Origin of the sequence: Streptomyces sp. NPDC051576, from assembly GCF_040681835.1 — a bacterium.
GTDB lineage: Bacteria > Actinomycetota > Actinomycetes > Streptomycetales > Streptomycetaceae > Streptomyces.
On sequence record NZ_JBFAZO010000004.1, the window covers coordinates 169,393 to 283,775 of the forward strand.

At 70.6% G+C, this 114,383-nt stretch carries 104 protein-coding genes, 2 tRNA genes and 2 pseudogenes (2 of these 108 only partly in view); 47 read left to right on the plus strand and 61 right to left on the minus strand.

What is annotated here, in order from left to right:
* Together AB0M63_RS14385 and AB0M63_RS14390 are read left to right on the plus strand one after the other, a co-directional pair.
* Window positions 1–606, plus strand: partial view of a PHP domain-containing protein gene (locus tag AB0M63_RS14385; RefSeq protein WP_366019578.1) — the 3' end only. It extends 1,101 nt beyond the left edge of the window; the window shows 606 of its 1,707 coding nt (coding positions 1,102–1,707); its start codon lies beyond the left edge, outside the window; it ends in the stop codon at window positions 604–606.
* Window positions 603–1,190 carry a hypothetical protein gene (locus tag AB0M63_RS14390; protein WP_366019579.1) on the plus strand — a complete coding sequence of 196 codons (588 nt, stop codon included), beginning with the start codon at window positions 603–605 and terminating at the stop codon, window positions 1,188–1,190. Before AB0M63_RS14385 ends, AB0M63_RS14390 begins: the two co-directional genes overlap by 4 nt.
* A 17-nt stretch (window positions 1,191–1,207) precedes the next feature.
* Here AB0M63_RS14390 and AB0M63_RS14395 read toward each other — a convergent pair whose 3' ends face one another.
* The 3 genes from AB0M63_RS14395 to AB0M63_RS14405 form a co-directional block, all read right to left on the minus strand.
* Window positions 1,208–2,095: a cellulose-binding protein gene (locus AB0M63_RS14395; protein ID WP_366019580.1), complete on the minus strand. Its 888-nt coding sequence runs from the start codon at window positions 2,093–2,095 to the stop codon at window positions 1,208–1,210.
* Window positions 2,096–2,290: 195 nt separating this feature from the next.
* Window positions 2,291–5,299 (minus strand): SUKH-4 family immunity protein, encoded by a 3,009-nt coding sequence (locus AB0M63_RS14400; RefSeq protein ID WP_366019581.1) that lies wholly within the window; start codon window positions 5,297–5,299, stop codon window positions 2,291–2,293.
* An 8-nt stretch (window positions 5,300–5,307) separates the two neighbouring features.
* Window positions 5,308–6,315, minus strand: a complete 1,008-nt coding sequence (locus AB0M63_RS14405) for an SMI1/KNR4 family protein (protein ID WP_366019582.1) — start codon at window positions 6,313–6,315, stop codon at window positions 5,308–5,310.
* A gap of 296 nt (window positions 6,316–6,611) precedes the next feature.
* Between AB0M63_RS14405 and AB0M63_RS14410 the strand changes: the two genes are divergently transcribed.
* Together AB0M63_RS14410 and AB0M63_RS14415 are read left to right on the plus strand one after the other, a co-directional pair.
* On the plus strand, window positions 6,612–7,148 hold the full coding sequence (locus AB0M63_RS14410; RefSeq protein ID WP_366019583.1) for a YwqJ-related putative deaminase: 537 nt from the start codon (window positions 6,612–6,614) through the stop codon (window positions 7,146–7,148).
* A gap of 54 nt (window positions 7,149–7,202) precedes the next feature.
* Window positions 7,203–7,697, plus strand: coding sequence for an SUKH-3 domain-containing protein (locus AB0M63_RS14415; RefSeq protein WP_366019931.1), 495 nt, complete (start codon window positions 7,203–7,205; stop codon window positions 7,695–7,697).
* Window positions 7,698–7,952: 255 nt separating this feature from the next.
* On the opposite strand, the gene AB0M63_RS14420 is transcribed toward AB0M63_RS14415, so the two are convergent.
* Entirely contained in the window at window positions 7,953–9,269 is a 1,317-nt protein-coding gene (locus AB0M63_RS14420; protein ID WP_355908304.1) for a histidine kinase, read from the minus strand.
* 151 nt (window positions 9,270–9,420) lie between these two features.
* Here AB0M63_RS14420 and AB0M63_RS14425 point away from each other — a divergent pair.
* From AB0M63_RS14425 to AB0M63_RS14450, 6 genes are all read left to right on the plus strand, one after another.
* Window positions 9,421–9,492 (plus strand) — tRNA-Gln (locus AB0M63_RS14425).
* A gap of 178 nt (window positions 9,493–9,670) precedes the next feature.
* Window positions 9,671–11,116: a bifunctional UDP-N-acetylglucosamine diphosphorylase/glucosamine-1-phosphate N-acetyltransferase GlmU gene (gene glmU / locus AB0M63_RS14430; protein WP_366019584.1), complete on the plus strand. Its 1,446-nt coding sequence runs from the start codon at window positions 9,671–9,673 to the stop codon at window positions 11,114–11,116.
* Between the two features lie 77 nt (window positions 11,117–11,193).
* Entirely contained in the window at window positions 11,194–12,174 is a 981-nt protein-coding gene (locus AB0M63_RS14435; RefSeq protein ID WP_355908299.1) for a ribose-phosphate diphosphokinase, read from the plus strand.
* 181 nt (window positions 12,175–12,355) lie between these two features.
* The gene (locus AB0M63_RS14440; protein WP_355908296.1) at window positions 12,356–12,940 is read left to right on the plus strand and encodes a 50S ribosomal protein L25/general stress protein Ctc; all 585 of its coding nucleotides are present in this window, start codon (window positions 12,356–12,358) and stop codon (window positions 12,938–12,940) included.
* Window positions 12,941–13,010: 70 nt separating this feature from the next.
* Entirely contained in the window at window positions 13,011–13,613 is a 603-nt protein-coding gene (gene pth / locus AB0M63_RS14445) for an aminoacyl-tRNA hydrolase (protein ID WP_355908293.1), read from the plus strand.
* A gap of 61 nt (window positions 13,614–13,674) precedes the next feature.
* Entirely contained in the window at window positions 13,675–14,175 is a 501-nt protein-coding gene (locus AB0M63_RS14450; protein WP_366019587.1) for a hypothetical protein, read from the plus strand.
* 74 nt (window positions 14,176–14,249) lie between these two features.
* On the opposite strand, the gene ppc is transcribed toward AB0M63_RS14450, so the two are convergent.
* Window positions 14,250–16,982, minus strand: coding sequence for a phosphoenolpyruvate carboxylase (ppc, locus tag AB0M63_RS14455; RefSeq protein WP_355908287.1), 2,733 nt, complete (start codon window positions 16,980–16,982; stop codon window positions 14,250–14,252).
* Between the two features lie 303 nt (window positions 16,983–17,285).
* Between ppc and AB0M63_RS14460 the strand changes: the two genes are divergently transcribed.
* The gene (locus AB0M63_RS14460) at window positions 17,286–18,302 is read left to right on the plus strand and encodes a fatty acid desaturase (RefSeq protein WP_355908284.1); all 1,017 of its coding nucleotides are present in this window, start codon (window positions 17,286–17,288) and stop codon (window positions 18,300–18,302) included.
* Window positions 18,299–18,976 (plus strand): TetR/AcrR family transcriptional regulator, encoded by a 678-nt coding sequence (locus AB0M63_RS14465; protein ID WP_266771507.1) that lies wholly within the window; start codon window positions 18,299–18,301, stop codon window positions 18,974–18,976. The genes AB0M63_RS14460 and AB0M63_RS14465 overlap by 4 nt, the downstream gene beginning before the upstream one ends.
* A gap of 78 nt (window positions 18,977–19,054) precedes the next feature.
* On the opposite strand, the gene AB0M63_RS14470 is transcribed toward AB0M63_RS14465, so the two are convergent.
* From AB0M63_RS14470 to AB0M63_RS14480, 3 genes are all read right to left on the minus strand, one after another.
* A complete protein-coding gene (locus AB0M63_RS14470; RefSeq protein WP_355908280.1) occupies window positions 19,055–19,228 on the minus strand; it encodes a CsbD family protein in 174 nt (57 codons plus the stop codon).
* An 84-nt stretch (window positions 19,229–19,312) separates the two neighbouring features.
* Window positions 19,313–19,675, minus strand: coding sequence for a VOC family protein (locus AB0M63_RS14475; protein WP_366019588.1), 363 nt, complete (start codon window positions 19,673–19,675; stop codon window positions 19,313–19,315).
* Window positions 19,676–19,680: 5 nt separating this feature from the next.
* Window positions 19,681–20,496 carry a trans-aconitate 2-methyltransferase gene (locus AB0M63_RS14480; protein WP_366019589.1) on the minus strand — a complete coding sequence of 272 codons (816 nt, stop codon included), beginning with the start codon at window positions 20,494–20,496 and terminating at the stop codon, window positions 19,681–19,683.
* Between the two features lie 104 nt (window positions 20,497–20,600).
* Here AB0M63_RS14480 and tamR point away from each other — a divergent pair, with 104 nt between their 5' ends.
* Window positions 20,601–21,098, plus strand: coding sequence for a MarR family transcriptional regulator TamR (tamR, locus tag AB0M63_RS14485; protein ID WP_019066624.1), 498 nt, complete (start codon window positions 20,601–20,603; stop codon window positions 21,096–21,098).
* Here tamR and AB0M63_RS14490 read toward each other — a convergent pair.
* On the minus strand, window positions 21,057–21,824 hold the full coding sequence (locus tag AB0M63_RS14490) for a response regulator transcription factor (protein WP_043684893.1): 768 nt from the start codon (window positions 21,822–21,824) through the stop codon (window positions 21,057–21,059). The genes tamR and AB0M63_RS14490 overlap by 42 nt on opposite strands.
* Window positions 21,825–22,085: 261 nt before the next feature.
* Here AB0M63_RS14490 and AB0M63_RS14495 point away from each other — a divergent pair, with 261 nt between their 5' ends.
* From AB0M63_RS14495 to AB0M63_RS14505, 3 genes are all read left to right on the plus strand, one after another.
* Window positions 22,086–22,541, plus strand: coding sequence for a GNAT family N-acetyltransferase (locus AB0M63_RS14495; RefSeq protein ID WP_366019590.1), 456 nt, complete (start codon window positions 22,086–22,088; stop codon window positions 22,539–22,541).
* Window positions 22,542–22,613: 72 nt separating this feature from the next.
* Complete coding sequence (locus AB0M63_RS14500) at window positions 22,614–23,522, plus strand: sulfotransferase (protein WP_366019591.1); 909 nt, start codon at window positions 22,614–22,616, stop codon at window positions 23,520–23,522.
* A gap of 73 nt (window positions 23,523–23,595) precedes the next feature.
* Window positions 23,596–24,849: an MFS transporter gene (locus AB0M63_RS14505; RefSeq protein ID WP_366019592.1), complete on the plus strand. Its 1,254-nt coding sequence runs from the start codon at window positions 23,596–23,598 to the stop codon at window positions 24,847–24,849.
* An 83-nt stretch (window positions 24,850–24,932) separates the two neighbouring features.
* Here AB0M63_RS14505 and galK read toward each other — a convergent pair whose 3' ends face one another.
* From galK to galT, 3 genes are read right to left on the minus strand one after another with little or no spacing between them, the layout of a single operon-like run.
* Window positions 24,933–26,075, minus strand: coding sequence for a galactokinase (gene galK, locus AB0M63_RS14510; RefSeq protein WP_366019593.1), 1,143 nt, complete (start codon window positions 26,073–26,075; stop codon window positions 24,933–24,935).
* Window positions 26,076–26,084: 9 nt separating this feature from the next.
* Window positions 26,085–27,050 carry a UDP-glucose 4-epimerase GalE gene (gene galE, locus AB0M63_RS14515; RefSeq protein WP_355908257.1) on the minus strand — a complete coding sequence of 322 codons (966 nt, stop codon included), beginning with the start codon at window positions 27,048–27,050 and terminating at the stop codon, window positions 26,085–26,087.
* Window positions 27,050–28,108 carry a galactose-1-phosphate uridylyltransferase gene (galT, locus tag AB0M63_RS14520; protein WP_355908253.1) on the minus strand — a complete coding sequence of 353 codons (1,059 nt, stop codon included), beginning with the start codon at window positions 28,106–28,108 and terminating at the stop codon, window positions 27,050–27,052. Before galT ends, galE begins: the two co-directional genes overlap by 1 nt.
* A gap of 140 nt (window positions 28,109–28,248) precedes the next feature.
* Here galT and AB0M63_RS14525 point away from each other — a divergent pair, with 140 nt between their 5' ends.
* A complete protein-coding gene (locus AB0M63_RS14525) occupies window positions 28,249–29,937 on the plus strand; it encodes a sodium:solute symporter family protein (RefSeq protein WP_355908250.1) in 1,689 nt (562 codons plus the stop codon).
* 21 nt (window positions 29,938–29,958) lie between these two features.
* Window positions 29,959–30,306: a hypothetical protein gene (locus tag AB0M63_RS14530; protein WP_355908247.1), complete on the plus strand. Its 348-nt coding sequence runs from the start codon at window positions 29,959–29,961 to the stop codon at window positions 30,304–30,306.
* Between the two features lie 26 nt (window positions 30,307–30,332).
* On the opposite strand, the gene AB0M63_RS14535 is transcribed toward AB0M63_RS14530, so the two are convergent.
* Entirely contained in the window at window positions 30,333–30,737 is a 405-nt protein-coding gene (locus AB0M63_RS14535; protein WP_366019594.1) for a DUF4437 domain-containing protein, read from the minus strand.
* Between the two features lie 118 nt (window positions 30,738–30,855).
* Between AB0M63_RS14535 and AB0M63_RS14540 the strand changes: the two genes are divergently transcribed.
* Together AB0M63_RS14540 and AB0M63_RS14545 are read left to right on the plus strand one after the other, a co-directional pair.
* Window positions 30,856–31,821, plus strand: coding sequence for a LysR family transcriptional regulator (locus tag AB0M63_RS14540; RefSeq protein ID WP_366019595.1), 966 nt, complete (start codon window positions 30,856–30,858; stop codon window positions 31,819–31,821).
* Window positions 31,822–31,993: 172 nt separating this feature from the next.
* On the plus strand, window positions 31,994–32,725 hold the full coding sequence (locus AB0M63_RS14545) for a DUF6082 family protein (RefSeq protein WP_366019597.1): 732 nt from the start codon (window positions 31,994–31,996) through the stop codon (window positions 32,723–32,725).
* 27 nt (window positions 32,726–32,752) lie between these two features.
* Here the strand turns inward: AB0M63_RS14545 and AB0M63_RS14550 are convergent.
* Both AB0M63_RS14550 and AB0M63_RS14555 read right to left on the minus strand, forming a co-directional pair.
* Window positions 32,753–32,977: pseudogene (locus AB0M63_RS14550) on the minus strand (hypothetical protein); the annotation flags it as partial.
* A gap of 59 nt (window positions 32,978–33,036) precedes the next feature.
* The gene (locus AB0M63_RS14555; protein WP_366019598.1) at window positions 33,037–33,897 is read right to left on the minus strand and encodes an SDR family oxidoreductase; all 861 of its coding nucleotides are present in this window, start codon (window positions 33,895–33,897) and stop codon (window positions 33,037–33,039) included.
* 89 nt (window positions 33,898–33,986) lie between these two features.
* Here AB0M63_RS14555 and AB0M63_RS14560 point away from each other — a divergent pair, with 89 nt between their 5' ends.
* Window positions 33,987–34,718 carry a TetR/AcrR family transcriptional regulator gene (locus AB0M63_RS14560; RefSeq protein WP_366019599.1) on the plus strand — a complete coding sequence of 244 codons (732 nt, stop codon included), beginning with the start codon at window positions 33,987–33,989 and terminating at the stop codon, window positions 34,716–34,718.
* On the opposite strand, the gene AB0M63_RS14565 is transcribed toward AB0M63_RS14560, so the two are convergent.
* Window positions 34,715–35,131 (minus strand): ATP-binding protein, encoded by a 417-nt coding sequence (locus AB0M63_RS14565; protein ID WP_366019600.1) that lies wholly within the window; start codon window positions 35,129–35,131, stop codon window positions 34,715–34,717. The two genes, AB0M63_RS14560 and AB0M63_RS14565, sit on opposite strands and share 4 nt — an antisense overlap.
* 221 nt (window positions 35,132–35,352) lie before the next feature.
* On the opposite strand from AB0M63_RS14565, the gene AB0M63_RS14570 reads away from it, so the two are divergent.
* Window positions 35,353–36,204, plus strand: coding sequence for a helix-turn-helix transcriptional regulator (locus AB0M63_RS14570; protein ID WP_366019601.1), 852 nt, complete (start codon window positions 35,353–35,355; stop codon window positions 36,202–36,204).
* A 9-nt stretch (window positions 36,205–36,213) separates the two neighbouring features.
* Window positions 36,214–36,489, plus strand: coding sequence for a DUF397 domain-containing protein (locus AB0M63_RS14575; protein WP_366019602.1), 276 nt, complete (start codon window positions 36,214–36,216; stop codon window positions 36,487–36,489).
* Window positions 36,490–36,507: 18 nt separating this feature from the next.
* Here the strand turns inward: AB0M63_RS14575 and AB0M63_RS14580 are convergent, their stop codons facing one another.
* Window positions 36,508–37,875, minus strand: a complete 1,368-nt coding sequence (locus tag AB0M63_RS14580) for a hypothetical protein (protein ID WP_366019932.1) — start codon at window positions 37,873–37,875, stop codon at window positions 36,508–36,510.
* An 897-nt stretch (window positions 37,876–38,772) separates the two neighbouring features.
* Here AB0M63_RS14580 and AB0M63_RS14585 point away from each other — a divergent pair.
* Together AB0M63_RS14585 and AB0M63_RS14590 are read left to right on the plus strand one after the other, a co-directional pair.
* A complete protein-coding gene (locus AB0M63_RS14585) occupies window positions 38,773–39,285 on the plus strand; it encodes a hypothetical protein (RefSeq protein ID WP_366019603.1) in 513 nt (170 codons plus the stop codon).
* A gap of 84 nt (window positions 39,286–39,369) precedes the next feature.
* On the plus strand, window positions 39,370–40,044 hold the full coding sequence (locus AB0M63_RS14590) for a methyltransferase domain-containing protein (RefSeq protein ID WP_366019604.1): 675 nt from the start codon (window positions 39,370–39,372) through the stop codon (window positions 40,042–40,044).
* A gap of 12 nt (window positions 40,045–40,056) precedes the next feature.
* On the opposite strand, the gene AB0M63_RS14595 is transcribed toward AB0M63_RS14590, so the two are convergent.
* The 13 genes from AB0M63_RS14595 to rsmI all read right to left on the minus strand — a co-directional run bounded on the left by AB0M63_RS14595 (window position 40,057) and on the right by rsmI (window position 56,986).
* Window positions 40,057–40,749, minus strand: a complete 693-nt coding sequence (locus tag AB0M63_RS14595; RefSeq protein ID WP_355908220.1) for a response regulator transcription factor — start codon at window positions 40,747–40,749, stop codon at window positions 40,057–40,059.
* 202 nt (window positions 40,750–40,951) lie between these two features.
* On the minus strand, window positions 40,952–42,694 hold the full coding sequence (locus tag AB0M63_RS14600) for a PQQ-binding-like beta-propeller repeat protein (protein ID WP_366019605.1): 1,743 nt from the start codon (window positions 42,692–42,694) through the stop codon (window positions 40,952–40,954).
* 45 nt (window positions 42,695–42,739) lie between these two features.
* Window positions 42,740–44,419 carry a PQQ-binding-like beta-propeller repeat protein gene (locus tag AB0M63_RS14605; RefSeq protein WP_366019606.1) on the minus strand — a complete coding sequence of 560 codons (1,680 nt, stop codon included), beginning with the start codon at window positions 44,417–44,419 and terminating at the stop codon, window positions 42,740–42,742.
* A 190-nt stretch (window positions 44,420–44,609) separates the two neighbouring features.
* The gene (locus AB0M63_RS14610) at window positions 44,610–46,412 is read right to left on the minus strand and encodes an ABC-F family ATP-binding cassette domain-containing protein (protein WP_366019607.1); all 1,803 of its coding nucleotides are present in this window, start codon (window positions 46,410–46,412) and stop codon (window positions 44,610–44,612) included.
* Window positions 46,413–46,483: 71 nt separating this feature from the next.
* Entirely contained in the window at window positions 46,484–47,479 is a 996-nt protein-coding gene (locus AB0M63_RS14615; protein ID WP_366019933.1) for a peptidoglycan recognition family protein, read from the minus strand.
* 261 nt (window positions 47,480–47,740) lie between these two features.
* Window positions 47,741–49,738 (minus strand): nitrate- and nitrite sensing domain-containing protein, encoded by a 1,998-nt coding sequence (locus tag AB0M63_RS14620; RefSeq protein WP_355908208.1) that lies wholly within the window; start codon window positions 49,736–49,738, stop codon window positions 47,741–47,743.
* A 366-nt stretch (window positions 49,739–50,104) separates the two neighbouring features.
* On the minus strand, window positions 50,105–50,884 hold the full coding sequence (locus tag AB0M63_RS14625) for an MHYT domain-containing protein (protein WP_355908205.1): 780 nt from the start codon (window positions 50,882–50,884) through the stop codon (window positions 50,105–50,107).
* A gap of 192 nt (window positions 50,885–51,076) precedes the next feature.
* The gene (locus tag AB0M63_RS14630) at window positions 51,077–52,006 is read right to left on the minus strand and encodes a 4-(cytidine 5'-diphospho)-2-C-methyl-D-erythritol kinase (RefSeq protein WP_366019609.1); all 930 of its coding nucleotides are present in this window, start codon (window positions 52,004–52,006) and stop codon (window positions 51,077–51,079) included.
* The gene (rsmA, locus tag AB0M63_RS14635) at window positions 52,007–52,903 is read right to left on the minus strand and encodes a 16S rRNA (adenine(1518)-N(6)/adenine(1519)-N(6))-dimethyltransferase RsmA (protein ID WP_366019610.1); all 897 of its coding nucleotides are present in this window, start codon (window positions 52,901–52,903) and stop codon (window positions 52,007–52,009) included.
* Window positions 52,904–53,012: 109 nt separating this feature from the next.
* Complete coding sequence (locus AB0M63_RS14640) at window positions 53,013–54,317, minus strand: ubiquitin-like domain-containing protein (RefSeq protein ID WP_366019611.1); 1,305 nt, start codon at window positions 54,315–54,317, stop codon at window positions 53,013–53,015.
* A 118-nt stretch (window positions 54,318–54,435) separates the two neighbouring features.
* Window positions 54,436–55,326 carry a TatD family hydrolase gene (locus AB0M63_RS14645; RefSeq protein WP_355908193.1) on the minus strand — a complete coding sequence of 297 codons (891 nt, stop codon included), beginning with the start codon at window positions 55,324–55,326 and terminating at the stop codon, window positions 54,436–54,438.
* Between the two features lie 54 nt (window positions 55,327–55,380).
* Entirely contained in the window at window positions 55,381–55,809 is a 429-nt protein-coding gene (locus tag AB0M63_RS14650) for a hypothetical protein (protein ID WP_366019612.1), read from the minus strand.
* A gap of 316 nt (window positions 55,810–56,125) precedes the next feature.
* Window positions 56,126–56,986 (minus strand): 16S rRNA (cytidine(1402)-2'-O)-methyltransferase, encoded by an 861-nt coding sequence (gene rsmI, locus AB0M63_RS14655; protein WP_355908188.1) that lies wholly within the window; start codon window positions 56,984–56,986, stop codon window positions 56,126–56,128.
* A 62-nt stretch (window positions 56,987–57,048) separates the two neighbouring features.
* On the opposite strand from rsmI, the gene AB0M63_RS14660 reads away from it, so the two are divergent.
* A complete protein-coding gene (locus AB0M63_RS14660; RefSeq protein WP_355908185.1) occupies window positions 57,049–58,791 on the plus strand; it encodes a phospholipid carrier-dependent glycosyltransferase in 1,743 nt (580 codons plus the stop codon).
* Between the two features lie 8 nt (window positions 58,792–58,799).
* Here the strand turns inward: AB0M63_RS14660 and AB0M63_RS14665 are convergent, their stop codons facing one another.
* Window positions 58,800–59,684, minus strand: coding sequence for a calcium-binding protein (locus AB0M63_RS14665; protein WP_366019613.1), 885 nt, complete (start codon window positions 59,682–59,684; stop codon window positions 58,800–58,802).
* A 231-nt stretch (window positions 59,685–59,915) separates the two neighbouring features.
* Here AB0M63_RS14665 and AB0M63_RS14670 point away from each other — a divergent pair, with 231 nt between their 5' ends.
* Window positions 59,916–61,556: a penicillin-binding transpeptidase domain-containing protein gene (locus AB0M63_RS14670; protein ID WP_366019614.1), complete on the plus strand. Its 1,641-nt coding sequence runs from the start codon at window positions 59,916–59,918 to the stop codon at window positions 61,554–61,556.
* Window positions 61,557–61,686: 130 nt separating this feature from the next.
* Window positions 61,687–63,366: a penicillin-binding transpeptidase domain-containing protein gene (locus tag AB0M63_RS14675; protein WP_355908176.1), complete on the plus strand. Its 1,680-nt coding sequence runs from the start codon at window positions 61,687–61,689 to the stop codon at window positions 63,364–63,366.
* 12 nt (window positions 63,367–63,378) lie between these two features.
* Here the strand turns inward: AB0M63_RS14675 and AB0M63_RS14680 are convergent, their stop codons facing one another.
* Entirely contained in the window at window positions 63,379–63,732 is a 354-nt protein-coding gene (locus AB0M63_RS14680; protein WP_366019615.1) for an SsgA family sporulation/cell division regulator, read from the minus strand.
* Between the two features lie 171 nt (window positions 63,733–63,903).
* Here AB0M63_RS14680 and AB0M63_RS14685 point away from each other — a divergent pair, with 171 nt between their 5' ends.
* The 7 genes from AB0M63_RS14685 (at window position 63,904) to AB0M63_RS14715 (ending at window position 70,271) form a co-directional block, all read left to right on the plus strand.
* The gene (locus AB0M63_RS14685; RefSeq protein ID WP_366019616.1) at window positions 63,904–64,980 is read left to right on the plus strand and encodes an energy-coupling factor ABC transporter permease; all 1,077 of its coding nucleotides are present in this window, start codon (window positions 63,904–63,906) and stop codon (window positions 64,978–64,980) included.
* A 1-nt stretch (window position 64,981) separates the two neighbouring features.
* Entirely contained in the window at window positions 64,982–65,743 is a 762-nt protein-coding gene (gene cbiQ / locus AB0M63_RS14690) for a cobalt ECF transporter T component CbiQ (RefSeq protein WP_366019617.1), read from the plus strand.
* On the plus strand, window positions 65,719–66,510 hold the full coding sequence (locus AB0M63_RS14695; protein WP_366019618.1) for an ABC transporter ATP-binding protein: 792 nt from the start codon (window positions 65,719–65,721) through the stop codon (window positions 66,508–66,510). The genes cbiQ and AB0M63_RS14695 overlap by 25 nt, the downstream gene beginning before the upstream one ends.
* On the plus strand, window positions 66,507–66,977 hold the full coding sequence (locus AB0M63_RS14700; RefSeq protein ID WP_355908161.1) for a MarR family transcriptional regulator: 471 nt from the start codon (window positions 66,507–66,509) through the stop codon (window positions 66,975–66,977). Before AB0M63_RS14695 ends, AB0M63_RS14700 begins: the two co-directional genes overlap by 4 nt.
* A 127-nt stretch (window positions 66,978–67,104) precedes the next feature.
* Window positions 67,105–67,551 (plus strand): organic hydroperoxide resistance protein, encoded by a 447-nt coding sequence (locus AB0M63_RS14705; RefSeq protein WP_355908158.1) that lies wholly within the window; start codon window positions 67,105–67,107, stop codon window positions 67,549–67,551.
* Between the two features lie 34 nt (window positions 67,552–67,585).
* Entirely contained in the window at window positions 67,586–68,749 is a 1,164-nt protein-coding gene (locus tag AB0M63_RS14710) for a serine hydrolase domain-containing protein (protein WP_366019619.1), read from the plus strand.
* A 67-nt stretch (window positions 68,750–68,816) separates the two neighbouring features.
* Entirely contained in the window at window positions 68,817–70,271 is a 1,455-nt protein-coding gene (locus tag AB0M63_RS14715) for a metallophosphoesterase family protein (protein WP_366019620.1), read from the plus strand.
* Window positions 70,272–70,284: 13 nt separating this feature from the next.
* Here AB0M63_RS14715 and AB0M63_RS14720 read toward each other — a convergent pair whose 3' ends face one another.
* The 6 genes and pseudogenes from AB0M63_RS14720 to AB0M63_RS14745 form a co-directional block, all read right to left on the minus strand.
* Window positions 70,285–71,130, minus strand: coding sequence for a DMT family transporter (locus AB0M63_RS14720; protein ID WP_355908150.1), 846 nt, complete (start codon window positions 71,128–71,130; stop codon window positions 70,285–70,287).
* Window positions 71,127–71,635 (minus strand): annotated as a pseudogene (locus AB0M63_RS14725) (YbaK/EbsC family protein). Before AB0M63_RS14725 ends, AB0M63_RS14720 begins: the two are co-directional and overlap by 4 nt.
* A 76-nt stretch (window positions 71,636–71,711) precedes the next feature.
* A complete protein-coding gene (locus tag AB0M63_RS14730) occupies window positions 71,712–72,266 on the minus strand; it encodes an isochorismatase family protein (protein WP_366019621.1) in 555 nt (184 codons plus the stop codon).
* A gap of 38 nt (window positions 72,267–72,304) precedes the next feature.
* Window positions 72,305–72,886, minus strand: a complete 582-nt coding sequence (locus AB0M63_RS14735) for a hypothetical protein (protein WP_355908141.1) — start codon at window positions 72,884–72,886, stop codon at window positions 72,305–72,307.
* A 98-nt stretch (window positions 72,887–72,984) separates the two neighbouring features.
* A complete protein-coding gene (locus AB0M63_RS14740; protein WP_366019622.1) occupies window positions 72,985–75,207 on the minus strand; it encodes an MMPL family transporter in 2,223 nt (740 codons plus the stop codon).
* Between the two features lie 122 nt (window positions 75,208–75,329).
* Entirely contained in the window at window positions 75,330–75,932 is a 603-nt protein-coding gene (locus tag AB0M63_RS14745; RefSeq protein ID WP_355908136.1) for a TetR/AcrR family transcriptional regulator, read from the minus strand.
* Between the two features lie 167 nt (window positions 75,933–76,099).
* Here AB0M63_RS14745 and AB0M63_RS14750 point away from each other — a divergent pair, with 167 nt between their 5' ends.
* Window positions 76,100–79,324, plus strand: coding sequence for a S41 family peptidase (locus tag AB0M63_RS14750; RefSeq protein WP_355908133.1), 3,225 nt, complete (start codon window positions 76,100–76,102; stop codon window positions 79,322–79,324).
* 76 nt (window positions 79,325–79,400) lie between these two features.
* Here AB0M63_RS14750 and AB0M63_RS14755 read toward each other — a convergent pair whose 3' ends face one another.
* The 4 genes from AB0M63_RS14755 to AB0M63_RS14770 form a co-directional block, all read right to left on the minus strand.
* Window positions 79,401–79,616, minus strand: coding sequence for a hypothetical protein (locus tag AB0M63_RS14755; RefSeq protein WP_355908130.1), 216 nt, complete (start codon window positions 79,614–79,616; stop codon window positions 79,401–79,403).
* Window positions 79,617–79,702: 86 nt separating this feature from the next.
* Entirely contained in the window at window positions 79,703–80,590 is an 888-nt protein-coding gene (locus tag AB0M63_RS14760; protein WP_355908127.1) for an SDR family oxidoreductase, read from the minus strand.
* Window positions 80,587–81,522, minus strand: coding sequence for an alpha/beta hydrolase (locus AB0M63_RS14765; protein WP_366019623.1), 936 nt, complete (start codon window positions 81,520–81,522; stop codon window positions 80,587–80,589). Before AB0M63_RS14765 ends, AB0M63_RS14760 begins: the two co-directional genes overlap by 4 nt.
* On the minus strand, window positions 81,519–83,039 hold the full coding sequence (locus tag AB0M63_RS14770) for an NAD(P)/FAD-dependent oxidoreductase (protein WP_366019625.1): 1,521 nt from the start codon (window positions 83,037–83,039) through the stop codon (window positions 81,519–81,521). Before AB0M63_RS14770 ends, AB0M63_RS14765 begins: the two co-directional genes overlap by 4 nt.
* Window positions 83,040–83,171: 132 nt before the next feature.
* Here AB0M63_RS14770 and AB0M63_RS14775 point away from each other — a divergent pair, with 132 nt between their 5' ends.
* Window positions 83,172–83,846, plus strand: a complete 675-nt coding sequence (locus tag AB0M63_RS14775) for a MerR family transcriptional regulator (protein ID WP_355908118.1) — start codon at window positions 83,172–83,174, stop codon at window positions 83,844–83,846.
* Here AB0M63_RS14775 and AB0M63_RS14780 read toward each other — a convergent pair.
* Window positions 83,834–84,637: an exodeoxyribonuclease III gene (locus AB0M63_RS14780; protein ID WP_366019626.1), complete on the minus strand. Its 804-nt coding sequence runs from the start codon at window positions 84,635–84,637 to the stop codon at window positions 83,834–83,836. The two genes, AB0M63_RS14775 and AB0M63_RS14780, sit on opposite strands and share 13 nt — an antisense overlap.
* 70 nt (window positions 84,638–84,707) lie before the next feature.
* On the opposite strand from AB0M63_RS14780, the gene AB0M63_RS14785 reads away from it, so the two are divergent.
* Entirely contained in the window at window positions 84,708–85,184 is a 477-nt protein-coding gene (locus AB0M63_RS14785) for a GNAT family N-acetyltransferase (protein WP_355908112.1), read from the plus strand.
* A gap of 13 nt (window positions 85,185–85,197) precedes the next feature.
* Here the strand turns inward: AB0M63_RS14785 and AB0M63_RS14790 are convergent, their stop codons facing one another.
* The 10 genes from AB0M63_RS14790 to AB0M63_RS14835 form a co-directional block, all read right to left on the minus strand.
* Entirely contained in the window at window positions 85,198–85,845 is a 648-nt protein-coding gene (locus AB0M63_RS14790) for a response regulator transcription factor (protein WP_366019627.1), read from the minus strand.
* Entirely contained in the window at window positions 85,845–87,119 is a 1,275-nt protein-coding gene (locus AB0M63_RS14795) for a sensor domain-containing protein (RefSeq protein ID WP_366019629.1), read from the minus strand. Before AB0M63_RS14795 ends, AB0M63_RS14790 begins: the two co-directional genes overlap by 1 nt.
* Before the next feature lie 103 nt (window positions 87,120–87,222).
* Window positions 87,223–87,549 (minus strand): helix-turn-helix domain-containing protein, encoded by a 327-nt coding sequence (locus tag AB0M63_RS14800; RefSeq protein WP_355908103.1) that lies wholly within the window; start codon window positions 87,547–87,549, stop codon window positions 87,223–87,225.
* 111 nt (window positions 87,550–87,660) lie between these two features.
* Window positions 87,661–88,599 carry an alpha/beta hydrolase gene (locus tag AB0M63_RS14805; protein ID WP_366019630.1) on the minus strand — a complete coding sequence of 313 codons (939 nt, stop codon included), beginning with the start codon at window positions 88,597–88,599 and terminating at the stop codon, window positions 87,661–87,663.
* Window positions 88,600–88,627: 28 nt separating this feature from the next.
* Window positions 88,628–89,557 carry an NADP-dependent oxidoreductase gene (locus AB0M63_RS14810; protein ID WP_366019631.1) on the minus strand — a complete coding sequence of 310 codons (930 nt, stop codon included), beginning with the start codon at window positions 89,555–89,557 and terminating at the stop codon, window positions 88,628–88,630.
* Window positions 89,554–90,780: an MFS transporter gene (locus AB0M63_RS14815; RefSeq protein ID WP_366019632.1), complete on the minus strand. Its 1,227-nt coding sequence runs from the start codon at window positions 90,778–90,780 to the stop codon at window positions 89,554–89,556. Before AB0M63_RS14815 ends, AB0M63_RS14810 begins: the two co-directional genes overlap by 4 nt.
* Window positions 90,777–93,008 carry a prenyltransferase/squalene oxidase repeat-containing protein gene (locus AB0M63_RS14820; RefSeq protein WP_366019633.1) on the minus strand — a complete coding sequence of 744 codons (2,232 nt, stop codon included), beginning with the start codon at window positions 93,006–93,008 and terminating at the stop codon, window positions 90,777–90,779. Before AB0M63_RS14820 ends, AB0M63_RS14815 begins: the two co-directional genes overlap by 4 nt.
* 98 nt (window positions 93,009–93,106) lie before the next feature.
* Entirely contained in the window at window positions 93,107–93,655 is a 549-nt protein-coding gene (locus AB0M63_RS14825; RefSeq protein WP_355908088.1) for a hypothetical protein, read from the minus strand.
* The gene (locus AB0M63_RS14830) at window positions 93,652–95,043 is read right to left on the minus strand and encodes a hypothetical protein (RefSeq protein ID WP_366019634.1); all 1,392 of its coding nucleotides are present in this window, start codon (window positions 95,041–95,043) and stop codon (window positions 93,652–93,654) included. Before AB0M63_RS14830 ends, AB0M63_RS14825 begins: the two co-directional genes overlap by 4 nt.
* A complete protein-coding gene (locus tag AB0M63_RS14835; protein ID WP_355908082.1) occupies window positions 95,040–95,975 on the minus strand; it encodes a DapH/DapD/GlmU-related protein in 936 nt (311 codons plus the stop codon). The genes AB0M63_RS14830 and AB0M63_RS14835 overlap by 4 nt, the downstream gene beginning before the upstream one ends.
* Before the next feature lie 333 nt (window positions 95,976–96,308).
* On the opposite strand from AB0M63_RS14835, the gene rfbB reads away from it, so the two are divergent.
* The 5 genes from rfbB to AB0M63_RS14860 all read left to right on the plus strand — a co-directional run bounded on the left by rfbB (window position 96,309) and on the right by AB0M63_RS14860 (window position 101,630).
* Window positions 96,309–97,283 (plus strand): dTDP-glucose 4,6-dehydratase, encoded by a 975-nt coding sequence (gene rfbB, locus AB0M63_RS14840; RefSeq protein ID WP_366019635.1) that lies wholly within the window; start codon window positions 96,309–96,311, stop codon window positions 97,281–97,283.
* A gap of 230 nt (window positions 97,284–97,513) precedes the next feature.
* A complete protein-coding gene (gene rfbA, locus AB0M63_RS14845) occupies window positions 97,514–98,383 on the plus strand; it encodes a glucose-1-phosphate thymidylyltransferase RfbA (protein WP_355908076.1) in 870 nt (289 codons plus the stop codon).
* 165 nt (window positions 98,384–98,548) lie between these two features.
* Window positions 98,549–99,934 (plus strand): class II 3-deoxy-7-phosphoheptulonate synthase, encoded by a 1,386-nt coding sequence (locus AB0M63_RS14850; RefSeq protein WP_366019636.1) that lies wholly within the window; start codon window positions 98,549–98,551, stop codon window positions 99,932–99,934.
* The gene (gene aroC, locus AB0M63_RS14855; protein WP_366019637.1) at window positions 99,931–101,115 is read left to right on the plus strand and encodes a chorismate synthase; all 1,185 of its coding nucleotides are present in this window, start codon (window positions 99,931–99,933) and stop codon (window positions 101,113–101,115) included. The genes AB0M63_RS14850 and aroC overlap by 4 nt, the downstream gene beginning before the upstream one ends.
* A complete protein-coding gene (locus tag AB0M63_RS14860; RefSeq protein ID WP_366019638.1) occupies window positions 101,112–101,630 on the plus strand; it encodes a shikimate kinase in 519 nt (172 codons plus the stop codon). The genes aroC and AB0M63_RS14860 overlap by 4 nt, the downstream gene beginning before the upstream one ends.
* A gap of 147 nt (window positions 101,631–101,777) precedes the next feature.
* Here the strand turns inward: AB0M63_RS14860 and AB0M63_RS14865 are convergent.
* The 7 genes from AB0M63_RS14865 to galU form a co-directional block, all read right to left on the minus strand.
* A tRNA-Ala gene (locus AB0M63_RS14865) sits at window positions 101,778–101,851 on the minus strand.
* 61 nt (window positions 101,852–101,912) lie between these two features.
* Entirely contained in the window at window positions 101,913–103,130 is a 1,218-nt protein-coding gene (gene glpR, locus AB0M63_RS14870; protein ID WP_366019639.1) for a gephyrin-like molybdotransferase receptor GlpR, read from the minus strand.
* Window positions 103,131–103,314: 184 nt separating this feature from the next.
* Complete coding sequence (locus tag AB0M63_RS14875; protein ID WP_366019640.1) at window positions 103,315–103,929, minus strand: GNAT family protein; 615 nt, start codon at window positions 103,927–103,929, stop codon at window positions 103,315–103,317.
* A gap of 20 nt (window positions 103,930–103,949) precedes the next feature.
* The gene (locus AB0M63_RS14880) at window positions 103,950–104,456 is read right to left on the minus strand and encodes a MogA/MoaB family molybdenum cofactor biosynthesis protein (RefSeq protein WP_355905323.1); all 507 of its coding nucleotides are present in this window, start codon (window positions 104,454–104,456) and stop codon (window positions 103,950–103,952) included.
* Window positions 104,453–104,965, minus strand: a complete 513-nt coding sequence (gene moaC / locus AB0M63_RS14885; RefSeq protein ID WP_355905325.1) for a cyclic pyranopterin monophosphate synthase MoaC — start codon at window positions 104,963–104,965, stop codon at window positions 104,453–104,455. Before moaC ends, AB0M63_RS14880 begins: the two co-directional genes overlap by 4 nt.
* 62 nt (window positions 104,966–105,027) lie before the next feature.
* Window positions 105,028–106,350: a gephyrin-like molybdotransferase Glp gene (gene glp / locus AB0M63_RS14890; protein WP_366019641.1), complete on the minus strand. Its 1,323-nt coding sequence runs from the start codon at window positions 106,348–106,350 to the stop codon at window positions 105,028–105,030.
* A gap of 5 nt (window positions 106,351–106,355) precedes the next feature.
* Complete coding sequence (galU, locus tag AB0M63_RS14895; protein ID WP_355905330.1) at window positions 106,356–107,258, minus strand: UTP--glucose-1-phosphate uridylyltransferase GalU; 903 nt, start codon at window positions 107,256–107,258, stop codon at window positions 106,356–106,358.
* A 132-nt stretch (window positions 107,259–107,390) separates the two neighbouring features.
* Between galU and AB0M63_RS14900 the strand changes: the two genes are divergently transcribed.
* Entirely contained in the window at window positions 107,391–107,972 is a 582-nt protein-coding gene (locus AB0M63_RS14900; protein ID WP_366019642.1) for a 5-formyltetrahydrofolate cyclo-ligase, read from the plus strand.
* A 62-nt stretch (window positions 107,973–108,034) separates the two neighbouring features.
* Here the strand turns inward: AB0M63_RS14900 and AB0M63_RS14905 are convergent, their stop codons facing one another.
* Window positions 108,035–110,785 carry a penicillin acylase family protein gene (locus AB0M63_RS14905; RefSeq protein WP_366019643.1) on the minus strand — a complete coding sequence of 917 codons (2,751 nt, stop codon included), beginning with the start codon at window positions 110,783–110,785 and terminating at the stop codon, window positions 108,035–108,037.
* A 194-nt stretch (window positions 110,786–110,979) separates the two neighbouring features.
* Between AB0M63_RS14905 and AB0M63_RS14910 the strand changes: the two genes are divergently transcribed.
* The 3 genes from AB0M63_RS14910 to AB0M63_RS14920 all read left to right on the plus strand — a co-directional run.
* Window positions 110,980–112,560: a potassium/proton antiporter gene (locus AB0M63_RS14910; protein ID WP_355905339.1), complete on the plus strand. Its 1,581-nt coding sequence runs from the start codon at window positions 110,980–110,982 to the stop codon at window positions 112,558–112,560.
* A gap of 280 nt (window positions 112,561–112,840) precedes the next feature.
* Window positions 112,841–114,103, plus strand: a complete 1,263-nt coding sequence (locus AB0M63_RS14915) for an MFS transporter (RefSeq protein ID WP_355905341.1) — start codon at window positions 112,841–112,843, stop codon at window positions 114,101–114,103.
* A 69-nt stretch (window positions 114,104–114,172) separates the two neighbouring features.
* On the plus strand, window positions 114,173–114,383 hold the 5' portion of the coding sequence (locus AB0M63_RS14920; RefSeq protein WP_355905344.1) for an FmdB family zinc ribbon protein. Its footprint extends 116 nt past the window's final position; only the first 211 of its 327 coding nucleotides appear in the window; it begins with the start codon at window positions 114,173–114,175; the stop codon falls past the right edge of the window.

Genomic DNA, 114,383 nt, shown 5'->3' on the forward strand with positions numbered 1-114,383 from the left:
ACCGGCATCAGCCTCACCGACACCGACTTCTGGCCCGGCCAGTACTCCCGCACGCACGTCGGCGCGACCTCCTTCGCGTACAAGGCGGTCATGGACGGCATCCGCGCGGGCCGCGTCTGGGTCGACCACGGCGGCCTGATCAGCGGCCTCGACGCCCGCCTGGTCTCCGGCGGCCGTGAGGTCACCCTCGGCGACTCGCTGCACGTCCGGCGCGGCGCCCAGGTCGACCTGGTCATCCGGATCAGCCTCGCCAACGGCCCCAACTGGGCGCAGTTCCAGCCCTCGTTGGCCCGTGTCGACGTCATCCAGGGCGACGTGACCGGCCCGGTGGCGGACAAGGACACCTTCGCCACCCCGCACACGAAGGTCGTCAAGTCCTTCGAGGTCGACAAGGCCAGCGGCACCGTCCGTCTCACGTACTCCCTCGGCCGCCTCGACAAGCCGGTCTACGTCCGCCTGCGCGGCACCGACGGCAACCGCTCCGCCGTGGGCGCGGGCGGCGCCGCCATCGACCCCGCGGGCCCCGCGATGGACGTCCTCGGCGACGCCGACCCGTGGAAGGACCTCTGGTTCTACTCCAACCCGATGTGGGTCCTGCCCGCATGAGCACGTCCTACGACCCGTCCGGCGTCCACCCCGTCATCGGGGTGGACGCCGGCACGACGACCCTCCGCGAGGCCGACCACCTGATCCGCGACCTCACCACCGCCCTCGCGCTCCCCGCGGCCACGGTCGCCTGCACCCACCTGATCCGCACGGACGCGCGCCGGGGGACGGTCGTATCGCTGGAGTTGCCGGACCCCGAATCGGCGGAGGAAGCCTGGCAACGGCTGCTCGCCGACCCGGAGTTGAGCGCGCTCCCGGGCGACCCCGAAGCCGCCGCCCAGGCCTCCGCCGAGCACACCGCCCGCCGCTCGGGCCGCGCGGTCCTGTTCCCCGGCGCCGAGCACCTCACCGGGACGGTCCCCCTGTCGGACCTGCTCCAACTGACGGCGATCGACCGGGTGTTCGTGGTGGGCGCCACCGCGGGCGAGGCCCCCGACCCCGCGACTCCCGTACGGACCCAGGACCACGTACGACCCGAGTGGCGCGCGGGCGAGTTGGTACTGGCGCTGGTCCCGGCGGTGGGCAACACCCTGGCCCCGTTCGAGGTCCCCAACCCGACACCCTGCTGCGCGGATCACGGCTGAGCCACCGGCCACCGCGCTCACTCGGCGGCGGCCCGCCCCGTGAGCGCCGCCAGACTGCTCTGCACATGATCCATGTGCGTCCGCACGTCGTCCCATGTCTCCCCGTGCTCGCGCAGCACCCGCTCCGTGTCCCGGGCGATCCGCTCCTCCCGCACCCGGGCCTCCGCGAGCACCTCGGCGGCCCGCTCCGCCGCCTCCTCCTGAAACCGCCGATCCGACAACTCGGCCTCGGCGAGAGCCTGTTCGGCCTCGACCAGCGCGGCCTCCGCACGAGCCACCCGCTCCGCGTAGTGCGCGTCCACCGCGGCCGCCCGCTCCTCCGCCTCCCGCTCGACCCCGGCCCACCGCTCCGCGTGCTCCTTGGCCTGCTCGCCGAGCATCGCGGCGGTGCGCTGCCGCACCTCGCGCAGCGCGGAGAGCACCTCGGTGCGCTCCTCCTTCACCTCGCGCCGGGCGCCGATGCGGATGTCGTCGGCCTCGGCGCGGGCCACGAGGAGCCGCTGCCGGGCCCGTTCCTCGGCCTCCGCGCGGACCGCGTCCGCGTGTTCGCGCGCCGCCTGGAGCACCCCCTCGGCGTGCGCCTCGGCCTGCGCGACCTGGTCCCGTGCCGCACGCCGCGCGGACTCCCGTACCGCCGCGGCCTCCTCCTCGCCGAGTTGGAAGAGCCGCCGGGCGCGCTCGCCGAGCGTCTCGTACGTCTGCGGGGCGAGCCCGGCGACGGCCTCCCGCAGCCGCTGGGCGTCCGCCTCCATGTCCTTGGCCAGTACGGTCAGCCGCGCGGCCCGCTCCCAGGCGGCGTCCCGGTGCCGGGAGAGGGCCTCGCCGTACGCGTCCACCTGGTCGGGGCGGTAGCCGCGCCCCCGTACTGCCACGAAGCCACGTGGCTGCGCCGTTGCGCTGCTCATCCTGGAACCCCTCTCCACCCGACGGACACGAAATGATGATTTCGCGCATATCTTGATGGATCGGACGTAAGTGTTCATAACGCGACACTCCGCAGCCAGGTCACGGGCATCGCCCGAACGTGGACGCACACAGAAGGGCCGGGCCCGGTCACACGACCGGGCCCGGCCCTTTCCGCTCGGCTCAGAATCCGATGGCTACAACAGCCCGTCCCACATCTGCTCCAGCAGCACCGACCACCAGCTCTCCGGCGAGCCGAGCGCCGCCGGGTCCAGCGAGGCGAGCTGCGCCTGGAAGTCGACGGTCCAGCGGCCGGCCTGTTCCTGGTTGAGCCCGTACCGCAGCCGCCACATCCGGCCCAGCAGCGCCAGACAGCGCGCGAACTCGGGCAGCCCAGTGTTCACGAACTGCGGCGGTACGGAAGCACCGCCGGGCCCCGCCTCCACGGGCACCGCGACGATGTTCGCCGTGCCGTACTGGACGCAGATCGCCCGGCCGAAGTCGCTGCCCATGACGAGGTAGGAGCCCGCGTCGGCGGACGGCCGCACCCCGCGCTCCTGCGCGAGTTCGGCCAACGTCGGTACCGGGCGGCCCGGTTGGGCCTGTGCCCAGAAGAACGGGCCCATGTCCATCGGCAGCCCCGCCGCGACCAGTGTGTGCGCCACGACCGGCGGCACGCCCTGCCGGGACACCGCCGCCTGCTCGAACCGGAACACTCCCGGACCGAACGCACCCGCCAGCTCCTGCGCGATCGCCTCCGGCGGGATCGGCGGTGTCGACTGCACCGGTGGCAACGGCGCCCGCACCGGGGCGAGTCGGGCCGGTCCGTCGGCCACCTGGTGCAACTCGCCCTGGTGGGCGAGGAGTTCACGCATGCCCTGCTGCCGGCTCGCGTGATCCGTGCCGTACGGCGCGATGCTCGCGATCCGTGCCTGGGGCCACTGTTCGCGGATCATCCGCGCGCAGTACGCGCCCGGCAGCTCGCAGGACTCCAACTCCGTGTGCAGTTCCAGCACTTGGTCCGGCGGGATGTTCATGCCCCGCAGCTCGTGGAAGATCTGCCACTCCGGGTGCGGTGTCCCCGGCGCGGAACGCCGGATCAACTGCTGCTCGGAACCGTCCGGCGCGCGGTAGCGCAACACGGCCTGATAACCCGGTCCGACGGTCGGCTGCCCCTGCTGCGGATAGCCGTAGGCGGGCTGCTGCTGACCGGGGAAGGGCTGCTGCTGTCCCGGGGGCGGCGGCATGGCACCGGGCGGTACGGCCCCGGGCGCCATCGGCTGCGGCGGAGCGCCCGGAGGCATACCGGGGGCGCCCAACGCACCGGGTGCGCCCGGGAATTGCGGCGGCGGAGGCGCACCGGGGCCGCCCGGCGGGGGGCCGGCGAGCATGGTCTGGGCGTGGTGCACGGCACCGGGGGTGCCGGGGGTGTTCGGCGGAGGGGGCGTACCGGGTCCGCCAGGGCTGCCAGGAGTACCGGGCGCGTGCGGTGCGCCAGGGACACCGGGGGCACCCGGCTGCTGCGGAGCCCCCGGCCCGGCGGGGCCGCCCTGGCCCGGGTCGGCGAGCATCGTCGCGGCATGGTGCACCCCGCCCCCGCTCGGAGGCGGACCACCGGGAGTGTTCGGCGCGCCGGGCGCACCTGGTCCCTCCGGGCCGAGCGACGAGACCATCTGCGTCGGCACATACCCGCCGGGCGGAGGCGGCGGGGGCGAGGCGGACGCACCGCCCGGCCGCGCACCCGGTGTCCCCGGCGCACCCGGCGGCGGAGGCGTGGTCGCACCGCCACCCCGAGCCCGGCGCGGCGGAGGCGCCGCCTTGCTGGTGGCGGCGTCGGCGATGTCCCCGGCATTGGGCGCGAGCCCCGGCGCACCGGGACCGGCGGGAGGAGGCGGCACGTTTCCGGCACCGCCCGGCCCCTGCGGGTACCCGTAGGCGGACGGACCGGGCGAGGACACACCCTGCGGGGCGCCCGGGGGTGGCGGGGTACCGGGTGCCCCCGGCCCTTGCGGATAGGCGGGCGCCGCCTGACCGGACGACGACGCACTCTGCGGACCGCCCGGGGGTGGCGGGGTACCCGGCCCCTGCGGATACCCGTACGGCGCCGGACCGGACGGAGATGCACCCTGCGGAGCACCCGGGGGCGGCGGCGGAGTACCGGGCGCCCCCGCCCCTTGCGGATAGGCGGGCGCCGAAGGACCGGACGACGCCCCACCCTGCGGCCCACCCGGAGGCGGCGGAGTACCCGGAGCACCCGGCCCCTGCGGATATCCGTATGACGAGGGAGCCGATGCAGGACCACCCGGCCCACCCGGCGCGCCCTGCGCACCCGGCCCCTGCGGATACCCGTACGACGGCGGCGCGGGCGGCGGCGGTGTGCTGGCGGCCGGCGCGCCCGCCGCCGGTCCCTGGCCCTGCGGATAGCCGTACGGAGGTGGCGTGTTGCCCTGCGGCGCGCCGGGCGTACCGCCTGGTCCGCTCGCTCCCTGCTGTGAACTCCCCGCCCCACGACCCGAGTTGGGCTCGTCCATCGACGGGGTCACGGCTGTGCGCGGGAGTTGGCTGCCGCCGGACATCAGGGCGGTCTTGGCGTCGGGCGGGGTGTCGTCGCGACGGTCGTTCAGGGGCGGGGCGAACACGGTCGCGGGCAGCGGTACCGAACGGTCCTCGCCGGCATCCGCGTTGGTGTCGGTCCCGGCCCAGGGAGTGGCCCCGGCTGGCGCCCCGGAGCCCCCGGCGTCCGGCCACGCCGAGGCAGTCGGCGCCCCGGCCTGTGTCTCCGGCAGCGCGGCCGAGGGCGCGGGTGTCGCGGGCTCCGACCGACGGTCCGGAATGCCCAGCTTGTCCGCCGCCTCCTGCAACCACTCCGGCGGACTCAGCAGGAACGAGGTCTGGTTGAGGTCCACCCGGGCGGGGGCCGCCGGTACCGCGTCGGCGACCTCGTCGGGGCGGCCGTACTCCTCCTCGTAGCGGCGGATGACCTCACCCACCGGCAGCGCGGGCCACAGCGTGGCCTCGCCGCTGTCCCGGGCGAGCACCAGCCGCTGCGCGCCGCCGTCCGAACGCGGTCCGTCGGCGCGGTCCTCGGCCCAGACCACGAAGCCGAGGTCGAACTCCCGCACCCGCACCTCGCGATGCTGGTACGACGGCACATCGCCGTTGATCCACTCCTCGGCGCGCTCCTGCGCCTGCGCGAAGGTCACCATGGTCCTGCTCACTCCCCCACCGAGGCTGCCGAGGCCGCCGCGGGCACCGGCACCGATCGCGCGAACCCGCCGTCCACCATCAGATTCGCCACCGTCTCCAACTCCGGCGGATTTCCCGCGAGTCGGCTCAGAAACTGGTCGAAGTCGTCCCCGGCGGGCAGCAGCAGCCGCTCCACGCGGGCGGGCGGCGCCCAGGACGGGTCGACGTCGCGGGCGTCGTCGTAGGCGCAGAACCAGACCGAGCCGATCGCCTGGCCCTTCACCTTCACGGCGAGCAGGCCGCCCTGGACGAAGCCGACGCCGAGGTAGTCCTTGGTGAGATGGTCACGCAGGCATTTGTTGACGTAGACGAGGTCGTTGACCGCCGCCTCGTCACGCACCGTGAAGAACGGCTGGTCGATCAGGAGCCCCAGCTCGGCGTCCAGCGCGGTGCCGATGGGCGCGCAGCCGCCGGCCGCCTTGAGGAACGACCGGTAGGCGCCCGGGAGTCGGTAGCCGAGGTCCTCCTCGACGCCCTGCACCTGTGCCTCGGTGACCGCGACCGACGACTTCTGGAGTCCGAAGTGCGCGGGGCGGGTCTCCTGGAGCGGGCGGGTGCCGCGCTTGTCGTGGTCGACGGCCGCCGTGGCGATCCCGCCGTGGTGGCGCAGCAGCGCCTTCACCTCGACGGGGACGAGTTCGAGGCGCCGGGTGCCGACCACGTGGTGCCAGGTCCAGCCGTGCGGGGTGGCCACCGCGGGCACCGTGTCCCACAGTTCGTGGCCGGTCGCGGCGAGGGCCGCGTTCGCCGACACGTAGTCCGTCAGGCGCAGTTCGTCGACACCGAAGCCCTCCGGCGGCTCGGCGATCTCCGCGACCGCGCGGGCGTACGGCGAGAACTCGGGGTAGCCGTGCTCGTCCATCCGTACCCCTCTGGGGTGACGGGCCGCCCGGACCGGATCCGGGAAGTGCACGACCTGCCCGGCGTAGGCCGCGTTCGGTGGCGCGGCTTGTTGCCCGAGCCGACCTGTCGTCATGGCGGTTGCCCCCTGCGGCATTCAGTACGACCCACAACGGCCAAATATCCAGCTTGACCTGCTGTGCCCCGTATCGACTGTCTCCACGCTTGGACCGCGTGGATCGCGGTGCGGACAGCCTATGCGGTACGGCGACAGGGGTCACCGGCAGCGGTCCGCCGGGCGCCCGCTTCCGTGACCTGCCGTCACCCTGCCGTGACAGCCCGCCGAAGCCCGGGCGTGTCGCAGCGCCCCAGCTTCCCCACCAGGCACGGCATTTGGCACTCTGTGTCCTTCCGGGGGATGCTCGGGAGGGGATGACGATCATGAACGCGACACAGACGGGACCGCACGCCGGGGCGCACACCGGGCCGTCCGGTGACCCCAGGGTCGGCTGGAGCGCCAGCGAGGCGCCGCACGCGCCGGCCCTCAACCACCGCCGTGACGGCATACTTCCGACCGTCGCCGCCGCCCTCTCCGTGCGCGGCGCCACCCTCACCGGCACCGCCGCCCGCGGCGACCAGGCGCCCGCGCTGCACCCGCTCGTGCAGGACTTCCTCGACACCCTCACCAGCACCCAGCGCGACCGGTTCACCGGCCGCTGCGCCGAGGCGATCCTCATCTCCCGCCACATCTCCGCCGCGGACGCCGACCGCAGCAAGCGCGCCGCGCGCAAGCCGATGACCAACGGCGAGGCCCGCAAGACCCTCAAGCAGGCCAAGCTCACCGCCCGCCGCATCCGCGAGGACGGCGACCCGCTGCACGGCAGCTTCGCCGCGCCCTGCCGGGCCTGCACAGCCCTGAGCGCCCATTTCGGCGTCCGAGTCGTGGACCCCGCGACGGAATCGGGCTGACCCCACCCCTGTCTCCACCTCGTTTCTCCCATGCCACCGACGATCGAAGGGCAGATGCACGCCGACCGCCACTCCTCCACGCGCTTCTCCGTACCCGTCGACGCCGCTCTGCGCGCCGCGGGCTGGCAGCCCGGCCGCTGGGACATAAAGCAGGCCGAGATCTGGGCGGACACCCTGCGCGAACACACCTCGCCCGCCGGCCACCAGCACGCCGTCTCCCCGGCGGCGGTGGAGGTCTGGGCCGAGTTCGGCGGCCTGCACATCACCCCTTCCGGCCCCGGCCGCCAGATCTCCCCGGTGGCACTCCACCTGGACCCCCTCCACGGCCTCCACATGGCCCGCACCCTCGGCGACCTCGGCCGCGCCCTCGACACCGACGTCAGCCCCCTCGGCGAGGAGCCCGACACCCAGTCCCTCCTGGCCATCGACACCGAGGGCCGCGTCTACGCCCTGGACCACACCGGCGACTGGTACCTCGGCCCCGACATCGACCAGGCCCTCACCACCCTGATCTCGGGCACGGAGCCGGTACGCCTGGCAGCGGGCTGACCCGACAGGCTTCATTACTACTGAGACGGCGGAGACGACCAAGGTGTAAGTGGCACCCCCACGGTCCGCAGGCCGCGTACGGCACGAAGGTGTCGTGTCGGGGGGGGGTGTCCGCCCGCAGCGGTTGGCGCGTCAACACGGCCCCCTTCTCGAGATACCGATTCCGCGCCGTTCCGAGGACGGACACCCCCCGGCGCGGCACCGACCCACAACGAAACGACGGGCGAACCACCCACACACCCACAGCCCGCAGCCTCAAGCCGCCGGAATAACCGCCGACACCCGAAAACCCCCCGCATCCGTGGGCCCGGACACAAACACCCCGCCCAGCGCGAGCACCCGCTCCCGCATCCCCACCAACCCGTTGCCCCCGGACGGCAGTCGAGCCGCCGAGGCGGACGCCGGCTCGGGGGGCGGTTCGTTCTCCACCTGCATCGCGATCTCCGACACCCGGTGCGCGAGACGTACGTGCGTCTTCGCGCCCGCCGCGTGCTTGTGGACGTTGGTCAACGCCTCCTGGACGACCCGGTACGCGGTCTGTTCGATCTCCGCCGTGTACAGGCGGATCTCGCCCTCCACCGACAGGTCGACGGCCATCCCGGCCGCCGCCGACTGGCCGAGCAGTTCGTCGACGTCCGACAGACAGGGGCCGTCGGCCGTGCTCTCGTCGTCGACCGCGCGGGAAGCGGCCGCCGCCGCTGCCACGCCCACCGCGACGAGAGGTACGGCCGCGCGTTCACGCGCGTCCCGGCCGTCTCCGCTACGCAGTACGCCGAGCATCTCGCGCAGTTCGGTGAGGGCTTGGCGGCCCATGTCGCCCACGAGCGCGGCGTTCTTGACCGCCTTCTCCGGGTCCTTGCGGGCCACGGCCTGCAAGGCCGCCGCGTGGACGACCATCAGGCTCACCCGGTGCGCGACGACATCGTGCATCTCCCGCGCGATCCGGGTCCGCTCCTCGCCCCGCGCCCACTCGGCCCGCTCCTCGGCCCGCTCCGCGAGGAGCTGCAACTCCCGCTCCAGGCTGTCCGCGCGCTCCCTGAGGCTCTCCATCAGCCGGCGCCGCGCGCCCACGTACAGCCCGAGCAGTACGGGCGGCGCGGTCATCCCGACCGCGGTGGTGATCGAGGCGAACGGGACGAACCAGTCCCCCAGTTCCCACGTCCCCCGCTGCATGTCCTGCCGTACCCGCACGAACATGACGATGAGCATCCCGACGAACGACATCCCGGCCAGCGACCCGATGATCCGGCGCGGCAGCTCGGACGCGGCGAGGGTGTAGAGGCCGACGATGCCCATCAGGTAGCCCATCTGGGCCGGGGTGATGGCGATGGACACGAGGACGACGGCGATCGGCCACTTCCGCCGGACGATCAGGGCCGAGCCGGCCAGCACCCCGAAGACCACGCCCACCGCGGCCGGAACCCCCGCGTCCCGCGCGAACCGGATCCCCTCCGCCCCGCACTCCGCCGCGGAGACCGCCGCCAGCACCGCGTCCAGCACCGCACTGCGCCACCTGGTCCACCACCACGGCCCTCCCCGGGCCGCGGCATGGTCTTCCCCCGTCGTGGTCATGCCTCCAGCCTACGGGCGCCGGGGCGCGCTTTTCCGGTGAGTTTCCACCCGCCTCCGGCAAGTACCGTCTCGCACGGAGGGCGTCGGGTACGGCATAGTGTTGCGTGCCCACTCGGCGACCAGACTAAATGTCCGGTTAAAACGAGTTTGATCCCCCGTGGTGTAATTGGCAGCACCGTGGCTTTTGGTGCCATTTGTCCGGGTTCGAGTCCTGGCGGGGGAGCACCTTCCTTCCGCGGCACCTCCGCGATACGTCTGCGGCACCCCCTCAAGTGCCCCTCCGAACACCCTTGCCCAGGCCCTGACAGCACTGTCAGGGCCCACTCTCATGTCCCCCATGAAACGCCCCGGTATCCTGCGAATGTCCACCCCCCAGCATTCCGAAGCCGAAGGGCAAACCCGTGAGCGCCATTCGCCCGGCAGCCGTCGTCGTACTCGCAGCGGGTGAGGGCACCCGTATGAAGTCGGCCACACCCAAGGTCCTGCACGAGATCTGCGGCCGGACCCTGGTCGGTCATGTGCTGGCCGCCGCCCGCGAGTTGGAGCCGGAGAACCTGGTCGTCGTCGTGGGCCACGCCCGCGAGAAGGTGACCGCCCACCTCGGCGAGACCGACCCCGGCGTGCGCACCGCGATCCAGGCCGAGCAGAACGGCACCGGGCACGCCGTCCGCATGGCGCTGGAGGAGCTCGGCAGCGTGGACGGGACCGTCGTGGTCGTCTGCGGCGACACCCCGCTGCTGCGCGGTGAGACGCTGCGCGCCCTCGCCGCCGACCACACCGCCGACGGCAACGCGGTGACCGTGCTCACCTCCGAGGTCCCGGACGCCACCGGCTACGGCCGGATCGTCCGCGACGGCGCCTCCGATGCCGTCACCGCGATCGTCGAGCACAAGGACGCCTCCGACTCGCAGCGCGCGATCCGCGAGATCAACTCCGGGGTCTTCGCCTTCGACGGCCAGCTGCTCGCGGACGCCCTCGGCAAGGTGCGCACCGACAACAGCCAGGGCGAGGAGTACCTCACCGACGTCCTCGGCATCCTGCGCGAGGCCGGGCACCGGGTCGGCGCCTCCGTCGCGGACGACCACCGCGAGATCGCCGGCATCAACAACCGCGTGCAGCTCTCCGAGGCCCGCCGCATCCTCAACGACCGGCTGCTGACCGGGGCCATGCTCGGCGGCGTCACCGTCATCGACCCGGCGACGACCTGGATCGACGTCACCGTCACCTTCGGCCAGGACGCGACCGTCCAGCCGGGCACGCAGCTGCACGGCACCACGCACATCGGCGAGGGCGCCGACGTCGGCCCCAACTGCCGTCTGACGGACACCGTCGTCGAGGCAGGCGCCCGCGTCGACAACACCGTCGCCTTCGACTCGCACATCGGCCCCGGGGCGAGCGTCGGGCCGTTCGCCTATCTCCGCCCCGGCACCCGACTGGGCGCGAAGGGCAAGATCGGGACGTACGTCGAGACGAAGAACGCGACGATCGGGGAGGGGACGAAGGTCCCGCACCTCTCCTACGTCGGTGACGCGACGATCGGCGAGTACACGAACATCGGTGCCGCCAGCGTCTTCGTCAACTACGACGGACAGGCCAAACATCACACCACCGTCGGATCGCATTGCCGTACGGGTTCGGACAATATGTTTGTGGCACCCGTCACGGTCGGGGACGGCGCGTACACCGCCGCCGGGTCCGTGATCACGAAGGACGTACCGCCCGGTTCGCTGGCCGTGGCCCGTGGCCAGCAGCGGAATATCGAGGGTTGGGTGGCCCGCAAGCGTCCGGGGAGCGCGGCGGCGAAGGCCGCGGAAACGGCTTCCCGCCAGGGCGAAAGCGAAGACTGACCGGAAACGGGTGCGTTGAGGACGGCGTACCGTGATAAACGCACACCCAGTTGAATGACCTCTGAGGAGACAGTGCTGTGACCGGGATCAAGACGACCGGCGAGAAGAAGATGATGTTCTTCTCCGGCCGCGCCCACCCCGAGCTTGCCAAGGAGGTCGCCCACCAGCTGGGTGTCGGGGTCGTCCCGACCAAGGCCTTCGACTTCGCGAACGGCGAGATCTACGTCCGCTTCGAGGAGTCGGTGCGCGGCGCGGACTGTTTCGTGATCCAGAGCCACACGGCTCCGATCAACCAGTGGATCATGGAGCAGCTCATCATGATCGACGCGCTCAAGCGCGCGTCGGCCCGCTCCATCACGGTGATCGTGCCGTTCTACGGCTACGCGCGACAGGACAAGAAGCACCGCGGCCGTGAGCCGATCTCGGCGCGGCTGGTGGCGGACCTGATGAAGACGGCGGGTGCGCACCGCATCCTCACCGTCGACCTGCACACCGACCAGATCCAGGGCTTCTTCGACGGCCCCGTGGACCACCTCTTCGCCCTCCCGCTCCTCGCGGACTACGTGGGTGGCAAGGTCGACCGCGACAAGCTGACCGTCGTCTCCCCCGACGCCGGCCGCGTCCGGGTCGCCGACCGCTGGTGCGACCGCCTCGGCGCGCCCCTCGCGATCGTGCACAAGCGGCGCGACAAGGACGTGGCGAACCAGGTGACCGTCCACGAGGTCGTGGGTGAGGTCAAGGGCCGTGTCTGTGTCCTGGTCGACGACATGATCGACACCGGCGGCACCATCTGCGCCGCCGCCGACGCCCTGTTCGCGCACGGCGCGGAGGACGTCATCGTGACGGCCACCCACGGCGTGCTCTCCGGCCCCGCCGCCGACCGCCTGAAGAACTCCCGCGTCAGCGAGTTCGTCCTCACCGACACCCTGCCGACGCCGGGCGAGGTGGGCGCCGACCTCGACAAGATCACGGTCCTGTCGATCGCCCCGACCATCGCCAGCGCGGTCCGCGAGGTCTTCGAGGACGGCTCGGTGACGAGCCTCTTCGACGAGCACTGACCCCCGCGGTCGTAGATCGATTTCTGGTACGGCCTTCCCGCCGAGTAAGCTGCTCAAGTTGCTCGGCGAGGGAGGCCGTACCTGTTCTCAGGTGTGGCTGTCCGTTATCGACGCGCTCTTCGTAGCAGGCCGATGTCCGGCCGGGTGACCACCTTCCCCGACTGTTCTACGAGGAGTGACCATGGCCGACGTCAAGCTCACCGCCGAGACCCGCACCGAGTTCGGCAAGGGTGCCGCCCGCCGTATCCGCCGTGACAAGAAGGTTCCCGCCGTGGTCTACGGCCACGGTGTGGACCCGCTGCACGTCACGCTGCCGGGCCACGAGCTGCAGCTCGCCCTGCGTACCCCGAACGTCCTGCTCACCCTGGACATCGAAGGCAAGACCCAGCTCGCGATCCCGAAGGCCGTCCAGCGTGACGCCATCAAGGGCTTCCTGGAGCACGTCGACCTGCTCACCGTGAAGAGCGGCGAGAAGGTCACCGTCGAGGTCTACGTGCACACCGAGGGCGAGCTGGCCCCGGGCTCCTTCCTGCTGGAGCACGTGCTGAGCACGATCACCGTCGAGGCCGAGGCCACGCACATCCCCGAGTCGGTCACCGTGTCCATCGCGGGCCTGGAGGCCGGTGCCTCCATCGCCGCCAAGGACATCCCGCTGCCCAAGGGCACCACGCTGGCCATCGACGAGGACGCGGTCGTCCTCCAGGTGCTGGCCGCCCAGGCAGAAGAGGCGCCCGCCGAGGAAGAGGCCGAGACCACCGAGGCCTGATCCTCACCCTTCACCGCTGCGTCAGCCGCTGTTCCCTCCGGGAGCGGCGGCTGGCGCGTATCGAGGAGACATGGACGTGACGACCGACGCCAACGCCCCCTGGCTGATCGTGGGGCTCGGGAATCCCGGCCCCGAGTACGCGAACAACCGGCACAACGTGGGCTTCATGGTGGCCGATCTGCTGGCCGAGCGGATCGGCGGGAAGTTCAAGCGGGCCGGGAAGGCGCAGGCGCAGGTCCTTGAGGGCCGGATCGGTGCGCCGGGTCCGGCGAGCCGCCGGGTCGTGCTGGTGAAGCCGATGTCGTACATGAACCTGTCGGGCGGTCCGGTCAACGCGCTGCGCGACTTCTACAAGGTGCCAGTGGCGAACATCGTCGCCGTGCACGACGAGCTGGACATCGACTACGGCACCCTGCGGATCAAGCTGGGCGGCGGGGACAACGGCCACAACGGGCTGAAGTCGATGACGAAGGCGATGGGCGCGGACTACCACCGGGTGCGGTTCGGGATCGGGCGTCCGCCGGGCCGGATGCAGGTGGCGGACTTCGTGCTGAAGGACTTCTCCTCGACGGAGCGCAAGGAACTCGACTTCATGGTGGACCGGGCGACGGACGCGGTGGAGTGTCTGGTGAGCGAGGGCCTGGAGCGGGCGCAGAGCGCGTACAACTCCTGACTTGACCGCACTGGTCCGGCTTGTCACCCGCGGGAGTTGACCGGGTGTGCGGGTATGGCCAATGATCCCGGCCATGTCTCCCGCCGCTTCCGCCTCCCCCGGCGCCTTCGCCGCACTGAACTTCGGACGGCTCGCGGCGATGGGCACGGTCACCGTGCTGATCCTGATCGCCGGGGTGTGGGGTTCCTGGCCGACCGCGCACAACGTGATGCTGACCAAGGGGCGCGAGAGCGGCACGATCGAGGTGACCGCGTGCGGTGACGACACCTGCACCGGGCCGTACACACCGATCTCCGAGGGGTCGAAGGCCCGCGCCGAGGTCGTCATCGACAACACGGTCGCGGTGAAGAAGGGCCGGACGTACACCGTGGTCGTGAAGCCGGGCACCGATGAGGTCATGCGCTCCGGCCCCGCCGGCATCCTCTACGCCTGGGTCCCCCTCGGCGGCGCCCTCCTGCTGGCCTCGGTGGTGGTCGCGGGCGGCCTGCGGCTGACCCGGGCCGCGTGGGTGCTCGCCGGGTCGGGGATCGCCTTGCTGACGGCGGCGTTCGTGGCGCTCTGAGCGGTCGTAGGAGAGTCGTAGGAAATGGGGATGCCCCCGTGCCCGCACCGGGCACGGGGGCATCCCCATTTCGGTCAGCCGGTGTTGCGCAGGCCCGCCGCCACACCGTTGACGGTGAGGAGCAGGGCCCGGCTCAGCAGCGGGTCGGGCTCCGCGCCGGCCGCCGCCTCGTCGCGCTGGCGCTTGAGGAGGGCGACCTGGAGATAGGAGATCGGGTCGAGGTAGGCGTCGCGGATGGTGAACGTCTGCTTCAACACCGGGGTGGCGTCGAGGAGTTCGGCCTCGCCGGTGACGCGGAGGACCTCGGCGACGGTCAGTTCGTGCTCGGCCCGGATGGTGGCGAAGACGTGCTTCAACTCGTCCGGGACGAGGGTGTCGACGTAGTGCTGGGCGATCCGCAGGTCCGTCTTCGCGAGGGTCATCTCCACGTTGGAGATGAAGTTGCGGAAGAAGTGCCACTGTTCGTGCATCTCGTCGAGCACGGTGTCGAGGCCCGCCTCGCGCAGCGCCTTCAGGCCTGAGCCGACGCCGAACCAGCCGGGCACGATCTGCCGGGACTGGGTCCAGCCGAAGACCCACGGGATGGCGCGCAGTCCGTCGAGGGAGACGCCCGAGCCGGGGCGGCGGGAGGGCCGTGAGCCGAGGTGCAGGTCGGCGAGCTGGTCCACCGGCGTCGAGGCGAGGAAGTACGTCGGCAGGTCCGGGTCCTCGACGAGCCTGCGGTACGCGGCGTGCGCGGCGTCCGACACGACGTCCATCGCCGCGTCCCAGCGGGCGAGGGCCTCGTCGGACTGGCGGGGTGCGGTGTGCAGGGCGGAGGCCTGGAGAGTGGCGGCGACCGTCAGCTCCAGGTTCTCCCGCGCCAGCGACGGCACCAGGTACTTGTCGGAGATGACCTCGCCCTGCTCGGTCACCTTGATCTCGCCCTCCAGGGTGCCCCAGGGCTGGGCGAGGATCGCGTCGTGGGACGGGCCGCCACCGCGGCCGACGGTTCCGCCCCGGCCGTGGAAGAGCCGCAGGCGTACGCCGTACCGGTGGGCGACATCGCGCAACCGCCGCTGCGCCCGGTGGATCTCCCACTGACTCGTCGTAATACCACCGAACTTGGAGGAGTCCGAGTACCCGAGCATGACCTCCTGGACATCGCCCCGCAGCGCGACCAGGCGCCGGTAGGACGGGTCGGAGAGCATGTCCTCCAGGATGGTGTCGGCGGCCTTCAGCTCGTCCGTGGTCTCCAGGAGCGGCACGATGCCGATCTTGGCCCAGCCGGCGTGCAGGTCGATGAGACCGGCCTCGCGGGCGAGGACGGCGGCGGCGAACACGTCGTCGGCGCCCTGGCACATCGAGATGATGTACGACTCGATGACCTCGGGCCCGAACACGGCGAGAGCCTTCTTGACGGTCTCGAACACGCCGAGGGTCTTCTCACCGGCCGCGTCGACGGGCGCCGGGGTGGGCGCGAGCGGACGGCGGGACCGCAGCTCCTTGGCGAGCAGCTTGCCGCGGTACTCGCGGGGCATGTCGGCGTACCGCCAGGACTCCTCGCCGAGCCGGTCGAAGAGCTGGCCGAGCGCGTGGTGGTGGGCGTCCGCGTGCTCGCGTACGTCCATGGTGGCGAGCTGGAGGCCGAACGCGCCGAGCGTGCGGATCGTACGGTCCATGCGGCCGTCGGCGAAGAGGCCGCCGCGGTGGGCGCGCAGCGAGGTCTGGATCAGGGTGAGGTCGTGCAGCAGCTCGGCGGTGCCGAGGTAGTCGCGGCCGGGCTGGTGCGGGGTGCCCTTGGCCAGGCGGCTCTTGGTGTTCTCCAGCTTCTGCCGGATGCAGGTGGCCTTGAGCCGGTAGGGCTCCTCGGCGTTGAGCCGCTTGTAGCGGGGGCTGATCTCGGGCAGCCGCTCCAGGTCGGCCTGGAGGGACTCCAGCAACTCCTCGGTCGCGCCCGTGTAGCGGATGGAGTTGGAGAGGAAGCCGCGCAGCTCGTCGATCGTCTCCAGCGCGTCGTTGATGCCGTGCTCGTGCTGGAGGATCAGGACGTCCCAGGTGACCTGCGGGGTCACGTTCGGGTTGCCGTCGCGGTCGCCGCCGATCCAGGTGCCGAAGGTGAGCGGGCGGGTGTCGTCGGGGAGCTTGACGCCGACGCGCTCCAGCTCGGCGGTGAGGTCCTCCAGGACGTCTCCGACGGCGCCCGCGTGCAGCTCGTCGAGGTAGTAGATGGCGTTACGGGCCTCGTCGGCGGGCTCCGGCCGTACGACCCTCAGCTCGTCCGTCTGCCAGACCAGGTCGATGTTCTCGGCCAGCCGGGTGTCGTAGCGGCGGCGGTCGGACTCGATGACCGGGGTCTCCAGGAGCGTGGCGATGCGCCGGAGCTTGTTGAGGACCGACCGGCGCGCGGCCTCGGTGGGGTGGGCGGTGAAGACCGGGCGGACGTTGAGGTTCTTCACCGTCTCGCGCAGGTGCTCGGGGTCGGCGTCCTTGAGGCGGTCGGCCGTACGGGCGAGGAGGCCGCCCTCGGCGGCGCGCTTGGCGCGCAGCTCGCGGCCGCGGTGCACCTGCTCGGTGACGTTGGCCAGGTGGAAGTAGGTGGAGAAGGCGCGGACCAGCTTGGCGGCGGTCTCCAGCTCGGTGCCGCGCAGCAGCTCGGCGGCGGCCTCGCCGTCCTCCCGGGTGAGGCGGCGGACCTTCTCGACCAGGTCGAGCAGCTCGGGGCCCTCCTGCCGGACGAGGGTCTCGCCGAGGAGGTCGCCCAGTCGCCGGATGTCGGCGCGCAGCTCACTGCTGGTGGTGGTGGTCTGGTCGTCGGCACTGCTCACAGGTGCGGCTCCTTGCAGTGTTTGAAGCTCGTCTGGAGGGAACCCGGACGCCGGTCGCACGGCGGCTGCCGATTGGCGGACGGACATCCGGGAAGAAATCAGAGCGGACCGCGCTGTCCGACCAGCACAAGGATAGGTGTCCACTCTGACGCGCGGTCTCACGGGCTTCGTCCACCGGTCGACGCGCTGCCATACTTACGTCGCCGTAGGTTACGGAACCGTAGGGAAGTCCATGGTGAACTCATTCTCGGCTCCCGCAGTCCGACGCTCCGCCTCCACCTCCGAACCCCACAGGGGACGCCCATGACCACGAGCTCCGAAGTGATCGACGACGCCCCGCGGGCGAACGGCGACGGCACTCCGCTCCCCGCCGCCACCCTCGGCGGCGAGAAGAAGGGGTCGCTGGAACAGCTCACTCTCCTCCTCTTCATCACCGTCCCGTTCCTGGCGCTGGTCGCGGCGGTGCCGCTGGCCTGGAGCTGGGGCGGGGTGAGCTGGCTGGATCTCGGCCTGCTGGTGTTCTTCTACTACCTCGGCTGCCACGGCGTGACGATCGGCTACCACCGGTACTTCACTCACGGCTCCTTCAAGGCGAAGCGGCCGCTGCGGATCGCCGTCGCCATCGCCGGGTCGATGGCGGTCGAGGGGCCGCTGGTGCGCTGGGTGGCCGACCACCGCAAGCACCACAAGTTCTCCGACGCCGAAGGCGACCCGCATTCGCCGTGGCGCTACGGCGAGACGGTGCCGGCGCTGATCAAGGGGCTGTGGTGGGCGCACATCGCCTGGATGTTCGACGAGGAGCGCACCCCGCAGGAGAAGTACGCGCCGGATCTGATCAAGGACCGTACGATCCGGGCGATCTCCCGCCAGTTCATCTTCTGGACGATGCTGTCGCTGGCGCTGCCGGCGCTGATCGGCGGGCTGGCGACGATGTCGTGGTGGGGCGCGTTCACCGGCTTCTTCTGGGGTTCGCTCGTCCGGGTGGCGTTGCTGCACCACGTCACGTGGTCGATCAACTCGATCTGCCACGCGGTCGGCAAGCGTCCCTTCAAGTCGCGGGACCGCTCGGGCAACGTGTGGTGGCTGGCGATCCTGTCCTGCGGCGAGTCCTGGCACAACCTGCACCATGCCGACCCGACCTCCGCGCGGCACGGTGTGATGCGCGGCCAGCTCGACTCCTCGGCGCGGATCATCCGCTGGTGCGAGCAGCTCGGCTGGGCCTATGACGTGCGCTGGCCGTCACGCTCGCGTATCGATTCGCGCCGTATCTCCGGTACGGACGGCTCCGAGCCCCGGAAGGAGTCGGCGGAGGCGGCATGATTGACGCCGTGGCGACCGATCCCAGCAGTACCCCGAGCAACGAGAAGCCCCGGCGCGCGCGCCGCACCCGGATGACGGGGGCCGAACGCCGGGCCCAACTGCTCGAGGTCGGTCGCACGCTCTTCGCGACGAAGGGCTTCGAGGCCACGTCGGTGGAGGAGATCGCGGCGAAGGCCGGGGTGTCCAAGCCGGTGGTGTACGAGCACTTCGGCGGCAAGGAGGGCCTGTACGCGGTGGTCGTGGACCGCGAGATGCGCCGCCTCCTGGACATGGTGACCAGCTCGCTGACGGCCGGACATCCTCGCGAACTCTGCGAACAGGCGGCCTTCGCCCTCCTCGACTACATCGAGGAGTACACGGACGGCTTCCGCATCCTGGTCCGCGATTCCCCCATCCCCCAGTCGACCGGCTCCTTCGCGTCCCTGATCTCGGACATCGCGACACAGGTCGAGGACATCCTGGGCCGCGAGTTCAAGAGCCGCGGCTTCGACGCGAAGCTCGCCCCGCTGTACGCCCAGGCCCTGGTCGGCATGGTCGCGCTGACCGGCCAGTGGTGGCTGGACGTCCGCCGCCCGAAGAAGGCGGAGGTGGCGGCGCATCTGGTGAACCTGGCCTGGCACGGCCTGGACGGGCTGGAGGCGAAGCCTCGCCTGATAGGTCACCGGAAAAGCTGAACTCCCGGTCACAGAACGGACGGTGGCGGGCCCCTGCTCTCCAGCAGGGGCCCGCCACCGTTTCCTCCCCGGCGTCGGTCAGCGCTTGAAGGCGTCCTTCGCCTTCTCCTTGGCCTGGCGGGCGTCACCCTTGGTCTTCTCCGCCCTGCCCTTGGCCGCCATGCTCTCGTTGCCCACGGCACGGCCCAACGTCTCCTTGGCCTTGCCCTTGGCCTGTTCCTTCTTGGCCTTGGCCTTCTGGTCTTTCGCCACCGCGCATCACTCCCGGTCGAACGGTCGGAATCGGACCTCGGCTTCACCCTGCGGGTAGCCGTGATCGCGGCGGACAAACACCGGTCAGGCTTCCGGTTCGAGGAACTCCAGGCGGTTGCCGACCGGGTCCTCGGAGTAGAAGCGCTTGTGCCCTGGCAGGTCGTCGTCCCAGGTGACTTCGGCTCCCCGGGCCTCCAGCCGGGCCGCGTACGCCTCGATGCCGGTGACCCGCAGCCCCGGGTGCGCCTTCTTGGCCGGCCGGAAATCGGCCTCGACACCCAGGTGGAGCTGGACCGCCCCCGCCCCGAACCAGCACCCGCCCCGCGCCGCGAGCACCGGCGGCTTGGGGATCTCGGTCATGCCGAGGGTGTCGACGTAGTACCTCCGCAGCGCGTCCTCCGAGCCCGGAGGGGCGGCGAGTTGGACATGGTCCACGGCGGTCAGCATCGGCTTCACGCCCCCTTGCGGGCCACCGCGAACAGCCGCCGGAAGGGGAGCACCGTGCCGTACTCCGCCGTCGGATACGCCTCGCGGAGCAGGTCGCGGTACTCGGCGACGAAGGCGCCCCGCGCCTCCGGATCGTCCGCGAGGGCGGTGAGGGCCGGGCGCAGGCCGGTGCCCTTGACCCAGTCGAGGACGGGGTCGGCGCCGGGCAGGATGTGCTGGTACGTCGTCTGCCAGACGTCGGTGTGGCAGCCCAGTCGGGCCAGCCGGTCGAGGTAGACGCCGGGCGCGTGCACCGAGTCCTCGCGGCGCAGTACCTCACCGAGCCGGCCCTTCCAGCGGGCGGTGGCGGCGAGTTCGCGCATCAGGGAGTGCAGGGGCGCGTCGATGTTGTCCGGCACCTGGAAGGCGAAGGTGCCACCGGGGGCCAGCGCGCCCAGCCAGTCGCCGAACCGCTCCAGGTGTCCCGGCACCCACTGCAGCGCCGCGTTCGACACGATCAGGTCGTACGTCTCGGTCGGCGTCCAGGTCGTGGCGTCCGCGGCGGCGAAGTCGAGCCGGCCGCCACCGGCCGTGGGGCCCGCGTAGGGCTCGGTCTTCGCGAGCATCTCGGGTGAGTTGTCGTAGCCGGTGATGTGCGCGGTGGGCCAGCGGTCGGCGAGGACGGCGGTCATGTTGCCGGGGCCGCAGCCGAGGTCGGCGACGCGGGGGCGCTCCGCGGGCAGCGCGGGGACCCGGGCCAGCAGGTCGGCGAACGGGCGGGCGCGGTGGTCGGCGTGGCGGAGGTACTGGGCGGGGTCCCACACGGGCGAGGCGGAAGTCATGGCATACACCTTCCCGCCCCAACTCTCTTGATGTCAAGAGACTTGGAATCGAGCTAGTTGATATCAAGAGACTTCATGTCGACACAACCACTACACTGATCGTCATGGAGGACGAGGTCGATCGGCTTGTCGCAGCGTGGCGCCGGGAGCGCCCGGACCTCGACGTGGAGCCACTTGAGGTGCTCAGCCGGGTGAGCAGGCTGGCCCGGCATCTGGACCGGGCCCGCCGGCTGGCGTTCGCCGAGCACAGCCTGGAGCCCTGGGAGTTCGACGTGCTGACGGCGCTCAGGCGCGCGGGCAGCCCTTATCAGCTCTCCCCCGGCCAGTTGCTGACGCAGACCCTGGTCACCTCCGGCACGATGACGAACCGTATCGACCGGCTGGCGAAGAAGGGTCTGGTCGAGCGGCTCCCCGACCCCAGCGACCGCCGGGGCGTGCTGGTCCGGCTCACCGAGGAGGGCCAGGACCGCGCGGACCAGGCCCTGGCCGGCCTGCTGGCCCAGGAGCGCGCGATCCTCGCGGAGCTCTCCCGCGCCCAGCGGGGCGAACTGGCGGGACTGCTACGCCAGTTGACCGCCCCGTTCGACAACATCCCCGGCTAGGTCGACGGGGCCGACCCCCGCGCGGCGGGCCAGCGCGACCGCCGCGAGGGTGGAGTGGACGCCCAGCTTGCCGAGGACGTTCTGCATATGCGTCCGGACGGTGTGCGGGGAGAGGAACAGCCGCTCGGCGACCGCCTTCCGCCCCAGACCGGCCACCATGCAGCGCAGTACTTCGCGCTCCCTCGGCGTGAGGGACTCCACCAGGCGCTCGCTCTCGGTGCGGTGCTTGCGGGCGGCCGTCAGCTCACGCAGGACTCCGGTCAACAGGGCGGGTGGCAGGTGCGTCTCGTCGCGCAGCACCCCTCGGATGACGGTTAAAAGCCTGGACAGCGAGCAGTCCTTGGCGACCCAGCCGGACGCACCGGCCTGGAGGGCCAGCGCGGCCCGGCGCGGATCGTCCTTCTCGGCGAGTACGACCATCCGTACGCTCGGCTGGGCGGAACGGACCCCGGCGACCAGGGAGATCCCGTCCACCAGCCCGTCCTCATTGCCCGCCTGCACCGGCACGGCGGGCCGGACGCCCGGCACATTGCCGCCCAGGTCGGCGTCCACGAGCAGGACGTCGAATCTGCGGCCCTCGGCGGACGCGCGCTCCATGCAGCGCAGCGCGGCGGGACCACTGCCGGCCGCGGACACGTCGACATCGGGCTCGGCCGCCAGTGCCGCGGCGAGCGACTCGGCGAAGATGCGATGGTCGTCGACGACCAGGACTCGGATGCGAACCACGAAACCCCCTTCCCCAGGCTCCTGGTGGAGCAGGGGATACCTCATCGTCGGGAGACGAAGCGATGATTGCGGGTACGACGCCCGGGAGCGGCCTGCGCCGCACGGCCGCCGCCGTGCTGACACTGCTACCCCCACATCGGGCGTCGTACCCGACTTGTCTCGCCCCCTGATCAGCACCGGCCCCCACCGGTGCTGTTCACAGCGTACGGCCGGGGCGCGGCAGCGGAAGCTAATTTGCAGAACTGACTGTCCGGCCCGTTTATGGTGAGCCGCATGTTTCGTATTGAGACGGAAGTCGACAAAGAGCGACGCGATCTGCTCCGCTCCCGGCTGCTCGAAACCAACACGGCCGCGTCGCCGGTCCTTCGCGCGCTGCGCGGAACCCCTCGCGAACGTGAAGTTCCGCTTCACGTCTGGGCGTTGGACACCGCCGGCGACCTCGCGGGCGGAGCCGTCTGCCACACCTGGGCGGACTGGCTCCACGTGACATATCTCTGGGTGGACGGCCGCCATCGGGGGGCGGGCCTCGGGAGCCGACTGCTGGCCACCGCCGAGCGCGTCGCACGCGAGGAACGCGCCTGTGCGGCGGTCCGGCTGGAGACCTGGGACTTCCAGGCGCCGGAGTTCTACCAGAAGCAGGGCTACGACGTGGTGTGCGTGATCGCGGACTATCCGCCGGGGCTCACCGAATACACCCTGACCAAGAACCTGGGGTGAACGAACAGCGACATCGGAGGGGTGAAAAATACGCTCAGCCCAGTCTCATACTCCCCCCTTACCGTGCCCGCCATGAGCATGCTGCGGAAGCTGAACTCCAAGCTCGCCGAGACGACCGGCTACCAGATACGCCGGGTGCCGACGCCGCCCTCGGCCACGACGGTGGGCTCCCTCGGGGCCGTGCCCTCCCCGCGCGGTTCGCGCCCCGCGCGCCCCGACGCCGTACCCGAGCCGACGACGGTGGACCCGGCCGTCGACCGGCTGCTGGACCGACCGGTGTTCATCCTGACCTCGGTGCGTTCCGGGTCGACGCTGCTGCGCATGATGCTGGGGGCGCACTCCCGGCTGCACGCCGCGCATGAACTCCATCTGACCGGTATCGAGGTCTACTTCAAGTCGGGCACCCCCACGGAACGCTCGCTGCGCACCCTGGGCCTGGGCCACGAGGAACTGGAGGGCCTGCTCTGGGACCGCGCCCTGCACCGTGAACTGGTCAAGTCCGGCAAGCAGTTCATCGTGGAGAAGACCCCCGGCAACGCCTTCCAGTGGCAGCGCATCGCCGAGACCTGGCCCGACGCCCGGTTCGTGTTCCTGCGCAGACACCCGGGCGCGGTGGCCCGCTCCTGGCACGAGGCCGTACCGGACCGCACCCGCGAGGAGGCGGCGGAGCGGGTCCTCAAGTACATGGAGTCCATGGAGGAGGCCCATGCCGAGGTCGGCGGCCACATCCTGCGCTACGAGGACCTCACCGCCGATCCGGCCACCGAACTCGGCGGCATCTGCGACTACTTGGGCCTGCCCTACGAACCCGGAATGCTGGACTACGGCAGCAGCCTGGAGGGCGCCGTCCTGGGCGGCGGCTTCGGCGACTGGAACGAAAAGATCCGCTCGGGCCGCGTCCAGCCGGACCGGCCGGCACCGGAGCTGGAGGAGATCTCGGAGGTGCTGCGACCGATGTGCCGAGCGTGGGGTTACCTCTGAGCCCTCATCGCTGAGTCAATGAAGTGGCCGGTTGCCGACGGGCGTTGACGTGCGCCCTCTACAGTCCATGGCCGTGACCATCACTTCAGCGCAGGGCGCCGGAAAGTCATCGCTGTGGCGTGAGCGGCCGTTCGTGCTGCTCGCCTCCGCCCGTACCGTGTCCGTACTCGGCAACGGCTTCGCCCGAGTGGCCCTCGCCTTCGCGGTGTTGGCGCTGCCCGGCGCCGGTCCGGGCCGGCTGTCGCTCGTGCTGGCCTGCCAGGCGTTGCCGCAGTTGGCGCTGGTCCTGGTGGGCGGGGTCATCGCGGACCGGATGTCACGCGCCCGGCTGATGGCGCTGGCGGATCTGCTGGGGGCCGGGGCGTACACGGGTCTGGCCGTGATGGTGCTGAGCGGACACGCGCCGCTGCCCCTGATGTGCCTGCTGGCAGCGTTGGCCGGTACCGCGACGGCCCTGTTCGGACCGGCGATGGACGGCATGGTGCCACTGGTCGTCCCCGCGAACCGCATCCAACGGGCCAACGGCCTGCTGCGGGTGAGCACGAACAGCGCGAGTCTGCTGGGTCTGGCGCTCTCCGGTGTGACGGTGGCACTGCTCGGCGCCGGCTGGGCGCTGGCCGTGAACGCCGCGTCCTTCGTCGTCAGCGCGGCCCTGACCGCCCGCCTCCCGGTCGCGGCACGTCCGCCGAAGAAGTCCTCCGGCTGGGCCGATCTCCGGGAAGGCTGGCGGGAGTTCGCGTCCCGCCAGTGGCTGTGGGTCGTCGTGGCGCAGTGGTCGGTCGTGGTGGCGGCGCTCAACGCGAACGCCGGAGTCCTGGGCCCCCTGACCGCCGACCGCTACCTCGGCGGCGCCCGCGCCTGGTCACTCATCGTCGGCGCACAGGCCCTGGGCACGATCGCCGGCGCGGGCCTGGCCTCCCGGGTCCGGGTCCGCCGCCCGATCCTGGTGGCGGTCCTCGCCACGTTCCCAACGGCGGCACCGATCGCCCTCCTCGCCGTACGGGCCCCCGTCTGGCTGATCGCCACCGCGATGTTCACGGCCGGAGTCTCCAGCGACGTCTTCGGCGTCCTGTGGTCCACCACGGTCCACCGGGAGATCCCGGAGGAGTCCCTCTCCCGAGTCAGCTCCTACGACTGGTTCGGCTCCCTGACCTTCGCCCCACTGGGCCTGCTGATCGCGGGCCCGCTGGCTTCGACCGTGGGCCTGGGGCGGACCCTCGCGGGGTGCGCGGGGCTGGTGGTGGTGGCTACGGGGGCGGCGTTGCTGGCACCGGGGGTACGGAACCTGCGCGGCGGAGGGGAGGGCGAGGCGGTCTTGGCTTCCTGAGGTCCTGGCCGCATGACGATCTGCCGGCCGGCACGCGGGACGCCCCGGTCACCCCGAGGCGTCGTAGCACCATGACCGACCGTTCAGACCACCCGCCGCGCCCCCGCCGAAGGCACCCCCGGAAACACCCGGGGCGCGGTGTAACCCGCTGCCGCGAAGGCCTCCTCGATCGCCTTCGTGACCGTGTCCGTGTCCGCCGCCTCCACCAACACGACCGCCGAGCCGCCGAAGCCGCCGCCCGTCATACGCGCGCCGAGCGCGCCCGCGCCGACCGCGGTGTCGACCACGAGGTCCAACTCCGGGCAGGAGATGCGCAGATCGTCGCGGAGGGAGATGTGACCCTCGGTCAGGATCGGGCCGATCGCGCGGACCTCGCCCGCGTCCAGCAGGGCGATGACCTGGTCGACGCGGTGGTCGTCGGAGACGACGTGGCGGACGTAGCGCTGGAGGCGTTCGTCCGAGAGGCGGGACAGGGAGGAGGCAAGTTCCTCGTAGGCCACGTCCCGCAGGAACGGGACGCCCAGTTGGCGCGCGCCCTCCTCGCAGCCTTCCCGGCGTTCCGCGTACTCGCCGTCGCCGAGGGCGTGCTTCACGCGACTGTCGACGACAAGGAGCGACAGGCCCTCCGACGCCAGGTCGAACGGGATCTGACGGATCGACAGGTCTCGGCAGTCCAGGTGGAGGGCGTGGCCCTCCTCGGCGCAGGCCGAGGCCGTCTGGTCCATGATGCCGCAGGGGACGCCGACGAAGTCGTTCTCCGCGCGCTGCGAGAGCCTCGCCAACTCCGGTGCCGTGAGGCCCAGTTCGAAGAGGTCGTTCAGGGCGAAGGCCGTGACCACCTCAAGCGCCGCCGAGGACGACAGGCCCGCGCCCGTCGGGACGGTGGAGGAGAGGTGGATGTCCGCGCCTGTCACCTCGTGGCCCGCCTCGCGCAGTACCCACACCACGCCCGCCGGGTACGCGGCCCAGCTCGTGTTGGTGCGCGGGGCGAGGTCCGCCACGTGCAGTTCCACGACCGGGCCCTCGATGTCCGCCGAGTGGATCCGGAGGATTCCGTCGTCCCGGCGGGACACCGCCGCCACCGCCGTGTGCGGCAGCGCGAGCGGCATCACGAAGCCCTCGTTGAAGTCGGTGTACTCGCCGATCAGGTTGACCCGGCCCGGCGCGGCCCAGACACCCTCGGGAGCCGTCCCGTACAGCTCCTCGAAGCCCTCGCGTACACCCACGTGCGATCCCTAGCCCTTCGATACGTTCTGCGCGAACGCCCACGCGTCCGCGACGATGCCCGCGAGATCCGCGCGGGACGGGTTCCAGCCGAGGCGCTCCTTGGCCAGGTCCGCGGAGGCGACCAGGCTCGCCGGGTCGCCGCCGCGGCGCGGGGCGACGACCTCGGGGATCGGGTGCCCGGTGACCTGGCGGACCGTCTCGATCACCTGGCGGACGGAGAAGCCCTCTCCGTTGCCGAGGTTGCAGATCAGGTGCTCGCCCGGGGTGGCCGCCTTCAGCGCCAGCAGGTGCGCGTCGGCCAGGTCCGCGACGTGGATGTAGTCACGGACGCAGGTGCCGTCCGGCGTCGGGTAGTCGTCGCCGTAGACGGAGATCGCGTCCCGCCTGCCCTGCGCGACCTGGAGGACGAGCGGGATGAGGTGCGACTCGGGGTCGTGCCGCTCGCCGCAACTGCCGTACGCGCCCGCGACGTTGAAGTAACGGAGCGAGACCGCGCCGAGGCCGTGGGCCTGCGCCTCACTCGTGATCATGAAGTCGACGGACAGCTTGGAGGCGCCGTAGGGGTTGGTCGGGGAGGTGCGCGCGGTCTCGACGATCGGGACCTCCTCCGGCTCGCCGTACGTGGCCGCCGTGGAGGAGAAGACGAGCTTGCGGACGCCGGCCTCGCGCATCGCGGCGAGCAGGGCCATCGAGCCGCCGACGTTGTTCTCCCAGTACTTCTCGGGCTTCACGACCGACTCGCCGACCTGCGAGAACGCGGCGAAGTGGAGCACGGCGTCGTACGAGGAGTCGAGCCACTTGGCAGCGTCGCGGATGTCGCCCTCGATGAAGGTGGCGCCCGCCGGGACGCCCTCGCGGAAACCGGTGGAGAGGTTGTCGAGTACGACGACCTCGTGGCCCGCCTCCAGCAGATGCTGGGCGACCACGCTGCCGACGTAACCCGCCCCGCCCGTCACCAGGTACTTACCGCTCATCAACTCGCTACCTCTCGCAGTCGCTCGGCCGCGCGCTCCGGCGGCACGTCGTTGATGAACACACTCATGCCGGACTCGGAACCCGCGAGGAACTTCAGCTTGCCGGAAGTGCGGCGGATGGTGAAAAGCTCAAGGTGGAGCGCGAAGTCGTCGCGGCTCACACCCTCGAACTCCTCCAGCGTGCCGAACGGCGCCTGGTGCCAGGCGGAGATGTACGGAGTCGGAGGCTCACCCTCACCGAAGATCCGGTCGAAGCGCCTCAAGAGTTCCAGATAGACCTTGGGGAACTCTGTGCGGGCCGCCTCGTCCAGACCGAGCAGATCGGGCACGCGGCGCTTCGGGTACAGGTGGACCTCGTAGGGCCAGTGCGCCGAGTACGGCACGAAGGCGACCCAGTGTTCACCCTCAAGGACGACCCGCTCGCCGGCGAGTTCACGCTCAAGGACCGAGTCGAAGAGGTTCTCACCGCCGGTCGCCTCCTTATGAGTTGCGAGAGAACGCAACATCAGGGCGGTGCGCGGGGTGGTGAACGGGTAGGCGTAGATCTGGCCGTGGGGATGACCGAGGGTCACACCGATCTCTTCGCCGCGGTTCTCGAAACAGAAGACCTGCTCGACGGAGGGTAGATGCGACAGTTCCGACGTGCGGTCGGTCCACGCGTCGAGGACGAGGGCCGCCTGCTCCTCGGTCAGCGCGGCGAAGGACGCGTCGTGGTCGGAGGTGAAGCAGACCACCTCACAGCGTCCGGAGTCGCCGGCCAGCGAGGGGAAACGGTTCTCGAACACGACGACGTCGTACGACGAGTCCGGGATCTCGCTCAGCCGGTCGCCGGTGGTCGGGCAGAGCGGGCACTGGTCCACCGGCGGGTGGTAGATGCGGCCCTGGCGGTGCGAGGCGATCGCCACCGAGTCGCCGAGCAGCACGTCCCGCCGTACCTCCGAAGTGGTGACCGTGCGCTCCAGCGGGCGACGGTCCACCGCGTCGCGCACGGCGTCGTCCCGCAGGTCGTAGTAGATGAGCTCACGACCGTCGGCCAACCGGGTCGAGGTCTTCTTCACGCCGGGCTCTCCATCCGTACGTACATCCTCGCTTCACACAGAACCAAACACATCAAACCACAATTCCCCCCAGTCGTCACCATCAAGAACGAACAAAAAACAACATCAAACAGAGAACATCCGAACAAGGTGAGCGCTTGATGCAGACTCTGCAGACCCCCACCTACCTCGCCGCCGAGCTCCGGCTCCCCACCAACGGGCTCGACTACACGATCCTGGCGATCTACTTCGCCGTCGTCCTGGGCATCGGCTTCGCCGCCCGCAGATCGGTGAAGACCAGCCTCGACTTCTTCCTCTCCGGGCGCTCACTGCCCGCCTGGATCACCGGCCTCGCCTTCATCTCGGCCAACCTGGCCGCCACCGAGATCCTGGGCATGGCCGCCAACAGCGCGCAGTACGGCGCCTACACCGTGCACTGGTACTGGATCGGCGCCATCCCGGCCATGGTCTTCCTCGGCCTGGTGATGATGCCCTTCTACTACGGCTCGAAGGTGCGCTCGGTCCCCGAGTTCCTGCTGCTGCGCTTCGACAAGTGGGCACACCTGCTGAGTTCGATCCTGTTCGCCTTCGCCGCGATCCTGATCGCCGGTGTGAACCTCTACGCCCTCGCGATCGTCGTCGAGGCGCTGCTGGGCTGGCCGCAGTGGGTGGCGATCGTGGTCGCCGGCGCCTTCGTGCTCGCCTACATCACGCTCGGCGGCCTCTCCTCCGCCATCTACAACGAAGTGCTCCAGTTCTTCGTGATCCTCGCGGCCCTCATCCCCATCTCCTACCTCGGCCTGAAGAAGGTCGGCGGCTGGGACGGCCTGACCCACAAGCTGGACGCGACCCACGGCCACAACTTCACCACCGCGTGGGGCGGCACCGGCATCGGCAGCGTCAACCCGCTCGGCGCCAACTGGCTGACCATCGTCCTGGGCCTCGGCTTCGTCCTGTCCTTCGGCTACTGGACGACGAACTTCGCCGAGGTGCAGCGCGCCCTCTCCGCGAAGAACCTCTCGGCCGCCCAGCGCACCCCGCTGATCGCCGCGTACCCGAAGGTCTTCATCGTCTTCCTGGTGATGATCCCGGGCCTGGTGGCCGCCGCCCTGGTCCCGAAGATCGGCACCAGCGGCTCGGACCTCCAATACAACGACGCGATCCCCTACCTGATGCAGGAGCTGCTGCCCAACGGCGTCCTGGGCATCGCGGTAACAGGCCTATTGGCCGCATTCATGGCGGGCATGGCGGCCAACGTCTCGTCCTTCAACACGGTGTTCACCAACGACATCTGGGCGAAGTACGTCGTCACGGACCGCGAGGACGACTACTACGTCCGCTTCGGCCGCCTGATCACGGTCATCGGCGTGGCGGCGTCGGTCGGCACGGCCTTCCTGGCCTCGTCCTTCTCGAACATCATGAGCTACCTCCAGACGTTGTTCTCCTTCTTCAACGTCCCGATGTTCGTCGTCTTCATCGTCGGCATGTTCTGGAAGAGGGCCACCCCGAAGTCCGGCTTCTGGGGCCTGCTCGCGGGCACGGTCACCGCGATGGTGAACTACTTCTGGATCTACAAGCAGGGCATCATCGACATCCCCTCCGACCAGGGCGCCAACTTCGTCTCCGCGATCGCCGGCTTCGTCGCCGGCGCGGTCGTCATGTTCGCCGTCTCCCTGTTCACCCGGCCCAAGCCGACCGAGGACCTCCAGGGCCTGGTCTACGGCACCACCTCCCCCGGCATGACCGAGGCCCCCGCCGAGGGCGACGACGCGTGGTACCGGCGTCCGGCCCTGCTCGGCTGGGGCTCGGTGGTCCTCGCCGCCGTCTGCTACATCCCGTTCTCGTTCTAGCCGCGGGAGGATTGAGAAACCATGCCTGAAAACCCCGGACACCCCGGACACCCCGACCACTCCGGACACTCAGGGCGCGACGTCCAGCGCGAGGTCAGCGAACTGGAGGGCAAGTCCACGACGGCGTCCCGCCTGTTCGACCTCCGCCTGATCATCGGCGGGCTCTTCGTCGTCTACGGCGTCATCGTCACGATCGCCGGCATCAACCCGTCGGACTCCTCGCTCGACAAGTCCGAGGGCGTGAACATCAACCTGTGGACCGGGATCGCGATGCTGATCCTGGGGGTCTTCTTCCTGGGGTGGGTGAAGCTGCGGCCCACGCCGCCGCTCCCGACCACCGAGCCGGAGGAGACGCCGACGGGGGAGTAACCGCCTTGCGTGGGGCCCGAGTTCGCTCAGGCCCCACGCGGGCCTGAATCGTGACTCGGCTTTTCAATGAAGTCGGACTTGCCGAGTTGATGGATGTAGATAATGCAGTCTTCAGGCCCAAGGAACTTTTCGTTGTGGAACTGCCAGGCCGGCTGAAAAACATACGACCCCGGTGTCAGTTCCTTCGGGGCGCTGTCGTCGCCTTCGACTGTGTGGATCCACGTCCCCTGCACCAACACCGCGTGGTAGTCCGTCGCGTGAGTGTGCGTGCCCGCCTCGAACCCGCCGCCCGGCTGCTTCAGCAGCATGCCGAACGGACCCTTTTCGGCGTCGCCCCACAAGACCGAGAACTGAACGGGTGAGCCGGGATGCATATCCTCCCACTTGAGGTCGGCGGTCGGCACGGTGATCTCTTGCTCGGCTTTCTCCATTTGCCTCACCCCTTCATCAAGTTGACCGTCACGGCCTTACGGTGCCACTCTGGAGAAATAAGCACAACTTAGTTGTTCTTATTCAATAGCTAAGCGCTATTTACTGAAGAGGCACCTCGTGATCGACGTTCGAAAGCTTCGGATGCTCGCCGAACTTCAGCGGCTCGGCACGATCGCCGCCGTGGCCGGCGAACTCCACCTGACCGCTCCCGGCGTCTCCATGCAGCTCGCCGCGTTCGAGAAGGAACTCGGCATCCAGATCACGCAGCGCCAAGGGCGCCGCGTGGTCCTCACCCCAGCCGGCCGCGTCCTCGCCGCACACGGGCACGACATTCTCGACCGCGTCTCCCTCGCCGAGCTCGAAGTGGCCGCGCTGCGCGCCGGAACCATCGGGCACTACGCCGTGACGGCTTTCCCCTCCGCCGCCCGGACCTTCGTCGCCGACGCCTGCCGCAGCATCGTCCACGGCGACGACCCGGCGCTTGAGGTCCATCTGACAACGTCCGAGCCCGAAGCGGCTCTCGACGCCCTCTCCCGCGGCACCACCGACCTCGCCGTGATCCACTCGTACTCGAACGTGCCCCGGGACATCACGCGCGACCTCGCGACCCGCGCGATCGGCACCGAGCCCGTCCGGCTGGCCACCGGAACCCTCGGACAGCCGACCGACGCAGGCCCCTCCACTCGCCTGGAGGACTACGCCGACTGCCCGTGGATCGTCCCGACCGAGGGCTACACCTGCTTCGACATGGTCGAACGCGCCTGCGGGCTGGCCGGGTTCCGCCCCCGCATCGTCGCGCAGTCGATGGACTTCTCCGTTCAGCTCGAACTCGTCGCCGCGGGTCTCGGCGTCGCCCTGATCCCCGACCTGGCCGTCGAGACCATCCCGGAAGGAGTGACACTCCTCAGGCCCACCACCCCGATCGAACGCCACATCTTCCTCGCGGCCCGCGCGCCCCGCTACTCCGACCCGGGCATCCGGAACCTCGCCGAGATCATGGAGAAATCGGCGGCAGCGCGACTCCAAGTCCGACAGGGTCGAACAGGCCATCCCCACCAGCCGGAACAAGATGTTCCCAGATGAAAGCCCGGCAGTTGTCACTCGCCCGGTCGGCGACGGTGAGCTCGTGCGGGCGGGCAATGGCCACCTCGGCAACTGCACGTAGGCTGCCCCTGGCTCGGCCTAGTCACTGGGGCAGGCTCGCCTGGGGGTGATTCGCCTGATAGTTCGTCATTGGTCGTCGAGTGCGGCGTCCGTGGCCCGCCGGGTGGGCAGAGTTCTGGGCCTGGTCGCCGCTGCGGCGGCGGTGCTGGCGGTGCTGTTCTTGTCGCCTTTCGCCCTTGAGGAGATCTCCGGCTCCAAGAGCGTGGACTGGAACAGGCTGAGTCAGGTCGGCGCGGCGTACGGCTTCACGTCGGCGATCGTCTCTGCCCTCGCGTTGGCCGGCGTCGCCGCTTCGCTGTTCGTTCAGAACCGGCAGGCCAGGGCAGAGCAGGTTCAGGGGATTCGCAGCTTCTACCTTGAGCTGGTTCGCCTGGAACTTGACGACATGGAGCTCTACCAGCCCGTCTGGGGTGCCACGGACATCGTCGATCCCCATGAGCGGAAGCGGCATGTGTATGCCGATCTCCTGATGAACTATGCGTGGATGGGCTTCGAGATCGGGACCATTCCCGAGCCGCTTCTGCGGGACATGCTGACCGGGATGTTCGCCGGGGAGTCCGGACGGCACTACTGGAGCAGGGCCCAGACCTCGTGGATCGCCAGTTCGGCCGGGAGCCGTGCCGGTCGCCGTTTCCTGGCCCTCGTAGGTGAGGAACACGCCCGAGCGGTTGCTGCCGGACCCCCGACGCGCTCGACCGTCACACCCGGTCCGCCTGGCGCGCCCGCCGCGGGATCGGCCCCCGCATGGCGGACCTTGGCCGGCGCCCTGGTTGGCCTGGGGACCGGCCTGGCGCTCGGATCATTTCTGCGCAGTCGCCGCTGAGGGCCGTCCCGGTCACGGCTTGGACGATCACGCTGCGACTGGCGTGACTACGGACAGCTCCGTTCTCCGCGTTGAGCGGGCCGCACCGAGGTCACACCACACGCACTTGCCCCGGTGGCCGTTTCTGGTCATGGGCTGCCAACCCCAGCAGTCGGCGCGGGCCTTGACGAAGGCGAGCCCCCGGCCCTTCTCCAGGTTCACGGCGAGGTGCTCCAACTGCCATGGCGGGTCCGGGGGTTCGAGGTTCGCGTCCCGCGGGGTTGTTGACGCGGCGCCGGGATGTGATCGTTCGTAGCGTCGGGTGACTGGACCTATTCGGCCCAGGCGCGCTCCAGTTGGGTGCGGAAGGTGGCCGGCTTCCGCCCGATCAGCTCGGCCAGCGTCGAGTCGACGCTGGCGAACTCACCTATCCGTGCTGCCGCGAAGATGCTCAGCATCAGGTCGGCGATCGGGGTGGGGACGCCGTGCGCCAGGACCTGTTCGCGGAAGGCGTCGTCGGGAACGACGGTGCGGGTGAAGGACCGTCCGGTGACCTGGGACGCGATCTCGGCGACGGTGTCGAAGTCGAGCGCGGCCGGGCCGGTGAGCGGCGGGGTGGGCCCCTCGAAGCGGGCCTCCTCGGCGAGGATCAACGCGGTGGCCTCGGCGAGGTCGTCATGGCCGGTCCAGGCGACGGGGCCGTCGGCGGGGAGGGCGATGTCGCCCGTGTGGCGGGCGGCCTCCAGGAACTGCACAGCGCTGGCGGCGTAGAAGCCGTTGCGCAGGGCGGTCCAGGGCAGGCCGGTGGCGCGCAGCAGGTCCTCGGTCTCGGCGTGGTCGCGGCATGCCTGGAAGCGGGAGTCGTGGGCGGCGCCCATCTGGCTGGTGTAGAGGATGCGGCGGACGCCGGCCTTCACGGCGGCGTCAATGGCGGCGCGGTGGCCGCTGACGCACTCCTGGCCCGTGCGGTCGAGGGAGACGAGGAGCAGTTGCTCGGCGCCCTCGAAAGCGTGCACGAGGGAGGCGGGATCGTCGAAGCTGCCCTGCCGGACGCGGACGCCGCGGTCGGCGAGGCCCTGGGCCTTGCGGGGGTCGCGGACGCTGACGCCGACGCGGTCGGCGGGGACGCGCCTCAGGAGGCACTCGACGGTACGACGGCCGAGCTTCCCGGTGGCTCCGGTAACGATGATCATTGGGTTCTCCCGACACTGTTTCCACTGGAATCACTTCAACGTTATCACTGGAATTTCCGATGGAAACAGATCCCCGATATCATCGATTCATGGCTCTGCGAGACTCAACCGACAGTCCTCGGCAACGCATCGTCGAGGCGGCCGTCGAGCTGCTGGAGAACGGCGGCCCTGACGCGGTGAGCACCCGGGCGGTCGCCGCCGCGGCCGGAATGCAGCCGCCGGCGATCTACCGCCTCTTCGGCGACAAGGAGGGGCTCCTCGAAGCCGTCGCCGAGCACGGCTACGCGCAGTTCCTGGAGCGAAAGCGCGCGCAGCTCGACCCCTCCCCCCAGGACCCGGTGCAGGAGCTGCGCCGCGGCTGGGACATGGTGGTCGAGTTCGGGGTCTGCCGCCCCGAGTTGTTCGCGGTGATGAACCGGGCCACCGGCCGGGGCTCGGACGCGGCACACCGCGCGGGCTTGGAGATCCTCCATGGACGGGTGCGTCGGCTGGCGGCCGGGGGGTGGTTGCGGGTCGACGAGGAGCTTGCCGCCCAGATCATCCAGGCAACCGGCCAGGGCGCGGTCACGACCTGGCACTCCACCCCCGCAGACCGCCGCGATCCGGCGTTGTTGACCGTCCTGCGCGAGTCCATGGTCGCGGCCGTCACTCACGCGGAGCCGGCGATCCCCGCCGCGGAGCCCGGCCCCGCCGCCGCGGCCCGCGCGCTGCGCGCCGCCCTCCCCGACGACGCCGATGTCCTGAGCGAGGCCGAGCAGCGCCTGCTGCGCGAGTGGCTCACGCGGTTGGCGGCTGACGGTGGCGCCGCCAGGCACGGCTAGGCCGCGCCGAGGTCACACCACACGTACTTGCCCCGGTGGCCGTTCCTGGCCAGGGGCTGCCAGCCCCAGAGGTCGGCGCAGGCTTTGACAAGCGCGAGGCCCCGGCCCTCCTCTAGATCCTCGGCGATGTGCTCCAACTGCCTTGGCGGGTCCGGGGGTTCGGGGTTCGCGTCCCAGGCACCGAGCCGGAGGACTCCGTCGGTCCACTGGACGCGGAGGGCGGTGGGTCCCTTGGTGTGGCGCAACGCGTTGGAGACCAGCTCGGTGGCCAGGAGTTCAGCGGTGTCTACCACACCGATGAGGCCGTGCATCGTCAGGATCAGCCGGAGGGTACGGCGACAGACCGTGACGGCGCGGAGGTCCTGGGGGACGTACAGCATGTATTCCCAGGGTGTGGTTTCCGTTTCGGGCATGCGTGAACTCCGTTCTGGGGGTAGGGAGTTGGGCTTTTGCGGTGGCAGTGCCGCAGCCGTCATGGCAGGACGGGGCGGTGCGCTTCCGGGGGCCCGGGTTTCGCAGGGTGTGCGTCGCATCACTGACGGTAGGTCTGAAAGTTGCGACCGCGCAAGTCGTTCCCGTAATCTCGCACCCGAACGGGGCACCCCGGACGGCGAGTTGGACGACGGAGCTGCACATGGCAACACGGCGACACCCCACGGCACGCCAGATGCGCCTGGGCGCCGAGCTGCGCAGGCTGCGGGACGCGGCTGGGCTGAAGGCCACCGAAGCGGCGACCCTGCTCGGGGTGAACTCCACCCAGATGAGCCAGATCGAGTCCGGGGTCGCGGGCGTGAGCGAAGAACGCGCACGGCGCCTGGCCGCCAACTACGCCTGTTCGGACGGCGAGTTGATCGACGCCCTGGTAGCAATGGCCACCGATCGGACCCGGGGCTGGTGGGAGGAGTACCGCGGGGTTCTTCCCGCTGCGTACCTGGACCTCGCCGAGTTGGATCACAACGCGACGTTCCGTCATGACGTGGCGGTCATCCACGTGCCGGGGTTGTTCCAGACCGAGGAATACGCCCGCGCCCTCTTCACCTACATGAACCCGGAGTTCCCGGAGAGCGAGGTGACGCGCCGGGTGAGTCACAGGATGAAGCGGAAGGTCATCATCGAGGGTCCGGACCCCATCCCGTACGAGACCGTGATCCACGAAGCGGCGCTACGTATCGGAGTGGCCGGACGCGTCGCCTTCCGGACTCAGTTGAACCGCATCCTCGACATGTCCGAGGGCCATCACATCACCGTGCGGGTGATCCCCTTCGGCCTGGACGACTTCGCCGGCGCCGGAGGCGCGATGGTGTACCTGGGTGGAGCCGTACCCCGCCTCGACACCGTGGTGCGCGACGCCCCACACGGCACAGCCTTCATCGACTCCGAGGCCCAACTGGAGCATTTTCGAAAGCTCTTCCGTAGGCTGAAGGAAGCGTCGCTCACCCCCGAGCGGTCACGCGACCTCATCCACAGGCTGGCCAAGGAACTGTGAGGAACCGCCATGACCACCCCCGCCAACTGGCAGAAGTCGTCCTTCTCCGGCGGGGGTGAGGGCAACGACTGCGTCGAACTCGCCTCCACCTGGCAGAAGTCGTCCTTCTCTGGGGGCGCCGACAGCAACAACTGCATCGAACTAGCCACCACTCCCCCCACCACCCTCCACCTCCGCGAAAGCGAAACCCCCACCACCACCCTCACCACCACCCCCGCAGCCCTCGCCGCCCTCCTCCAAGGCATACGCTCAGGAAAGCTGGCCACCGACCCCGTCGAGAGGTAACGCCGAGCGGAACACCGTTCAGGCGGCTGCCTTCTGGCGAGCAAGCTCCCGCGCTCGCTCGTTCAGCTCCCGAACCTTCGGGTTGGTCCGGTATCGGGCGATGCTCCGCCGCATGGTGCCGAAGTGCTCGTCGGCGCGGGCGGAGGAGAGCTGTTCGTAGTCGTCGAGGAACACGTGCCAGGTGGCGCACGCCGCTTCGAGGTGACCGATTTCAAGCTGACGTTGCGCCAGGAGGCCGTTCGCGTGAGCATTGCCCTGCTTCTCCATGGGGGGCCGCGCACGGTTGGAAGCCTTCATCGCCTCGATCGATCCGGGGACGTCACCGAGGGCGTACAGCACGCTCGACACGTGGAACTCGTAGGCGGCCCGGTCGTAACCACCAATGGCATCACGGCGGTTGTCCGCTTGGGAGAGGGCGGCTTCGGTTTCCCGAAGCCTCGTGTGGGCCTGTCGCCGGTCGCCCACCAGGGCGGCTCCGTGTGCTTGCTGCCCGCGTAGGAAGGCCTGAAGCCTCGGGCCGGACTGCGGGGCGGCTCCCGCTGCCGAGTCGGCGAGTTCGAGTGCCTTGTTCGCGTGCTTCAGGTTGGCGGCCTGAAGGGCCATTCCTCGCAGTGTGCGGCAGTAGGTGACTTCGTCGCCGCCCGCTTTGGCGAGTCCGAGGGCCTGGCGGTAGTACCGCTGCCCCAGCCCATGGGCCTTCTCGTACATGGCCATCCAGCCGGTCAGGTACACGAGATCGGATGCGGCGGCTCGCATGTCGTTCTTGACAGTCTCGGAGCCGTCTGCCCGGAGGTAGGAGGAGACCGAGTTGACGATAAAGGCGGCCGCCATCGGCCTGGCGTGCGCTCCGCCCAACTCGTCGAGGATGTCGGCGATCTTGTCCGTCATGCTGCGGACCACGGCCACATCTCCGGGGCCGATCCGGACGGTTCGGCCTGCGGCCTGATGCTCCAGCCGGTCCAGTGTCTCGTCGGCATCGTCGAAGCGCGGTACAGCGAGCGTTGCCGAGTAGAGCGCGGTCGTGAGAACCGCTCGGCGCGATGGGTCCATGTCTGCCCTTCCGGTATCGACCAGACCCTCAATAGAGATCAGCGCGTGTTCAGGCGCAACCTCCGATCCGGACAGGATCGGCGAAGCCCCAAGTCCCGCTTCCTCGTGGGTGATCGGGCGGCCGATGCGTCGTGCGAGAGCTTCGACGACGGCCGGCCGGACGGGCTTGCGGGGCATCGCTCCGTTCAGCCAGTGCTTCACTGCCGACTCGTCGTAGCTGAGCAGTAGACCACGCTCGGCGCCAACACGGTTGACGTTCAAGGCCAGTTGCTTGTACGTCCACCTGGCTTCGTCGAGAAGCTGGGCAAGACCCTCGTTCGGCTCTCGGTTCGGCAGGTCACCACTCCCGCGAAGTCCGATATTCAAGTCGTTCAAGTTCTTGGACCTCCTTAACGGTACCGCTGAGCGCGTTCCCTTGGTTGCTTAGAGCGACAGGTCAGCGAGAGGTGAACCCATGCAAGCCGAACAGCAGAAGCGGGGAGAGAGATATGCGGGCCCCGTCGTGGTCACGGTCGAGATGGGCGAATGGCGCGGCTTCGTGCACCACGCCCCGGCCTGGTGGCCGAGAACCTGGGTGACGCCAAGTCGCGCTGTGGTCGAACGCGTTGACCAGGCCCTCCGCAAGTTGCTGGCAGCATGAGCGCGCCAGGAATCGCTTCTACCGCCCCGGCCGTGCTGGTGTCCGGACTTGAACCTGCCGCGGTCGAGGGGTGCGACGTGTGCGGAGCCCTGGTGGCGCAGCGCGAAGCGGCTCGGAGGGTCACGAATGCGGCGAAGGTCAAGAGGTCGAACGACGAGATCGCGCGTCACCCGCATGTGGGCGCATCGGAGACCGGAGCGCGAGCGTGACCGCTCCGGGCGTTATGGATCCCCAACGACAATCCACGCAGGGGCGCTTGAGGCTAAGCCCGCTCACCCCGGTACGCACCCCGCCCCTGCGTTACATCCTGAACGAGATGGGTGACCTGTGCGGCCCGTGCGCGGGTTGGCGCCGAGTCTGGTGCCCTCACTGTTGCGGCTTCGCAGGATGCGCCGGCTGCGCCTACCTGAACAAGGTTCCTTGCCCGTCATGCGCGGGTGGCAGTGCCGAGCCGATCAGGTGGTGAAGTCGATCATCGCCCTTGCCGTCACCGGCGGCATCTGAGCCCCCGCCCCGACAGGTTCGAGAACCCTTGGACAGGTCGCCTGCCGGGGCGGGTTCCACCCCCACAACAAGGAAGGGGTAAGTCCAGTATGACCGTCACACTCGAAGCCCCGAGCGGTACGACCCACCGCGACCCGCGGGCACTGCTGAACGCGGCAGCACCGTACGTCACCGAGAAGACGTACAACATCTTCGAGGCCCCCGGAGCGCAGGGCATCGACCTGTGGGAGCGCGAGGTTCGCCTCTTGCTCCGTGACAGCGTCGCCGTGCGCAGCCTCGCGGAGCGCATCCTGGGTCAGTCCGTGGCGTATCTGATCACAGCCATGGAGAACCCCGGAGTGGACATCGGACCGGGCTACACGGTCGACATCGGGATTCACCAGATCATCCTCGACACCCCCGTCTACTTCGCGTTCTGCGCGTTGTACAACGGCGGGAAGTACAAGCATCACGCTCCGCTCGTCGAGCGCCGACGGGACGGCACAGTGATGCGTACGGCCGACGTCATCGCGCAGCACGGTTTCGAAATCGACGCCGAGCTGTGGGAGGTCGACGCGGCGGAGTGCGGGCCGTGCGACGACAAGGTGCCCGACAGCCACTGACCAACCGACAGGGTGCCCCGCCTCAAGCCACTCCCCCGAGGGGCGGGGCGCCCACCCGCTCAACTCACCTTTAAGGAAAGCAAGTTGACCGCGCAGCACAACGCAGAGCACAACTTCGACAACGAGCGCGCCGTATGGGACACCTACGCACAGTCGGCATGGAAAAACCTCGCCGCCGAAGGACCCTCGTTCCGCTGGACCCAGTACAAGGACCACGGCCCAGGGCCAGAACTCCTCGGTGAACCGGAGTCCGCTCTGGAGATCGGATGCGGGACCGGCCGCGCACTCGCTTCCCTCGCTCAGGCGGGCGTCAAGGTCCGTGGGCTCGACATGTCTCCCGTGATGGTGGCGAAGGCGTCCGAGCGGTGGGGGTCGCTAGGGGCCGAGTTCGTCTGCGGGGAAGTGCTCGACTTTCTGGAGCGGGACGCCCGCGGCTACGACGCCGTGTACTCGATCTTCGGTGCCGCCTGGTTCAGCGACCCCACGAAGCTCTTCCCCCTAGTCCGCCAACGGCTCAACCCCGGCGGCGTCTTCGCCTTCTCCCAACCACCGGCCATCCCCGGGGCATACGGCCCGCAGGGCATGTACAAGGGTGGCTTCGCCGGACCGGCTACGTACACCTACCGCTACAGCTACACACCCGCGATGTGGCGGGAGCACCTCCTCTCAGCGGGCTTCGAAGAAGCCGTATCCCGAGTCCATGAAGCTCCCGAGCCCGGTCACATCGGAACCCTGATCGTGCGCGCCGTAGCCTCGTAGGGCCCCGCGCCGCTACGCGTCCAGCCCCGCCGAGTTGTTCACCGGCCCCGCCCGATCCAGCAGCCCCGTCCGCGCCGCCAGCGCCGCCGCCTCCAGCCTCGACCCCACCCCCAGCTTCATCAGCACTCGCTGGACATGGGTGCGCGCCGTGGACGGGGCTATGCCCATACCTGCCGCGATCAGCCGGGTGTCCTCGCCGTCGGCTACGCGGACCAGTACCTCGACCTCCCTCGGCGTGAGCATCTGCAGCAGGCGTTGGCCCTCGTCGTCGGGCTGGGCGGCCGGATTGAGCAGCTCGCTGAAGGCTCCTTGCAGCAACTGCGGTGCCACCGCCGCCTCGCCCGACCTCGCCTTCATGATCGCTCGCTCTACGCCCTCGATGCGCTCGTCGTGGCGGACGTAGCCCGAGGCGCCCGCGGCGAAGGCGGCCGCGATGCCTCGGGGGCTGGGGACCGGGCCCAGGACCAGGACCGCCACCTGCGGGCGCTCGCGCTTGATCTTCACCACCGGGTCGAAGATGCCCGGTTCGGCCGGTGTCGCCGTGCCCAGCAGGCACACCTCCGGTGCGCGGGTGATCACCAGCTCCGCCGCGCCCGCGGCCGGCGCCGCCGCCGCGAGCACGCGGTGTCCCCGCAGCTTCAGCGCCGAGGCCAAGGCCTCGGCCAGCAGGCGGTGGTCGTCGACCACCATCAGCCGCACTCCCATCGAGCAACCCCCCAGTCCCCCCAATGGATGCCCACTATGGGTGCCCACCGGTCCCCGAGAACAGAGGGCCCCCAGCACCCCCGTCCTTCATGCCCCCGGAAGCTACACGCTTGTTCGACGTTGCGCTGCCCCTACCGGTGAGAAGTGCCCCGGATCGACGGACTTTTTCGCATTCCTCGCTTTCGAGGGTGTTGGGAGTGGTTCAGCCGGAGGTGCCGAAGGCGATCGCCAGGTCCTTGTCGTCGGTGGAGGACGACGAGGGCTTGTCCGCGTAGACCGCCGACATGTACAGGTGGCCCTGCGAGTAGAGGATCTCCGCGTAGTCCGGCAGGAAGCTGGTCTCCATGTCCCGTACCGTCTCCGTGCCCGGGTTCTCCAACAGGGTGGTCGCCTTGAAGGAGTTGCCGTCGATGCTGACGATCTGGCCGCCCTTGTCGTAGGGCGGGGACTTGTACGCCAGCAGGTTGTCGCCGTCCATGCGCAGGGGGGTGATCGTGTAGCCGTCGCCCGCGTCGGCTCGCTGGCCGGTCTGCTTGCCGGTGGCGAGGTCGAAGGCGACGATCTCGTTGGTCTGGCTGTAGGAGTCGCCGGAGCCGTCGTGTTCCTCGGTCGGGACGTACAACCGGTCGTTCCCTACGGCGAGTTCGGTGCAGTACTCGACGCGGGTGATGCCGTCGCAGCGGGCCGCGTACTGCTTGCCGGGCGCCGAGATGTGGGCGCGCAGCGAGCCCGTCTTGTTGTCGATGGAGAAGAAGTCGGAGATGCCGGAGCCGTCGCCCGCGCTGTCGCCGACGTCCGCCGCGACGACCAGCGGGTCGGTCGATACGATGCTCGCGTACTCGATGCCCTGGGCCATCTTGTAGTCCGAGATCACCTTCCCGGAGACCGGGTCGATGGTCTGGATGTGGAGCACGGGCGAGTCGTACGTCCCGCAGCGGCGCACCGCGACCAGCTTCGCGCCGCCGCCGTAGCCCGCGTCGTAGCAGTCGCCGGTCTTCGGGCTCCACAGGACCTTGCCGGTGGTGATGTCGAAGGCGGCGCCGCCGTCGGTGCTGCCCACGGCGACCGTGTTCGCGCTGACGGTGACGTTCTCGAAACTGATCGCCTGGTCACCGGAGTTGGCGGTCTTCGTCCACAGCTTGGTGCCCGCGTTCAGGTCGATCGCGGCGATCTGGCTGCAACCGTGCGAGGGCTTCTCCTTGGTCGGCATGGCGGGCTCGTAGAGGATCGCCGTCCTGCCGTCGGTGGTGGTGTTCTTCGTGGCCTGGCACACCGGGCCGGGGAGCTTGATCGTCCACAGCTTGGTGCCCTTGTCGCGGTCGTAGCCGTCGATCTCGGCGCTGCCGCTCTTGGCGTACACCTTGTCGGTGAGCCAGGAGCCCGAGGTCACCATGGTGTCGCTGACCTTGGGCATCGGGACCTGGAAGAGGACCTTGGAGGCGGTGTCGGCGGGCACCTTCTCCTTGCCGTCGGAGGTGGTGCCGCCCGTCCCGCCCTTGCTGTCCGTGGGCGTGGAGTCGGCGGTGTTCTTCTTGTCGTCGTTCTTGCCGGAGGAGGACGAGTACCAGATGCCGCCGCCCACGATCAGCGCGATCGCCACCACGGCGGCAGTGATGATCACCGCGGTCGCCCCGAACTTCCGTCCGCCGCCGCCCGGTTGGCCCGGCTGCGGGTGCAGGGGCACGGTCGGCTGGCCCGGGTAGCCGTAACCGGGCTGCTGCGGATAGCCGTAGACAGGCGGCTGTTGGGCGTACGGGTTGGGCTGCTGGCCGGGGTAGCCGTAGCCCGGCTGCTGGGGTGGAGGCGGGGGCGGCGCCTGCGGGTAGCCGTAGCCCGGCGGGGGCGGCGGCTGCTGCGGGGGCTGGTCCTGGGGCGGGCCGAAACCGGGCTGCTGCGGGGGTTGGTTCGGGGGCTGGTTCGGTGGGGGCGGGGGCGGCTGGGTCATGACGAGTACCTCAACAGGAGCGGTGGGGACGGGGAGAAGTCGGTCTCAGTTGCCGTAGGCGAGCATCAACTTCTCCTTCGTGTCGTCATTGCCGTTCAGCCGGGTCGACGAGATGTAGAAGCGTCCGTCGACGTAGTCGATGTCCCGGGAGTAGAAGCTCGACTCGATCTGCGCGGTGCCGGCGGGCATTTGGAGCAGCTTTGTCGTGGGGTGCGAGGAGCCGGTCGTCGGTACGGTCACGACCTGGCCGCCCGAGTCGTAGCCGGCCCCGACATAGGCGAGGAGCTTGCCGCCCTCGACCCTGATCGGCACCATCGACTCGTCCACGGGGGACTTGACGCGCCACTTCTCCTTGCCGGTGGCCAGGTCGATCGCGACGATCTGGTTGGCGCCGGTCGTCGCCTCGGTCGGCAGGTACAGGGTGCTCGCGTCGACCGCGACACTCTCGCAGCCCTGGAGGTCCTGGTCGAGGATGCTCAGACCGCAGCCGGGCGCGAAGGCGGCCTTGCTGTCGACCTGCGAGCGGACGGTGCCGTCGTCCTTCAGCGTGGAGATGTTCCAGTGCTTGTCGTCCGAGTCGGTCAGGTAGAGGACGACCGGGTCGACGGAGAACGCGTGCGACACCGACCAGCCCTTGGGGATCGACTTGGTCCACTTGGCCTTGCCGGTCGCCGGGTCCAGCTCCTGTACCTCGTCGTGCTCGTTGGACGTGCTCGCCCCGCAGGACGAGACCACGATCAGCTTGGTGCCGCCCGCGAACGCGGACGGGAAGCAGGCCGAGCCGTACTTCTTCTTCTCGTAGAGCTTCTTGCCGCTGTCGAGGTCGTAGGCGATCCCGGACTCGGAGCGGCCCACCATCAGCGTCTTGCCGGTGATGGACAGTCCCACGGAGATCGCGCTGTCGAACAGGGCGCCGTCCGGGACGGTCCCGCTCCAGCCCTTCGCGCCGGTGTTCAGGTCGATCTGCTGGAGCTGGTTGCACTTGGCGTTGTCGCTGACACCGCTCTCGTACGCCACGACGATCTTGTCGTCGGCCGACTTCTGCGGGGTGACCGCGCAGATCTTCTGCGGGAAGGTGATCGTGGCCCAGGTCGGTTTGCCGTCAGCGACGTCGTAGGCGACGAGTTCCTTGTACGCGGCCTTCACCGCCGCCTTGTCGGTGATCCACATGCCGGGGGCGTCGGCGCCGGAACCGGGCGCGTCCGGCGCCTCCTTGTACCAGAGCACCTTCGCCTCGCCGGACTTGCGGCCCTCGTTGAGGTCCTCGGAGCCCTGGGCGCCGTCGCCGCTGCCGTCACCGGGGTTGGCGGGGTCGTCGGTGGCGGCGGTGGAGGGGGTGGGGCTGTCGCTCTGCTGTGCCACCGGCTTCTTGTCGTCGCCGCCGCTCGTGACCGCCCACACCGTGCCGCCCACGACCAGCAGGCCCGCGACCGCTGCCGCGATCAGGAGGGCGGGCTTGCCCTTGAAGGGGCCTTTGCCCGGGGGCGGGGCCGGGGTGAACTGCGGGGGTGGGGGCGGCGGGTAGCCGTAGCCGCCGTAGGGAGTCTGGGGCTGCTGGCCGTAGGGGCCGGGCTGCCCGCCGTACGGTCCCGGCTGCTGCTGCGGGTAGCCGTAACCCGGCGTCGGGGGGACCGGCGGTCCGAAGCCGCCCGATGGTGGCTGTGGCGGCTGGTTCGGCGGCGCTCCGTAACCACCGGACGGCGGCTGGTCGGGCGGCTGAGTCATCAGCGGCTCCCCCTCGTTCACTGATTTTTAGCCACGCCCCGAGGTTCTCGAAGGACCCGGAGTCGTATTCAGACAGTTCTCAGACGGCTCTTTCTATCACTGAGCTGTCCATGAACAGCGGGCCGGTTCCCCCCTGTTCCCAAGGGAGGACCGGCCCGTGATGCCGCCGTTATGCGCCTTCACGCACCCTTCACGCGTCCTCGGCGAGTTCCAGCCACCGCATCTCCAGCTCATCCCGCTCGGTGCCCAAGTCGCGCAGCTGGGCGTCCAGTTCGGCCACCTTCGCGAAGTCCGTGGCGTTGTCGGCGATCTGGGTGTGCAGCTTGGCCTCCTTCTCGGAGACCTTGTCCAACTGCCGCTCGATCTTCTGGAGTTCCTTCTTCGCGGCGCGCTGGTCAGCGGCGCTCACGGCGGGCGCGGCCTTCTCCACGACGGGGGCCGCGGCGGCGGCCGCCTCCTCCATACGGTGGCGGCGCTCCAGGTACTCGTCGATACCGCGCGGCAGCATCCGCAGCGTGGCGTCGCCGAGGAGGGCGTACACCTTGTCGGTGGTGCGCTCGACGAAGAACCGGTCGTGCGAGATCACGATCATCGAGCCGGGCCAGCCGTCGAGGACGTCCTCCAACTGGGTCAGGGTCTCGATGTCGAGGTCGTTGGTGGGCTCGTCGAGGAAGAGGACGTTCGGCTCGTCCATGAGGAGGCGGAGGAGCTGGAGCCGGCGCCGCTCACCACCGGACAGGTCTCCGACCGGCGTCCACTGCTTCTCCTTGTTGAAGCCGAACGTCTCGCACAGCTGCCCGGCGGTCATCTCCCGCCCCTTGCCGAGGTCGACGCGCTCCCGCACCTGCTGCACGGCCTCCAACACCCGCAGGGTGGGCTTGAGTTCGGCCACCTCCTGGGAGAGGTAGGCGAGCTTCACCGTCTTTCCCACGACGACCTTGCCGGCCGCGGGCTGGGTCTCGCCGTCGCTGCGGGAGGCGTCCGCCAGGGCGCGCAGCAGGGAGGTTTTTCCGGCACCGTTGACGCCGACCAGGCCGACTCGGTCGCCGGGGCCGAGGTGCCAGGTGATGTGCTTGAGGAGCACCTTCGGGCCGGCCTGGACGGTGACGTCCTCCAGGTCGAACACGGTCCGGCCCAGGCGGGAGGAGGCGAACTTCATCAGCTCGCTGGTGTCGCGCGGGGGCGGCACGTCCGCGATCAGTTCGTTGGCGGCCTCGACGCGGAACCGCGGCTTGGACGTACGGGCGGGGGCGCCCCGGCGCAGCCAGGCCAGCTCCTTGCGGACCAGGTTCTGCCGCTTGGTCTCCTCGGTGGCGGCGATGCGCTCGCGCTCGGCGCGGGCGAAGACGTAGTCGGAGTAGCCGCCCTCGTACTCGTAGACGTCGCCCTTCTGCACGTCCCACATGCGGGTGCAGACCTGGTCCAGGAACCAGCGGTCGTGGGTCACGCAGACGAGCGCGGAGCGGCGCTCGCGCAGGTGCTGGGCGAGCCAGGCGATGCCCTCGACGTCGAGGTGGTTGGTCGGCTCGTCGAGTACGACCAGGTCCTGGTCCTCGATGAGCAGCTTCGCGAGTGCGATACGGCGCCGCTCGCCGCCGGAGAGCGGCGCGATCACGGTGTCGAGCCCCTGCGGGAAACCGGGCAGATCGAGCCCGCCGAACAGTCCGGTCAGAACATCCCGGATCTTGGCGTTGCCGGCCCACTCGTGGTCGGCCATGTCCCGGATGACCTCGTGGCGGACGGTCGCCTCGGGGTCGAGGGAGTCGTGCTGGGTGAGGACACCGAGGCGCAGTCCACCGGAGTGGGTCACGCGTCCGGTGTCGGACTCCTCCAGCTTGGCGAGCATCCGGATCAGCGTGGTCTTGCCGTCACCGTTACGGCCCACGACCCCGATCCGGTCCCCTTCGGAGACACCGAGCGAGACACCGTCAAGCAGGGCACGGGTGCCGTACACCTTGCTGACGTTCTCGACATTGACCAGGTTGACGGCCATTTCTCTCCTGACAGGGGGGACGGTCAGCCTCCCAGCGTAATGGGCGCGGGGAGGGTGACGATCCGCGCAGGTCAGCGGGTTGCCGCTGCCGTCCTGACCTCGTCGAGGAGGTCGTACATCGTCTGGCCGGGGCAGTCGGTCTGGAGCCAGTCGCGGTGGCCGCTGACTGTTTCGTTGTCCTTCTTCACGCCGTTGACCGGGTTGGTGTAGGTGATCTTCGCCTGGGGGTCGAGGCCCTTGAAGCGGGCGATGACCTTGATGAGGCGGATCAGGGAGGACTTGGCCGCGTCGGTCGGGGCCTGGGTGACGAGGTTGCCGATCAGGGCGATGCCGAGGTTGCCGGAGTTGAAGCCGGCGGTGTGGAAGGCGGTGACGAGGTTGCCGTCCGGGTCGAAGGCCGGGATCGGGTCCTCGCCGGAGTAGCGGCCCTCGTAGACGACGCCCGCCTCGTCGATGAGGAAGTGGTAGCCGATGTCGCCCCAGTCGAGGGTGACCGCGTGGTACTCGTAGATCCCGCGGACGGTCGCGGCCGGGTCCGGGTCGGCGTTCGGGGTGTCCGTGTGGTGGACCGTGATCGACTGCAACGGGTAGTACGCCTCAGGCGTGTTGACCTTGCCGTCCTTGTACCGCTTCGACTCGTCGGCGCCCCAGGCCGGGCGCGAGAGGTAGCGGACGCCGCGCACGCGGGTCGCCTCGGACGGCACGTGGAAGGTGCGGTCGGGGCCGCGGGTGCAGTCGATCGCGAGCGAGCGTACGTCCGTCGCCCCCGCCGGTGCCTTCACCTCGTAGGCCGTGGCCTCGTCGGCCGCGACGAACGCCGTTCCGCCGCCGTCCACCGTCGCGCAGCCGGTGCCGGTCCGCTGCCAGTCGCCGTCCGCGAAGCGGATCCCGGCGCCGGTGCCGTCGCCGCTCCAGCGCACGCCGACGTAGGACGCGGCGAAGGCCGTGGTGGCCGGCTCGGTGCCGGTGGCGGCGGCGGTGCGGGTGGCCGGGAAGGTCTCCGGCTTCGTGCCCGAGGGGGCGGTGGTGTCGGTGGTGGAGTCGGAGTCGGTCGCCGCGAAGACCACCGGGGTCAGGGCGGCTCCGGCCGCTACGGCTCCGGCGGCCCCTATCGCGCCGCGACGCGACAGGGACCGCTTTCTGCGGTGGGACGGCGTGGCAGAGGACGGTGTGGGGGATTCGGACACGGAAGTGACCCTTCCAGCAGTGCACTTGACGGGGCGCGCGCCCCAGCGCGCGCTTGAAGATCAAACGACCCTATCCGTCCCACCCGCCCCACCCGTACCACGATTGCGGTACATCTGTGTGGAGATGGCGCGAAGAGTGCCTCAGGCACCCGCCCCGCCCAGCCGCGGCCGCTGGATCAGGGCCGACGCGGGCGCCAACCCCCGCCCGCCCGAGGCCTGTTGCTGTTCGCCCACCGGCATGTCGTCGCGCATCAGCCCCTCGGGGATGAGCACCGCGGCCGTGACCCCGCCGCTCGGCGAGTGCCGGATCTCCACCCGCAGGCCCTGCCGTTCGCGCAGCCGGTTGACCACGAACAGGCCGATCTGCTTGGCGTCGAGGAGGTCGACCTTCTCCGACTGGATCTTGCGGTTGGCGTCGGCCAGCGCGTCCTCGTTCATGCCGAAGCCGCTGTCCTCGACCTCGATGAGGACGCCCTCGCGCATCCGCGCGGCACGCAACTGCACCTGGGTGCTGGGCGGTGAGAACGCCGTCGCGTTCTCGACGAGTTCGGCGAGCAGATGGATCACGTCGGCGACGGAACCGCCGGTCAGTGACACCTTCGGTACGGCCCAGAGCCGCACCCGGGCCGAGTTCTCGATCTCGGCGACGGCCGCGCGCAGGACGTCGGTCAGCGGGATCGGGTCCCGCCAGCCGCGGCCGGGCGCGATCCCGGACAGGATCAGCAGGCTCTCGGAGTGCCGGCGCATCCGGGTGGCCAGGTAGTCGACGCGGTACAGCTCCTGGAGTTCGGCCGGGTCCCGCTGCCTGCGCACCATCGCGTCGAGGAGGTCGAGTTGGCGGTGGAGCAGGACCTGGCTCCGGCGGGCGAGGCTGACGTAGACGCCGGAGATCCCGCTGAGGAGTTCGGCGCGTTCGGAGGCCGCCTTGAGGGCGGCGCGCTGGACGGCGGTCAACGCGGTGCCGACCTGGGCCAGTTCGTCACCGGCGAGGCGGCGCAGCGGGGCCTCGGCGTCGATGTCGACGCCCTGGCCGGCGTGCAGCCTGCGCATCGCCTGCGGGAGGCGGCGGCCCGCGACTTCGAGGGCGGAGTTGCGCAGGTCGAGGAGTTCGACGATGAGGCCGCGGCCGACGAGCACGGAGACGAGCAGCGACAGCAGCACACCGACCAGACCGAGCACGACGGCGACCCCGGAGGCGCCGAGGGTGTCCCAGCCGAACGGGTCGGCCGCGGCCGTGGCTCCCGTACCGGCCTTGGTCTCCGCCGCGTCGAGCCCGGTGAGTACGGCGCTCGCGGCGGAGTCCCAGCCGCCGAGGAAGCCGGTGGAGACGGCCGAGGTGCCGGGGCCCGCGCTGCGGACCCGGTTCTCGATCGCCTGGAGCCGGGTGTAGCCGCTGCCGTCGAGGACCGTGCGGTACGCGCGCCGGTGCTCGGCCTTGAGGTCGGCGACCGCGGGTTCGAGCAGCTCGCGCTGGGTGGCGACGGCGCCGACGAACAGCGCGTACTGCTCCTTGGTCAGCGTGCCCCCGGTGCGGGCGGCACCGAGCAGCGCCTGCTCCTGGGCGAGGGCCTCGCGGGCCCGGGACAGTTCGAGCACCACGCGGGCGTCGGAGGCGTCGGCCGCGGTCTTGTCGCCGGTGAGCGCACCGGTGACCAGGAAGCCGTGCTCGACGATCGCCGAGTAACCGCCGTACGTGTCCGTCGACTTGGCGCCCTTGGCGGTGGCGCCCGAGCGCAGCGCCGCCAGCGCGCTGACGTCGGCCTCCAGTTTGTCGATACGGCCCGGCAGCGCGGAGTCGATGAGCGCCGCGTCCGAGCTGGAGTCGTCGACGCCCGCGCGCAGCGCGGCGGCGGCCGTGTCGGTGGCCTTCGTCGCGCTCTTGAAGGCGCCCGGAGCGTCCGCATAGCGCAGGGCGGCGGTCCGCTCGCCCTGCACCGCGGTGACGAACTCGGCCACGGGGGTGAGGAGTTCGGAGTTGACGTCCTTGGCGGTCTCGGTGTCGGCGATGCTCGACGCGGTGGTCACCGCGGCGAAGCCCCACAGGGCCATCAGGGACACGATGGGCAGCATCAACAGGGCGACGATCTTCGCGCGGACCGATCTGGGGCGCAGTCGGGCCGACGTGCGGAGAACACGCATGGGAGACCTCGTTCAGGGAAGTGCGGGGTGGTTCGAACGGCTGTGGCCGCCGGGGGAGTTGGCGGGCCGGAGCCGTGAGGAGAGCCGAAGTGGGCTCAGACCGTGGCGAGTTCGATCTCGCGCAGTGATTCGGCGCCTGCGGCCCGGGGAGTCGGGGCCGGTGCCGGGTGGAGAGCCGTGGACGGCTCGGACCGTGGCGGGTCCGACGCCGCCCGGCGCGTGGTGCCGACGCCCCGGGGAGCGGGGGCGGTTGGCACCGGATCGGTCGAAACCGGTCTGGACGGCGGCTGGTTCGGGCTCGCGCGGCGGTCGGGGCCGACCGCCCGGGGCGTGGGCGACATCGTCGTGGGTACGGTCGAAGTCGGGTCAGACGGTGGCGAGTTCGACCTCGCGGAGCAGCTCCGCGGCGACGGCCGACTCGTGGTGCTTGCCCGTCGGGGAGAGGGCGACGTAGGCAGAGGCCAGGAAGAGGAAGGAGCCGAGCACCACGGCGAGCGGGAAGATGAACTCCGTGGCGGGGGCGCCGGACAGGGCCGCGCCGCTGGGTGCGAGGGCGACGCTCACGGCGTACATCCCGGTGTAGTGCATGGTGCTGACCGCGAGCCCCATGACGAGGGCGGCGATCGTGGCGAGGACGGGCCCGCGCACGATCAGGGTGAGGGTGAGCGCGGCGGTCGCGGCGACGACGGCGATCACGACGGAGGCGATGACGAGCCCGGGGTCGTATTCGATCTCGCCGTGCAGGTCGAGCGCGGCCATACCGGTGTAGTGCATGGCGGCGACACCGAGGCCGGTGCCGAGTCCGCCGAAGGCGACCGAGGTGACGCGGGAGCGGCCGTATCCGGCGGTGAAGACACCGGCGGCGACCACGCCGATGGACATCAGCAGGCTGAGGACGGTGAGCGGGACGTCGTAGCGGATGGGGGTGCCTTCGACGCTGAAGCCGAGCATGGCCACGAAGTGCATGGTCCAGATGCCGGAGCCGATGGCGACGGAGGCGAGGGTCAGCCAGTTCCGCTTGGAGGCGCCGTCCGCCTCAAGTGCTCTTACGGTGCAGCGCAGTCCGAGCGCGGCGCCGACGCAGGCCATCGCGTAGGACAGGACCGGGGTGACCCAGCCCGCACTGAAGTGATCCATGTGGCCCATGGGGAGGTTCCTCTCGGGCGTGGCGCGGCGAGACCGCGCGCGCAGGGAGTACCACCGGTAACGAGGACCGGGGTCGGCTGATCATGCCAGCCGCACCTCTGGGACAGAGGGCGCGAAAGGGGCCATGGGGACTATTGGTGAACATTAAATCAGTGTGGTTTGGATAACACTCCACACGTACATTTGTGCAGGTCAGGCGGGTGATTCATGGACCTCGCGTGAAGGTCGGTCAATCAGGGTCGCCCCCGCCGCCGGACCCGCCGCCGTACGCACCGTCCGGCACGTCCCGGAGGCCGCCAGCACCTCGGCCACCTTCGCCGCCGACTCCGGGTCGCGGGTGAGGAACGCGGTCGTCGGGCCCGAGCCGGAGACGAGCGCCGCGAGGGCGCCCGCGGCGCGGCCCGCGGCGAGGGTGTCGGCCAGTTCCGGGAAGAGCGAAAGGGCCGCCGGTTGAAGGTCGTTGGAGACGGCTAGGGCGAGCGCGTCCGGGTCGCCCTTCGCGAGCGCGGCCAACAGCGCCTGGGAGGCCACCGGTTCGGGGATGTCGGTGCCCTCGCCCAGCCGGTCGAACTCCCGGAACACCGCCGGTGTCGACAGCCCCCGCTCGGCCATCGCGAACACCCAGTGGAAGGTGCCCCCGACCTCCAGGGCCGTGAGCCGCTCCCCCCGCCCGACGCCCAGTGCCGCCCCACCTACCAGGCTGAACGGCACATCGCTGCCCAACTCGGCGCAGATGTCGAGGAGTTCGGCCCGCGAGGCACCGGTGCCCCACAACGCGTCGCACGCCACCAGCGCACCCGCGCCGTCCGCACTGCCGCCCGCCATGCCCCCGGCGACGGGGATGTCCTTGTCGATGTGGAGGTGCACCGCGGGGTCGCGACCGTACCGCTCGGCCAACGCTACGGCCGCCCGCGCCGCCAAGTTGCTTCGGTCCAGCGGCACTTGGGCCGCGTCCGGGCCCGCGCAGGTGACCCGGAGCTCGTCGGCCGGGGTCACGGTGACCTCGTCGTACAGGCCCACCGCGAGGAAGACGTTGGCCAGGTCGTGGAAGCCGTCGGGGCGCGCGGCGCCCACCGCGAGCTGGACGTTGACCTTGGCGGGGACGCGGACCGTCACGCTCACTTACTCGGACTCCTTGTGCTCAGCCTTGTGTTCGGCGGCTTCAGCCTTGTGTTCGGCGATGCGCGCGAACTCCTCGACCGTCAGCGACTCCCCGCGCGCCTGCGGCGACACCCCGGCCGCCACCAGCGCAGCCTCGGCCGCCGCCGCCGATCCCGCCCAGCCGGCCAGCGCGGCCCGCAGCGTCTTGCGGCGCTGCGCGAAGGCCGCGTCGACCACGGCGAACACCTCGCGCCGGTCGGCGGTGGTCTTCAACGGCTCGGCCCTGCGGGTGAGCGCCACCAGTCCGCTGTCCACGTTCGGCGCGGGCCAGAAGACGGTACGGCCGATGGAACCGGCCCGCTTGACCTCGGCGTACCAGTTCGCCTTCACGGACGGGACGCCGTACACCTTCGAACCGGGCGGCGCGGCCAGCCGGTCGGCGACCTCCGCCTGGACCATCACCAGGGTGCGCTCGATGCTCGGGAAGTGCTCCAGCATGTGCAGCAGGACCGGTACGGCCACGTTGTACGGCAGGTTGGCGACCAGCGCGGTCGGGGGCGGGCCCGGCAACTCGGTCACCTGCATCGCGTCGGAGTGCACCAGCGCGAAACGCTCGGCCCGCTGGGGCATGCGGGCGGCCACCGTCGCCGGCAGCGCGCCGGCGAGGGTGTCGTCGATCTCCACGGCTGTGACGCGGTCGGCTACTTCCAGCAGCGCGAGGGTGAGCGAGCCGAGGCCCGGGCCTACCTCCACGACCACGTCGTCGTCGCGGACGTCTGCGGTGCGGACGATGCGGCGGACGGTGTTGGCGTCGATGACGAAGTTCTGGCCGCGTTGCTTTGTGGGGCGGACGTTCAGGGCTGCCGCTAGTTCACGGACTTCGGCGGGGCCCAGGAGGGCGTCGGGGTTGCTGCTCACGGGACTAAGGGTACGGGGCCGGATTTCAGGTGCGGGTCCGCTGTAGCTGGGTGCGCCCACGCGGCGGAGCCGCATATCGACACAGCCCCGCGCCCCTAGGGCATCCAGGTCAGCCGTGTAGTCGCGTCCCGCAGTGCGGCCATGGGCTCGACCCCCGTCGTACGTACAGCCTCTTCGCCCGGAACGTCTGTTCCTCCGCGCTCGCGTCCTGGGGACGGCCCGTGCCGCCGAGGCTGTGCCAGGTGTGGGTGTCGAACTGGTAGAGGCCGCCGTAGGTGCCGGAGGGGTCGACCGCGCCCGGGCGGCCGCCGGACTCGCAGGTCGCCAGGCCGTGCCAGTTGAGGTGGTCGGCGCCCTGTACCGAGGTCGGCCTGGGTTTTGTGCCGACCTTGACTAGCTCGGAGCGGGGTTCGCGCACCAGTCGGTCGTCGACCCGGCGAGGCTTCTCCTTGACGCCGTTGACCGTGCGCAGGGCGTAGGTGACCCGGCGCAGGCCGGGCTGTCCGGGGCGTTCGACGACCTCCGTGCCCTTGAAGAGGGTGGGGTCGTCGGTGCGTTCCACCTTGAAGGGGATGGCCTCCTCGCGGACCTCACGGGTACCGGTGACCCGCAGCACGGTGATCGTCTGGCCGTCGCGCGGGAAGCTGTCCGCCGGGACCGAGGTGGTGTCCTCGCCGTGCAGACCGATCCCGGCCTCCTCGACCACCTCGCCGACCGTGGCCGCGTTGGTGCGGATCGTGCGGGCGCGGCCGTCGGCCATGATCGTGACGGAACGCTCGGTGCGCACGTCGAGCGCGAGCCCGGCACGGCCGATGGGCTGGGAGCGCGAGGTCGACACGTACGCGCCCTCCGCACGCACCCCGAGCTGTTCGAGCGCCCCGTCGACCGTGCGCGCCGTGGTCCACACCTCGCGCCGGTGCCCGTCGATGGTGAGCCGCACCGGGCGGCCGTAGCGGACCGCGACCTCGTCGCCGCTGGCGAGGGGCGCGTCCCGGCCGGGTGCCACCACGTCGTGCGCGCCGACGTCCACGCCCTGCTGGGCGAGGAGTTCGGTGACGTCGTCGGCGAAGGTGTGCAGGGTGCGCGGTTTGCCGTCGACGCTCAGCTCGATCGCCTTGTCCTTGGCGACGAACGCGGTGGTGCCGCCGGCGAGGAACGCGACGACCAGCGCCTGCGGCACCAGCCGCCGCATGCCGGCGCCCGTCGGGCCCGGGCGCTCGGCTCTGCGTCTGCGCTCCGCCCGGCCCGGCGCGGGGCTCACCGCCTGGCGCGGGAACACGGGCTCCGTCGCCTCGTAGGCGGGCCGGTAGGTGTCCTCGTAGCCACCGCCGTAGAAATCGGCGCGCAGGCCGCGGTCGTACGTCTCGTACGTTTCGTAGGGCTCGTACGTCTCGTAGGTCTCGGAGTTGCTCACGCGACACGCTCCAGAGGGCCAGAGGGGTCCGGATCGGGCCACCAGAACCTAGCGGAGCGACTGTCACTCTCCAAAGCGGCGCGGCTACTCAGAGTTGTGTTCGGGTGGTTCGGGTGCCTCAGTACGCGAACGCTCGGGCCGTGTTGGCGGCGATCGCCGACGCCAGCGCGTCCTCGTCGAGGTCCCGGACCGCTGCCATCGCCCGGACCGTGACCGGAACGAGATAGGGGGCGTTGGGCCGTCCGCGGTACGGGGCGGGGGTCAGGAAGGGGGCGTCCGTCTCCACCAGGACCAGTTCGAGGGGGGCCACGGCGAGCGCCTCCCGCAGGTTCTGGGCGTTCTTGAAGGTGACGGTGCCGGCGAAGGACATGAAGTACCCGGCGCTGGCGCAGAGTTCGGCCATCTCGGCGTCGCCGGAGTAGCAGTGGAAGACGGTCCGCTCGGGGGCGCCCTCCTCCTTGAGGACCCGCAGGACGTCGGCGTGGGCGTCGCGGTCGTGGATGACCAGGGCCTTGCCGTGCCGCTTGGCGATCTCGATGTGCGCGCGGAACGACTGCTCCTGCGCCGCCTTGCCCTCGGGCCCGGTGCGGAAGTAGTCGAGGCCGGTCTCGCCGACGCCCTTGACCTGCGGGAGCCCGGCCAGCCGGTCGATCTCGGCGAGTGCCTCGTCCAGGGCGGCTTGCCCTCCTGGCACGCGCGCCCCCTGCCGGGACCAGCCGTCGGGGTCGCCGTGGACTATGCGCGGGGCCTCGTTCGGGTGCAGGGCGACCGTCGCGTGGACGGCCTCGTGGCGGGCGGCCGTCTCGGCGGCCCAGCGGGAGCCCTTCAGGTCGCAGCCGACCTGTACGACCGTGGTGACACCGACGGACGCGGCCTTCGCGAGCGCCTCCTCCACCGTGCCGGACTGCATGTCGAGGTGGGTGTGGGAGTCGGCGACGGGCACCCGGAGGGGTTCCGGGAGCGGCGGCGCCGCGTTCTTCTCGACGGTCTTCTCACTGGAGGCAGGCATGCCCCGATCCTACGAAAGGGGCATGCCCACCCGGTCGTCGGAGCCGGTCCGGCTCTAGCTCGCCTTGCGGTGGTGGAAGGGGTGCAGGAGATCGGACAGGTGCCAGTGGTGTTCCCTGGGCTCCGGCAGCGGGGTCACGGAGTCGTCCGCCGCACCGTCCTCCTCCGTCGCCGCCGCCCGGGCCCTCGGCGCCTGGTACTGCCGCTGCGCCGCGTCCCGCACCGACGACACCTGGCCCGCCCGCATGATGCGCACGACATGCCCGTCACAGTTGAGGCACGCGGGACGGCTCAGGGGCGACGGCACGACCTGGCCGTCCGCCACGTACATCACGAACTGGTGGCCGTCGTTGTCGACGTGGTGCTCTATCTCGTACGACTGCTCCCAGCCGTGCCCGCACCGCATGCAGGCGAAGGAGTACGACTCGTTCACCACGGCGGTCGCACCGCCACGGAGGCCGGTCTGCCCTGCGATCTCACTCATGCCAGCTCCTGCTTGCTGTCCGCTGGACAAGCGCCTCCGGCGAGGGGTTCCCCCCGGAATCCCGTTGGAGGCGAGGGACGGGTGCGTCCCTTCATCCAGTGGACGCCTCCGGCAGGGCGAACGCATCAGTCCTGTCGACTGTTGGAGGCGATTTGGACTTTCCTTGTCGAATCGCCCCGGCGACCCGGTCGGGACTTTGCATTCGGCGACCCCGCTTTGCTCCGCCATGGGGCGCACGCTCATGGGAGGAGCGCCCTGCTCAGAAGGGGTTTCCGCCCAGCTCAGAAGGGATTTCGCGGACGCTCGGAGCGCACGCTCAGAGGGGTTTTTGCGCACTCTTCGCCGCCACCACGGCATCGAACACCTCGCGCTTGGGAACGCCCGCCTCCACCGCGACCGCGGCGATCGCTTCCTTTCGCCGCTCCCCCGCCTCCTCGCGCACCCGCACCCGCCGAACCAGTTCGTCGGCGCCGAGTTCCTCGGTCTTCTCCGGCGCCCCTTCCACCACGACGGTGATCTCCCCGCGCACACCCTCGGCCGCCCACTCGGCCAGCTCTCCGACCGGGCCGCGCTTGATCTCCTCATACGTCTTGGTCAGCTCCCGGCAGACGGCGGCCCGCCGCTCGGCGCCGAACACCTCGGCCATCGCGGCGAGGGTGTCGTCGAGCCGGTGCGGCGCCTCGAAGTAGACGAGGGTCCGCCGCTCGGCCGCCACCTCGCGCAGCCGCGACAGCCGCTCGCCGGCCTTCCTCGGCAGGAACCCCTCGAAGCAGAACCGGTCCACCGGCAGCCCCGACAGCGCGAGCGCGGTGAGCACGGCGGACGGTCCCGGTACGGCGGTCACCTTGATGTCCCGCTCCACGGCGGCGGCGACCAGCCGGTACCCCGGGTCCGACACCGACGGCATCCCGGCGTCGGTCACCAGCAGCACCCGCGCCCCGCCGAGCAGGGCCTCGACCAGCTCGGGCGTCCGCGCGGCCTCGTTGCCCTCGAAGTACGACACGACGCGCCCCTTGGGCTGCACCCCGAGCGCCTGCGTCAGCCGCCGCAGCCGCCGCGTGTCCTCGGCGGCGACGACATCGGCCCCCGCCAACTCCTCGGCGAGCCGCGGCGGGGCGTCCGCGATGTCGCCGATGGGAGTGCCGGCAAGGACCAGAGTTCCGGGAGCAACTGTCACGTTTCCATCCTCTCAGGAGCAAGGAACGGGACTCACACAGATGGGTTCCCTACGATGGCGCGGTGACCAGTACCGCGTCCTCCACGGACACCCTGCAAGGGCAGGCCCCGCAAGACCAGCGGCCGTCGTGGCAGCAGCGGCTGCGCCGATTCGGATATTCGGCGGGGCCCAGAGGCGACGTACGCGACCGGCTGGTGCCGGCGTACGCGGAGCCCAGCCCCCGGCTGTGGTCGGCGCTCGGCCTCTCCCCGACGCTCACCGACCGCATCACCCGCTGGTCGGCATGGGGCGGCCCGCTGCTGGTCACACTGCTGGCGGGCGCGCTGCGCTTCTACCACCTGGGCAGCCCCAAGGCGGTGATATTCGACGAGACGTACTACGCCAAGGACGCGTGGGCCCTCGTCCACCACGGCTTCGAGGTCAACTGGGACAAGAACGCCAACGACCTGATCCTCCAGCACAACGGTCACATCGCCATCCCGTCGGACGCGGCCTACGTCGTGCACCCGCCGGTCGGCAAGTACGTCATCGGCCTCGGCGAGCTGATCTTCGGCTTCAACCCGTTCGGCTGGCGCTTCATGACGGCGCTGCTCGGCACGCTGGCCGTCCTGATGCTGTGCCGGATCGGCCGCCGCCTGTTCCGCTCCACGTTCCTGGGCTGTGTGGCGGGCGTCCTGATGTCGCTCGACGGCCTGGCCTTCGTGATGGCCCGCACCTCGCTGCTCGACGGCGTGCTGATGTTCTTCGTGGTGGGCGCGTTCGGCTGCCTGCTGATCGACAGGGACCGGGCCAGAGCGAAACTAGCGGCAGCACTCCCGGTCGACGCCGACGGCCGGGTCCGCCCCGACGCGCACACCGCCGACACCCTGTTCCTCGGCTGGCGCCCCTGGCGCTGGCTTGCGGGCCTGATGCTCGGCCTCGCGATCGGCACCAAGTGGAACGGCCTCTACATCATGGCCGCCTTCCTCGTGATGACCCTGCTGTGGGACGTCGGCGCCCGCAAGGTCGCGGGCGCCCGCAACGCGTACGTGGCGGTCCTGAAGTACGACCTCGGTCTCGCCTTCGTCGCCACGGTCCCGGTGGCCGTCACGGTCTACCTCACGTCCTGGATCGGCTGGATCGTCTCGCCGACCAACGGCAAGGGCGGCTACTTCCGCAACTGGGCGGCGACCGACGGCAAGGGCGGCTTCTGGAGCCACTTCCTGCCGGACTGGGTGCGCAGCCTGTGGCACTACGAGCACGAGGTCTACGAGTTCAACGTCGGCCTGCACTCGCCGCACACGTACATGTCCAACCCCTGGAGCTGGCTCGTCGACGGCCGCCCGGTCTCGTACTTCTACGAGTCCCCCTCCCCCGGCTCGGACGGCTGCCCGGTGAACGCCGGCGAGAAGTGCGCCCGCGAGGTCCTCGCCATCGGCACCCCGATGCTGTGGTGGGCGGCCTGCTTCGCGCTCCTGTACGTCCTGTGGCGCTGGGCGTTCCGCCGCGACTGGCGCGCGGGCGCGATCGCCTGCGGCGTCGCGGCCGGCTACCTCCCCTGGTTCCTGTACCAGGACCGCACGATCTTCTTCTTCTACTCCATCGTCTTCCTCCCCTTCCTCTGCCTCGCCGTCGCGATGCTGATCGGCGCGATCATCGGCCCACCGGGTTCCAGCGACACCCGCCGGGTGACGGGCGCGGTCGGCGCGGGCGTCCTCGTCCTCCTGATCACCTGGAACTTCATCTACTTCTGGCCGCTGTACACGGGCACGGCCCTGCCGATCGACCAGTGGCGGTCACGGATGTGGCTGGACACCTGGGTCTAGCGAGGCCGTCAGTCCTGGTGGACGACGTCATCGGCGGGCCCGCCGTCCAGCTTGTCCGTGCCGGGTCCGCCGTACAGCTTGTCCTTGCCCCCGTCGAACCGGCCGCCGTCGGGGTTGTCGCCCCACAGCATGTCGTCGCCGCTGTTGCCGTGGAGGACGTCGTCACCGATGCCGCCGTACAGCCGGTCGTCGCCCGGGCCGCCGTAGATCGTGTCGTCGCCCTGTTCGCCATGCAGGCCCTCGTCGCCGGCGCCGCCGTAGAGGATGTCGTCGCCCGGGCCGCCGTCGGCGCCGCCACCGCCGTCGACGTGGATCGTGTCGTCGCCCTTGCCGCCCGAGGCGTCCGCGCCACCGCTCACCGTGAGGGTGTCGTCGCCGTTGTCGCCCCAGACGACCTGGGCCGCTTGAGCGGGGCCGGTCCAGGTGTCCTTGCCCGCGCCCAGGCGTACCTCGTTGTAGCCGAAGGTGGAGGAGGCGTGATTGTGGATGACGGCGGAGTCGTTGGCGTCGCCGAGGCTCATGTGGAATGACGGGACAGGGTCCGTCGTCATCTCGTCGATCACGGCCGTGCAGGCGACCTTGGTGTGGTCCTTGGGGTCGGGATAGACGCAGCCGGGCGCCACCGCGTTGATCCGGACCACGTCGTCGATCACATAGCGCAGGGTCATCCCGCCGTCGTCCAACGCCGTCTCGGTGACGACCACATGGTTGGCCTGGTGACGGCCGGCCGTGTACTGGACCGTTTGGCCGCCCCCTCTGGCAACGGCGGGCGGCCCGTCGAGAGCCCCGGACTCCGCCCGAATCCCGATCCGCACGGCGACACCGATCGCGAGCAGCACCACCAGCACCACCCCCGCGCCGAGCGCCCGCTTGCCGGTGAGTCGAAAGAGCATGGTGCTACCCCCATAGGCCGTCACGGAATGCGGCGGCTCAGACGACTCCCGGTCGGCGTCACCGGTTGCCCGGTCCCGCCGAGGGTTCACCCGGCGTTCACGTATGTGGCCATGTTTGGGGGTCAGATTCAGACACCTGATCTCCGTTAGGACAACAAAAGGCAACACCCCTCACAGGTTTCCCCCACGCCACCTACAGTTCGGAGGACTGATCCGGGGAGGGACTGCGTCATGCGCAAGGGGGTAAAGGCCACCGTCATCGGCAGCGTGTTCGCCGTGATGGTGGGAGGGGCGGGGTACGGGGCGTACAACGTCGTGTCCGCGTTGGGCGGCAGTTCGGGTGTGGGGGGTTCCAGCGGGTCCGAGGCCGTGAAGACCGGGCCGCCGAGTGGCTCCGAGGTCAAGGAGACGACGGCGAAGTTCTTCGCGGCCTGGGAGAAGGGGCAGGCGGTGACGGCGGCGTCGTACACGAACAACGACGCGGCGGCCGACACCGTGCTGGAGTCCTACAGCGGGGCCGCGCACATCACCGGCGTGAAGATCACCCCCGGTACGGCCACCGGCACCGGCGGCGCCACCGTGCCGTTCACCGTGAAGGCGACGGTGTCGTACGACGGGAAGTCCAAGCCGCTGTCGTACGAGAGTCGACTGACCGTCGTGCGGGGGAAGACCACCGGGCGGGCCCTCGTCGACTGGCAACCCACCGTCGTGCACCCGGAGTTGAAGACCGGCGACACACTCGTCACCGGGGAGTCCGCGAGCCCGGCGATCGAGGCCGTGGACCGGAACGGGACCGTGCTGACCAAGGAGAAGTACCCGTCGCTGGGGCCGATCCTGGACGAGCTGCGCGCCAAGTACGGCGACAAGGCGGGCGGTACGCCCGGTATCGAGCTGTCGATCAAGCACCAGGCGGAGGACGCGGCGGAGACCACGCTGGTGACCCTGGAGAAGGGCAGGGCCGGCAAGCTGCGGACGACGCTCAGCGCCACCGCGCAGGCCGCCGCCGAGAAGGCCGTGACGAAGTACACGGAGTCGTCCGTCGTGGCCGTGCAGCCCAGCACCGGGCAGGTGCTGGCGGTCGCCAACAACCGTGTCGACGGCTTCAACGCCGCGTTCCTGGGCAAGTTGGCGCCCGGCTCGACGATGAAGATCATCAGTGCCGCCACGCTCATCGACAACGACATCACGACGATGAGCGGTGCGGCGCCCTGTCCCGCCACCGCGACCTGGCAGAGCCAGACCTTCCACAACCTGACGGGGCTGGCCCCGGACGAGGGCGCGACGCTCGCCGACAGTTTCGCCCGCTCCTGCAACACGGCGTTCGTGAAGTTCGCCGACTCGGTCAAGGTGGACTCCCTGACCAAGGAGGCCGAGGACCGCTTCGGACTCGGCCGGGACAACTGGAAGACCGGCATCCCGTCCTTCGACGGCTCGGTGCCCGCGTCCGGCGGCCCGGACACCGCGGCCAACCTGATCGGCCAGGGCCAGGTGCAGCTCAGCCCGCTGAACATGGCGTCGGTGACGGCGACCGCGAAGACGGGCACGTTCCGGCAGCCGGTGCTCGTCGCGCAGAGCCTCGACGACCGTCAACTGGCCACCGCGAAGGGCCTGTCGGCCAGTACGTCGGCCCAGTTGCGGGCGATGATGAACCGCACCGCGACCAGCGGCACCGCGGCCGGCATCATGTCGGGGCTCGGCGGGAACATCGGCGCGAAGACGGGTTCCGCCGAGGTGGACGGGCAGTCCAAGTCGAACAGTTGGTTCGCCGGCTACCGCGACGACGTGGCGGCGGCGGCCATGACCCAGGACGGCGGCCACGGCATCGACGCCGCCGGACCGATCGTCCGCGCGGTACTGGCGGCGAGTGGCTGAACTCACGCCCGCAGGACGGGAACTCACCCGCACAGGACGGGACTCTAGGCTGGGCCCCGTCGTTGGGGTGTGTGAGGGCTGAGGGCCGATATCGACGGGGGCCCAGAGGGATTCGCGGAGGATCGGGAACGTGGGCACGAGGGGCAAGAGAAGGCGCGTCGCCGAGCGGCGGAAGGCGAGACCCGCCGTGGTCGGCGGAGTGATCGCGGTGGCCGTCGTCGGCGCGGGCGTCGGCGCCTACGCGCTGTACGACGGCGGGGCGTCGGCCGAGGCGCGCACGTCGAACACCGCGGACCACAAGGCCATCAAGAAGGGCCCGCTGTCGGCGACCGAGGTGCAGACGACCGCGAAACGGTTCCTCACCGACTGGCAGCAGGGCAAGGTCGCCCAGGCCGCAGCCACCACCGACAAGTCGACGGCGGCCACCGCACTGCTCACCGGCTACACGAAGAACGCCCACATGACGGGCATCACCGTCACCGAGGGCACCCGCACCGGCGCCAAGGTCCCCTTCTCCGTGAAGTGCACGGTGTCGTACAAGGGCATCACCAAGCCGATGTCGTACACCACTTCGCTCACCGTCGTCCGCAGCGCCAAGGACGGCAAGCCGTACGTCGCCTGGCACGCCTCCGTCGTCCACCCGGACCTCGCGGACGGCGACACTCTGGTCACCGGCGAGTCCGGCACCCCGCCGATCAAGGCCTACGACCGTGACGGCGGCGAGCTGACGACGGCCAAGTACCCGTCCCTGGGGCCGGTGTTGGACGGGCTGCGGGAGAAGTTCGGCAAGAAGGCGGGCGGCAAGGCGGGCATCGAGCTGCGGGTGGTCCGGGGCAAGACGTCCAAGGAGTCCGACAAGACGCTGGTCGAGCTGAGCAAGGGCACGCCGGGCAAGGTGAAGACGACGCTCAGCCCGACGCTCCAGGCGGCGGCCGAGCAGCAGGTCGACAAGCAGAAGAACTCCTCGGTCGTGATGATGCGCGCGTCGACCGGCGAGATCCTGGCCGTGGCGAACGCCTCGCACGGCTTCAACGTGGCCTTCCAGGGCTCCCTGGCCCCCGGTTCCACGATGAAGATCGTGACGTCGACGATGCTCTTCGAGAAGAACCTGATCACCCCGGACGCGTCGCATCCCTGCCCCAAGACGTACAAGCTCGCGGGCTGGACCTTCCACAACGACGACGACTCGGAGATCAAGAAGGGCACGTTCAAGATGGCCTTCGGGGCCTCCTGCAACAACGCCTTCATCAACTTCGCGCCCAAGCTGTCGAACAGCGACCTGACGACGGAGGCCCAGCAGGTCTACGGCCTCGGCATGAACAACTGGGCCATCGGCGTCCCCACCTTCGACGGCTCGATCCCGGTGCAGAGCGGCGCGCAGATGGGCGCCTCGCTGATCGGCCAGGGCGGGGTCCGGATGAACCCGCTGAACATGGCGTCGGTCGCGTCGACGGTCGACACGGGCGTCTTCCACCAGCCGTATCTGGTCTCCGCGAAGGTCGACGGCCGCACGCTGGCGAAGGCTTCGCGCACGATGTCGTCGACGACGCAGGCCGAGCTGAAGGACGTCATGAAGTACACGGCGGACTACGGCACGGCGACCAAGGCGATGGCCGGTCTCGGTCCGGACTACGGCGCGAAGACCGGCTCGGCGGAGGTCGACGGCCAGAAGAAGCCCAACGGCTGGTTCACCGCGTACAAGGGCGATCTCGTCGGCGCGGGCGTGGTCCAGGCGGGCGGCCACGGCGGCGACACCGCGGGCCCGATGGTGGCGGCGCTGCTGAAGCTGGGCAGCAGCCTCGGGGGCTGACCCGCCGGGGGCTCAGCTCCCGACGGGCGCGGTGGCCATATAGGTCCGCCGCAGGAACCGCATGATCGTCTTCGTCTCGAACTGGACGACGGAGACGCCCTGTTCGGAGTGGAACTCCACCACGGCCTGCACCCGCCCGCACGGCCACACCCGCACCTCGCCGCTGCCGGCCGGGGCACGCAGCCCCTGTTCGAGCAGCGCGCGGGAGAAGGTCCACTCGTGCGCTCCGGGCAGGCCGATCCGGACGGCTCGCGGATCGGAATCGGGGTCGTACCGCAGGACCACAGGGACGGAGTCAGCATCCAGCCGGTCCACGTCCTCGTCGGTGACGATATGGGCTCGCGCGTACTGTTCGACTACGGACATCGGGCGGCCCCTTACGCTGAGTGACCTGTGTGAAAGCTATGCATCCGCTTCCACTACCCCAATGTCGCATATTTTCCCGGGAGCGCCTTCCGAGGCGACAGATCTCACATCCGCGGCCTGCGATTTTTGCCCTCTTGCAAAGCACTCGCAATAACCATCTAAAATCATCCCGTGCATGTGCCTGACGGATTCATCGACGCCCCCGTATCCGCCGCGACCGGAGTGGTCGCGGCTGCCGCCATCGCCGTGAGCCTGCGCGGCGCGCGCCGCGAACAGGGGGGCACCTCCCGCGCGAGCGAAGTCGAGCGTGGGGGAGAGCGCACGGCACCGCTGGCGGGTCTGGTCGCCGCCTTCATCTTCGCCGTGCAGATGCTCAACTTCCCGGTCGCGGCCGGCACCAGCGGCCATCTGCTGGGCGGCGCCCTGGCCGCGATCCTGGTCGGCCCCTACACCGGCGTGCTCTGTGTCTCCGTGGTCCTGCTCATGCAGGGCATCCTCTTCGCGGACGGCGGCCTGACCGCGCTCGGCGTGAACATCACCGACATGGCACTCACCACGACGGTCGTGGCGTACGCCGTCTTCCGCGTCCTGGTGAAGGTGCTGCCGCGAAGCCGCCGCTCGATCACCGTCGCGTCCTTCGTCGCGGCCCTGCTCTCCGTCCCCGCCGCCGCCCTCGTCTTCACCCTCGTCTACGCGCTCGGCGGCACCACCGACGTCTCCATCGGCAAGGTCGCCACCGCGATGATCGGCGTGCACGTCCTCATCGGCGTCGGCGAGGCGGCGATCACCGCGCTGACCGTGGGCGCCGTGATCGCCGTACGCCCGGATCTCGTGTACGGCGCGCGCGGCCTGGAGCAGCGGCTCAAGCTGCGGGTGAACGGCGAACTGGTGGACGCGCCCGCGGCCGAACCGGTGCCCGTCGCCGCCCGTTCGCACCGCAAGGTGTGGATCACCGGCCTGGCCGCCTCCCTCCTGCTCGCCGGATTCGTCAGCTTCTACGCCTCCTCGAACCCCGACGGCCTGGAGAAGGTCGCCGCCGACCAGGGCATCGACCAGAAGGCGAAGGAACACGCCTCCGCCGACTCCCCACTCGCCGACTACGGCGTCAAGGACGTCGAGGACGCCCGGCTCTCCGGCGGCCTCGCGGGCGTGATCGGCGTCGGCGTCACGGTCGTCGCGGGCAGCGGGGTCTTCTGGGTTGTCCGCAGGCGCCGTAGCGCCGACGTGTCCTCGTCGCAGGCGGCCTGAGATGGGCGCGGGCCACGCCCACCGGCTCTACCGGCACGGCCACTCCCCCGTCCACACGCTGCCGCCGCACACCAAACTGGCCGCCGTGTTCGCCTTCGTGGTGGTCGTGGTGTCGACCCCGAGGGAGGCGATGTGGGCGTTCGGCCTCTACGCCGTCCTCCTCGCCTGCGTCGCGTACGCGGCCCGCGTGCCCGCCGCCTTCCTGCTCCGCCGTCTGCTGATCGAGGTCCCCTTCGTCGCGTTCGCGGTGCTCATGCCGTTCGTGGCGGAGGGCGATCAAGTGCACGTCCTGGGGCTGGAGTTGAGCGTCAACGGCCTGTGGGGCGCGTGGAACGTCCTCGCCAAGGGCACCCTGGGCGTCGCCGCCTCGGTCCTCCTCGCCGCCACCACCGAACTCCGCGAACTCCTCCTTGGCCTACAGCGGTTGAAACTCCCGCCCCTCCTCGTCCAGATCGCGTCCTTCATGATCCGCTACGGCGATGTCATCACCGACGAGATGCGCCGGATGCGGATCGCCCGCGAGTCACGGGGCTTCGAGGCCCGGGGCATCCGGCACTGGGGCGTGCTCGCGAAGTCGGCGGGCGCGCTGTTCATCCGCTCCTACGAACGCGGGGAACGTGTCCATCTGGCCATGGTGAGCCGGGGTTACACCGGTTCGATGCCGGTGATCGACGAGGTGACCGCGTCCCGGGCGCAGTGGTCGTACGCCCTCGCCCTGCCCTGTGCCGCCCTCGTCGTATGCCTGTTGGGATGGACCCTGTGACCGTTTCCCCCGCCTCCCTGGAGGTCTCCGGCCTCGCCTTCGCCTACCCCGACGGCCATCAGGCCCTGTTCGGCGTCGACTTCGCCGTGGCGCGCGGCGAACGGGTCGCCCTGCTCGGCCCGAACGGCGCCGGCAAGACCACCCTCGTGCTGCACCTCAACGGCATCCTCACCGGCGGCGCGGGCACGGTGACGGTCGCCGGACTCCCGGTCGGCAAGCGGCACATGGCGGAGATCAGGCGCCGGGTCGGCATCGTCTTCCAGGACCCCGACGACCAGCTCTTCATGCCGACGGTCCGCGAGGACGTGGCGTTCGGCCCGGCGGCGGCCGGCCTGAAGGGCGCCGAGCTGGCCGAACGGGTACGTACGGCACTGGAGTTGGTCGGCATGGCGGACTTCGCCGACCGTCCCCCGCACCATCTGTCGTTCGGCCAGCGCCGCCGGGTGGCGGTGGCCACGGTGCTGGCGATGGAACCGGAGATCCTCGTCCTGGACGAGCCCTCCTCCAACCTCGACCCCGCCTCCCGGCGCGAACTGGCGGACATCCTGCGGTCGTTGGACGTGACCGTCCTCATGGTCACGCACGACCTGCCGTACGCCCTGGAGCTGTGCCCGCGCTCGCTGATCCTCAGCGACGGGGTGATCGCGGCGGACGGGAAGACCGGCGCACTCCTCGCCGACGACGAGCTGATGCGGGCCCATCGGCTGGAGCTGCCCTTCGGGTTCGACCCGCGATCGGTGACGCGGTCCGTGACAATGGGCGCGTGACGAACGAGGACCATACGGTTGCCGGGTCGCTGCTTCTCGACGAGCAGCTCTGCTTCGCGCTGTACGCGGCCCAGCGCGCACTGACGGCCGCGTACCGCCCGCTCCTCGAAGAGCTGGAGCTGACCTACCCGCAGTACCTCGTCCTCCTCGTCCTGTGGGAGCGCGGCGAGACCCCGATCAAGGAACTGGCGACCGCGCTGCGCCTCGACTACGGCACGGTGTCACCGCTGCTGAAGCGCCTGGAGACGGCGGGACTCGTGCGCCGGGAGCGCGCGGCCCACGACGAGCGCTCGGTCCTGGTCACCTGCACGGAGCGCGGCAGCGCCCTCAGGGAGCGCGCGGCCCGGGTGCCCGGCGCGCTGCTCGCGGCGACGGAGCTGGAGATGCCGGAGGTGGTGCGGCTGCGCGCGGAGCTGTGGCGGCTGGCGGAGCGCGCGGAGGCGGCGGCAGCCGAGCGGACCCGCTGACCACGGGTTACCGGCGGTTCCCACCCCCTGGCCGAGAGAGCGGACCTACCCGTCAGTATCTTGTGCACGATGTAGTTGCCCACTCTCGTGTTCCCGTTCTCTCGCTCCGTCCTGGGGAGGTCCCGCCATGGCCGACGACACCGCAGTCGACACCCGCCCGACGAAGATCATGTACGTCGCCGAGGCCACCGCCCACGGCGGCCGGGACGGCTATGTCAGCAGCCTGGACGGACAGCTCGCCCTCCAGGTCGCGATGCCCCCGGCGCTGGGCGGCGACGGCAACGGCACCAACCCCGAGCAGCTCTTCGCGGCCGGCTACAGCTCCTGTTTCCACAACGCGCTGGTCCTGGTGGGCCGCCGGGCCGGCTTCGACCTGACCGGCTCCACGGTCGCCGCGAAGGTCGGCATCGGCCCCAACAAGCAACGCGGCTACGGCCTCGCGGTCGCCCTGAGCGTGTCCCTTCCGATCCTCGACCCGGACATCGCGGCGAAGCTGGTGGACGCGGCCCACGAGGTCTGCCCGTACTCGAACGCGACCCGCGGGAACATCGACGTGACGATCCTGCTTGGTTGACAGAGGGCCTGACGGCGGAACAAGGAGCGCGGACGTGGACGTGAACGGCGTGGTGGCCGAGGGCTTCGAGCCGGTCAGGGAGGCGTTCGTACGCAACTTCGAGCTGCTCGGGGACCGGGGCGCGGCGGTGACGGTGTACCGCGACGGGCACCGGGTCGTGGACCTGTGGGCCGGCACGAAGGACATCGACGGCACCGCGCCCTGGCAGCGGGACACCGCCCAGATAGTCCGCTCGGCGACGAAGGGCGTGGCCGCCGCCGCACTGCTCCTGCTCGCACAGCGCGGGGAACTGGACCTGGACGCCCCGGTGGGCGAGTACTGGCCGGAGTACAAGGCGGCCGGCAAAGAGCGGACCCTGGTGTGGCACCTGCTCGCCCACCGCGCGGGCGTGCCCGTCCTGGACCGCCCGCTGACACCGGACCAGGCCGCCGACCCGGTACTCGGTGCGAAGGCGGTGGCGACGCAGGCGCCGGTGTGGGAGCCGGGCACGGATCACGGCTATCACGCGCAGACGTACAGCTGGCTGACCTGCGAACTCGTCCGCCGAGTGACCGGCCGGTCGATCGGCGAGTGGATCGCGGACGAGATCGCCGGTCCCCTCGGAGCGGACCTGTGGGTGGGCCTGCCGGAGGCCGAGGCAGGCCGGGTGGGTCGGGTGGCCCAGCTGGAGGCCGCCCAGGCGGAAGCGGGCGCGCTCCGCGTCCGCCCCAAGCGGTCGGTGTCCGAGGCGTACGCGAACCCCGACTCCCTCACCCGGCGCGCGTTCGGGGCGATCACCCCGATGCCGGACGAGAACGACCCAGCGTACCGGGCGGCCGTACTCCCCGCCTCGAACGGCATCGCGACGGCGGACGGACTGGCCCGTTTCTACGCCTCGCTGATCGGCGAACTGGACGGCGGGACAAGGCTGTTCACCCCGGAGACGGTCGACCTGGCCCGCACTGAACGCTCATCGGGCCCGGACCGCGTCCTGGTGGTGGGCACCCGTTTCGGCCTGGGCTACATGCTGCACGGCAGCGCGTCCCCGCTCCTCTCCGACCGCTCCTTCGGCCACCCGGGCCGGGGCGGCGCACTCGGCTTCGCCGACCCGGAGTCGGGCATCGCCATGGGATATGTCACAAACGGCTTCCGCAAGAGCGTGACGGCGGACCCGAGGGCGCAGGCGCTGGTCAGGGCGGTGCGCACCGCCCTGTCGTAGCGCATTGGTAGGGATACGGCTTTCGGCACCATTACTGCCGTTCACGGCCGATGGGCAACACTGGGGTATGCGCTGCTGCATCTCCGCTCCCCTCGCGGCACTCGCCGCGCTCCCCACGCCCTACGACGTCCTGCGCTCCGGCGCCCTCCTCGTCCCCGCCCTGCTGCGCGCCGTCCCCTCGCGCGGCCGGGACAACTCCCTGGTGGCCGTCCATCTGGAACTGGTCACGCTCACCGAGGACCGCGCCATCATCACCTGGCACACCGGCATACGGGGAACCGACGACGCACGCGGCCATCTCCTCCCCGTGCTCACCGAGGGCGAGGTCGTCTACGGCACCCACCCGGCCCGGCTCAACCGCGTCGCCGCCGAGGACCGGCCGACCGCGCACCACCAGGTGGAGCTGACCGGTCTCGAACCCGGGCAGACGTACTACTACCGGGCACGTTCGCGGGGTGTGACCGCGCTGCCGACGCCGCTGCACCATGTGCGGGGCAACGCGGTCGGCACCTCCGGGCACGGGCTCGGCGCCCGGACCGGCACCTACTCCTTCACCACGCCCCAACCCCCGCCCGGCAGGCACCTGTTGTCGATCGCGCTCTGCAACGACCTGCACCTCGGCGAGACCACAGCGGGCCTGGTGGCCGGCTTCCCCATCGTGCGCGGGGTGTCCCAGACGGCGGGCCTCGCCGCCTACCCGGAGATCATGAGCCGGGCCCTGGTCGAGGAGGCCAGGCTGCGCGGCGCGGACGTGCTGCTGGCCGCCGGGGACCTCTCGGCGGGCGGATCACCGCGGGACGTGGCCGAGGCGAGGCGCATCCTGGACGGCTTCGGCACCCTCGGCCGGGACTACTTGGTCGTCCGCGGCAACCACGACCGCGCCGGACTCTCGACCGACTCCTTCAGCGAGACCTTCGGCACCGGCACGGGCCCCGGCTACTTCGCGCACGACCTCGGCGGCCTGCGGATCATCGGCCTCGACACCTACCACAAGGCCGGCAACGGCGGCGACGCGGGCGGCCTCGGCGACGAGCAACTGTCGTGGTTCCGGGCCCGGTTGAGGTCCGAGCCGGACCGGCCGACCCTCGTCTTCGGCCACCACCCGCTGACGGTACGGGACTCCGTGTTCCCGGTGACGCGGGGCCAGCAGCTCGACCGCCGCCAGGCCCGCGCGATCGTCGACGCCTACGCCTCGGCGCCGGGCGTCTTCCTCCACCACGCGGGCCACACCCACCGCAACAAGCGCACCCTCCTGACCCGCGCCCCGCACGTGATCCAGCAGGAGGTCACCGCGGCCAAGGACTACCCGGGTGGCTTCAGCCTGCTCCGCATCCACACCGGCGGCTACGCCCTCAACCACTACAAGTCCAGCGCCCCCGAGGCCCGCGAGTGGACCGAACGGGCCCGACGCATGGCAGGCGGCCTCTGGCCCCACCACGCCCTGGGCCGCTCGGCCACGGACCGCAACAGCGTCCGCGCCCACGACCTCTCCGGCATCACCGCACTCCCCGTCCCCGCCTGAGGCGAGCCGCCCGTCACCCCGCCCGCAGCATCAGCCCGATCCCGGCGACGAGCAACACCGCGGCGGCGATACGAGGCGCCCCGAACCGCTCCTTGAAGAAGAGCGCCCCGATGGCCGCACCGACAATGATCGACGACTCGCGCAGAGCGGCGATGGGAGCGAGGTCCGCCCGGGTCTGCGCCCACACCACGAGCGCGTACGCCACGAAGGACAGAGCGGCGCCGAGGAAGCCCACCGCGGCGAACGGCCGTAGATCAGACAGCAGTTGACGGCGTCGCAGATACAGCGCGTAGGCCGGGACCATCCACCCCTGGACGGCCATCAGCCAGCCGATGTACCCGAGCGAGGACCCCGAGGCCCGTACGCCGAGCCCGTCGACGACGGTGTACGCGGCGATCGTCAGCCCCGTCGCCAACGCGGCGCCGATCGCGGCCCAGTTGGGCCGCCGCCCCCGAAGTCCCCACAGCGCGACGCCGGTCAGCCCCACACACGAAAGGACGATCCCAGCGGCCGCCCACCCGTCCGGCACCTCGTGCGCGAAGACGGCGGCGAGGACGGTGACGACGAGAGGCGCGGTACCGCGCGCGATCGGATAGGCCTGCCCGAAGTCCCCGAGCCGGAAGGACTTCATCAGCAACAAGTAGTAAGCGAGATGGATGACCGCGGAGCATCCGAGATACGGCCATGCCCCGGCCGCCGGAAAGGCGGCGAACGGCACGAGCGCCAGCCCGATGACCATCCCGCCGCCCGAGATCAGCGTGAACCCGACCAGCTTGTCGGTGATGCGGTGGGCGAGGGCGTTCCAGCAGGCGTGCGCGACCGCGGCGAGCAGAACGGCGGCGGCGACCCCCGGGGTCACGAGGTCAGCTCGCGCACATCCACGAGAGTCGCACCGGCGTGTGCGACAAGTTCCTTCGGCTCCATCGGAAACACGGCATGCGGATTGCCGGCGGCGGCCCACACGACACCGTGCGCGAGCAGCGACCGATCAGCGAGCACCCGTGTCTTCGTACGGTGCCCGAAGGGAGGCACACCCCCGATGGCATACCCGGTCGCCTCCCGCACGACGTCGGCCTTGGCCCGGGTCACCTTCTCGGCCCCGAGTTCCTCCCTCACCCGCTCCACATCCACCCGGGACGCCCCGTCCATCAGCACCAGCACGGGCACCCCGTCCGCCGCGAAGATCAGCGACTTGCAGATCTCACTCAACTCGCACCCGATCGCGGCGGCGGCCTCGGCGGCGGTACGGGTGGCATCGGGGAAGCGCCGGACACGGGGCAACACCTCGCCGAGCCCAACTCCCGCAGGGCTTCGGCGAAACGGGGGTTGGCACCGGACTCTTCGCTGTCGTTCGTGGTCGTCATGTGAGGCACGGTAGCGGCGCTGCCCGGGACCTGCGACCGAGTTCCAACCGCCGGAAAGCAACCTCGCCACCAGGGATCAGCTTCCGAACGTCACCGCCTTCGCCTCGGCGACCTCCGCCGTGCGCCCCGGTGCCGTGTGGTACTTCCAGTACAGGTTCGTGTGGGCGATGACCTGCTCCGGGGGCGGCGCGCCCCACCTGCTGAGGTCCGACGTGGTGTGGGCGTCGCCGACGAGTGTGACGTCGTAGCCGCGGACGAACGCGCCGTGGATCGTGGAGCGGATGCAGGCGTCGGTGGACGCGCCCGCCACCACCAGGTGGCCGACCCGGGCAGCCGCCAGCACCTCCTCCAGGGAGGTGTCGTCGAAGGAGTCGGGGAAGGTCTTGCGGACCAGGGACTCCCGCTCGCGGCGGGTCAGCTCGGGGACGAGCTGCCAGGCGTCGCTGCCCTCCGTGACGTTCTCGTCGGAGTGCTGGACCCAGACGACCGGGACGCCTTCCTCGCGCGCCCGGTCGACGAGTGCGGCGATGGTGGCGACGACCCGGTCCCGCTCGTACGCCTCGGCCACGACGGCGACCTGGACGTCGATCACCAGCAACGCGGTGCGGGGACGTTCGGACAAAGTGGTCATGCCCACACGCTAGCCCGCCCCACTGACAACGACTCCGCTCAGATCGGACGAAAGCTCGGCTCCACCGGCCCGATCTCCCCGCGCTCCGCGAGTTCCGCCAGGTCCTCCGGCTCCAGGAACTCCAGTACCTCCGGATCGAGTCCGTGGTGCGGGTCCACGTCCCGCGACTGTTCGACGAAGTCGAGGACGAACGCGGTGAACGAGCCCTCGAAGACCTCCGGTTCCGTCCCGTGGCTGTGGGTGACGACCTTCCACCGGCCCGGGTCCGGGTCGCAGGGCCAGAAGAAGTGTTCGTCGCCGGAGTGGTCGTAGCCCCAGGAGATCAGGCCACCGGGCTCGGGATGGTAGGGGAAGGGGTGGAAGTCCGGGTTGCGGCGCCGGGACGCGCCGAACCTCTCGTGGATCTGCCGCATCCGGTCCAGCAGCGGGCTGGTGCCCCGGGGGTGGAAGACCACGAGTTCGTCGCAGATCACACCCGTGCCGTAGGTGTCGAGGAACCGCTTGAAGTCGGCGGGGAGCGCCGAGACCGCGTACGCCTCGACCTCCGTCCAGTCATCGGCGGACGAGGCCCTTGCCGCCGCCGGCCCGAGCAGCCGTACCAGATCATCCAGTGCAGTCACGCCGGTCACCCTGCCACCGACGCGATCTGCCGCGCCACCAGAACCCGGTGACGCGGCAGATCAGTTGCCCGGTGCCTCAGTGCCTCGCGGCAGCCGCCTCAGGCCCGGACCAACTCCCGGTCCCCATCGGGGTCCGAGTTCTCGGAGTCCAGCTTCCGCAGACCCTCGCCCTCCACATCCACGTTGGGCAGGATCCGGTCGAGCCACTTCGGCAGCCACCACGCCCGCTTCCCGAGCAGGGCCAGCACCGCCGGGACGATCGCCATGCGGACGACGAACGCGTCGAAGAGGACCGCGACCGCCAGCCCGAAGCCGATCATCTTGACCATGGACTCGCTGGAGGTGATGAAGCCGGAGAAGACGGCCATCATGATCACCGCCGCCGCCGTGACCACCCGCGCGCCGTGCTTGAAGCCGGTGACCACGGCCTGGCTGGGCTTCTCGCCGTGGACGTAGGCCTCGCGCATCCGGGTCACGAGGAACACCTCGTAGTCCATCGCCAGGCCGAAGACCACGCCGACCAGGAAGATCGGCATCATCGACATGATCGGGCCGGTCTCCTCGACACCGATCAGGCTCGCCAGCCAGCCCCACTGGAAGACCGCGACGACCGCGCCGAGCGAGGCGAGCACGCTGAGCAGGAAGCCGAGGGCCGCCTTCAGCGGGACCAGGATCGAGCGGAAGACCACGATCAGGAGGAGGAAGGCGAGGCCGACCACCAGGCCCAGGTACGGGATCAGCGCGTCGTTGAGCTTCTGCGAGAAGTCGATGTTCATGGCCGTGGTGCCGGTGACCAGCACCTGCGCGTCCGTGTCGGCCTTGATGCCGGCGCCCTCGTCCCGGATCGTGTGCACCAGGTCCTCGGTGGTGACCGACGACGGCTTGGAGTCCGGTATGACGGTGATCGTGGCGGTGTCACCGGCCTTGTTGAAGGCGGCCGGGCTGACCGTCACCACGTCGTCGAGGGTCTTGATCTTGTCGGTCACCGTGCTGACGGCGGCCTTCGGGGCGTCGCTGTTCTTGGCGTCGACGACGATCATCAGCGGGCCGTTGAAGCCGGGCCCGAAGCCCTCCGCGAGGAGGTCGTAGGCCCGTCGCTGGGTGGTGGACGTCGGCTGCGAGCTGTCGTCGGGCAGGCCCAGTTGGAGCTGGCTGGCCGGCAGGGCGATCGCGCCGAGGCCGAGCACGCTGAGAATCAGGACGGCAGCGGGACGCCGTACGACGAAGCTCGCCCAGCGGGTGCCCATGTTCGGCTTCGCCGACTTGGCGGCCTCCTTGGCGCTGCCGCCACCGAGCCACTTGGCCTTCTCGCCGGTGGGCTTGATCCTGCGGCCCGCGTAGCCGAGCAGCGCGGGGATCATGGTGAGCGCGATGAGGACCGCGACGACGACCGTGCCGGCCGCGGCGACGCCCATCTTGGTCAGCATCGGCACGTTGACGACGGCGAGGCCGGCCAGCGCGATGACGACCGTGAGTCCGGCGAAGACGACCGCGGAGCCCGCGGTGCCGACGGCCCGGCCGGCCGCGTCCTCGCGTTCGCGGCCCTCGGCCAGTTCGGCGCGGTAGCGGGACACGATGAACAGCGCGTAGTCGATGCCGACTGCGAGGCCGATCATCATCGCCAGCGTGGAGGTCGTCGAGCCCAGGTCCAGGGTCTTGGCGAGGGCGGTGATCGTCGAGACGCCGATGCCCACCCCGATGATCGCCGTCAGCAGCGGCAGTCCGGCCGAGACCAGCGAGCCCAGGGTGATGAGGAGGACGACGGCGGCGAGGGCGATGCCGATGATCTCGCCGATGCCCATCTCGGCGGCGGCCTGGAGCGCGTCACCGCCGACGTCGACGGTCAGCCCGGTGGCGCGTGCCTGGGCCGCGGTGTCCTCCAGGGCGTCCTTGCTGGAGTCCTTGAGTTCCATGCCGGCGACGTCGTACTTCACCGAGGTGTAGGCGACCGTCCCGTCCTTGCTCACGGCGTTCGTGGTGAACGGGTCGGTGACGGAGACGACCTCGGAGCCGTCGGCCAGTTCCTTCACGGTCTTCTCGACGGTCGCCTTGTTGGCGGCGTCGGTCATCTTCTCGCCGCTCGGCGCCTTGAAGACGACCCGCGCGGTGGCGCCGTCCGAACTGGAGCCGGGGAAGCGCTGGTCCAGCAGGTCAAAGGCCTTCTGGGCCTCGGTCCCCGGGATGGAGAAGGAGGTGGTGCCGGCGGCGGGCGCGCTGGCCGCGCCGATGCCCGCGAGGGTCAGCAGGGCGATCCATATGAGGGCGACGAAGTGCCGTCGCCTGAAGGCGAGCCGGCCTACTTTGTAGAGGAACGTGGCCACGAGGGCGTACTCCCGGTCAGGTCGTGGGGTTCTTCGGGGCAGGGGTGATCGACCGGTTGGGGACACGGCTGATCTGCCCGACGACGTGAGCGGTTACGTCAGGTGGGCGTGCTGTGGGTCGGTCAGGTGGTGGGTGCGCCCAGTGCGGGGAGCACCACGGCGTCGATGTACGACAGCAGGAACGCCTGGGTGGGCGGCTGCTCGTCGATCAGTGTGCGGGCGGCGAAGGCACCGATCATCATGTGCACGATGAACTCCTTCGCCGGGTTGTCGGCGCGGATCTCATCCCGGTCGACCGCCCGCTGGAGCACCTTCTGGAACTCCTGCATCTCGGGCTCGACGAGATGTTCCCGGAACGCCTTGAGGAGGTCCGGGCTGCCGTGCATCGCCATGGCCAGGCCCCGCATGAGCGCGGAGTTCTGTTCCATCTCGCAGTCGTCCGAGCGCATCGTGAGGGCGTGCAGATCGCCCTTGAGCGACCCGGTGTCGACGGCGGCGGCCAAGGCCCCCGGCTTGTTGTGCCGCACCGCTTTGGCCACCAGCTCGGCCTTGCCGCCCCACTGGCGGTAGAGGGTCGCCTTGCTGGAACGGGTGCGGGCCGCCACGGCGTCCATGGTCAGGGCGTCGTAGCCGACTTCGCGGAGCAGGTCGAGCACGGCCTCGTACAACTCGGCCTCGCGCTCGGGTGTGATGCGACTGCGACGCGCCGTTGCGACCTCAGTCATGCCACTCACCTTCCCAGCTCCGAACGACACGGTGTCGTACACGACGAATGTAGCGCACCCTTCTTCGAAACGAAACCGTTTCGTACGTGTGCTGACTCACCATGGCGTCGGGCTCCGGCGATTTTTCACAAGTTGCTCCGGTCCGTCCCGCGGAAAAGCATAGGGAGGTGAGCTATCTGCGCCTGCCGCACCTCAGTGGCGATCTCCTGAGCTTCGTGGCCGAGGACGACCTCTGGCTGGCCCCTCTCGACGGCAGGGGCCGCGCCTGGCGGCTCACCGTCGACCGTACGAAGGTGGGTCACCCCCGCTTCTCGCCGGACGGCCGCCATATCGCGTACACGACCTGGCGGAGCCTGGTGCCGGAGATCCATCTGGTGCCGGTGGACGGGGGGCCGGGCCGCAGACTGACCTACTGGGGCAGCCCCGACACCCAGGTCTGCGGCTGGACCCCCGAGGGCGACATCCTCGCGGTGGCGTCCCACGGCGAGCCGTTCTCCTATTTCACCTGGGCCTACAAGGTCCCCACCGACGGCGACCCCGGCGGACGGCTGCCCTGGGGCCCGGTCTCCGACATCCAGCTCGCCGACGTCCACGGCGAACGCCGGACCCTGCTGCTGACCGGCACGCCACCGCACGAACCGGCCGCCTGGAAGCGCTACCGGGGCGGCGCCATGGGCCGCCTCTGGCTGCACGGCCGCCGTCTGCTCGCCGACCTCGAAGGCCACCTCCACTCCCCGATGTTCGTCGACGGCCGCATCGCCTTCCTCTCCGACCACGAGGGCGTCGGCAACCTCTACTCCTGCGCCTACGACGGCTCCGACCTGCGCCGGCACACCGACCACGACGCGTTCTACGCCCGGCACGCGGCGAGCGACGGCACCCGGGTCGTGTACCAGTGCGCCGGTGACCTGTGGATGGTCGACGACCTGTCCCCGGGCGCCGTTCCGCGCCGCCTCGACGTGCGCCTCGACGGCCCGCGCGCCGGCCGCCGTACGTACCAGGTGCCGGCCGCGCAGCACGTCGACGGCATCTCGGTCGACGAGACGGGCCGGGCCAGCGCCGTCGTCGTACGCGGCAGCCTGTACTGGCTGACGCACCGCGACGGCCCGGCCCGCACGATCACCGACACCCCGGGCGTACGGGTCCGGCTCCCCGAGATGCTCGGCTCGGGCGGGCAGGTCGCCTACGTCACGGACGCGGACGGCGAGGACGCGGTCGAGATCGCCTATCTGCCCCGCGCCACCGGCGAACGCGAGCCCCGCCGGCTCGCCTCCGGAGAGGTGGGCCGCGTACTGGAGCTGCTGTCGGACCCGGCCGGCGAGCGCCTCGCGATCGCCGCGCACGACGGACGGCTCCTGCTGCTGGACGCCACGGAGGACTCCAACGGCGAGGTCACCGAGCTGATCCGCTCGATCAACGGGCCGGTCCGCGACCTCGCCTTCTCCCCGGACGGCACCTGGCTGACCTGGTCCCACCCGGGCATCGGGCGCAGCCTGCGCCAGATCAAGATGGCCCGGATAAAGGACCGGTTGATCGTCGACGTCACCAACGGCCGCTTCGAGGACGAGAATCCGGTCTTCACCAGGGACGGCCGCTATCTCGCCTTCCTCTCCTGGCGCGGCTTCGACCCGGTCTACGACGTCCACACCGGCGACCTGTCCTTCCCGCTCGGCTGCCGCCCCTACCTCGTCCCCCTCTCCTCGGCCACGCCGTCCCCCTTCGCGCTGACCCCGGAGGGCCGCCCGGCCGCCGGGGGCCTGGACCCGGCGGAGGACGAGAGCGCGGACGGCGCGGTGACGGTGGAGGTGGAGGGCCTGGAGAACAGGGTGACGCCCTTCCCCGTCTCCGCCTCCAAGTACTCGGCGCTGTACCCGGTTTCGGGCGGCGGGCTGGTCTGGCTGCGCTGGCCGATCTCCGGCGCGCTGGGCGAGACCTTCGCCAACCCGGACGACACCAGCGGGCGGCCGACCCTCGAGTACTTCAACATCAGCAAGGCGAAGAAGTCCGAACTCGTGGACCACCTCGACTGGTTCGCGGTGAGCGGCGACGGCTCACGGCTCGTCGTGGTGGACGAGGACGAGCTGCGCGCGGTCCCCTCCACGGAGTCCGGCGACGGCGACTCGACCGTCTGGATCGACCTGCGCCGCATCCTGCACGAGGTCGACCCGCCCGCCGAGTGGCGCCAGTCGTACGAGGAGGCGGCCCGTCTGATCCGCGCCTACTACTGGGACCCGCACATGTGCGGCATCGACTGGGACGCGGTGGTGGAGCAGTACCGCCCACTGGTCGAACGGGTCGCGTCCCCCGACGACTTCGCCGATCTCCTGCGGGAGGTCCTGGGCGAGCTGGGCACCTCGCACGCCTACGTCTCCCCGTCCCGCCGCAACGAGGGGCCGCCCCACTATCAGCGCCGCCAGGGCCTGCTGGGCGCCAACCTGGTCCGCAGGGAGGGGGGTTGGACCGTCGCCCGGATCCTCCCCGGCGAGTCCTCCGACTCCAAGGCCCGCTCCCCGCTGGCCGGCACCGGCATCCGCGAGGGCGCCGTCCTGACCCATGTGGACGGCCGCCCGGTGGACCAACTCACCGGCCCCTACCCGCTGTTGGCGGGCGCGGGCGGTACGACGGTGGAGCTGACGTTCACCCCGGCGGAGGGCGAGGGCAGGGCCCGCCGGGTGGCGGTCGTCCCCCTCGTCGACGAGCGTCCGCTGCGCTACCAGGACTGGGTGGCCAAACGCCGGGCGGTGGTACGGGAGTTGAGCGGCGGCCACTGCGGCTATCTGCACATCCCCGACATGGGCGGCTCCGGCTGGGCCCAGTTCAACCGCGATCTGCGCCTGGAGGTGTCCCGCCCCGCGCTCATCGTGGATGTGCGCGGCAACGCGGGCGGCCACATCAGCGAACTGGTCGTGGAGAAGCTCACCCGCACGATCCTCGGCTGGGACCTGACCCGCAACGCCCAGCCGGTGTCGTACGCCTCGAACGCCCCCCGTGGTCCGGTGGTCGCCCTCGCCGACGAGGCGACCTCCTCGGACGGCGACATGATCACGGCCGCCTTCAAACTGCTGAAGCTCGGCCCGGTGGTCGGCCAGCGCACCTGGGGCGGAGTGGTCGGCATGACCGGCCGCCACCAGCTCGGCGACGGCACGGTGATCACGATCCCCATGAACGCGGCCTGGTTCGACGCGTACGGCTGGTCGGTGGAGAACCGGGGCGTGACACCGGACTTGGAGATCCTGCGGACACCCCTGGACTGGGCGGAGGGCCGCCACGCCCAACTGGACGACGCGATCAGGCTGGCCCTGGACCTGCTGGCCATCCACCCGGCGGCGACTCCGCCGGACTACAGCGCGGTACCGGACCGCTCACGGCCGAAGCTCCCGCCGCGTTCCTGAGGGGGCGGCTACATGATCGCGGGTACATGAGAAAGGGTGCCCCTCGTCAGGGGCACCCTTTGCTCAGGAAAAGACGTCAGACGTCGTAGTCCTGGTCCATGCGGTCCTGCTGCTCCTGCGCGTCCCGGGACGTACGCTCGACGTCCTCGTCACGCCGCTGACCGCGCTCGCGCTCCTGCTCACGACCCTCGCGACCCTGGCCCTGACTCTGGCCACGCTCCCGGCCCATCTTCTCCTTGGCCTTGTTCGCGAGGTCTTCGCCCTTGTCCTGGAACTGGTCCTTCATACCCATGTGGGTTCACTCCCGTAAACGGAGGGGATTGGCCCTTGGTCGGGCCTCGACCAGATTCACACGGGCGGACACACTTCGCATTTCGATCAACTACGGTCCGTAGCGCGCGCCTGTTCATCAGCCGCCCCACCTGCACCGACGAGCCCGGATCGCATCCCCTCCAACCGGGATCCGAACCGCCGCATCTCCCGCTGCCCCACCGACCCGATGATCCCCGGCAGATACCCGCGCACGCCCTGCGTCCCCCGCAGCCACCACTGTCCGTACACATGACTGGACCGCCGCTCGATGCCGGCGACGATCCGGTCCACGGCAGGGCCCAGCGGATAGGTCTTGTTGGCCGGCCACGGCAACCGCTGTCGCAGCTCCCGCATGACCTCGTCCTGGTCGGCCCCGCGCACCATGTCCGTGTCGGTCCACGACAGATAGCCGACGCCGACGCGCACGCCCTTGTAGCCGACCTCGGCGCGCAGGCTGTGCGCGTACGCCTCGACGCCGGACTTGGAGGCGCAGTACGCGGTCATCATCGGCGCGGGTGTGATCGCGGCGAGGGAGGCGATCTGCAGCAGATAGCCGCGGCTCTCCATCAGTACGGGCAGGAACGCCCGCGCGGTCACGGCGGATCCGATGAGGTTGACCTCGATCACCCGCCGCCAGGCCACCGGGTCGGAGTCGAGGAACGGCCCGCCGTTGGCGACGCCCGCGTTGGCGACGACGATGTCGACCTTCCCGAACCGCTCCTTGACCTCGGCGGCGACCCGCGCCATCGCCTCGTGGTCCGTCACGTCGGCGTACCAGTGGCCGCTGTCGGTGTGCAGCCGCTCGGCGACCTGCTTGAGCGCGTCCGGCTCCAGGCCGACCAGCGCCACCTTGGCGCCGCGCGCGGAGAGCTTGCGGGCGAGCAGTTCACCGACGCCCCGCGCGGCCCCGGTCACGACCGCGACCTGACCCTCCAGGCTCACCCTGCTGCTCATGTGCCCTCCTTGACCTGCTCGGCCTGGTCGAACTCCAGGTAGGTGACGGCCAGTTCGCGGATCTTCGCGCTGACCAGCTCGGGCGCCTCGACGGGCGTCATGTGGCCGAGCCCCGCCAGCTCGGTGATTCCGACGCACTGCGGCAGCGCGGCGACCAGCGCCCGCGCGTGCACCGGCGGTGTCATCCGGTCCGCCGTACCGACGACGACGGCGGTGGGCACCGCCAACTCCCGTACGCCGTGGTCGAGATCGAGGGAGTCGAGGACCCGCGACCACGCGTACCGCACCGCTCGCGGACACGCGTGCACGATCCGCGCGCACGCCTCGACCATGTGCGGCGCCGAACCGGGGCCCATCGTCCCGTACTTGAGGATCCGCCGCGCGGCCGGTGTGACCGGCCCGAGCGGCGCCCGGGTCCCGAGGACCTTCCGGGTCAGCCAGGTCCGCGTCCGCCCGGCCCGCAACGGCACGACGAGCGACTCGTCGACCAGCCGCGAACTCCCGGTGCTGCACAGCAGAACGGCCACCGCGTGCTCCCGGAACCGGGCCCGCCCGGCAGCCGCAAGCACGGCCATCCCGCCCATGGAGTGCCCCACGACCACGGCCTTCTCGCCGGGCGCGAGCGCCTTCTCCAGTACGGCTTCCAGGTCGTCGGCGAGCGCGTCGGTGCTGTGCGCGACGCTCACCGGGCTGCGCCCGTGGCCCCGTTGGTCGTAGGCGATGACGCGGTGGTCGGCGGACAGGTCCCGGATCTGCGCCGCCCAGAAGGCAGTTGAGCAGGACCAGCCATGCGCGAGGACGACGGCGGGCGCGTGCTCGGGGCCGTGCACCTCGACGTGCAGCCGGGAGCCGTCGGCCGAGGTGACGGTGAGTTCACGGGTGGGGGCGGGTGGGGCGTAGGGCCCGGACGAGACGTGCATGAGCCGGCTCACGCGTCCACCACCTCCGCCTTCTCCGCCTGCTCCGTCTTCTTGTCGGCCCGCGCTCGGACGACTTCGTACTCCGCGAGATCCACGCGGCGGGTCGCGCGCCTGAACTCGGTCGTCGTACCGGGCCAGATGGTGGTGTTGCGGCCGTTCGCGTCGAGGTACCAGCTGGTGCAGCCGCCGGTGTTCCACACGGTCCGCTTCATCCGTTCCTGCACCCGCCGGTTCCAGGCGCTCACGGCGGCGGGCCGGGCGTCGAGGGCAACGCGTCCGCCCAGCACGTCCAACTGCCGTACGTAGTCGGCGAGATAGTTCAACTGGGACTCGATCATGAGGATCATCGAGGAGTTCCCGAGGCCGGTGTTGGGCCCGATGACGGTCATCCAGTTGGGGAATCCGGCGGCGGAGGCGCCGCGCAGTGCCTGCATGCCGTCCTTCCATGCCTCGGCCAGGGTGCGGCCGTCCGCGCCGACGACCCGGTCGGCGATCGGCATGTCCGTGACGTGGAAGCCGGTGCCGAAGACGATCGCGTCGACCTCGGCCGTACTGCCGTCGGCGGCGACGACCGTAGAACCGCGGACTTCGCTCAACCCGCTGGTCACGACGTCGACATTGGGCTGGGTGAGGGCGGGATAGTAGGCGCTGGAGAGCAGGATGCGCTTGCAGCCGATGCGGTAGTCCGGGGTGAGTCTGGCGCGCAGCGCCGGGTCCTTGATGGAGCGGGCCATGTTCCGCTTGGCCAACTGCTCCACCAGGCCCAGCTCGTTGGGCCTTTTGGTGAACGCCTGGACCTGCAACTCCCTGAGGCCCCACAGGAGTCCGCGGCGGGCCTGGGTGGTGAAGGGCAGTGCGCGGTGCAGGGCGCGTTCGGCGCCGCTGATGGCGCGGTCGACGCGGGGCATGACCCAGGGCGGGGTGCGCTGGAAGAGGGTGAGGCGCTCCACCTCGGGCTGGATCGACGGCACGATCTGGATCGCGGAGGCGCCGGTGCCGACCATGGCGACGCGCTTGCCGCGCAGGTCGTAGTCGTGGTCCCAGCGGGCCGAGTGGAAGACCTTGCCGGGGAAGGATTCGAGCCCCGGGATGTCCGGGATCCTGGGGTCGGACAGCGGCCCGGTGGCGGAGACGACGAGGTCGGCGGAGTACGAACCGCTGCTGGTCTCGATGTCCCAGCGCAGTCGCTCCGCGTCCCACGTCATCATCTTCACTTCGGAGTTGAAGCGGAGGTGCGGCCGGAGCCCGAAGACGTCCGCGACGTTCTCCAGATAGGCGCGGATGTGCCCCTGCCCTGAGAAGGTGCGCGGCCAGTCGGCGTTCGGCGCGAAGGAGAACGAGTACAGATGGGACGGTACGTCGCAGGCGCACCCCGGATAGCTGTTGTCCCGCCAGGTCCCGCCCACGCTGTCGGCGCGCTCCAGGACGACGAAGTCGGTGACGCCCTCGCGCCGCAGCCGCACCGCGGCCCCCAGCCCACCGAATCCGGACCCGATCACCGCCACCCGCACATGCTCGTGTTCGGTCATCCCGTGCCCTTCCCTACGACCATGCGACCACGCCAGTGAACACTGGCGCAATCGGAGCGTAGAGCAGCTCCGTACTCATGGGTAGGGGGCGGGACAAGGAAAGTTACCCGGAGTACGACGTAGGGTGCGGGCGTGGCGGAGAACACCGAGAAGCGCGAATACCGCATGGAGGAGCTGGCCGAGGAGGCCGGCATCACGGTGCGCACGCTGCGCTTCTACCGCGAGCGCAAACTCATCCACCCGCCCCGCCGGGAGGGCCGTATCGCCTGGTACGACGAGACCCACCTGGCCCGGCTGCGCACCATCTCGGCGCTGCTCGAACGCGGCCACACCCTCAACGGCATCGCGGAACTGGCCGAGGCCTTCGACCACGGCCGCAACGTGGGCGAGCTGCTGGGTCTCGGCGCGCCCACCGAGGAGACCCCGGTCCGGCTCACCCCGGAGGCCCTCGCCGACTACTTCGGCGACCAGGCCACCCCGGAGAACTTCGCCGCCTCGCTCGAACTCGGCTACCTCGGCACCGACGGCGGCGAGATCGTCCACATCAGCCGCCGCCTCCTGGACGTCACGGCCGCGCTGGTGCGCGAGGGCATCCCGCTCGCCGACGTGCTCAGCGCGGGCCGCCGCGTCCGCGAGCACACGGAGTCCCTCGCGGAACTCTTCGCCGACCTGGTGCTCACGCGGGGCGGCACCACGGAGGATCTGCAACGACTGCGGCCACTGGCGAAGAGCGTGGTGGAGGCGGAGCTGTCGCTGGCGATGGACCGGCGACTGCAACAGGGCGCCCAAGGGCCTCAGAGGTCGTAGACCACCGTGACCGGCGCGTGGTCCGACCAGCGCTCCTCGTGCGTGGCGGCGCGCTCGACGTACCCCTTGACCGCCTTGGCGGCGAGCCCGGGCGTCGTCACGTGGTAGTCGATGCGCCAGCCGCTGTCGTTGTCGAAGGCCCGCCCCCGGTAGGACCACCACGAGTACGGCCCGTCCACGTCCGGATGCAGGGACCGTACGACGTCGACGTACCCGCCGTTCCCAGCCGCGAGGACACCGCTGAGCCACTCGCGCTCCTCCGGCAGGAACCCGGAGTTCTTCTGGTTGGCCCGCCAGTTCTTGAGGTCGGCGGGCTGGTGGGCGATGTTCCAGTCGCCGCAGACGAGGACCTCGCGGCCGTCGGCGGCGGCCCGTTCGCGCAGGTCCTTCAGGTGGGCGAGGAACTCGCCCATGAAGCGGACCTTCTCGTCCTGCCGCTCGGTGCCGACCTCGCCGGAGGGCAGGTACAGGCTCGCGACCGTGACACCGGGCAGGTCGGCCTCGACGTACCGGCCGCTGCCGTCGAACTCGGCCGACCCGAAGCCGATCTGTACGCGGTCCGGCTCGCGGCGGGTGTAGAGGGAGACGCCCGCGCGCCCCTTGGCGGCGGCCGGCGCGTGCACGACATGCCAGCCCTCGGGGGCGCGGACCTGCTCCGGCAACTGCTGCGGCTCGGCTCGCACCTCCTGGAGGCAGAGCACATCGGCGGAGGTCCCGGCGAGCCACTCCACGAAGCCCTTCTTCGCGGCGGCCCGCAGTCCGTTCACATTGGCAGTAGTCACAGTGAGCACTCCGGCACGATACCGGCACTCTGGACGGAGCCCTGGGTCCCTCCTTCCGCATAGAAGTACGCTTCTCTGCGTGAATATTCGACCCGTCCCGTTCGACCACCCCGACGCCGTCAAGCTGAACGACCAGGTCCAGGCGGAGTACCACGTCCGCTACGGCGACGGCGGCGACGCCACCACCCTGGAACCGTCGGACTTCCAACCCCCGAACGGGGTCTACCTGATCGCGTACGACGAGCAGGACGCCCCCGTCGCCACCGGCGGCTGGCGCGCCCAGGACGCGAACGGCGAGGGCAACGAGGACGGCGACGCCGAACTCAAGCGGATGTACGTCGTCGAGCGGGCACGCGGTCTGGGCCTCGCCCGCCGCATACTGGCCGCCCTGGAGGCGGACGCCCGCGCGGCCGGCCGTACCCGCATGGTCCTGGAGACGGGCACCAAGCAGCCGGAGGCCATCGCCCTCTACATGTCCAGCGGCTACGAGCCCTGCGTGCGGTTCGGCTACTACCGCTTCCACGAGGACAGCCGGTGCTTCGCGAAGGCGTTGTGACCGCGCGTACGGCTCAACTCCTCAGGTAGGTGAGCACGGCCAGCACCCGGCGGTGCACGTCGTCGGCCGGCGGCAGGTCCAGCTTGGCGAGGATGCTGCCTATGTGCTTGCCGACGGCGGCCTCGGTGACCACCAGCTCGCGGGCTATCGCGCCGTTCGACCGGCCCTGGGCGACCAGACTCAGCACCTCCCGCTCGCGCGGGGTCAGCCGCGCCAGCGGATCACGGCGCCGGCGCAGCAACTGCCGTACGACTTCCGGGTCCACGACCGTGCCGCCGGCCGCGACCTCGCGCAGGGCGTCCACGAACTCCTCGACCTGGCCGACCCGGTCCTTGAGCAGATAGCCGACGCCGGTCCCGTCACCGGAGTCGAGCAGCTCGGCCGCGTACGCGCGCTGCACGTACTGGCTGAGCACCAGCACCGGCAGCCCGGGCCGCCCCGCCCGCAGCCGCACGGCCGCGTGCAGTCCCTCGTCCTGGAATCCGGGCGGCATCCGCACATCCGTCACCACGATGTCGGGCACGTGCTCGGCGACGGCGGCCACCAGCGCGTCCGCGTCCCCTACGGCAGCCACCACCTCGTGCCCGAACCGGGCGAGCAGCGCGACGATCCCGTCCCGCAGCAGCACGCTGTCCTCGGCCAGCACGACCCGCAGCGCCATCAGTCCCCCCTCCCCTCGGCCGCCACGCAGGGAATGTCCACGCGCAGGACCGTCGGACCCCCCACCGGGCTCGACACCGAAAGTCTCCCATCCAGCACTGACACCCGGTCCCCGAGCCCGGTCAGCCCGCTCCCCCGCCCGGCGTCCGCGCCCCCGCACCCGTCGTCCCGCACCTCCAACACCAGCCGCCCGTCCCGGTGTTCGCCCCGCACCCCGGCCCGCGCGGCCCCGCTGTGCCGGTCGACGTTGGCGAGGGCCTCGCAGACGACGAAGTAGGCGGTGGCCTCGACGGCGGGCGAAAGCCGCCCGGGCAGCTCCATTTCCAGATCCACGGGTACGGCACTCCGGTCGGCCGCGTCGGCGACGGCGGCTTCGAGGCCGTAGTCGACCAGTACTTGGGGGTGGATGCCGTGGATCAGTTCGCGCAGCTCGGCGAGTGCGCGCCCGGCCTCGTCGTGGGCCTTGGCGAGCTGGTCGGCGAGGGGGCCGGGCGGGGCGTCCAGCCGGGCCAGACCGAGCGTCACGGTGAGCGCGACGAGCCGCTGCTGGGCGCCGTCGTGCAGATCGCGCTCGATCCGCCGCCGCTCGGCCTCGAAGGCGTCCACCAACCGCCCGCGGGAGCGGGCGAGTTCGACCACCCGAAGCCCCAACTCCTCGCGATCGGGCCCCAGCAGCAGCCGCGTCAGGGCGCCCCGCGCCCCGGCGACGACCCCGAGGGCGTAGAGCCCGGGCGCCAGCAGCACGAGCCCGAGCAGGGCGACCCCGGTTGCGGCCGGCCAGGTGGTGACCGTCCACACCTTGAGCACCTTCACCTCGCCGTCCCCCATCAGCGCGGGCGTGGCCAGCACGGCCAGCGGGGCGCCGAGCCCGAGTCCGACCGCGAGCGCGTCGAGCGGCCACAGCACCAGTGCGAACAGCAGCGTGTACGCCAACTCCCGCCAGGTCGCCCGCTCCCGCAAGCGTGTCGTCAGCCAGCCGCGCAACCCCGGCTCGCCCGGCACCCGGTGCGGCCCCGGCACCGGCTCCCGGTCCACGAGCCGCAGCCGGTACCGCTCGGCCACGGCCACGGGTATCCCGGCGAGCGCGGTGAGCACGAGCAACGGCACCCCCACGAGCACGACGGCCAGCACACCCCCACCGACCACCCCGGCCGACAGCACCACCAGCACGACGACCCCGCCCACCGCCCCGCTCCCGAGATACAGCACGGCCCGCCATGGCCACACCGACCACAGAAACCGACGCGTCACCAGGGCCTGCCACACGGTTCGCATGCCGATCACCGTAGAAGGAGGGACGGTTGCGGGGACATGGGCGCAGGGGGTAGGGCCGGCCATACCTGAGCGCCGAGGAGAACCGGGTTCGGCCGCTCGACGGTCAGGCGGGCAGGAGCGCGGCGGCCGGGGCTGTCACCTGGACCGCGTCCAGGAGGCCGGGGAAGCGGGTGTCGATGTCGTCGCGGCGGAGGGTGATGACGCGGGTGGTGCCGCGGACCTCGGTGTGCATGACGCCGGACTCGCGGAGCACCTTCAGATGGTGGGAGAGCGTGGACTTCGCAATGGGGTACTCAAGTTGCCCGCAGACCCGCGAGCCCTCCTCGTGCAGCACCCGGGCGATGTCCCGGCGGATCGGATCGCTCAGCGCGTGCAGCACCCGGTCCAGGGAGATCTCGTCCCGGTCGGGGTGGAAGAGTCCCGTGCGCATGACCACCCTCCTCATCTGCGTCCGTGCGGCCCGATGCACCTTCTTTCAAGGTTCCACGATGATAGAACATGGGTTGGAGCACTGGAAGCGATCTCCCGGTGCTCCGTCCGGTCACCCGCGTAGCGCCGCCCGCAGCACGGTGATCCGTTCCTCCGCCCTCCTGAGCGACACCTTCGCCGTCGGCATCAGGTACGCCAGGTGGTACGCGCCGGAGAAGACGTGCGTCTCCACCGGTACCCCCGCCGCGAAGAGGTTCTCCGCATAGGCCACCGCCTCGTCCCGGCAGGGGTCGTACTCCAGCGCCGTCACATACGCCGGCGGCAGCCCCGACAGGTCCTTGGCCCGGCCGGGCGCCGCGTAGACGGGTACGTCGTCGCCGCCCGCCCGCTCGCCGAGGTAGTGCCGCCAGCTGATCTCGGCGTTCGGGGTGTTCCAGCCGGGTGTGTCGGTGAACCGGGCCATGCTCAGGGTGTCCCGCCGGTCGTCGAGTTCGGGCAGGTCGAGGTACTGGAAAGCGAGTTCGGGACCGCTCCGGTCACGGGCCAGCAGGGCCACCCCTGCCGACAGTCCGCCGCCGGCGCTGATGCCGTGCACCGCGATCCGGGCGGCGTCCACCCGCAGTTCTCCGGCGTTCGCGGCCAGCCACTCCAGTGCCGCGTAGCAGTCCTCCAACCCTGCCGGGTACGGGTGTTCGGGTGCGAGCCGATAGCCGACGGAGACGACGACCGCGTTCACCCGGCGGGCGATGTCCAGGCAGGTGTGGTCGTCGACCTCGATCCGGCCGATGACGAACCCGCCGCCGTGGATGTTGAGGACCGCCGGCAGGTCCTCCGCCATGTCCGCGGGCCGGTAGACCCGCACCGGCACCCCGGGATTGTCCTGGGGACCGGGCACCTCCAGGTCGGTCACCTCGACTCCGGTGGTGTCGGGTGCGGGCTTGCCGACACTGGCCGCGATGAGCGAGGCACGGGTCTTCCGGGGGTCGGTCAGGTCGAAGACCCCGAAGTTCCCGGCGGCCGCGACGAGGTCGGCGTCATAGCGATACGTCATGTTCCGCGTCCTGTTCAGAGTGTGGGGGTCAGTGGGCGGGGGGAAGGAGCACGATCTTGCCGCCGAGCCCGCCCTTCTCCCCCAGCGCCAGCGCCTCGGCGGCGCTGGAGAGGGGAAGGCCGGCGGCGACAGGCAGTTCGAAGGGGCTGTGGCCGATCAGGTCGAGGGTGGAGGCCAGTTCGAGGGGGACGTGGTCCACATAGGGCACGCCGAGCGCCTGTACGGCCGTATCGGCGACGATGGTGACGCGGCGGGCCGCGTCGGGCACCAGCCCTACGGTGGCCTCGGCGGCCTCGATGCCGCCCGCGCAGTCGACGGACGCGTCGAACGGGCCCAGTTCCGCGAGCCGTTCGAGCTGCCCGTCGCCGTACTCGACGGGGACGGCCCCGAGCCCGCGCAGCAGGTCGTGGTGGCGGGCCGAACCGGTACCGACGACCTCGGCCGCCCCGGTGAGGAGGGCGAGTTGGACGAGAGCGAGGCCGACCCCGCCGGACGCCCCGTGCACCAGCAGCCGTTCGCCCGCGCGCAGCCCCACCTGGCGCAGCGCCGAGTACGCGGTGCCGGCGGCCACGGGCAGCACCGCGGCCTGCTCGGCACTGAACCGGTCGGGCCAGGCGGTGAGTTCGTCGGCCTCCTGCGACGCCGGGACCACTTCGTGGACCCGGTAGGTGCCGGGCCGCCCGTGCCGAATCACCCGGTCGCCGGACCTGAACCGCCGTACGCCGGCGCCCACTTCCACGACCACGCCGGCCGCCTCGACGCCCAGACAGGCGCCCGGCATGTCCAGTGGGACGCGTGCCCTCAGGTCACCGCGCAGGATCTTCCAGTCGATCGGGTTCACGCCGATCGCCTGGTAGCGGACCACCACCTCGCCGGGGCCGGCCGAGGGCACCGGCAGATCGGTGGCGTACAACTCGTCCGGAGTGCCGTACCTGTCGAACAGGACGGCCGTGCTCATACGGTGGCCTCCTGCCGACGGAACGCCCCGGCCGCGGTGTACACGCCCAGCGAGACCAGGTAGGCGGCGACAGTGAACGCGGCGACGCCCCAGAATCCGTCGGCCTTGGCGAGCAGGACTCCGCCGACCGCGCCGCCGATGGTCGTGCCGACGTACATGGCCGCGTTGGCCAGGGAGGAGACGGTGCCGCGGGCGGTCTCGGTCTCCTGCTGGAGGATGCTCATGAACACGGGGAAGACGAACCCGGCGACCATCATCACCAGAGCCAGCAGGACGAGCGCGGTGGCGAGGTTCGGGGAGAGCGGCACCACACAGTACAGGGCGCCCATGGTCAGGACGGCGGCGAGCAACGACCGGTACAGGCCCAGCCGTTGGATGAGCCTGCTGCCGAACAGAGAGCCGACGACGTTGCCCGCGCCGACGGCCATCATCGCGGTGCCGACGGAGCCGACGCTCAGCGCGAAGTCCTTGGTGAACCAGGAGCCGAAGAAGGAGATGGCCTCGAAGTTGCCGGTCTGGAAGACCAGGTAGCCGAGCAGGTACCAGCGCAGCCGGCCGGAGCCGAGGACGGTGCCGTAGGTGTGCAGGATGTGGCGCGCCCCCGAGCCCGCCGTGCCGGGGCGGCCCGGCACCGACGGGAAGAACCGAGCGAGCAGCAGCCACAGCAGGGCTGAGACGCTGCCGATCACCCAGAACGGCAGGTGCCAGGAGACGGCCGCGAGCCAGCTGCCCAGCGGGATGCCGGCGAACTGCGCGATGGACAGGCCGGCGGTGGCGAAGCCCATGGTTCGCACGATCAGCTCCGGCCGGACCAGTACCGGGATGGAGGCCCAGATCTGCGGCGAGACGAACGCAGCGCTCACGCCGGCCAGGAACCGGAAGAGGATCATCGTCCAGAAGCCCTGGGCGAAGCCGCACAGCGCGGTCGTCACGGTGAAGGCGACGAGTCCGCCGAGCAGCACCCGGCGCCGGTCCCGGCCGTCGGACAGCGGTCCGGCGACGAGGGCGAACAGGGCGTAGCCGAGGGCGTAGGCGCTGACCATCCAGCCGGAGACGTCGGCGGAGACGTCGAAGGTGTGGGCCAGGGTGGGCAGCAGCGGAGCGACGAGGAAGGTGTCCGTGCCGATCACGAACATGGTGGCGAAGGCCAGCAGGGAGACAGTGCGGGGCGTGGGCCCCGCGGTCTCGGTGACGGCGGCCGGAGTGGAGGAGACACTGGTCATGTCATCATCACCGCCCAGGAGCGGTTCAGTTTCCCTTCGAGCATGTGAAGGGCCTGGACCGCGATGAACCCTTCGTCGGTGGTTTCGGATGGCCCGCCGGGTGTCCGGGAGAAGCCGCCGTCGGCGCTCTGCCGGACCGCGATCCACCGCACGCAGGCGTCGGTGTCGACAGGGCCTTCATGGAGCGCGCCCAGCATGTAGAGCGCCCCGATGGCGTGGTAGGAGCCGACGAAGCTCTCCACCGCGTCGTCCCGGTAGCGGAAGCCGCCGGCCCCGGTCTGGAGGCCGTGCAGCCACGCCACCGTCCGCTCGGCGTGCGGCGGGCGCAGACCGAGCGCGGTCAACGCGCCCACCACCCGGAAGGTGGCGAAGGTGTCGGAGGGCGAGCCGGGCAGGTTGCCGTAGCCCCCGTCGGGGTTCTGGCAGGCCAGGAGGAACGCCACGAGGTCGTCGGGGCGCTCCGGCCGGGCGTCGAGCGCGACCAGGGTGAGGGTCGCGAGATGGGAGTGCCAGGCGTCGCAGGGGAATCCGGGCGCGTTGCCGAAGCCGCCCTCGGGGCGCTGGCAGTCCTTCAGGAACCGCACGCAGGCGTCGCGGTCGAAGTCGGGATGGTCCCCGCCGCCGAGAACCACGGCCGTCAGGACGGCGCAGTAGGTGGTGAACGTCTCGGACGGCAGGGAGGGTTGCTCGCCGAAGCCGCCGTCGGGGTTCTGGGTGGCGAAGACACCGCGGAGCACGCCGGGCACGTCCGGCACCTCTTCGCCGAGGGCCAGCAGGTCGGAGACGACGTGCAGCACGGAGAAGGTCTGCGCGGTGCGGTCCGAGCGCAGGCCGAGGGGTGCGCGGTAGGGGGTCAGTCCGTAGCCGAGGCCGGACCGGGTGGACCTGAGCCAGCGCAGATAGGCCGCGAAGTCGACCGGACCGTCGGAGAGGGGTGCGCTGGTGACATGGCTCAGGTCGTTGTCGAACGGCTCCGGTTCGGGCGGCTCGGCGAGCGCGGGCGCGGCGGGCGTGGACGGTAACCGGTCGCCGAGCGCCCACAGGGTGAGGAGCTGGGTGTGGGCGTGCTTGCCGTGGAAGGGCACGTAGGTGGTGTTGCCGACGGCGAACGAGCCGGTACTGCGCGGCGGGACCATGACGTGCCGGGCCAGCGGGACGGTGGGGTCGACAGGGGTGGAGAACCAGCTGCCCTGGCCCTGGAAGACCCCGCCGACCCGGACGTCGGTGTACCGCTCGACCTCGGCGGCGGCGTCCGCGGCCAGCGCTTTCAGGCGTACGGCGGTGTCGTCGTCGAGGGGGACGCCGGAGCCCTCGCCGGTGCCGAGCGCCGCGGTACGGCGGGCGGCCAGGACGAGCAGGGCGTGGTCGGCGACGAGTTTGGCGGGGAAGGGCGAGTCGGGCCGGCCGTGCAGGGCGGCGATCGGGTCGACGCGGACCACGGAGGAGGCGTCGCTCCGGTCCCAGTAGCCGCGGGCGCCGGTGTGGCCGTGGTGGGCCTGGACGTGCAGCAGGGTCCGGCGGGCCCGGTCGGCCGCGTCGGCGTGGCCGCGCCGGTGCAGTGCGGTCCAGGCGAGGGCGGCCAGGGCGCTCGCCCGGGTGCGGTGGCCGTGGAGGGTGTCCGGTTCGCCGCGCGGGGTGAGGCAGGCCAGGACGCCGTCACCGTGGACGTACCGCTCCAGGTGGCGGGCGGCCTCGTCGAAGAACGCCGAGTGGTCCGGAGTCACGGCCTCGGCGGCCAGGATCAGGACCGCGGTCTCCTCCAACGGGCTCGCCCCGTCCAGGACGGTGGACCAGGAGCGGTCGAGGCGGGCGGGCCGGCTGTGGGCGCGGACCGCCTCGGTGACGCGGTTCAGGTGGTCGCGAGCCTCGGCGGTGAGCGCGGCGTCGTAGAGCAGGGTGCCCGCCCGGTGCAGGGCCCAGGCGGCGAGGGCCTGCCAGGAGGGGGTACGGACGTCGCCGACCGGGTGCGGTACGCCGGTGACGTCGAGGAGTTCGTGGAAGCCGGGGTGCTCGGGGTCGGTGAACTCCCGCAGGGCGGCAAGGAGTCGGGCGGCGAGGTCACTGTCGTCGGGGCCGGGCAGCACCACGAGGGCGAGGGCCGCGTCGCGCAGGGTGCGGTCGGGGGTGATCACGTCGGCGGAGTCGCGGCCGACGACGGCCGGGACACGGGCGTCGGCGTCCAGGAGCTGTTCCAGGACGAAGGTGCGCAAGGAATGAGGGGTGCTCATGCAGGGGACTCCTCGTCGTCACACGGCACATTCGTTGTTCGTGAAACATCGAACATGCTGGATGCTAGCAGGGCGGAAGCCGTTGGACCAGGGAGGGTTCAGCCGGTGCGGGGCAGTGGGCCGGGCCGCCGCGCGTGAGGCAGCGGGCGGATGCGATCGGGACTGAAGCGCTCGTGGACGTAGAGCCGGGCGCCGTCATCACAGGTGATGACGTACTCCTTGTACGCGCACGGGCGTGCCCGTGCGCCCTCCTGCCACTGAGCGGTCCCCGAGGAAAGGATCTCCCGGTGCTGCCGGGTACGCCCTTCGCGCAACCGCGTGCCCAGCGGCGCCATGTCCTCGGCGGAACCGGACCAGCCGGCCGGCGGGGCTGTGAAGACCACGGTGTTGCGGCTGACCACGACAGCGGCCGGGGTGAGCAGGGCGGAACTGCGCCGCACCGCCGTGCCGTCGGCGGCGAGGCCGAGCGCGGAGACGGCCACCGCGCTCAACTGCCGTACGGGGACCCGCTCCTGACGGTCGACGTGCACGGTGAGCCGGGTGTCGAGGAGGGCCTCCAGGAGCAGGGTGGTCGAGCCGTCCCCGGCGAGCAGCATCCGGGTGGCTCCGGCGATCAAGGAGACATCGCCGTGCGGGAGTTCGCTCACCGGACGGGCTCCTCTACCCGGAGGGGGGTGGTCTGCGGGGGCCGGCCGGCCGGCGGGACCCCGTCGACACCCAGGGGCTCGGCATGCGGGACTTCCTCGATCTGCGTGGCCCCTTCGACCCGTGAGGCCGCTGCGCCTCGGGCCCCGGCACCCCGCGAAGCGCGGTCGCCGCGAGCACCGCGGGCCGCCTCGGCGAGCAGCCCCGCGGCCCGCGCGGTACCCGAGCCCTCGGGGGCGATGGCGAGGTGCGCCGGGCTTGGACCGGCACCCCGAGCTCCGATGAACGGCCGTACCGCGTCGGCGAGTTGGTCGACCGCGGGGGCGATCAGGGAGGGGAAGCCGAGGCGACCGAGCCGGTCCGAGGCCTCGACCTCGTGGTACTCCGCCAGGCTGCTGAGCACGAACACCGTCGGCACCCGAAGGGCGGCCACCTCGGTCACGGTGATCCAGCCCGGCGCCGACAGCAGTACGTCGGCCTCCTGGAGCAGCGGCATCCAGTCGGGCAGGTAGGTGAGGACCACCACGTCGTCCGGGGCCTCCACCCATTCCCGGCCCAGCAGCACGAGCTGAAGGTCGGGGTGGGTGTGCTTCAGACGCCGGTGGGCGAGGATGTACGACTCGATGACCCGCTGCTTGTTCTCCCAGAACATGCTGGTACCGCCGACCGAGCCGACCATCACGGGCCCGGGGCCCAGACCGAGGGAGGCGCGCACGTCCTCGCCGTCGCCTCGCTCGGGTATCTCGCGGATCATGGGCCCGGTGAAGACGGCCCGGCCGGCGTCGAGGGCGGCGGCGACCGAGGTGCCGGCGTCGAGCTCGGGGACGTACGGCTTGTCGGTCAGTACGATCTCGGCGGTGGAGACGATCCAGTCGAAGACCGCGTGCAGGGAGTTGCGGCCGCGCCTGAGGTCCTCGCGGTCGACCTTGAAGCCGCCCGCTTCCAGGGTGGAGTCGTCGATCTGGAGGAGCGTGAAGTCGTATCGCTCGGTGACCAGGGCGTGCGGGACACCGGCGATGGCGGCGGCCATGCTGGCGGAGATGTTGTAGTCGCTGACCACCAGGTCGGGGGCGAGGTCCTGGTAGTGGGACAGATAGCCCAGCACCCGCTCGCCGTTGACAAAGGCCGGGGCGGCATAGTCCTTGATGTACGTCTGCCAGCCCAGCTCGCGGGTGAGGTTGGAGCGGGTCGCGTGGTCGACGTGGTCGCCCGCGATGTCGATGACCTTGACACCGGCCGCGTCGAAGAGCGGGCCGAAGGTGGGCTGCAACGAGCCGAGCAGGACGGTGACTTCGGCGTCCGGCGACTGACGGCGCAGCTCGCGGGCGAGGGCGAGGGAGCGCATGTTGTGCCCCGAACCGGTCGGGGCGGGGGCGAAGACGATCCTCATGACGGGTTCCTCTCAAGGACTCCGGAGGTGGTGTGCCGGGCGGGGACGTTCCCGACGACGACGGCCCCCTCGGTCACCTCGGCGCCGTCGCCGAGGACACAGGGGCCGACGAGGGTGGCGTCGGCGCCGATGCGGACGCCCGCCCCGATGGAGACCGGCCCGCCCTGCCAGGGCAGGGAGCGCCGGGTGAGGTCGTGGCCGCTGGAGACGACGAGGACGCCGGCGCCGAGTTCGGCTTCGGCGCCGATGTCGATGCCGTCGGAGGCCTCCAGGACGGCCCGGTCGCCGATCCGCACGCCAGGGCCGCAGCGCAGTCCGCCGCGGGGCGAGGGGCCGTCGGCCCGGCCCATGGCGATCACTCCGGCACCCAGGCGGACGTCAGGCCCGCCGGACAGGTCGGCGTCGAGGACACCGCCGACGCAGGCCCAACCGGTGGGCAGCGGCCTGCGGTTGGAGTCGAGGCGGGCCCGGACCCGGCCGATGATGGCGCCGAACTCGGGGAGACCGTCCTCGGTCACCTCGCGTCGGCGCAGCACCCGGGCCGGCCGGCCCACCACGATCATGTCCTCCGGCACGTCGGCGGTGACGTGCGCGCCAGCCGCCACGACCGCGCCGGGGCCGATCCTGACGCCCGGTTCGACCACAGCCCGGGCGCCGATCCAGGCGGCGGCCCCGACCAGGACGGGCGCGGCGCCGGGCCGGCCGATCCGGGCCAGGGAGGCGATCTGACAGCCGGAGACGATCCGTGCGGAACCGATCCTGCAGCGGAATCCGACAAAGACCCCGCCCTCGACGGCACAGTCGTGCAGCGCCGTTCCGTGCCGGATCCAGGCACCGGGCCCGACGGTCGTACCGGCGATCAGCTCGGTGTCGGCCTCGACGAGCGCGGTGGGATCGACCGTGGATAAAACGGGGTCGGTTCCATGTTCCACGAAATACTCCATGGCCATGGAAAGTAAGCCTCTTTCGTTCAAGTCCGCAACCCCTTCCCGAAACTCGCAAGGGAAGACGTGGCAGAGTTTTTCGGTAACGCAGAATTCACATTCAACAGCGCCCAACGGAACGTAAAGTTCCGCTTGTTCGGCTGAAGTGGGGCTCTTGGGGAATCCATTACCGCAAGATGAGTTACGCCCGAATGAACGCCGAGGCCCAGCTCACCACTCCCCACGATCACCCCATTGCGCAACAATGTTCGATGTTCTACGATGTTTGAACGTCCAGGTTCGGAATAACCGCCAGTATTTTTCACCGAAGGACGTTTCGCCATGCATATTTTAGTCACCGGCGGCGCCGGATTCATCGGCAGCAATTACGTGCGCCGCCTACTGAACGGCCATTCGGACATCACAGCCGACCAGGTCACCGTTCTCGACAAGCTCACCTATGCGGGAAATCCCGCCAATCTGGACCCGGTTTCCGCACATCCGGCCCTGCGCTTCGTCGAGGGCGACATCGGTGACCCGGTACTGGTCCCGGAGCTGCTCGCCGGCGTGGACGCGGTCGTCAACTTCGCCGCCGAGACCCATGTCGACCGCTCCATCCACAGCTCCGCCGAGTTCGTCACCACCAACGTGCTCGGCACCCAGAACCTCCTCCAGGCCGCCCTGCACACCGGCGTCCCCCGGTTCGTGCACGTCTCCACGGACGAGGTGTACGGCTCCATCGACGCGGGATCCTGGACCGAGGACTGGCCGCTGTCCCCCAACTCCCCCTACGCCGCCGCCAAGGCGGGCGCCGACCTGCTCGTGCACGCCTACGCCCGCACCCACGGGCTGAACGTCGGCATCACCCGCTGCAGCAACAACTACGGCCCCTACCAGCACCCCGAGAAGCTCGTCCCACACTTCGTGACCACCCTCGCCCGCGGAGGCATGGTCCCGTTGTACGGCGACGGGCTCAACGTCCGCGACTGGCTGCACGTCGACGACCACTGCCGCGGCATCGACCTGGTGCTCGCCAAGGGCGCGCCCGGGGAGGTCTACAACATCGGCGGGGGCACAGAGTTGACGAACCGTCGGCTGACCGGGCTGATCCTCGAAACGTGCGGCGCCGACTGGTCGTCCGTGCGCCGGGTGCCCGACCGGAAGGGCCACGACCGCCGCTACTCCCTCGACGACACCAAGCTGCGCGCCCTCGGCTACCGGCCCGAAGTCGACTTCGTCCAGGGGCTCGCGGCGACGATCGCCTGGTACCGGGACAACCCCGCCTGGTGGGAGCCGCTGACGGCGACGGCCGCGTGAGGCCCGGATCCCGGCGTCACCTTCCCGGCGTCCGCCCGCTGGACGGGCCCGGCGGCGACGGGGCCAGCGCGAGCTCACACGGGGACCGCTCGCCGGGCGCCGGAACACCCCTGCACACCGCGCGAAGCCCCCGTTCACCGGAACCCCGGCAGGCCGGACCAGCGGCCCGGACCCCGCCGGCAGAGCCCCGTGCACACCCCCCACCCTCCACAACCCGGAAGGACATCCCCATGCGCGGCATCATCCTCGCCGGCGGTTCCGGAACCCGGCTGCGCCCGCTGACCAGCGTGCACTCCAAGCAGTTGCTGCCCGTCTACGACAAACCGATGATCTACTACCCGCTGTCCGTCCTGATGCACACCGGTATCCGCGAGATCCTCCTCATCTCCGGCCCCGAGCACCTCGACGCCTACCGCTCGCTCCTCGGCGACGGCAGCCGCCTGGGCATCCGTCTGCGATACGCCGTCCAGGACGAGCCCCGCGGCATCGCCGAAGCCCTCATCCTGGGCGGCTCCTTCGCCCGCGAGGAACCGGTCTGCCTCATCCTCGGCGACAACATCTTCTATGGGCACCGGCTGCCCGACCTGCTGCGCCGGGAGTCCCAACTCCTCGACGGCTGCACCCTGTTCGGCTACCCGGTCAGCGACCCCGAGCGCTACGGCGTGGCGACGGTCGACGACTCGGGCACCATCATGACCCTCGTGGAGAAGCCGGCCCGCCCCACCTCCAACCTCGCCGTCACCGGCCTCTACATGTACGACGGCACCGCCGCGGAACGCGCCGCCGGGCTCACCCCGTCCCGGCGCGGCGAGTTGGAGGTCACCGACCTCAACCTCAGCTATGTGCGCGAGGGCCGGGCCCGCCTGGTCAACCTGGGCCGCGGCTCGGCCTGGTTCGACACCGGCACGCACGACAGCCTGCTGGAGGCCGCGATGTTCGTCCAGGTGCTGGAGAAGCGCCAGGGCATCCGCATCTCCTGCCTGGAGGAGATCGCCTACCGCATGGGATACGTCGACAAGGAACGGCTCGCCCTGCTCGGCAAGGAGCTCTCGGCGTCCTCCAGTTACGGCCGGTACGTGATGGAACTGGCCGAGGCCTGAGGCGTGATGCCCAAGGCCCGAGGCCTGAGGCCCAAGGTCTGAGGGCGAACTCCCGTACCCGCACCTGCACTTCACCCATTCTCACCTCCCCACCTGCGGACGACGGTGTCCTGCCAGGCGGCTCACCGCAGGCTCTCAGCCCGAACCAGCCAGTCAGGAGAGGCAGTGGACACCCTTCTTCCCGGCACTTCGCCCACCTCTGCACCCCTCAGCGCCTGGCGCGCCAGACCGGCCGCCCAGCAGCCCCCATGGCCGGATGCGGCCACGCTCGACGACGTCACCCGTCAACTCGCCGCGCTGCCGCCCCTGGTGCTGGGGGGCGAATGCGCCCGGCTGCGCGACCGGCTGGCCGACGTGGCCCGCGGCGAGGCGTTCCTGCTCCAGGGCGGCGACTGCGCCGAGACCCTGGCGGGCGTCACCGAGGACGCCGTCCGCGGCAAGCTGAACACCCTGCTTCAGATGTCCGCCGTCCTCACCTACGCGGCCGCCCTGCCGGTGGTGAAGGTGGGCCGGCTCGCGGGCCAGTACGCCAAGCCCCGCTCCCAGCCGACCGAGACCCGCGACGGCGTCACCCTGCCCGTCTACCGCGGTGACGCGGTCAACGGCTTCGCCTTCACCCCCGAGTCCCGCACCCCGGACCCCGAACGCCTGCTGCGGGTCTACCAGTCCTCCGCCAACACCCTCAATCTGATCCGGGCGTTCATGGCGGGCGGGTACGCGGGGCTCGGCCAAGTACACGAGTGGAACCGGGACTTCGTCGCGAGCTCGCCCCTGCGGGCCACGTACGAACGGCTGGCCGACCGCATCGACCACGCCCTCGACTTCATGCGCGCCACCGGCGGTCGCCCCGAGGACTTCGACAGCGCGGAGTTCTTCGTCTCCCACGAAGGACTTCTGCTCGACTACGAGTCCGCCCTGACCCGCGAGGACGACCGCACCGGGCTCCCCTACGCCGCCTCCGGCCACCTGCTGTGGATCGGCGAACGCACCCGCGACCTGGACGGCGCCCACGTCGAGTACTTCTCCCGCATCGCCAACCCGATCGCGGTCAAACTGGGCCCCACCACGGCCGCCGACACGGCCCTGCGACTCATCGACCACCTCGACCCCGAACGCGTCCCCGGCCGGCTCACGTTCATCACCCGCATGGGCAAGAACAAGCTCCGGGAGGCGCTGCCGCCGCTCATCGAGAAGGTCACCGCCTCCGGCGCCCAGGTCGCCTGGATCTGCGACCCGATGCACGGCAACACCATCGAGGCCCCCTCCGGCCACAAGACCCGCCGCTTCGACGACATCCTCGACGAGGTCAGGGGCTTCTTCGAGGTCCACCGCGAGCTCGGCACCCACCCCGGCGGCATCCACGTGGAGTTGACCGGCAACGACGTCACCGAGTGCGTCGGCGGCGGCCACGAGATCGCCTTCACCGACCTCTCCTCCCGCTACGAGTCCACCTGCGACCCCCGCCTCAACCGCCGCCAGTCCCTCGATCTCGCCTTCCTGGTCGCCGAGTTCCTCACGGACACCGTCCGCAGCCGCCGAGGCCGCGGGTGAGTACGGTGCGCTGGCTGACCGCTGGGGAGTCCCACGGTCCCGCACTCGTGGCGACGCTGGAGGGGCTTCCCGCCGGTGTGCCGATCACCACGGAGATGGTGGCGGATCATCTGGCGCGGCGGCGGCTGGGTTATGGGCGCGGTGCGCGGATGAGGTTCGAGCGCGACGAGGTCACCTTCCTCGGTGGTGTCCGGCACGGCCTCACGCTCGGTTCGCCGGTCGCGATCATGGTGGGCAATACCGAGTGGCCCAAGTGGGAGCAGGTGATGGCGGCCGACCCGATCGATCCGGAGATCCTGGCCGGGCTGGCCCGTAACGCCCCGCTGACCCGCCCGCGTCCCGGTCACGCGGATCTGGCGGGGATGCAGAAGTACGGTTTCGAGGAGGCCCGTCCGATCCTGGAGCGTGCCTCGGCGCGGGAGACGGCGGCCCGGGTGGCGCTGGGTGCGGTGGCGCGGTCGTATCTGAAGGAGACGGCCGGTATCGAGATCGTCTCGCACGTCGTGGAGTTGGCCTCGGCGAAGGCGCCGCAGGGTGTCCTGCCCACGCCCGCCGATGTCGACAAGCTGGACGCCGACCCGGTGCGCTGCCTGGACGCCGACGCCTCGAAGGCGATGGTCGCGGAGATCGACCAGGCCCACAAGGACGGCGACACCCTCGGCGGCGTGGTGGAGGTCCTCGCCTACGGTGTACCGGTGGGCCTGGGCTCGCACGTGCACTGGGACCGCAAGCTGGACGCCCGCCTCGCCGGAGCACTCATGGGTATCCAGGCGATCAAGGGTGTCGAGATCGGCGACGGTTTCGAGCTGGCCCGGGTGCCGGGCTCCAAGGCGCACGACGAGATCGTAAAGACCGACGAGGGCATCCGGCGCGTGTCCGGGCGCTCCGGTGGTACCGAGGGCGGCCTGTCCACCGGTGAACTGCTGCGCGTACGGGCCGCGATGAAGCCGATCGCGACCGTGCCTCGTGCCCTGCAGACCGTGGACGTGGTGACGGGTGAGGCCACACAGGCCCACCATCAGCGTTCGGACGTGTCCGCGGTGCCGGCCGCCGGGATCGTCGCCGAGGCGATGGTCGCCCTCGTTCTCGCGGATGCGGTGGCGGAGAAGTTCGGCGGCGACTCGGTGCCCGAGACCCGCCGCAACGTCCGCTCCTACCTTGAGAACCTGGTCATCCGATGAGTACCGCACCGCTGGTCGTCCTGGTCGGTCCGATGGGTGTGGGCAAGTCGACGGTCAGGCAGCAGCTGGCCGGGCGGCTCGGTGTCGGCTACCGGGACACCGACGACGACATCGTGGCCGCCGAGGGCCGCACCATCGCCGAGATCTTCGTCGACGAGGGCGAGCCCGTCTTCCGGGCGATCGAGAAGCGCGCCGTGGCCCAGGCGCTCGCCGGGCACGAGGGTGTCCTCGCGCTCGGCGGCGGCTCGGTCCTCGACGCCGACACGCGCGCACTGCTCGCCGGGCAGCGGGTCGTCTACCTCTCGATGGACGTGGACGAAGCGGTCAAGCGCACCGGTCTCAACGCGGCCCGCCCGCTGCTGGCCATCAACCCGCGCAAGCAGTGGCGTGAACTGATGGAAGCCAGGCGCCACTTGTACGCCGAGGTCGCACAGGCCGTCGTAGCCACCGACGGGCGTACCCCCGAAGAGGTCACCCAAGCCGTCCTGGACGCACTGGAGTTGAAGGAAGTATGAGCAGCGAGTCAGCGACGCGGATCCAGGTCGGCGGCACGGCGGGCAGGCCTCCCGGACAGCCCAGAAACACAGAAATCCCGTCCGACCGGAGTGGTCGGACGGGATTTCGTGAACCGCCTACGAGCTAACTCGTGAACGGCGCTGCGGTGGACCTGTGGGGATTTGAACCCCAGACCCCCTCGATGCGAACGAGGTGCGCTACCAGACTGCGCCACAGGCCCTTGCAACGAGTGAAACTCTAGCATCCCCCTCAGGGTGCTTGGAAATCCGTTCCTTGCCTGGTCACTCGTTGGCCGCGCGGGGCCGTTCGCCGTCCTCGTACTGGTCGAACAAGGGGGTGCGGCCCCGCTCGCGGGCCCGGCGGGCGGACGCGGCGCGGCGGGCGTCGGTGCGGCCGTCCGCCGACGGTTTGTCGTCCGACGGGTCCTCCGCGTCCTCGTCGTGGGCCACCGGCTGTGCCTCCTGCTCCGGGGCCACCGCGCTGGAGCGCGCGGAGCTCCACGCGTCGGGCGCCCCGAGGTCCACGTCGGACGTGGCGCGCGGCGCGACCGGTGCGGTGACGTACGTCGGCAGGGGTACGGGTACCGGGTCCCAACTGTCACCCTGGCCCGGCCGGTGCTGCCGCTCGCGCTGCTGGTCGACCCACTCGGCGTGGTCGGTCTGTTCGACGAGGGCACGGCGGTCTGCGGCGAGCGCGGACATCCCGGGGTCCGTGTCCGCGTCGGGTCCCTCGTCGGCGTCGTCGATCCCGGCGTCCACGGAGGCACGCCGGCGCGGCTGACGCTCCCGCAGTCGCTGCGCGGCGACCTCTGCCTGGCGCCGGTCCATCTGGTAGGCGAAGCGGCGGCGTTCCTGGGAACGCAGGTAGGCGATGTACCCGCTGAGCAGTACCGCCGGCACGCCGGGCGCCCACAGGAGGGTGAGCCCACCGACCGCCGCGACGACCGCGCCGAGCGTGAAGGCGAGGAAGAGCATCACGGTGGTACGCCGGCGGCGCGCGAGCACCTTCACACGCCGGGCGCGCGCCGCGGCGGCTTCCTCGGCGGGGGTGCGTCGTGCGCCGGGGACGCGCTTGCGTGCGGGCGCGGGCTTGGGCGCGGATGCGGACGATTTGGGCGCGGGTGCGGATTTGGGCGCTTGGGCAGGGACAGGGGTCTGCTGGGCTGCCGGTTTGGCCGCTTGTTCGCGCGCCGGTTCACGAACCGGCGCGTGCACCTGGGGACGGGCCGGGGGCATGGCGAAGGCCCGGACGTCCACCGAGTCGGTGACGGCGTCCGGCACGACGGCGCTGGGCTCCCCCTCCTCGGTGGAGCGCGCCCGCAGGTCCTTGGCGTACCGGCGCTCCATTCCCGCCCGTCCGGACAGCAGCCGGATGGCGGTGCTGAAGCGTTCCGTCGGACGGGCCTCGTTCAGCTCGTCCTGCCTACGGAGCCACATCGGCACCAAGTAGGCGGCCCAGGCCCCGACAATGACTGCGTAGATGAGGCCGCTGCTGCTCACGCCTCACACGGTAGAGGGGTTTGCGTGAGGCCATCTGCCAATTGAGCCGGTGTGTCGCACGATCTGGCTGATATTTCGAGCTTTTTTTGTGACCGATGCGATCAACAGGCCGCCGAGTTGGCGAATTCATCGCCCCAAGGCGGTCATCCGCCGATCACATTCGAACATCTATTCCATTTCCGTGCTATGCGGGATTGTCGTGCGGGGTGCTCCGGGAGCGTGCCCGCTGCCAGCGGCTCAGCAACCCCTCGGGCACCTCTTCCGCGGTGAGCGCGAAGACGAGATGGTCGCGCCAGGCGCCGTCGATGTGGAGATAACGGGGCCTGAGCCCCTCCTCACGGAATCCGAGTTTCTCGACGACCCGACGGCTCGGGCCGTTCTCCGGGCGAATGCAGACCTCGATGCGGTGCAGTCCGATGGCCCGGAAACAGTGGTCCACCGCAAGTGCCACGGACGTCGGCATCACTCCGCGCCCGGCCACCGACTCGTCCACCCAGTAACCGATATGGCCCGAGCACATCGAACCCCAGGTGATCCCGGCGACCGTCAACTGCCCGACCAGGCGCCCCTGGTATTCGATGACGAAGGGCAGCATCCGGCCCGAGTTGGCCTCGGAGCGCAGATGCCGGACCATCTGCCGGTACGTCGGCCGGTGCGCGATCGGCCCGCTGGGCGTGGGCGGCGGAATGGTCGCCTCCCAGGGGCGCAGCCAGTCCCGGTTGCGCCGGTTGACCTCGCGCCAGGCCCGCTGGTCACGGAGTTTTATCGGCCGCAGGACGATGTCGCCGTCCACCAGCACGGCGGGCCAGGATGGGCTGTTCAGCTCGCACCCCCACTGGTGTCGGCGGGTCTGGGGTGATCGCCGCCGCGGATCTGGTCCACGGCGTGCGCCAGCAGGGGCTCCAGGACGGCGAGGCCGTCCTTCACCCCGCCGGTGGAACCCGGCAGGTTGACGATCAGTGTGCGCCCGGCGACTCCGGCCAGGCCCCGGGAGAGCGCCGCGGTCGGCACCTTCTCCCGTCCGAACGCCCGGATGGCCTCGGCGATGCCCGGCACCTCGTAGTCGATCACCGCACGGGTCGCCTCCGGGGTGCGGTCGGTGGGTGAGACGCCGGTGCCGCCGGTGGTGACGACGGCGTCGTAACCGGCTGCCACGGCGGCCCGCAAGGCGGCCTCTACGGGGTCACCGTCGGGGACCACCTGCGGCCCGTCGACAGTGAAGCCGAAGCCCTTGAGGCCGTCGGCGATCAAGGGGCCGCCCTTGTCCTCGTAGACCCCGGCGGCGGCCCGGTTGGAGGCGGTGAGCACCAGCGCGCGGTACGTCATGTCCGGCTCCAGTCGCCCGACTTGCCGCCCGTCTTCTCCTCGACCCTCACGTCCGTGATGACCGCTCCCTTGTCGACAGCCTTGACCATGTCGATCACGGTGAGCGCGGCGACGGAGACCGCGGTGAGGGCCTCCATCTCGACGCCCGTGCGGTCCGTCGTCTTCACGGTGGCGCGGATTCGTACGGCGTCGTCCGCGACCGACAGATCCAGTTTCACACCCGACACCGACAACGGGTGGCAGAGCGGGATCAGATCCGGGGTGCGCTTGGCACCCATGATCCCCGCGATGCGGGCGGTGGCCAGGGCGTCGCCCTTGGGGACCCCCTCGCCGCGCAGCAGTTCGACCACGCGGGGCGAGACGAGGACGCGTCCGCTGGCGGTGGCAGTGCGCGCGGTCACGTCCTTCCCGGACACGTCGACCATCCGGGCGGCGCCCGCGTCGTCGATGTGCGTCAGCCGGTCTTGCTCAGGGGGTCCGGGGGTGTCCCCCCGGAAAGGCTCAGTCATGCTGTGTGGCGCTCCCGGTCCGGGCGTGTTGTGCGCGACACGGTACCGCCAACCGCGCCTGCTCAGCGGAGCAGGACCACCTGGACCTCGGTGCCGGGCTCGACGGACTCGACGTCCTCGGGGACGACGATCAGCGAATCAGCAAGCGCGAGGGCCGCGACCAGGTGCGATCCGGCGCCGCCGACCGGGGTCACCTCGCCGTCGGCGTACGTCCCGCGCAAGAACTGTCTGCGGCCCTTGGGCGAGGTCAGCGCCTTGTCGCTGGTGAGGACGGCCCGGGTCGTCGGGCGGTGTACGTCGTCCAGGCCCATCAGGGTGCGGATCGCGGGGCGGACGAACAGTTCGAAGGAGACGTACGACGACACCGGGTTGCCGGGGAGGGCCAGCAGCGGGATGTGGTCGGGGCCGATGGAGCCGAAGCCCTGGGGTTTGCCGGGCTGCATGGCGAGCTTGCGGAAGTCGATCCCGGCGCCCTCCTCGTCCTCGTCGCCCACGGAGGAGAGGGCTTCCTTGACGACGTCGTACGCCCCGACGCTCACGCCGCCGGTGGTGACCAGGAGGTCGGCGCGGACGAGCTGGTCCTCGATGGTGGAGCGGAGGGTCTCGGCGTCGTCGGCGACGGCGCCGACCCGGTAGGCGATGGCGCCGGCGTCGCGGGCGGCGGCGGTGAGGGCGAAGCTGTTGGAGTCGTAGATCTGGCCGCTGCCCAACTGCTCGTCGGGCTGGACGAGTTCGCTGCCGGTGGACATGACGACCACGCGCGGGCGGGGGCGGACGCGGACCGTGCCGCGGCCGATCGCGGCGAGCAGGGCGATCTGCGGCGGGCCGAGGATCGTACCGGCGTCCAGGGCGCGGTCGCCGGCCTTCACGTCGCTGCCCTTCGCGCGTACGTGCGCGCGTGCCTCGGCCGAGCGGTACACCTGCACGTGCCCGCCGGCCGCCTCGGGGTCCTGGCCGCGGGCCCGCATGCCGGTGACCGGGCCCTCGCCGAGGCCTCCGTCGGTCCACTCCACGGGGACCACGGCCTCGGCGCCGGGCGGGAGGGGGGCGCCGGTCATGATGCGGGCGGCCTGGCCGGGGCCCACATGGAGCGGTTCGGCCTGGCCCGCCGCGACATCGCCGACGACCGTCAGGACGGCCGGGTACTCCTCGCTCGCGCCCGCCACGTCCGTGACCCGCACCGCGTATCCGTCCATCGAGCTGTTGTCGAAGGGCGGGAGCGAGACCGGCACCGTGATGTCCTCGACCAGGACGCATCCCTGGGCGTCGAGCAGTTGCAGCTCGATGGGTTCCAGGGGGCGGACGGTCGCGAGGATGTCCTCCAGGTGCTCGTCCACCGACCAGAGGTGGTCCGGTCCTGGGGTGCGGGTCGCGGCGGTGCTCAACGTTGCTACATCTCCTCGGCTACGTAACTGCGAAGCCAGGCACGGAAGTCCGGGCCCAGGTCTTCACGTTCGCACGCGAGTCTGACAATGGCACGCAGATAGTCGCCCCGGTCGCCGGTGTCATAGCGGCGGCCCTTGAAGACGACGCCGTGCACGGGGCCGCCGATCTTCTCGTCGGTGGCGAGTTGCTGGAGGGCGTCGGTGAGCTGGATCTCGCCGCCGCGGCCGGGCTCGGTCTTGCGCAGTATGTCGAAGATGGTGGGGTCGAGGACATAGCGGCCGATGACCGCGTAGTTCGACGGGGCGTCGGCCGCGTCCGGCTTCTCGACGAGACCGGTGACCTTGACGACGTCGGCGTCCCCGGTGACCTCGACGGCCGCGGAGCCGTAGAGGTGGATCTGCTCGGGCGCGACCTCCATGAGGGCGATGACGCTGCCGCCGTGCTGCTCCTGGACCTCGACCATGCGCGCGAGGAGGGGGTCGCGGGGGTCGATCAGGTCGTCCCCGAGGAGGACGGCGAAGGGCTCGTGGCCGACGTGCGGGGCCGCGCACAGGACGGCGTGGCCGAGGCCCCTGGGGTCGCCCTGGCGGACGTAGTGCATGGTCGCGAGGTCGCTCGACTCCTGGACCTTGGCGAGGCGGCTCGCGTCGCCCTTCTTCTGGAGGGCGGATTCGAGTTCGTAGTTGCGGTCGAAGTGGTCCTCAAGAGGGCGCTTGTTGCGTCCGGTGATCATGAGGACGTCGTCGAGCCCAGCCGACACGGCCTCTTCGACCACGTACTGGATCGCGGGCTTGTCCACGACCGGCAGCATCTCCTTGGGAGTTGCTTTCGTGGCCGGCAGGAACCTGGTGCCGAGACCGGCTGCGGGAATGACAGCCTTACTGATCCTGGGGTGCGACTGAGTCATGCCCGAACCTTATCCGGTGCCTTTGTGCTGAATCTGTGGCTCCGGTTAAAACGCTCTCATATGAGCACATAAGGAAGGATGCGGGTGGGACCTGTGCGTCACCTAGGACATGAAGCCGAGCCTGACAAGCGAATGTTGCGACAAGAGCTCCTCGCGGTGAGGAACAGGTTGACGGCCGATGACGTGCGGGCGGCCGGCCGCGCGCTCGCCGATCGCGCGCTGGAACTGCCCGAGTTGGCACGGGCGCGCACGGTCGCCGCGTACGTCTCCGTCGGGAGCGAACCCGGAACGCTCGCGCTCCTGGACGCCCTCCGCGCGCGGGACGTCGAGGTCCTGCTCCCCGTGCTGCTTCCGGACAACGACCTGGACTGGGGCGCCTACGACGGCGAGGGCTCGCTCGCGCGGGTCCAACACGGCGGAAGGATGGCCCTGTTCGAGCCGTCCGGGGAGCGGCTCGGCCCGGACGCCGTGGCCGCCGCCGACGTCGTCCTGCTGCCCGGCCTGGCGGTCGACGGGCGCGGGATGCGCCTGGGGCGCGGCGGGGGGTCGTACGACCGCGTGCTGGCGCGGCTGGAGCGGGCGGGCGCGCATCCCGCACTGGTGGTGCTGCTGTACGACTCCGAGGTCGTCGGACGCGTCCCCGCGGAGGCGCACGACCGGCCGGTGCGGGCGGCGGTGACACCGAGCGGGGTGCACCGGTTCCCGGGGAACTGAAAACGGAGAGCTGAAAATGGCCCTCCACGCGTGCGTGGAGGGCCATTTCAGATGTCAGCGGCTCACGGTTTCAGCACCAGGGTGTCGCTCGTGCTGTCATCGACCGCCTTGGAGGAGAACGACCAGGACAGCAGCTCGCCGTTGACCCACTTGCTGGTCTGGTCGGTGTAGTGCGCGCTGTAGGCGTGTCCGGAGGCTCCGGTGAGGTTGATCCACTTGGACTTGTCGAAGTCGTCGAGGTTGACCACCATGCGCATCGACGGCACCCAGACGACTCCGTAGCCGCCGGCCGCGTTCCAGCCGGTCGCGTTGACCGTGGCCTCGCCGCCGCTGAGCTTCCAGGGGCCGCGGTTGAGGACGTACTGGACGATGCCGGGGCCGTCGGTGCCCAGGGTCTGGTTCTTCAGGAACAGGCGGTGCAGCCGGCCCCAGCTCCAGGTGTCGAGGTCCTTGCCGAGCTTCGCGGTCAGCTCCCAGCGGGCGTCGATCATGGCGCGCTTGAACAACTGGTTCATGTTGTTCGCCGCCGGACGGGTGCCCGAGGCGGGCGTCTTCCACCAGTCGCTGTTCGGGTCGTCCATGAGCTTGCGGACGACCTCGAACCAGCGGTCGCCGCCGTCCGGCTGCGCCTGGTCCGCGTCGCGCTCGCCGCACTCGCGCACCTTCTGGTTGTCCTCGTCGGCGGGACCGGTGGTGTCGACCGGCGAGACCAGCAGGCACTGGCCCTTGACCCGCAGCTCCTTGGGCAGCTTGTTGCCGAAGGCGAGCTTGAGGACGTTGCGCCAGACCGAGTTGAAGTAGGCGGCCGCCGCCGAGTCGGCGTCCTGGGTGTAGTCCCAGCCCTCCAGGAGCTTCTGCGCCTCGCGCACGTCCGGGTCGGGCTCGTCGATCTTCAGCAGCTTGGGCACGAGCAGCTTGGCGATCTCGCTGCTGTCGTCGAGCTGCATCTGCCGCATGTCGTCGGTGGAGATCTTGCCGCCGCCGTCGATCTTCGACTGGATCAGGTCGGTGATGCGCTGGCTGCGGGTGCCGTAGCCCCAGTCCGTGGTGAGCGTGTAGGGGTACTTGTCCTTGTCGATCACGGCTTGGTTGGCGGTGACGATGTAGCCGCGTTTCGGGTTGTACTCGTACGGCAGCGCGGCCTGTGGGATGTAGCCGGTCCAGTCGTACTTGGAGTCCCAGCCGGGCACCGGCAGCGAGCCGTCGCCCTTCCCGCGCGTGGGGATCTTGCCGGGCAGGGTGTAGCCGATGTTGTTCTTGGTGTCGGCGTAGACGAGGTTCTGCGAGGGCACGTCGAACTTCGTGGAGGCGGCGCGGAAGTCGCTCCAGTCGGACGCCTTGTCCATGGCGAAGACGGCGTCCATGGTGGTGCCCGGGTCCTCGGCGGTCCAGCGCAGGGCGATGCCGTAGCCGTCGCCTCTGTCGGGTGCCGCGGTGTCGACGGTGGCCTTCTTGCCGACCTTCACCAGTTCGTCGTCGCGGTCGGACAGCAGCGGGCCGTTGTTGGTCTCCCGGACGACGATCTTCTTGGAGGTGCCGCCGGCGACCTTGATGGTCTCCGTGCGGGTCGTGAAGGGCTTCGTCGTGCCGTCGTACAGGTAGCCGTCGCCGGAGAGCTTCTCCAGGTAGAGGTCGGTGGTGTCGACCCCGGAGTTGGTCATGCCCCAGGCGATGTCCTGGTTGTGGCCGATGACGACGCCGGGCATGCCCGCGAAGGTGTAGCCGGTGACGTCGTACTGGCACTTGCTGGAGATCGCGCGACAGTGCAGGCCCATCTGGTACCAGACGGACGGCAGCGAGGCTTCCAGGTGGGGGTCGTTGGCCAGGAGCGGCTTGCCGGTGATGGTGTACTTCCCGGCGACGACCCAGGAGTTGGAGCCGATGCCCTGGCCGTTCACGCCGACGGCCGTCGGGATGTCGTCCAGGACGTCCGAGAGGCCCGAGAGCTGGCTCGTGAGGGCCGAGCCGGACGAGGACGACGAGGAGCCCGTGGTGCCGCTCGTGGACGTGCCGCTGGAGCTGTCGCCGCCGTCGAAGGTCTTGGTGTACTCGTCGTACTCGCCCTCGGTGACGATCGGCTGGTTGCGGCTGTACGGATACTCCGGGTACAGGTCGGAGATCTGCTTCGGGCCGAGGCGGGTGGTCATCAGGGCGCGGTCGATCTCGTCCTGCATGTTGCCGCGCAGGTCCCAGGCCATCGCCTTGAGCCACGCGACGGAGTCGACCGGGGTCCACTTCTCGGGCTTGTAGTCGTTGGTGAAGCCGAGGGCCGCGTACTCCAGGGAGATGTCCTTGCCGTCCTTGCCCTGGAGGTAGGCGTTGACCCCCTTGGCGTAGGCCTGGAGATACTTCTTGGTGGAGGACGACAGCGTGGTGTCGTACTCCTTCTTCGCCACCCGGTCCCAGCCCAGGGTGCGCAGGAACTCGTCGTTCTTGACCTGGCTCTTGCCGAACATCTCCGACAGCCGCCCGGCGGTCATGTGCCGGCGCACGTCCATCTCGTAGAACCGGTCCTGCGCCTGGACGTAGCCCTGCGCCATGAACAGGTCCGCGTCGGAGGACGCGTAGATCTGCGGGATGCCGTAGCTGTCACGCTTGACGTCGACGGGCCCGGACAGGCCGTCGAGCGTGATCGAGCCCGTGGTCTGCGGCAGGGACGCGCGGACCGTGCTCACGGACCAGTACCCGCCGTAGGCGATGCCTCCGATGACGGCCATGACCAGGACGAGAACCAATAGACGGGCTTTGCGCCCCTTTTTCCTGCCGGACTTGCCGGGCTTATGACCCGATGAGGCGGTGGTATTGGGGGGCATCGCTGTCCTTGCTGTCCTAACGCGAGCGGCAGGGCGGGCTGTGCTTTTGACTGAGCGCTGGAGCAACCATAGGCGCAGGGTCCCGAGCGACTTGACGCGGAGTCGGGTACCGACGCGGACGGGCGTTCGATCTTGCCTCGGGAAGTGTCAAGAAAGCGTCAAGAGTTAGGTAAGGTAACGAAGTACTTGGATGCATGGCGCCGCCGCCTCGCGTCCCCTGTACGTGTGCTGTCGCCCGAGACGCGCGCCAGCCGAGGAAGGGAAGGCCACTGACTGTCCACCACCTCGACCAGCTTCTGCTCGTCTGCTCGCTCGTCCTGCTCGTCGCCGTCGCGGCGGTCCGGATCTCCTCGCGCAGCGGGCTCCCCAGCCTGCTCGTGTACCTGGGGATCGGCATCGCCATGGGCCAGGACGGCATCGGCGACATCCACTTCGACAACGCCGAGCTGACCCAGGTCATCGGGTACGCGGCCCTGGTCGTGATCCTGGCCGAGGGCGGCCTCGGCACGAAGTGGAAGGAGGTCGAGCCGGTCCTGTCGTCCGCCGCGACGCTGGCCCTGGTGGGAGTGGCGGTGAGCGTCGGCGTCACCGCCGCGGGCGCGCACTACCTGGTCGGTCTGGAGTGGCGGCAGGCGCTGATCATCGGGGCGGTGGTGTCCTCGACGGACGCGGCGGCGGTCTTCTCCGTGCTGCGCAGAATCCCCCTGCCCGCGCGCGTGACGGGCACTTTGGAGGCCGAGTCCGGGTTCAACGACGCCCCGGTGGTCATCCTGGTCGTCGCCTTCTCCACGGCGGGCCCCGTCGAGCACTGGTACGCGCTGGTGGGCGAGATAGCCCTGGAGCTGGCCATCGGCGCGGCCATCGGCCTCGCGGTGGGCTGGCTCGGCTCCTGGGGGCTGCGGCACGTGGCGCTGCCAGCCTCCGGCCTCTACCCCATCGCCGTCCTGGCGATAGCCGTCACCGCGTACGCCGCGGGCGCCCTGGCGCACGGCAGCGGCTTCCTCGCGGTCTATCTCGCCTCGATGATGCTGGGCAACGCCAAGCTGCCCCACTGGCCCGCGACGCGCGGCTTCGCCGACGGGCTCGGCTGGATCGCCCAGATCGGCATGTTCGTCCTGCTCGGCCTCCTGGTCACCCCGCACGAGCTGGGCGACGACGTCTGGCCGGCGCTGATCATCGGCCTGGTGCTGACGATGGTGGCCCGGCCGCTCAGCGTGGTGGTCAGCCTCACGCCGTTCCGGGTGCCGTGGCAGGAGCAGACCCTCATGTCCTGGGCCGGGCTGCGCGGCGCCGTACCCATCATCCTGGCGACGATCCCCATGGTGAACGGCGTCGGCGGCAGCCGCCGGATCTTCAACATCGTGTTCGTCCTGGTCGTCGTCTACACCCTCGTCCAGGGTCCGACGCTGCCCTGGCTGGCCCGCACGCTGAAGCTGGGCGAGGGGCCGGAGGCCGCCGACCTGGGGGTCGAATCGGCGCCCCTGGAGCGGCTGCGCGGGCATCTGCTGTCCGTCGCGATCCCCGCGGAGTCGAAGATGCACGGCGTCGAGGTCAACGAGCTGAGGCTGCCGGCCGGGGCCGCGGTCACCCTCGTCGTACGCGACGGAAAATCGTTTGTCCCGCTGCCCACGACGGTCCTGCGGCGCGGCGACGAACTCCTCGTGGTCACCACGGACCCCGTCCGGGACGCGGCGGAAGCGCGGCTGCGCGCGGTGGGCCACGGCGGCAAGCTGGCCGGGTGGCTGGGCACGGACACCAGCGGCGCCGGCCGTTAAGGGCATGTTTCATACGGTTCACACCTGCGCCAATCACAGGTGAACGCGCGCGTGGTGCCCCTTTTCACAGGCTGACCAGGTCATGCCCCCTGTAGGATGAAGGCACATTCTGATCGAACCAGCATCGAACCAACCCTGCCTGACGCAGTGCTGGCGCGACCGTATGGCGGCCGAATCCCTCTCCGCGTGGGCACCGGTATCTACCGCAGTTCCGCGCAAGAGGACAGTGCTCGGCGCCCCCGCACAGGGCGCGCTACCAGGTGGCAGAAAGGCACGGGCCGTGGCATCCACGGTCACCTCCCGCCCCGGTTACGGGCAGTTGCTGCGCACACGCGGCGCCTGGACGTTCCTGCTCCCCGGCTTCGCGGCACGCCAGCCGTTCGCGATGCTCACCATCTCCATCGTGCTGCTGGTGCGGCACACCACCGGCTCCTACGGCGCGGCGGGCGCCGCCGCGGCCGTCACCGGCGTCTCCATGGCCCTGTTCGCGCCCTACAGCGGACGGCTGGCCGACCGCCACGGACAGCGGGCCGTACTGCTCCCCGGCGTCCTGGCGCACACCCTGTCCGGCCTGACGTTCACGGCGCTGGCGCTCGGACACGCGCCGCTGTGGGCACTGTTCGTGGCCGCCGTGCCGACCGGCGCCTCGGTGCCGCAGATCGGGCCCATGGTGCGCGCCCGCTGGGGCGTGAGGCTCCAGGACTCCCCCCTCATGACGACCGCCGCCGCCTTCGAGTCCGTCACCGACGAACTGACCTTCGTCTTCGGCCCGTTGCTCGCGACCGCCCTGTGCACCGCCGTGAACCCGGCCGCCGGCCTGGTCACCGAGTCGGCGCTCACCCTCGTCGGCGGTCTGCTGTTCGCCGCGCAGAGGAGCACCCAGCCGAAGGCGACCGCCACCGGGCACGCACGCGTGGAGCACGTTTCCGCACTGGGCGTCCCCGGAGTGCGCGTTCTGATCGTGACCTTCCTGGGCATCGGTTCCGTCTTCGGCGGGATGCAGGTCTCCCTGGCCGCCTTCACCGAGTCGATCGGCGAACCGGGCCTGAACGGTGTCCTGTACGGCACCTTCGCGGCCGGCAACATGCTCTCCGGCGTGGTCTGCGGTGCCGTTGCCTGGAAGGTCGCCCCGCAGCGCCGTCTCCTCGTCGGCTACGCCGCGCTCGCGCTGACCGCGTCCGCCCTGTGGACCGCCCACTCGGTGCTGCTCCTGGCCGCCCTCGGCCTCCTGGTCGGCATGTGCATCGCGCCCGCCCTGATCACCGGCTACACCCTGGTCGAGGGGCTCGTCCCGGCCGGCGCCCGCACCGAGGCCTTCACCTGGCTGACCGGCGCGGTCGCCCTCGGCCAGGCCGCCGCCGTCACGGTCGCCGGACAACTGGAGGACCGCCTGTGGGGCGGCGCCGGTTTCCTGGTCCCGATGGCCGGTACGGTGCTCGCCCTGGGGACACTGGTGGCCCTGCGGTCGCGCCTCGCGACCCGGCCCCACAGCCGCACCGTGGCACGTGGCGTCGGTCACCGCGTGCCGGTGGCAGTGGACTGATCCCCGGGAATACGTCACTATGGACGCTCGTTAGCACTCATTGAGTGAGAGTGCCAGGAGGAAGACACAGTGCCGACCTACCAGTATCAGTGCACCGAGTGCGGCGAGGGCCTCGAGGCGGTGCAGAAGTTCACCGACGACGCCCTGACCGAGTGCCCCAACTGCGGTGGCCGCCTGAAGAAGGTGTTCTCCGCGGTCGGCATTGTCTTCAAGGGCTCCGGTTTCTACCGGAACGACAGCCGCGGCTCCTCGTCGAGCAGCTCGCCGGCGACCCCGAAGC

Bases quoted from the DNA above. Each gene is read 5' to 3' on its own strand.
- AB0M63_RS14695 (WP_366019618.1), top strand. From the start codon at position 65,719: ATGCCTGTTGGGATGGACCCTGTGACCGTTTCCCCCGCCTCCCTGGAG.
- AB0M63_RS14585 (WP_366019603.1), top strand. From the start codon at position 38,773: ATGACCGTCACACTCGAAGCCCCGAGCGGTACGACCCACCGCGACCCG.
- AB0M63_RS14410 (WP_366019583.1), top strand. From the start codon at position 6,612: ATGACGATCATGAACGCGACACAGACGGGACCGCACGCCGGGGCGCAC.
- AB0M63_RS14905 (WP_366019643.1), bottom strand. From the start codon at position 110,785: ATGCCCCCCAATACCACCGCCTCATCGGGTCATAAGCCCGGCAAGTCC.
- AB0M63_RS14570 (WP_366019601.1), top strand. From the start codon at position 35,353: ATGGCAACACGGCGACACCCCACGGCACGCCAGATGCGCCTGGGCGCC.
- galU (WP_355905330.1), bottom strand. From the start codon at position 107,258: ATGACTCAGTCGCACCCCAGGATCAGTAAGGCTGTCATTCCCGCAGCC.
- AB0M63_RS14650 (WP_366019612.1), bottom strand. From the start codon at position 55,809: ATGAGTGAGATCGCAGGGCAGACCGGCCTCCGTGGCGGTGCGACCGCC.
- galE (WP_355908257.1), bottom strand. From the start codon at position 27,050: ATGAGCGGTAAGTACCTGGTGACGGGCGGGGCGGGTTACGTCGGCAGC.
- AB0M63_RS14830 (WP_366019634.1), bottom strand. From the start codon at position 95,043: ATGAGGATCGTCTTCGCCCCCGCCCCGACCGGTTCGGGGCACAACATG.
- AB0M63_RS14565 (WP_366019600.1), bottom strand. From the start codon at position 35,131: ATGCCCGAAACGGAAACCACACCCTGGGAATACATGCTGTACGTCCCC.
- AB0M63_RS14390 (WP_366019579.1), top strand. From the start codon at position 603: ATGAGCACGTCCTACGACCCGTCCGGCGTCCACCCCGTCATCGGGGTG.
- AB0M63_RS14575 (WP_366019602.1), top strand. From the start codon at position 36,214: ATGACCACCCCCGCCAACTGGCAGAAGTCGTCCTTCTCCGGCGGGGGT.
- AB0M63_RS14645 (WP_355908193.1), bottom strand. From the start codon at position 55,326: ATGCCTGCCTCCAGTGAGAAGACCGTCGAGAAGAACGCGGCGCCGCCG.
- AB0M63_RS14860 (WP_366019638.1), top strand. From the start codon at position 101,112: ATGAGTACCGCACCGCTGGTCGTCCTGGTCGGTCCGATGGGTGTGGGC.
- AB0M63_RS14810 (WP_366019631.1), bottom strand. From the start codon at position 89,557: ATGAGCACGGCCGTCCTGTTCGACAGGTACGGCACTCCGGACGAGTTG.
- AB0M63_RS14415 (WP_366019931.1), top strand. From the start codon at position 7,203: ATGCACGCCGACCGCCACTCCTCCACGCGCTTCTCCGTACCCGTCGAC.
- AB0M63_RS14475 (WP_366019588.1), bottom strand. From the start codon at position 19,675: ATGCTGACCGCCGTGGACCATGTCCAACTCGCCGCCCCTCCGGGCTCG.
- AB0M63_RS14500 (WP_366019591.1), top strand. From the start codon at position 22,614: ATGAGCATGCTGCGGAAGCTGAACTCCAAGCTCGCCGAGACGACCGGC.
- AB0M63_RS14560 (WP_366019599.1), top strand. From the start codon at position 33,987: ATGGCTCTGCGAGACTCAACCGACAGTCCTCGGCAACGCATCGTCGAG.
- AB0M63_RS14605 (WP_366019606.1), bottom strand. From the start codon at position 44,419: ATGACTCAGCCGCCCGACCAGCCGCCGTCCGGTGGTTACGGAGCGCCG.
- AB0M63_RS14555 (WP_366019598.1), bottom strand. From the start codon at position 33,897: ATGATCATCGTTACCGGAGCCACCGGGAAGCTCGGCCGTCGTACCGTC.
- tamR (WP_019066624.1), top strand. From the start codon at position 20,601: ATGGAGGACGAGGTCGATCGGCTTGTCGCAGCGTGGCGCCGGGAGCGC.
- AB0M63_RS14745 (WP_355908136.1), bottom strand. From the start codon at position 75,932: ATGACTGAGGTCGCAACGGCGCGTCGCAGTCGCATCACACCCGAGCGC.
- AB0M63_RS14465 (WP_266771507.1), top strand. From the start codon at position 18,299: ATGATTGACGCCGTGGCGACCGATCCCAGCAGTACCCCGAGCAACGAG.
- AB0M63_RS14460 (WP_355908284.1), top strand. From the start codon at position 17,286: ATGACCACGAGCTCCGAAGTGATCGACGACGCCCCGCGGGCGAACGGC.
- AB0M63_RS14680 (WP_366019615.1), bottom strand. From the start codon at position 63,732: ATGTCCGTAGTCGAACAGTACGCGCGAGCCCATATCGTCACCGACGAG.
- rfbA (WP_355908076.1), top strand. From the start codon at position 97,514: ATGCGCGGCATCATCCTCGCCGGCGGTTCCGGAACCCGGCTGCGCCCG.
- AB0M63_RS14495 (WP_366019590.1), top strand. From the start codon at position 22,086: ATGGTGAGCCGCATGTTTCGTATTGAGACGGAAGTCGACAAAGAGCGA.
- AB0M63_RS14900 (WP_366019642.1), top strand. From the start codon at position 107,391: ATGTTGCGACAAGAGCTCCTCGCGGTGAGGAACAGGTTGACGGCCGAT.
- AB0M63_RS14815 (WP_366019632.1), bottom strand. From the start codon at position 90,780: ATGACCAGTGTCTCCTCCACTCCGGCCGCCGTCACCGAGACCGCGGGG.
- AB0M63_RS14790 (WP_366019627.1), bottom strand. From the start codon at position 85,845: ATGGCGCTGCGGGTCGTGCTGGCCGAGGACAGCGTGCTGCTGCGGGAC.
- AB0M63_RS14450 (WP_366019587.1), top strand. From the start codon at position 13,675: ATGATCCCGGCCATGTCTCCCGCCGCTTCCGCCTCCCCCGGCGCCTTC.
- AB0M63_RS14670 (WP_366019614.1), top strand. From the start codon at position 59,916: ATGCGCAAGGGGGTAAAGGCCACCGTCATCGGCAGCGTGTTCGCCGTG.
- AB0M63_RS14730 (WP_366019621.1), bottom strand. From the start codon at position 72,266: ATGACCACTTTGTCCGAACGTCCCCGCACCGCGTTGCTGGTGATCGAC.
- AB0M63_RS14480 (WP_366019589.1), bottom strand. From the start codon at position 20,496: ATGACTTCCGCCTCGCCCGTGTGGGACCCCGCCCAGTACCTCCGCCAC.
- pth (WP_355908293.1), top strand. From the start codon at position 13,011: ATGGACGTGACGACCGACGCCAACGCCCCCTGGCTGATCGTGGGGCTC.
- AB0M63_RS14400 (WP_366019581.1), bottom strand. From the start codon at position 5,299: ATGGTGACCTTCGCGCAGGCGCAGGAGCGCGCCGAGGAGTGGATCAAC.
- AB0M63_RS14800 (WP_355908103.1), bottom strand. From the start codon at position 87,549: ATGCGCACGGGACTCTTCCACCCCGACCGGGACGAGATCTCCCTGGAC.
- AB0M63_RS14760 (WP_355908127.1), bottom strand. From the start codon at position 80,590: ATGAGCAGCAGGGTGAGCCTGGAGGGTCAGGTCGCGGTCGTGACCGGG.
- AB0M63_RS14535 (WP_366019594.1), bottom strand. From the start codon at position 30,737: ATGGAGAAAGCCGAGCAAGAGATCACCGTGCCGACCGCCGACCTCAAG.
- AB0M63_RS14525 (WP_355908250.1), top strand. From the start codon at position 28,249: ATGCAGACTCTGCAGACCCCCACCTACCTCGCCGCCGAGCTCCGGCTC.
- AB0M63_RS14715 (WP_366019620.1), top strand. From the start codon at position 68,817: ATGCGCTGCTGCATCTCCGCTCCCCTCGCGGCACTCGCCGCGCTCCCC.
- AB0M63_RS14705 (WP_355908158.1), top strand. From the start codon at position 67,105: ATGGCCGACGACACCGCAGTCGACACCCGCCCGACGAAGATCATGTAC.
- AB0M63_RS14820 (WP_366019633.1), bottom strand. From the start codon at position 93,008: ATGAGCACCCCTCATTCCTTGCGCACCTTCGTCCTGGAACAGCTCCTG.
- AB0M63_RS14600 (WP_366019605.1), bottom strand. From the start codon at position 42,694: ATGACCCAGCCGCCCCCGCCCCCACCGAACCAGCCCCCGAACCAACCC.
- AB0M63_RS14530 (WP_355908247.1), top strand. From the start codon at position 29,959: ATGCCTGAAAACCCCGGACACCCCGGACACCCCGACCACTCCGGACAC.
- AB0M63_RS14420 (WP_355908304.1), bottom strand. From the start codon at position 9,269: ATGACCACGACGGGGGAAGACCATGCCGCGGCCCGGGGAGGGCCGTGG.
- AB0M63_RS14665 (WP_366019613.1), bottom strand. From the start codon at position 59,684: ATGCTCTTTCGACTCACCGGCAAGCGGGCGCTCGGCGCGGGGGTGGTG.
- AB0M63_RS14440 (WP_355908296.1), top strand. From the start codon at position 12,356: ATGGCCGACGTCAAGCTCACCGCCGAGACCCGCACCGAGTTCGGCAAG.
- rfbB (WP_366019635.1), top strand. From the start codon at position 96,309: ATGCATATTTTAGTCACCGGCGGCGCCGGATTCATCGGCAGCAATTAC.
- AB0M63_RS14755 (WP_355908130.1), bottom strand. From the start codon at position 79,616: ATGGGTATGAAGGACCAGTTCCAGGACAAGGGCGAAGACCTCGCGAAC.
- cbiQ (WP_366019617.1), top strand. From the start codon at position 64,982: ATGGGCGCGGGCCACGCCCACCGGCTCTACCGGCACGGCCACTCCCCC.
- AB0M63_RS14770 (WP_366019625.1), bottom strand. From the start codon at position 83,039: ATGACCGAACACGAGCATGTGCGGGTGGCGGTGATCGGGTCCGGATTC.
- AB0M63_RS14595 (WP_355908220.1), bottom strand. From the start codon at position 40,749: ATGGGAGTGCGGCTGATGGTGGTCGACGACCACCGCCTGCTGGCCGAG.
- moaC (WP_355905325.1), bottom strand. From the start codon at position 104,965: ATGACTGAGCCTTTCCGGGGGGACACCCCCGGACCCCCTGAGCAAGAC.
- AB0M63_RS14795 (WP_366019629.1), bottom strand. From the start codon at position 87,119: ATGCGAACCGTGTGGCAGGCCCTGGTGACGCGTCGGTTTCTGTGGTCG.
- AB0M63_RS14610 (WP_366019607.1), bottom strand. From the start codon at position 46,412: ATGGCCGTCAACCTGGTCAATGTCGAGAACGTCAGCAAGGTGTACGGC.
- AB0M63_RS14395 (WP_366019580.1), bottom strand. From the start codon at position 2,095: ATGAGCAGCGCAACGGCGCAGCCACGTGGCTTCGTGGCAGTACGGGGG.
- AB0M63_RS14910 (WP_355905339.1), top strand. From the start codon at position 110,980: ATGGCGCCGCCGCCTCGCGTCCCCTGTACGTGTGCTGTCGCCCGAGAC.
- AB0M63_RS14805 (WP_366019630.1), bottom strand. From the start codon at position 88,599: ATGACGTATCGCTATGACGCCGACCTCGTCGCGGCCGCCGGGAACTTC.
- AB0M63_RS14405 (WP_366019582.1), bottom strand. From the start codon at position 6,315: ATGACGACAGGTCGGCTCGGGCAACAAGCCGCGCCACCGAACGCGGCC.
- AB0M63_RS14625 (WP_355908205.1), bottom strand. From the start codon at position 50,884: ATGGGCCACATGGATCACTTCAGTGCGGGCTGGGTCACCCCGGTCCTG.
- AB0M63_RS14880 (WP_355905323.1), bottom strand. From the start codon at position 104,456: ATGACGTACCGCGCGCTGGTGCTCACCGCCTCCAACCGGGCCGCCGCC.
- AB0M63_RS14620 (WP_355908208.1), bottom strand. From the start codon at position 49,738: ATGCGTGTTCTCCGCACGTCGGCCCGACTGCGCCCCAGATCGGTCCGC.